Here is a 111804-nt window from a genome sequence, read left to right as displayed (position 1 = left end):
AGCTCGGTGGTCTCGTGAAAATCGATCGAGCCGCCGTAGCGATAGACGATCTGGTCTTCGGCCCATTCGATCGCAGTGTCGAGCAGATAGAAATCGCGCACGTTCTTCAGCTCAGCGGTCCATTCGCGTAACGTATTCCATTCCTTGGAGGCGCGCCGGACGCCCGACAAGACCACCGTGACATTCAGCGCGGCCAATTCCTCGAACGCTTCGGCCACAAGTCGTGCGCCGGCCCGCGTAGTCGAGGTCACGCGGTGGAGATCGAAGATCACGAATTGCAGCCGCGGTCGTCCCGCGAGCCGGCGCGAGACGTAATCCACCGCCGACAGCGACAGCGTGCCGACCAGTTCGATGATGCGCACCTCCTGCTCGTGGGCCGCCAGGATCTCGCGCTCCTGCGGGCGGCGCACGCGGCGCGACGGGCTCTTGCCGATGTCGTAGTCGGCGATGACGGCGTTGCGTGCGTCGTCGCTGCGGTTGAGCATGTGCAGGTCGTAATGCGAGGACAGCGCCTCGCAGACCTTGATGCCGCGCACGCTGTTGCCGTGCTTGTCGAGCTTTGGCGAATAGCTGCCGAGGCCGAGGCGGGCAGGGAGCGCGGCCAGGATGCCGCCGCCGACGCCGCTCTTGGCGGGGATGCCGATGCGGTAGATCCACTCGCCGGCATAGTCGTACATGCCCGACGACGTCATCACCGAAAGTGTGCGCGAGATCGCGTAGGCGCTCAGCACCTGCTCGCCGGTGACCGGATTGATGCCGCGATTGGCGAGCGTTGCCGCCATCACCGCGATATCGCGCGCGGTCACCAGCACGGCGCATTGCCGGAAATAGACGTCGAGCACGCCGGCGACGTTGTCCGAGATCACCGCGTTGGTCTTGAGCAGATAGCCGATGGCGCGGTTGCGGTCGCCGGTCTGGCTCTCGGAAGAATAGACGGCGTCGTCGACGGAAAGGTCGCGGCCTGCAAAACGGCTGAGCGCAAGGCGGATCTGCTCGAAAGCCTCCGCGCCCTTGCTGTCGTAGATCAACCCGGTGCAGGCGATCGCGCCGGCATTGACCATCGGGTTGAACGGATGGTTCTCGGAATTGAGCCGGATCGAGTTGAAGGGATCGCCGGAGGGTTCGACGCCGATCGCGCCTTCGACCTTGCCGGCGCCGAGCAGGTCCAGCGCCAGCGCGAACACGAAGGGTTTCGACATCGACTGGATGGTGAAGGGCACCCTGGAGTCGCCGACTTCATAGACATGGCCGTCAAGCGTCGCCAGGCTGATGCCGAAATAGGCAGGGTCCGCCTTGCCGAGCTCGGGAATGTAATCGGCGACATGGCCCGACGTTTCGGCGGAGAATTCGCTGAGGCAATTGTCCAGAAACCGCAGCAAGGGCGGCTTAGAGCGAGTCCAGGCGGTGGCGAGAGGCGAGAGCGGTTTCATCGCCTCCCTTGTGCAACGCAATCAGAGCACGCGCAACCCGTCCGGCATCACAGGCGGGCGCCGGACCAGGAGAAGCGCGATCAGGATCGTCGGCAGCAGGATGCCAAGGCCGAGCAGCGTCACTTGCATCTGCGACAGCGGCATGATGCCGCCGCCAGGGGTCGCCACCACGAAGCCGCCGATCACCAGCAGCACACGGATGGGCCATTCCAGGCTGCCTGTGCCGCGCAAGTCCCCGACGAAAGGCTGGTAGCCCTGGATGCCGCCGCAGATGAACAGCGTACCGAAGGCGGCGAGGCCCATCAGGCCGAGCCCGGCGAGGTATGGGCTCGAACCCTGCAGCACCAGCGCCGGATTGAGCACGAAGAAGAACGGCAGGAAATAGATGATGCTGCCGACCCACATCGATTCCCAGCCGGTCTTCATGGCCGGCGATCCGGCGATGCCGGCAGCTGCGAAGGAAGCGATCGCGACCGGCGGGGTGATCGACGACAGCATGCCCCAATAGAAGATGAACATGTGCACCGCCATGCGGTTGAGCCCGAGCTTCTCCAGCGCAGGCGCGACCAGGATGGCGAGGAAGATGTAGCAGGCCGTCGTCGTCAGCCCAAGGCCGAGAATGAGGCTGGTGAGGGCGCACATGCCGAGCAGCAGGAAGGCATTGTCGCCGGCGATGTGCAGGAGGTCGTTGGCAAGGCTCGACACCACGCCCGTCATCGAGAACGCGCCGATCAGCAGGCCGCAGCCGGCGAGGATGCCGACCAGCTCGACGAAGGTGCGGCCGTTGACCTCCAGGAACTTGCCGATCGTCGCAAATGTCCAGCGCGTGTCCTTCGAGAAGAACTGGTTGAGCACGAGAAGCAGCGCGGTGGCGTAGAACGGCGCGTGGCTCTCGCGCTTGAAGTAGAGCAGCATCACGATCAGAAGCGCGATGACGAAGACGTAGTACCAGCCGTCCTTGATCGTATCCATGATCCGCGGCAGCTCGGCGCGGGGAATACCTTTCAGCTTGTGGCGCGCCGCGTAAGCGTCGACCTGCATGAAGAGGCCGACGTAGTAGAGCACGGCCGGAATGATTGCGGCGAGGGCGACATCGGCGTAGCTGACGTTGAGGAACTGGGCGATCACGAAAGCGGTCGCACCCATTACTGGCGGCGCCAGCACGGCGCCGGTCGAGGCGCAGGCCTCGATCGCGGCGGCATAGGAGGCGCGAAAGCCGCTCTTCTTCATCACCGGGATGGTCATGGTGCCGGCGGTGAGCACGTTAGAGATGATCGAACCCGACATCATGCCGAGCAGGCCGCTGGCAAAGATACAGACCTTTGCCGCGCCGCCGCGAAAGGTGCCGCACAGCGCGAAGGCCAGGTTGATGAAGAACTTTCCGGCGCCCGTCATCATCAGCGCGGTGCCGAACACCAAAAAGCCGATCACGGTGTCGGCGAAGGCCTGGATGGGGATGCCCAGCAGGCTCTCGCCCGAGAGCACGTGATAGGCGGTCGCCTGCTCGAGCGTCGATTGCGTGCCACGGAACGGTCCGAGCCAGCGGGCTTCGGCGAACAGGGGATAGACAGTGAAGGGCAGAACGCTGAGGAGCAGGCTCCAGCCGCCGGTGCGGCGCAACGCTTCCATCAGCATCACCCACATCACGAGGCCTGCGGCGATCACCGTGTTGGGCGCGCCGCCGAATTCCCAGCCGGCCTCCGCCGCCTTGCGCACGTTAACCATCAGTATGATCGCCGCCGCGAAGGTCACGACGAACAGGACGAGGTCATACCAGGGCATGCGGTCGAGCGGCGCGCGTTCGGTGCCCGGAAAGATCAGGAAGGTGAACGGCAGCATCAACGCGATCAGGAGATAGAAATATTCCGTGTTGAGCTGGGTGTATCCGACGAAGAAGCGCAGCGAGAATTGCTGGTTGATGCAGAGCAGGATCGTCGCCGCGGTCGCAACGATCAGCGTCCAGCGCCACGCGCCGCGCAACGTGCGAACGCGCGTGACTTCCGCTTCCTGCATGTTGCCGGCGGCGCCATGGGGATCATCGAACACGACGCGCTTGGGCTCGTCTTGCGGGACGGTGGAAGTGGAAGAGGACATCATCGATCCCGCGCGTGGGCTGGTGAACGCAATCAGGCAAACGGCAGTTGTTTGAACCGCTCTGGCCGCGCGCTCAACCTCTCCCGCGTGCGGGAGAGGTCGGCGCGAAGCGCCGGGTGAGGGCTTTCTCCTCTGGGGGAATCCCACCGCGGAGGCACCCTCTCCCCAACCCTCTCCCGCAAGCGGGAGAGGGGGCGCACTTCTCGCGAGGCAACGATCACGCCTAACAACATCTCACTCTATTCCTCGAACCCGTTCGGCATGCCCGCTTTTGCTAGCGCGGCGGCACGCGCCTTCGTCCAGCCGTCGAGGAACGCCTTGTCGTCCGACGGCGGATTGGACTTGCCGTAATCGGCCCAGGCGGCCGCCAGCACCTCCTGCCGCTTGATCAGCTGGTTGTTGTGTGCCTCCTGAGCGTCGCTCCATTGGCCGGCCTCTTTCAACGCCTTCACCGCGCCGGGATGCACCGGCACCACCCAGTTCTTGGTCTGGCGGTTGGCCGCGAGTCCGCCGGCGCCGGGCGCGGAGTCCTTATAAGCGTCGTAGTTGACGATCATCGCCTTGGTGATCGCATAGACCTGGTCGGCCGGTTGCGAGGCGTAGGCGACGAAGATCGGGTAGGGATAATTGCCGAGCTCGATCGGCTTCTCCGGCGAGATGCCGGCACCGCAAGTCGCAAGCTGCGGGAAGAAGAACGAGCCGACCTTCTGCATCCGCGCCCAACCTTCCTTGTCCTTGGCGGGCAGCGGCGGCCAGATCAACCCGCGCGGCGAAGCCTCGGCCTCCTTGGCGGGACCGGTGATGGTGGTGCCGAAGGCGGCATCGACGTCGTTGTTGATCAGCCCTTTCCACATCGCGCCGTAGCTGGCGAATTCGACAGCCTTGACGTCCTTCTGCGTCAGCCCGGCGAAGGCGAGCACCGCGAGCGAGTTCTGGTTCAGCGCGGGTGAGCCGACCACGAAGCCGACGCGCTTGCCCTTGAGGTCCTTCAGCTCCTTCACGCCGGTGTCGGCGGCCACCGCAAGCGAGGCGCAATTGCAGTCGACGGTCGAGAGCAGGGTCTGCAGCGGCTGCGGACCCCATTCCTTCGAGCCGAACTCGAACACGCCTTCCTGCGCGAAGTAGGTGCCCGACCCCATCGCCGCGGAAACCGCGCGCTTGGCGCGCAGAGGCGCGAGGCGCGCGACGTCGTTGCCTGCGGGGAGCACGCGCACGTCGGTGCCGTACTTGTCCTTCATCATCTTGCCGACGCCGACCGCGATGTTGAATCCGGCGGTGCCGGTGTCATAGGCGGTGAAGGTCAATGTCGCCGGCAGCTTGATGTCTTCGGCGAACGAATAGCGTGTAGACGCAAAAGAAATGCCCGCCACCAGAGCAGGCGCGAGCACGAGCAGCCCACGAAGCATGTTTCCCTCCAATGATCTTCGCTTTGCCGCGAAGATTTTCATTCTTTGTTTGAAACAACGTTTTGTTTGAAACCGATCATGTCACCGCGATCAAGCGATGGCAACGCCATACAGCGCGCGTGGGAATGCGACTGACACATTGTCGCGGAAAAGACCGGATAAGACGCTCAGCTCGCGACGATCGCTATCGCCTGTCCCTCCGCAACGAAGTCATCGACCTTTACCAGAAGCGATGTGATGGTGCCGTTTGCGGGCGAGGGCACTGGGATCTCCATCTTCATCGCTTCGACCACCACAACGTCATCGCCATCCGCGACGGTTCCTCCAACTTGCACGGGAGTTGCGCAGATGCGTCCCGCGACCTCCGTGACGATCTTAATTTCTGGCATGCCATCGCCTTTTTGTTGTCGTCGCAAAATGCCTGAGGTAGCGTCGTCTGCAAGTGGAATTTAATTCCGCACAGCGGAACACAACGGTAGGGATCATGGGACGACGTTCGGAGCGGTTGAGCAGGCAAGGTGCGCTCGCTGGCGAAGCCGGTGAGGGTGATGTGATCCAGGTGGTGTCGCGCGCGTTCGACGTATTGCGATGCTTCGAGGGCCACGAGGCGCGACTCGGCAATCTCGAGATTTCAAATCGCTGCGGTCTGCCGCGCTCGACGGTATCGCGGCTCACGCATACGCTGACCCGCATGGGCCAGCTCGTGTATCTCCCGCGCGACCAGAAGTATCGCATCGGCCCCAGCGCGGTGGCGATGAGTGCTTCGATGATGAAGGGCGCGCAGCTGCGCAGCATGATTCGCCAGCGGCTGCAGGAAGTCGCCGAGCAGCTGCCGGGCACGGTCGGGTTCGTCGTCCCCGACCGCTTCCATCTCGTCTATCTCCAGTTCGCGCGTTCGGCGACGGCGCTCGGCTTGCACGAGGGCACCGGCAGCCGCATCTCGATGGCCTCGACCGCCGCGGGCGCGGCCTACACCGCGGCGCTCGCGCCGGAAGTCGGTGATGCCTTCGTCGCGGACATGGAGCGGGAAGCCCCCGAAGCTGCGAAGATTCTCAAGCCCCGCATCGAGGCCAACCGGCAGATGTTGCGCGAGCGCGGCTATGTCGTCGCCTGCGGCCTCTGGAGCCCGCACATCAACGGTCTCGCGGTGCCGATCTGGTCGCCGCAGTACCAGACCTTCGTGGTCATCACGATCGGTCTTCTGTCGGCGATGTATGACGAGCAGCGTCTGCACGACGAAGTCGCACCGCTGATGCTCCAGCTTGGCCGCTCGCTCGGCAGCCTGATGGAAGGCGCGGAAGGCGACGCCTTCAACAACCGTATCTCGCGTAAGCCGGTCGCCATGGCCGTGCACAACAATAACAAGCCGATCCATTCGGAGGGAGTGAATGAACTGGAAGCCGGAACTCGACGAGCTCGCCCGGCGCGAAGCCTTCGCGCGGGAGATGGGCGGCGTTGACAAGGTCAAGCGACAGCATGACCAGGGCCGGCTGACTGTTCGGGAGCGTATCGACAAGCTGATCGACAAAGGCAGCTTTCACGAGATCGGTGCCGTCTCCGGCATCGGCGAGTACGATTCCAGCGGCGATCTGAAGAAGCTCACGCCGGCCAATTGCGTGTTCGGCCGCGCGCGCGTCGACGGCCGCACATTGGTCGTGGTCGGCGACGATTTCACCGTGCGCGGCGGTTCGGCGGATGCGTCGATCTCGGCCAAGCCGCTGATGGCGGAGGAGATGGCGCACGATTTCCGGCTGCCCATCGTCCGCATCATCGAAGGCTCCGGCGGCGGCGGCTCGGTCAAGACCATCGAGACCAAGGGCGCGGCCAATCTGCCCGGCGGCATCGGCGGCACGCGCTGGTATCGCTTCACGACGGAGAATCTGTCGCGCGTGCCGGTGGTCGCGCTCGGCCTCGGCTCGGTGGCGGGCCTGGGCGCCGCGCGTCTTGCCGCCAGCCACTATTCCATCATGACGCGGAAGTCCGCGATGTTCGTCGCGGGTCCGCCGGTGGTGAAGGCGCTGGGGCGGGACCTTACCAAGGAGGAGCTCGGCGGCGCCGACATCCAGACCCGCGCCGGCGCGGTGGATCATGCGGTCGACACCGAGGAGGAGGCGTTCGCCTGCGCGCGGCGCTTCCTCTCCTACCTGCCGTCATCGGTCTACGAGCTGCCGCCGACCTTGCCCTGCACGGACAGTCCTGAACGCAGCGACGAAGCGCTGATGAACGCGGTGCCGCGCAACCGCAAGCAGGTCTACAAGATGCGGCCCATCATCGAGTCCGTCGTCGACAAGGGCTCGTTCTTCGAGGTCGCAAAAAACTTCGGCAAGCCGATCATCGTCGGCCTCGCGCGGCTCGAGGGCAGGGCGGTTCTGCTGCTCGCCAGCGATAGCTTCCACTATGGCGGATCCTGGACCGCGGATGCCTGCCAGAAAGTGGTGCGCTGGGTCGACTTCGCCGAGACCTTCCACCTGCCGGTCGTCTATCTCATGGATTGCCCCGGCTTCATGATCGGCCTCGATGCGGAGAAGGCGGCCACCATTCGCCACGGCGTGCGTGCCATGGCGGCGGTGAACCAGACTACCGTGCCCTGGTGCACCGTGATCCTGCGCAACGCGTTCGGCGTCGCCGGTGTCGTGCACCAGCCGGCCGACCGCTTCTCGATCCGCTATGCCTGGCCCTCGGCCTATTGGGGCTCGCTGCCGCTCGAAGGCGGCATCGAAGCCGCCTACCGCGCCGACATCGACGCGGCGGAAGACAAGGCGGCGAAGCTGAAGGAGATCGAGGAGCGGCTCAACAAGCTCCGCTCGCCGTTCCGCTCGGCCGAAAAATTCTGGGTCGAGGAGATCATCGATCCCAGGAAGACGCGATCGCTCCTGTGCGAGTTTGCCCGGCTCGCGGAGCCGCTGCGAAAGCCGGGGCCGCCGGAGAATATGACGATCAGGCCGTAGCATCCTTGTGCCAAGTCATGACGCTCGTGCCCCGACGCAGCGCGCCGCTGCCCTGGCGATGCGAAGCATCGTCCAGTTCAGCGGTGCGCTGCAGAGCCGGGGCCCATGCCACAGCGAATCTGGAGCTTCCTGGGTCCCGGCTCAGCGCCGCAACGCTTGAAGCGTTGCAGTGCGTCCGGGACACGAGGTGCGGCATCGACACAATCCAAGACACTTCCACGGCAAAACAATAACGCGCTAAGCTCCGCCAACAAGAACAAGAGGAAGCGCCAATCGTGTACGACTTCATCATCGTGGGCGGCGGCTCGGCGGGGTCCGTGCTGGCCCACCGGCTCTCCGCCAGGAGCGCCAACAAGGTCCTGCTCTGCGAAGCCGGTCAGGACACGCCACCCGGCAACGAGCCAGCCGAAATCAGGGACAGCTATCCCGGCACCGCCTATTTCGATCCGCGCTTTCACTGGACCGAGCTCAAGGTGACGACCCAGGTCGTCAGCCACAACAATCCCGAGGAGTCGCGGCCTCCTTTGCGCAAATACGAGCAGGCGCGCGTGCTGGGCGGGGGCTCGTCGATCAACGGGCAGATGGCCAACCGCGGCGCGCCGACCGACTACGATGAATGGGAGGCGCGCGGCGCCGAGGGGTGGTCGTGGGCTGACGTGCTGCCGTTCTTCAAGAAGGTGGAGCGCGACCTCGATTTCGACGGACCGTATCACGGCACGGACGGAAGGATCCCTGTCCGCCGCATCCCGCGCGAGCACTGGACGCGGCATTCGGAGGCGTTCGCGCAGGCCTTCCAGCAGGCCGGCCATCAATTCGTGGCCGACCAGAACGGCGAATTCGTCGACGGCTTTTTCCCGGTGACGCATTCCAATCAGGCCGAGCAGCGCGTCTCGGCCGCGATGGGGTATCTCGATCGCGACACCCGCGCGCGTGCGAACCTTGCGATTTCGACCAACACGCAGGTGCGAGAGCTGCTGTTCGAAGGCACGCGCTGCGTCGGCGTGAAGGCGATGGTCGACGGACGCGAGCAGGAATTCCGCGGGCGCGAGATCATCCTCTCCAGCGGCGCCATCCATTCGCCGGCGCATCTGCTCCGCGCCGGCATCGGTCCCGTCGGTCACCTCAAGGATCTGGGCATTCCCGTGCTGGCGGCCTTGCCGGGCGTCGGCCAGCGCCTGATGGACCATCCCTCGATCTCGCTGTCGTCGTTTGTTCGCCGCGGCGCGCGCATGAACGAGCACACCAGGCGTCACATGCAGCTCGGCCTGCGGTACTCCTCCGGGCTGCCTGATGTGCCCAAGGGCGACATGTTCGTCGTCGTCATCAGCAAATCGGCCTGGCACGCCGTCGGCGCGCAGATCGGGTCGCTCCTGACCTTCGTCAACAAGACCTATTCCGAGACCGGACAGGTCAGGCTCGCCTCGCGCGATCCCTCGGCAGAGCCGATCGTCGAGTTCAACCTGCTGTCCGACCGCCGCGATCTCGATCGCCTGATGAGCGGTTTCCGCAAGATGGCGGCGATCCAGATGAGCGAGGTGGTCAGGAAGGTGACGGACAAGCCGTTTCCGGCCGCCTATACCGATCGCGTCCGCAAGATCGGCGTGGTCAACACCAGGAACAAGATTCTCACCACGATCGCCGCGACCCTGATGGACGGGCCGGCGGCGCTGCGTCACTACATGATCGACAATTTCGTCGTCGAAGGCTTCACCTTCGATCAGGTGATGAACGACGACGAGGCGCTGGAAGCCTTCGTGCGCAAGGCGACGATCGGCGTCTGGCACGCCTCGTGCTCGTGCCGCATGGGCCGCACTGAGGATCCGATGGCGGTGGTCGACAATCAGGGCCGCGTCAAGGGCGTGCAGGGGCTGCGCGTCGTCGATGCCTCGATCTTCCCGGTGGTGCCATGCGCCAACACCAACTTTCCGGTGTTGATGTCGGCGGAGAAGATCGCGGCCGCAATGATGCAATGAGCGGCAGCGAGTTTTGGCGATCCGGGCAGTGCGGTGAGGAGGAGCGCTGATGGATACTTGCCTCGCGCGGTCCGACTTGGTTGCATGCCGCCAGCTTGACGCGCTGATCGAGCATTCGAGCGCTGCGAGTTAATCATCTCAGGCGCTACGTGTAGGCTATGAGATCTTGCAGTCGTGGCGCACGATCGCAGCCCGTTTCAGCCGCGCTTTAGGCCCATTTCAGCCAAACTGTTATTGGTCTCTTTGCCCGGGGCAGGGTCTCTCATTTGGAGTCCTGCAATGTTCAAGCGAGTATTTTCTGCGTGCGTCCTCGTTATCCTGGGTTCTGTCGCTTCGGAAGCGCGCCCTTATCGCATTCATCAAGCTCCTGAATGCAACGTCACCATGCCCTGCGACTTCTCCTACTCGCAGGCGCGACGCGAGCGGGCTGCCAGGCCCTCACTGGCTTCCAGATCTTCGCTGATTTCCAGGTCCACACTGCAAGCGTACCGCTCGACACAACTGACGGTGACTGATGCTGGGAGCACGACCACGCCGGCGGCCGTCTCCGGTGCCCACGGTACTCGCATTGTCGGTGGCCGTCCGGCCGGTTGCCCTTCGTCGTTCTGCGGCTGCGGCGCGGCTCTGCGCGTGTTCGGCCGTATCGTGCCGGAATTAAATCTTGCGTCCAATTGGCTCCGCTTTCCGCGGACATCACCCGCGCCGGGAATGGTTGCTGCGCGACGAGGACACGTTTTCGTCCTTGAGCAGCACCTCGGAGGCGACGTCTGGATGGCCTATGACGCCAACTCGGGTGGGCGCGCGACGCGAATCCACGCGCGTTCGCTGCGAGGGTATACGATTGTCAACCCGCGCGGCGGCTCGGTGGCTTGAGGCCAGCGGATAGCACTCCAAAAAGGCGGACGGGTCGCAACATCTTTGCGACCCGCCAACGCCGAACGCCGAGCCGATCACAGCCGGAGCACCTTGCCGGGATTCATGATGTTGTGCGGATCTAGCGCGCGTTTGATGGTGCGCATGATGTCGAGCTCGGTCTTCGAGCGGTAGTGGCTGAGCTCGTCGAGCTTGTCGATGCCGATGCCGTGCTCCGCCGAGATCGAGCCGCCCATGGAGGTGACGAGATCGTTCACGGCGCGCGTGATGGCGGCCGCGTATTGGTTCAGCGTCTGCTGGTCCATGCCCTTCGGCCCCATGAACGAAAAGTGCAGATTGCCGTCGCCGATATGGCCGAGCGGATAGGGCCGAATGGTCGGGAGAATGTCGAGCACGGCCTTGAGGCCCTTGTCGATGAACTCCGGGATCCCTGAGATCGCCACCGACACGTCGAAACTGATCCCCGGTCCCTCGGCGCGGGAGGCCTCCGCCATGGCTTCGCGGATGCGCCACATGTTGCGCGATTGACCGAATGTGTGCGCGATCGTCGCATCCAGCACGCGGCCGGCTTCGAGCTGATCGGCGAGAAACTGCTCCATCTTGCCGGACATGCCCTCGGTTCCGTCCTGCCGCGGGCGCGCCGACGACCATTCCAGCAGCAGGTACCAGGGCGTATCCGCCTTCAGCGGATCCTGCGTCCCGGGAATGTGGCGCAGGGAAAGGTCGATGGCCGCCCGGCTGAGCAGCTCGCAGGAGCCGACATTGTCCTCGGACGCCGCGTGCGCCTCCGACAGGATTTCCAGCGCCGCGCGGGGATCGCGGATCGCCAGCCACGCCGTGCAGACGTCCTTCGGTGCCGGCCACAGCTTGAGCACGGCCTTGGTGATGATGCCCAGCGTCCCCTCGGCGCCCATGAACAAATGCTTGAGGTCGTAGCCGGTATTGTCCTTCTTCAGCGCGCGCAATCCGTCCCAGACCTCGCCGCTCGGCAAGACGACCTCGAGCCCCAGCACGAGATTGCGGGCATTGCCGTAGCGCAGCACCTGCACGCCGCCGGCGTTGGTGGAGAGATTGCCGCCGATCATGCAGGAGCCCTGGGCACCGAGGCTCAGCGGCAGGAAGCGGTCGTGCTCGCTTGCGGTCTCCTGAAGCGTCTGTAACACGCAGCCGGCCTCGACCGTCATCGAATAGCCGACGGGATCGACATCCAGCACGCGGTTCATCCGGCCGAGCGACAGCACGATGCCGGTGTGCGCAGGCCAGGGCGTCGCCCCGCCCATCAGGCCGGTGTTGCCGCCCTGCGGCACGATCGCGACGCCGTGCTCGTGGCAGAGCCGGACCACTTTCGAGACCTCCTCGGTGCTGCCAGGGCGAACGACGGCGCCGGCGTTGCCGACCAGCAATCCCCGCCAATCCGTCACAAACGGCTGCTTGCCATGCTCGTCCTCGATCAGGCCTTTGTCGCCGACGATCGCGCGCAACGCATCGCGCAATGGTTCGGTCACGGGAGCGGTCGGGATGGTGGGCAGGGACGTCGGGAGCGGCATTTGTTTCCTCTGGCACATCTTTGTGTGTACTGAGCGCGCGAAGCGCCGCAGCCATTGTCCACGTTTAGGCTGCCGAGTCTAACGGCAATGCGCCACGCGTGTGGGGAGTTTGGGTCGGCCTGACCGCTTGGAACGGTCCGCAGCAGCACGACGTTTGCTTCTCGGCACAACAGGAGAGCCGCATGGCGAAGGTTGACGAGGAGCTCATCCGGGTGAGAGCCCACCAGCTTTGGGAACTCGCAGGCAAGCCGGAGGGCCGCCAGGACGAGTTCTGGCGAGAAGCCGAGCGCGAATTATCAAACGACGCCGGCGCAAATGCCGAAGAATCCTCAAAGACTTTCACGGAGTAATCCGCGAGCGAACGGTCTGGCGCTATCGGGCTTCAACCAGTTGGCGGGCATTGGCCATGGCTGCGCCCGAAGCGGTGTTGTCGAAAATGCACCAGACCGAGGCCGCCGCGCATCCGGCCAGCCGCACCTTGAGCGCCGCCAAGGCAGCCGCGTCATAGCTGGAATAATAGACCCTCGGTGAACCGTGAAGCCGAAAATAGGCCAGCCCGGTCCAGCCGCCGGGCGCAGCGCCATTGGCGGCACGCGGTGGATCCGCGGCCACCCGCGCGACGCCTCGTTGCGCCAGCCAGTCGTCGGCCGGCCTGGTGAACCAGCTCGCGTGCCGTGGCTCGCAAACCACCGGCACCTGCCCCCCTTTCTGCAGCGCTATTACGAGCTTCCCGGCGCCGCGCCTTGCGAAGATTGTCGACGAAGGCAATTGCAGCAGCAGCACGCCGAGCTTTTGCCCAAGGCCGGAAATCTCCTCGCAGAACCGATCGACGTCCGCGCGATCGAACCTCAGCTCCGGCGCATGGCTGATCGATTGCGGGACCTTGACCGCAAAACGGAAGCCGGCCGGCACCGCAGCGCTCCATCGCTCATATGTCGTGCGCCGATGCGGACGATAGAACGACGTGTTGATCTCGGTGCAGTTCAGCACTGAGGCGTAGCGCTCAAGGTGGGAGCCCTCGGCCTTGAACGCATCCGCATGCTGGGACGGCACGTTCCATCCCGCCGTGCCAATCCGAAGGGCATGCTTGCGCGTCCGTCCAGGCCTGTCTGTCATCGCCACAGCATAGGAGGCATCTTTGCGGCGTGGTCATGTCGGAACGATTTGGCCCGCCTTCACGACACTGCGGGGCTCTGTTTCTTCTGTCAAACCGGAAGGCAGAAGACGTGGCTCCTTCTCACGCCATCGCCACTTGCGGCTTCGGCTGCCGCGACAGCGCCAGCACGATCAGGGCCGCGAACACGCAGAGCGCGCCGGCGATGAAGAAGGCGGGCAGGTAGCTCTGGTAGACTGTGCGCGAGAACCCCGCGCCGAACGCCGCGGCGCCGGCGCCGAGCTGATGGCCGGCGAATATCCAGCCGAACACCAGATTGGCGCGCTCGGGCCCGAACTTTTGCGCGGTGAGCCGCACCGTCGGCGGCACCGTCGCGATCCAGTCGAGACCATAGAACATCGCGAAGACCGAGAGGCCGTAGAAGGAGAAATCGCTGAACGGCAGGAAGATCAGCGAGAGCCCGCGCAGGCCGTAGTACCAGAACAGGAGCCAGCGATTGTCGTAGCGGTCGGACAGCCAGCCCGACATGATCGTGCCGAAGAAGTCGAAGATGCCCATCGCCGCCAGCAGGCTCGCCGCCTGCACCTGCGGGATGCCGAAATCGAGGCACATCGGGATCAGGTGCACCTGCACCAACCCGTTGGTGGAGGCGCCGCAGATGAAGAAGGTCGCGAACAGGATCCAGAACGTCATCGACGTCGAGGCGTCGCGCAGCGTGCCGAGTGCAACGCCCGTGATCGAGCCGTGGCTGACGGGCGGCGCGGGCAAGGGTGCGGTGCCTTCGTCGCCGAACGGCCGCAGGCCGACGTCGCTGGGGCGGTCACGCATCGCGAGCAGCACGGCCAGCGCGGAAACACCGAGCATGATGCAGACGAGGCCGAGCGCGAGGCGCCAGCCATAGCGCTCGGTGAGGCTTGCCAGCAGCGGCAGGAACACGAGCTGGCCGGTGGCAACGCTCGCCGTCATGATGCCGATGACGAGGCCGCGTCGTGCCGCGAACCAGCGCGTGGCGATGGTCGCGCCGAGCACCAAGGCCGTCATGCCGGTCCCGATCCCGATCACCACGCCCCAGAGGGCAATGAGCTGCCAGACCTCCGTCATGCCGAGCGAGAGCACGAGCGCCGAGACCACGATCAGCTGGGCGGCCAGCGTGACGTTGCGCAGGCCATAGCGGTTGAGCAGGGCGGCCGCGAACGGCGCCATCAGTCCGAACAGGATGAAGCGGATCGACAGCGCGGACGAGATCTCCGCCGTGCTCCAGCCGAACTCCTTCTGCAGGGGAACGATGAACACGCCGGGCGCGCCGACCGTGCCGGCGCTGATCAGCGCGGTGAGGAAAGTCACGCCGACCATCACCCAACCGTAATGAATGTTACGGCGGGACAGTGCTGCCGCGAGCCAGTTCGAGATCATTGGGCCTCAACATTGATGGGCAGGCCGAGACAGACCTGCGTCAGTCTAGAGAATGACACGGGATGTATCTGTCGCAAATGACAGAGTTCCCTCGTTTCCGGACGTCCGCGTCAGCGGCGTTCCACCGCGATGGCCGTGGCTTCACCGCCGCCGATGCAGAGTGCGGCGATGCCGCGCTTGAGGTTGTTGGCCTCCAGCGCATGCAGCAGCGTCACGATCAGCCGCGCGCCGGTGGCGCCGATCGGGTGGCCCAGCGCGCAGGCGCCGCCATTGACGTTCAGCTTGTCGCGGGGAATGCCGAGGTCGCGCTGCGCCGCCATCGCCACCACGGCAAAGGCCTCGTTGATCTCGAACAGGTCGACGTCGCCCGCGCTCCAGCCGACCTTGTCCAGCAGCTTGCGGATCGCCGGGATCGGCGCCGTGGTGAACCATTGCGGCTCCTGGCTATGGGTGGCGTGGCCCTTGATCTCGGCGAGAACAGGCAGGCCGCCCCGGTCGGCAAGCGCGCGCTTCGTCAGCACCAGCGCGGCGGCGCCGTCGGCATTGGCGGAGGAGGCGGCCGGCGTGATGGTGCCGTTGGCGCGGAACGCCGGCTTCAATCCGGGGATCTTGGCGGGGTCGACCTTGAGCGGATGCTCGTCATTGGCGATCACGCGCGGTCCGGCCTTTTCGGTCAGCGTGATCGGCGCAATCTCGGCCTTGAACGCGCCGCCCTCGACGGCCTTGCGGGCGCGGCTCAGCGTCTCCATCGCATAGGCGTCCTGATCCTTGCGGGTGAATTGATAGGCTTCCGCCGTGGCTTCGCCGAAATCGCCCATGGAACGGCCGGTCTCGTAGGCGTCCTCCAGGCCGTCCATTATCATGTGGTCGATGATGCGGTCATGACCGACGCGATAGCCGCCGCGCGCCTTGGCGAGCAGGTAGGGCGCGTTGCTCATGCTCTCCATGCCGCCGGAGACGACGATGTCGGCCGAGCCGGCGCGGATGATGTCGTGCGCCAGCATGGTCGCCTTCATGCCGGAACCGCAGACCTTGTTGACGGTGGTGGCACCGGTCGCATCAGGCAGACCGGCGCTGCGTGCGGCCTGGCGCGCCGGCGCCTGGCCTTGGCCTGCCGGCAGCACGCAGCCCATGAAGACCTCGTCGACCTTCTCCGGAGCGAGCTCGGCGCGTTCGAGCACCGCACCGATTACGTGTGAGCCGAGCTTGTGGGCCGGGAGCGGCGACAACTCGCCCATGAAGCGGCCGAGCGGGGTGCGTGCGGCGGAGACGATGACGACGGGATCGGCGGCTTCGGCCATGACGAGAACTCCCTGGCGATGACGTGTAAGATGATGAACATCATATGATGCGGCGCAAAAAATGCAACCGCGGTTGGGATGAGAAAATGTCGTGGGTCGGATGAGATTTGGTCACTCCCTCGTCCGTGTCCCGGACGCGGCGCGACGTGCAACGTTGCGACGCAGAGCCGGGACCCAGATCGCGCCGACCTCATCGGTGCATGGGCCCCGGCTCAGCAGCGCACCGCCAAGCGGGCGCTGCGCTGCGTCCGGGGCACGGCAACCTGCATCCTACCGCTTCCGGTTCACAAACGCGCCCATCAGCCGCGTCGGCTCGTCCGTCAGGAATGACTCGCCGAACACTTTCACGCTCAAATTCACCGACTCGGTCAGCGGCAGTTCCTCCCATTGCCGCAGCAGCGCCTTTTGCGAGCGCAGCGCCTCGGGGCCGCATTCGAGCAAGGCCTTCACTAGATGCTCGACCTCGGCATCGAGCTCGCCGGGCGCAGCGACCTTGTCGACCAGGCCCCATGCCAGCGCCGTGGCTGCATCGATGTTCTCCGCCGTCATCACCAGCCAGCGCGCGCGGGCCCAACCGATCAGGCGCGGCAACAGCGCGGCATGGATCACCGAGGGGATGCCGACACGCACCTCGGGCATGCCGAAATGGGCATCATGCGCGGCGACGCGGAAGTCGCAGGCCGCCGCCACTTCGAGCCCGCCGCCGAGGCACCAGCCCGGCATGCGTGCGATGATCGGGGCAGGGAAGGCGCGCACCGCCTCGCAGAGATCGCGCAGGCGGCTGATGAAGGCCTCGGCGGATGTCTGGTCGAGCCCGGCCATCTCCTTGATGTCGGCTCCGCCGATCAGGCTCTTCTCGCTCTGTCCGCGCAGCACCACGACGCGGATGCTGCGGTCGGATGCGAGCTGCTGCAGGCCTTCGCGCACGGCGTCGGTCACGGGCGAGCCGAGGATGTTGAGCGGGCCGGCGTTGCAGATCGCGACATGAACGACGCCGCGCGCATCGCGCGTCACGCCGCAATGATTGTTGAGCATTTCCATCGTGGGATCTCGAAAGGTTTCGTGGACATGCGCGGGGCGCGCCGGTCGGGATCACTTCCGGGCCGAAACGTACGTCTTGTCAAGCGGCGGGCAGGGCGGGTTGCCAGCGTGAAGTCCGTGGCATAGTATGACGAATATCATCTAAAGAGGCTGCCATGACCGGTGACGATCAACCCGACCTGTTTTCGCCCGCGCAGAGGCGGGAACGCGTAGTGGACTGGCAGGTGCCTGCGCCGGTGGCGCGGGCGGCGATGGGCCTGTCGGGCATGGATGCCATGCTGGGCATCCGTGACGGCCGCCTGCCGCCGCCGCCCTTCGCCAAGCTGATAGGTTTCACCATGGCAGTGGTCGAGCCGGGCCGTATCGTCATGGAACTGCAGCCGCGCGAGGATCTCGAAAACACCATCGGTCTTCTCCACGGCGCGACCGCCGCGGCGCTGCTCGATACCGCGATGGGATGTGCCATCTCGACCCGGCTCGAGGCCGGACAAAGCTCGGTGACCCTCGATCTGAAGCTGACGTTTCTCCGCCCCCTGTCGGTTCGCTCGGGGCTGATCTCGGCCGAGGGCAAGATCATCAAGCTGGGGCGGCAGACCAGCTATACCGAGGGTTTCGTTCGCGACGGGAAGGGGGCCCTCGCGGTGCACGCAACTGCAACGTTCTCCATGATCGGAAGCAACTTGACATGAATTAATGCACCCATCGCGGCATTTGCGTGTTATGAGATGATCTCCGACATTCAATGAGATCCGCATGCGCTATTCCCGGGAACACAAGCAGGAAACCCACGATCGCATCGTGAAGAAGGCCTCGGTGCGGCTGCGGGAGAAGGGCGCCCACGGTATCGGCGTCGCCGACCTCATGAAGGAGGCGGGCCTGACCCACGGCGGCTTTTACGCGCATTTCGATTCCCGCGAGGCGCTGGTGATCGAGGCTTTTGCCTACGCGATGGACCGTTCGATGGAACACTGGCGCAAGCTCACCGGCGAGGTCGCTCCGGAAAAGCGGCTGGCGCTGATCGCGGAAAGCTATTTGTCCACGCTGCATCGCGACAATCCCGGTCACGGCTGCTCGATTCCCGCGCTGGGAGCCGAGATCGCCCGCGAGAGTCCGAAGACACGCAAGGCCTTTGCCGGCAAGCTGGATGAGATGATCGAGGCCCTGACCGACACCATCCCGAACATGCCCCGCAAGGCGGCACGCAAGCAGGCGATCGCGACGCTCGCGACGATGGCCGGAACCATGCTGCTGGCGCGCATCGCCGGCTCGAGCGAATTGTCCGACGAGATGCTGAAGGCCGGCCGGGACCACGCGCTCGAGGGAGCGAAGCGTGAGTCGAAGGTGGCGGCCGCGAAGAAGGCGAAACAGAACTAGGCGAAATGCCGTGTAGGGTGGGTTAGCCATGCGATTGCGCGAAGCGCATTCGCTTGGCGTAACCCACCACTGTGTTCGTCCGCGGAGACGGAAGAGGTGGGTTACGCCTTCGGCTAACCCACCCTACGAGACCGCCGTTCACCGCCCAGCAAACAACGCCCGCTCGCGCTCGACAATCTCCGAGATGTAATCCGCCACGGCCCTGATCCGCGCTAGGTCCTTACTGTCGGCGTGCATCAGCATCCAGACCGTCCGCGTGATCGAGATCTCTTCGGGCAGCACGGCGACAAGCTGCGGATAGTCGCTCGCCATGAAATGCGGCAGCACCGCGATGCCGAAGCCGGAGAGGGTGGCGTTGAGCTGCGCGATCAGATTGGCGCTGCGGAAGCGCGCCGAGATCCGCGGCGACACCTGCGGCAGATAGTCGAGCTCAGGCGTGAACAAGAGTTCCTCGATGTAGCCGACGAAGCGGTGCTGCGTCAGATCCTGCCGCGAGGCGATTTTCGGGAAGCGGTCGAGATAGGCGGGGGCTGCGTAGAGCCCGAGGCGGTAGTCGAGCAGCTTGCGCCCGACGATGCGACCTTCCTTCGGCATGGTCAGGCTGATGGCGATGTCGGCCTCGCGCTTGGAGAGGCTGAACAGCCGCGCGGTTGCTACAAGTTGCAAGTCGAGATCGGGATAGCGGTCCGCGAACGGCGTCAGCCGCGGCGCCAGGAAGGCGGTGCCGAACCCATCAGGCGCGCCGATCCGCACCGTCCCGGTCAGCCGCGCCACGGAGCCGCCGACCTGCTCCTGATTGGCAACAATGGTCGATTCCATGGCTTCGGCGCTGTCGGCGACGCGCTGGCCGGCCTCGGTGAGGAGGTAGCCGGTCTTGCGCCGGTCGAACAGCTTGGCCGAGAGGTGCTTCTCCAGCCGGTCGACGCGGCGGATCACGGTGGCATGGTCGACCCCCAGCTGTTTTGCCGCAGCCGACACCGAGCCGCCCCGCACGATGGCCAGCACGAAGCGAAAGTCGTCCCAATCGATAGTGCCTTGATCCAGCATTTTCGCACATCTATGGTGCATTATCTCAGACTTGAATCCTATAAAATGCAGGTCAATAGGATTTGTCAAAGCGACCACGCTCGCCTGAAGGAGACCATTCCATGCGTTCAATCGGACATTTCATCGGTGGCAAGGAGGTCAAGGGCACCTCGGGCCGCACTGCCGACGTCTTCGAGCCGATGACCGGTGACGTCCAGGCCAAGGTGGCGCTGGCGTCCAAGGCCGAAGTCCGCGCCGCTGTCGAGAACGCGCGCGCGGCACAGCCCGAATGGGCCGCGACGAATCCGCAGCGCCGCGCCCGCGTCATGATGAAATTTGTGGAGCTGGTCCAGCGCGATTACGACAAGCTCGCCGAGCTGCTCGCGCGCGAGCACGGCAAGACCGTCCCCGACGCCAAGGGCGACATCCAGCGCGGCCTAGAAGTCGCGGAATTCGCTTGCGGCATTCCGCATCTGATGAAGGGCGAATACACCGAAGGCGCTGGCCCCGGCATCGACATCTATTCAATGCGCCAACCGCTCGGCGTCGTCGCAGGCATCACGCCGTTCAATTTCCCGGCGATGATCCCGATGTGGAAGTTTGCGCCGGCGATCGCCTGCGGCAACGCCTTCATCCTCAAGCCGTCGGAGCGCGACCCCGGCGTGCCGATGCTGCTCGCCGAACTCATGATGGAAGCGGGCCTGCCGGCCGGCATCCTCAACGTCGTCAACGGCGACAAGGAGGCGGTCGACGCCATCCTCGACGATCCCGACATCAAGGCCATCGGCTTCGTCGGCTCGACGCCGATCGCGCAGTACATCTACGAGCGCGCCGCGCAGACCGGCAAGCGCTGCCAGTGCTTCGGCGGCGCCAAGAACCACGCCATCGTCATGCCCGACGCCGACATGGACCAGGCCGTCGACGCGCTGATCGGCGCCGGCTACGGCTCGGCCGGCGAGCGCTGCATGGCCGTTTCCGTCGCGGTCCCCGTCGGCAAGTCCACCGCCGACCGCCTGATGGAAAAGCTGATCCCGCGCGTCGAGTCGCTCAAGATCGGCACCTCGATCGATCCGTCGGCCGACTACGGTCCGCTCGTGACCCGCGAGGCGGTCGAGAAGGTCAAGAGCTACATCGACATCGGCGTCAAGGAAGGCGCGACGCTCGCCGTCGACGGCCGCGGCTTCAAGATGCAGGGCTACGAGAACGGCTTCTATCTCGGCGGCTCGCTGTTCGACAACGTCACCAAGGACATGCGGATCTACAAGGAAGAGATCTTTGGCCCGGTGCTCTCGGTGGTGCGCGCGCACGACTACAAGGAGGCGCTGGCGCTGCCGTCCGACCACGATTACGGCAACGGCGTTGCCATCTTCACCCGCGACGGCGATGCCGCGCGCGACTTCGCGGCCAGAGTCAACGTCGGCATGGTCGGCATCAACGTGCCGATCCCGGTGCCGATCGCTTATTACACCTTCGGCGGCTGGAAGAAGTCGGGCTTCGGCGATCTCAACCAGCACGGCCCGGACTCGATCCGCTTCTACACCAAGACCAAGACGGTGACCTCGCGCTGGCCGTCGGGCGTCAAGGAAGGTGCGGAGTTCTCGATTCCGCTGATGAAGTAAGGCTGTAGCCCAGCCTGTCATTGCGAGCGCAGCGAAGCAATCCAGACTGTCACTGCGGAACTACTCTGGATTGCTTCGTCGCTTCGCTCCTCGCAATGACGAGAATAGTGAGCAGCCCAGCATGCAGTTCGCTCTGAACGAGGATCAGGTCGTCCTTTGCGACATGGCGCTGGCGTTTGCGGCGGAAAGGATCGCGCCGCACGCGCTGCGTTGGGACGAGGAGAAGTATTTTCCAGTCGAGGTGATGCGCGAAGCCGCCAAGCTCGGCATGGGCGGCATCTATATCCGCGACGATGTTGGCGGCTCCGCCATGACGCGGTTCGACGCAGCGCTGATCTTCGAGGCGCTGGCGACGGGCTGCCCGACCACCTCGGCCTTCATCTCCATCCACAACATGGCGAGCTGGATGATCGATGCCTTCGGCAGCGACACCCAGCGCCACCAATGGCTGCCGAAGCTCTGCACCATGGAGCTGATCGCAAGCTACTGCCTGACCGAGCCGGGTGCCGGCTCGGACGCCGCGGCGCTGCGCACGCGCGCCGTGCGCGACGGCGACCACTACGTCCTAAACGGCCAGAAGCAATTCATCTCCGGCGCTGGCGGAACGGATATTCTGGTCGCGATGGTACGTACCGGTGGCGACGGTCCCGGCGGCATCTCGACGCTCGTGATCGACGGCAAGGCGCCGGGTGTCTCCTTCGGCGCCAATGAACGCAAGATGGGCTGGAACGCGCAGCCGACCCGCGCGGTGATATTCGAGAACGCCCGCGTGCCTGTGGCCAATCGCCTGAGCGAGGAGGGCACAGGCTTCAAGATCGCGATGGCCGGCCTCGACGGCGGCCGTCTCAACATTACGGCGTGCTCGCTCGGCGGCGCGCAAGCAGCACTCGACAAGGCGCGCGCCTACATGAAGGAGCGCAAGGCGTTCGGGAAGCGGCTCGACGAATTCCAGGCGCTGCAATTCCGTCTCGCCGACATGGCCATCGAGCTGGAGGCTGCGCGCACTTTCCTGTGGCGCGCCGCCGCGGCGCTCGATCGCAAAGACCCCGACGCCACCATGCTCTGCGCCATGGCTAAACGCTTCGGCACCGATGTCGGGTTCGAGGTTGCCAACCATGCGTTGCAGCTTCACGGCGGCTACGGCTACCTCAGTGAATACGGCATTGAGAAGATCGTGCGCGACTTACGCGTGCACCAGATACTCGAAGGCACCAATGAAATCATGCGGCTCATCGTGGCGCGCAAACTGATCGAGGGCGCGCGATGAGTGGAGTGGAAGAGGGCGATCTGGTCGCGCGCGTCGAAGGCGCGGCCGGCATCATCAGGCTCAATCGTCCCAAGGCGATCAACGCCGTGACGCTTGAGATGTTTCGCGACATCGACAAGGCGCTCGATCGCTTCGAGGCTGATCCTGCCGTTGCCGTGATCCTGCTGGAAGGCGCCGGCGAGCGCGGCCTCTGCGCCGGTGGCGACATCCGCACGCTCTGGGAAAGTTCCAAGGTCAATGGCGACCTCGGCAAGATCCTGTGGCGCGAGGAGTACATCCTCAATGCCCGGATCAAGAAATTTCCAAAACCCTATGTCGCCTTCATGGACGGCATCGTGATGGGCGGCGGTGTCGGTCTGTCCGCCCATGCCAGCCACCGTATCGTCACCGATCGGACCAAGCTCGCGATGCCCGAAGTCGGCCTCGGCTTCTTCCCCGATGTCGGCGGCACCTATCTGCTGTCGCATTCGCCGGGCGAGATCGGCACCTATTTCGGGCTGACCGGCCAGACCATGAACGGGCCGGACGCGATCCACGCGAAGTTTGCCGATTGGGTGGTGCCGGCCGTGAGATTGCCGGAGCTGCGCGAGGCGCTGACCAAGCTGCGGTCCGGTGCGACCGCAGCCGATGTCAGCAAGCTCATCGACGGCTTCGCCTCCGGCGAGACTGCGGGGCCGGTCGCCGCCAGGGAGCCGGTCATCGATGCGTTGTTCGGCTTCGACCGCATGGAGGACATTGTCGCTGCGTTGAAGCGCGACGGTTCCGAGTTCGCGTTGGCGACGCTGAAGACGCTGAACGAAAAATCGCCGCGCGGCATGGTGGTGACGCTCAAGCTGCTGCGGCTTGCGCGCGGATCGAGCCTGGAAGAGTGCCTGGTGCGCGAATACCGCGCCGCGCTGGAAGTGTTTCGGAGCGATGATTTCCGCGAGGGCGTGCGCGCCGCCGTGATCGACAAGGACCGCAACCCGACCTGGTCGCCGCCGCGGATCGAGGACGTGACGCCGGAGATGCTTGCGCCCTATCTCGCCGAGATCGGCGCGGACGAGCTGAAGTTCAATTAACAACGCTGTAGCGGAGGAAACGACAATGGCCACGATCGCATTCATCGGTCTCGGCAACATGGGCGGCCCGATGGCGGCCAACCTCGTCAAGGCCGGTCACAAGGTGGTGGCGTTCGATCTCGTCGAAGCCTCGCGCAATCAGGCCAAGGCCGATGGCGCCGCCATCGCCGACAGCGCGCCCGCCGCGGTGAAGGGCGCCGACGTCGTGGTCACCATGCTGCCCGCGGGCAAGCACGTGCTCGGCGTCTGGAACGAGGTCGTGCCTGTCATGACCAAGGGTGCGCTGATCATCGACAGCTCCACCATCGACGTCGAAAGCGCGCGGGCCGCGCATGCGCTCGCCGCCAAGCACGGCGTGCTCTCGGTCGATGCGCCGGTCTCCGGCGGCACGGGCGGTGCCAAGGGCGCAACGCTCACCTTCATGTGCGGCGGCGAGGAGAAGGCATTTGCTGCGGCCAAGCCCGTGCTCGAGAGCATGGGCAAGAAGATCGTGCATTGCGGCGGCGCCGGTGCCGGCCAGGCCGCAAAAATCTGCAACAACATGATCCTCGGCATTTCCATGATCGCGGTCAGCGAGGCCTTTGCGCTCGGTGAGAAGCTCGGGCTCTCGCATCAGGCGCTGTTCGATGTCGCCTCGACCTCGTCCGGCCAGTGCTGGTCGCTGACGACCTATTGCCCGGTGCCGGGCCCGGTGCCGACCTCGCCGGCCAACAACGATTACAAGCCGGGCTTTGCCTCGGCGCTGATGGTGAAGGACCTCACCCTGGCGCAGGAGGCGGCCAAGGCCGCGGGCGCGGCCACGCCGCTCGGCAAGCATGCGCAGGAGATCTATCAGTCTTTCGACGCAGCCGGCCAGGGCGGGGTGGATTTTTCCGGAATTATCAAGCACGTTAGGAGTTTAGCCGGGAAAGCTTGATGACCACATTCCAGGAAGCACGCGCGTTCCTTCTGCAACACCGTACGGATTACGAGGCAGCGGTCAAAGGCTTCCGCTGGCCTGATCCGGTTCCTTTCAACTGGGCGCTCGACTGGTTCGACGCCGAGCTCGCGACCAATGCGGACAGCAAGGATCGGCCCGCGCTCTGGATCGTCGATGCCGCCCAGGACAAGCAGACGAAGCTCTCCTTCGCGGCGCTGTCGCGCCGCTCGAACCAGGTCGCGAACTTCCTCCGCGCGCAGGGTCTGAAGCGCGGCGACCCTCTCCTGCTGCTGCTCGGCAATGTGGTTCCGCTGTGGGAGACGATGCTTGCGGCGATGAAGCTCGGCGTGGTCGTCATTCCCGCCACGACGCTGCTGACTGCCGATGAATTGCGCGACCGGCTCGATCGCGGCAAGGCGAGGGCGGTGATCGCGGCGCAAGACCAGGTTGCGAAATTCGCGAGCTTGGGTGCGGAGAACGTCGTCCGCATCGTCGTCGGCCCTGCATCCGACGGCTGGCTCGCCTATGACGAGGCGGCAAAGGCCTCCGAAAGTTTTGCGCCCGACGGTCCGACCAATGCCGACGACCCGATGCTGCTGTATTTCACCTCGGGCACGACAGCAAAACCAAAGCTCGTCCGGCACAGCCAGCGCAGCTATCCTGTCGGCCATCTCTCGACGATGTACTGGATCGGCCTCAAGCCCGGCGACGTCCATCTCAACATCTCATCGCCCGGCTGGGCCAAGCACGCCTGGAGCTGCTTCTTCGCGCCCTGGAATGCAGGCGCGACCGTGTTCGTGGTGAACCAGCCGCGCTTCGATGCCAAGGCGCTGCTTGCCACCATCGGCCGCTGCGGCGTCACCACGCTGTGCGCTCCGCCGACGGTGTGGCGGCTGTTCATCCAGGAGAACCTCGCCTCGTTCAAGGTCGCGCTGCGCGAGGTCTGCGGCGCCGGCGAGCCGCTCAATCCTGAAGTGATCGATCAGGTGCAGGCCGCCTGGGGCCTCACCATTCGCGACGGCTACGGCCAGACCGAGACCACGGCGCTCGCCGGCAACTCGCCGGGCCAGCCCATCAAGATCGGCTCGATGGGCCGTCCGCTGCCAGGCTATCGCGTGCAGATCAGCGATGCCGACGGCCATCCCGCAAAGGAGGGCGAGGTGACGCTGGTGCTCGGCGCCGACCGCCCCGCCGGCCTGATGCAGGGCTATCAGGGCGACGACGGCAAATTGTCCGGCGCCGCAGGCGCGCTCTATCGCAGCGGCGACGTCGTTTTCGCGGATGAGGATGGCTACTTGACCTTCGTCGGCCGCTCTGACGACGTCTTCAAATCCTCCGATTATCGCATCAGCCCGTTCGAACTGGAGAGCGTCCTGCTCGAGCACGAGCTGGTCGCGGAAGCTGCGGTGGTGCCGAGCCCGGATCCAATCCGGCTCGCGATCCCCAAGGCGTTCGTGCTGCTGACCGCGGGTGCAGAACGCTCGCCGGAAACCGCGCTATCGATCTTCAAGCACCTGCACGCGCGCCTGGCCCCGTTCAAGCGCATCCGCCGCCTCGAAATCGTCACCGAGCTGCCGAAGACCATCTCTGGAAAGATCCGCCGCGTCCAGCTACGACGGCTCGAACGCGACGACGATCGCAGCGATCCCTTGCGCGGCCGGGAATTCCGTGAGGAGGATTTTCCGGAGCTGGCGAAGACACGGAGTGAGACCTAAGTGAACGAAGTCTGGAAGAAGCCGCCTGTTACGCTCGAGGCCTATCAGGCCATGATCGGCAAGGAGATCGGCGTATCGTCGTGGCACCTGATCGATCAGCCCCGCATCGACAGCTATGCCGACGTGATCAAAGATCACCAGTTCATCCACGTCGATCCGGAACGCGCGAAGAAGGAAACCGCGTTCGGCACTACCATTGCGCATGGTTTTCTCACGATGTCGCTGCTGTCGATCATGTCCTACGAGGTGATGCCCGTGATTGCGGGCACCACGATGGGCGTGAATTACGGCTTCGACAGGCTGCGCTTCATCTCGCCGGTGCGCTCAGGCAAGCGCGTGCGTGGCCGTTTCGTGCTGGCGGAAGCCAAGCTCCGCAAGCCAGGCGAGCTCCAGTCCCGCACCAACGTCACGGTCGAGATCGAGGGCGAGGATAAACCGGCGCTCGTTGCCGACTGGCTCGGCCTGATCTATTTCGAGTAGGCCCGTGCCGTCCTTGCCGGGCTTGACCCGGCAACCCATCGCTGCTCAAAAGCCTGTCGATTTTGATGGATGGCCGGGTCAAACCCGGCCATGACGGCTAACATCTGGGAAACCCACTATGCCAATCAGGTTCGACGGACGCGTCGCCATCGTCACCGGCGCGGGCAATGGTCTCGGACGCGCGCATGCGCTGGGGCTGGCGAGCCGCGGCGCGAAGGTCGTGGTCAACGATTTCGGCGGCGCGCGTGACGGCACCGGCGGCTCGCTGTCGCCGGCCGAAGCGGTGGTCGAGGAGATCCGCAAGGCCGGCGGCACCGCGATGGCCGACGGCGCCGACGTCTCCAATTTCGAGCAGGTCACCGCCATGGTCGAGCGCGCCACCAAAGAGTGGGGCAGCGTCGACCTCTTGTGCGCCAATGCCGGCATCCTGCGCGACAAGTCGTTCGGCAAGATGGAGGTGGCCGATTTCCAGAAGGTGCTCGACGTGCATCTCGTCGGCACCTTCTATTGCTGCAAGGCCGCCTGGGCCGGCATGCGTGACCGCAATTACGGCCGCATCGTGCTGACGACGTCGTCCTCGGGCCTCTACGGCAATTTCGGCCAGGCCAATTACGGTGCGGCGAAATCCGGCATGGTCGGTATGATGAACGTGCTCGCCGAGGAGGGCCGCAAGAACGACATCCGCGTCAACATCATCTCGCCGACGGCGGCGACGCGCATGACCGAGGAGCTGCTGCCGCCGCAGGCGCTGCAGCTGATGAAGGCGAACGCGATCACCCCCGCGGTCGAGTACATGCTGAGCGAGGATGCACCGACCCGCACCATCATGGGCGCGGGCGCCGGCTCGTTTGCGGTGATCAAGATTTTGGAGAGCGAAGGCATCAACCTGCCGGAGAGCGAGTGGACGCCGGATGCGATCGCCGCGCATTTCGCCGAAATCAGTGACATGTCGAAGGCCAGGGCCCTGCAGGGCGCGTTCGAGCAGACGCAGAAATACGTCGCGCAAGCCGCCGCGCGGGCGGGGATCAAGCTCTGACCGACGTCGTTGTCATCGGCGCCGGTCCCGCCGGGCTGATGGCGGCGGAGGTGCTGGCGTCGGGCGGCGCCCGCGTCACCGTCTACGACGCGATGCCGTCAGCGGGGCGCAAACTCCTGATGGCCGGCCGCGGCGGACTCAACCTCACTCACAGCGAACCGCTGCCGCAGTTCATGACGCGCTATCGCGAGGCGGCACCGAAGCTGCAGGCGGCGGTCGAGGCATTTTCGCCCGATGCGCTGCGTGCCTGGAGCGAGGCGCTGGGCGAGCCGACCTTCGTCGGCAGCAGCGGACGCGTGTTTCCGAGGGCGTTCAAGGCCTCGCCCTTGCTGCGCGCCTGGCTGCGGCGGCTCGATGCTGGCGGTGTCCGCTTCGCCTTTCGCCATCGCTGGGTCGGCTGGGACGGCGAGGGTCGGTTGATCTTTCAGACGCCGAAAGGCGTCTCCGCCATCGAAGCGAACGCCACGCTGCTCGCGCTCGGCGGCGCAAGCTGGCCGCGGCTCGGCTCGGACGCCGGCTGGGTCGACATCCTCGCTGCAAAGGGCATTGCCGTCTCGAAGCTGCGGCCGGCCAATTCCGGCTTCACGGTCGCATGGTCCAAAGTGTTCCGTGACCGTTTCGAAGGCCAGCCGCTCAAGGGCGTGGCGCTGACGCTTCGTGCGCACACGGTGCGCGGAGAGGCGATGATCACCCGCAGCGGCATCGAAGGCGGCGCGATCTACGCGTTGTCGGCGGAACTGCGCGAGGCTGTGCTGAATCTCGGACAGGCGACGCTGATGATCGGGTTGCGGCCCGATCTCGAGGCCGCTGCGCTGACCACGCGGCTGTCAGGCGTGCGTGGCAAGCAATCGCTGGCGAACTTTTTGCGCAAGGCCGCGCAGCTGTCGCCGGTCGGCATCGGCCTCATGCAGGAGGCCGCCATCGCCTCCGGCCGGCCGCTGGCCGCGTTCTCGCCGGCGGAGCTCGCAGATCTGGTCAATGCTGTTCCGGTTCAGCTTACCGGAGTAGCGGCGATCGACCGCGCGATCTCGACGGCAGGCGGAATTCTGTTCGACGAGCTCGACGAGCACTTTATGCTGCGCAAGGTGCCGGGCACGTTCGCCGCCGGCGAAATGCTGGATTGGGAGGCGCCGACCGGCGGGTACTTGTTGCAGGCGTCGTTCGCGACCGGGGCTGCGGCGGGCAGGGGCGTGCTGGGCTGGCTGAAACGCTAACCCCCGTCATTGCGAGCGCAGCGAAGCAATCCAGAATCCCTCCGCAGAGGCAGTCTGGATTGCTTCGTCGCAAGGGCTCCTCGAAATGACGGCCGTGGCAACGGCGCGCGTACACCTACCGCAGCTTCCCACGCGCGGCCACCGGCAGCGTGCCGATGATCTCCTCGCCGCGCACCATCACCACCTCGTCCATCATGTTGACGACGACGCAGACGTGGTTCGGCACGATGCGGACGACGTCGCCGACATTGGGCCGCGTGTTGCTGCGGGACAGATCGAGAAAACCGTGCTCCTCGGCGAACTTCGCGATCTTGGCTTCGGGATGTTCCAGGATCAGGCCGTGGCCGTCGAGCCCGCCGGTATCCGTCGTCAGCGTCTTCGAGCCGGCATCGAGAATGCCGCGCTCGGGCGCGGCGCGGCTGACCACCGTCGAATAGATGTGCAGCGCGCAATCGTCCCAGGTCGCCGAGCCCGCGGCGACCTGCATGCGATCGTTGTAGATATAGGTGCCGAAGCGGTGCTCGGTGCCGCCCTTGAGCTTGCCGATATTGACGAGGTTCGGCGTGCCGCCGGTCGAGACGATCTTGGCGTCGAGCCCGTACGCGCGCACGCCAGCCAGCGCCTCGTCGTAGAACTTTTGGGCCTCAGCCCAGCCGGTCTCGGTCGGATACAGCATGAAGCCGGCGAACGCGAGTCCCTCAGACGCCGCGATCTCGCGCGCCAGCGCAATCGCCTCCGCCGGGGTTTCGACGCCTGCGCGCTTGCGCCCGGTATCGCATTCGACCACGACCGAGAGCGGGCGGCCTGACGCCGCAGCCGCCTTAGGCAGGCCGGCGACGACGGTCGAATTGTCGGCCGCCACCGTCATGTTGGCCTTCGCCTGCAGCGCGCCGAGCCGCGCCATCTTCTCATCGCCCAGCAGATTGTAGCTGATCAGGATGTCGTCGATGCCGGCATTGGCCATGATCTCGGCTTCGCCCAGTTTCTGGCAGGTGATGCCCTTGGCGCCGGCCGCGACCTGCATCTTGGCAATGGTCGGGTTCTTGTGCGTCTTGATGTGGGGGCGATTGGCGATTCCGGCGTCGTCGCAGGCCTTCTGGATCCGCGCGATGTTGCGCTCGACCCTGTCCATGTCGATGACGGCACAGGGTGTGCCGTATTCGCGGGCGATCTTGGCTGCAAGAGTTGTTGTCATGAGTTATGCCTGTTCAATCTCTTCGCGGAGCATTTCGAGTTCGAGCCAACGCTCTTCGGCGGCGGACAGTTCTTCGTGCGCCTTGGCGATGGCAGCCGAGGTGTCGTCGAATTTTTTGCGATCTTTCGCATAGAGACCGGGGTCGTCGAGCACACGCTGCAATTTTGCAATATCGGCGTGCAGCGTTTCCATCTTCTTCGGCAGCGTTTCCAGCGCGTGCTTCTCGTTGAAGCTGAGCTTGCGCTTGGGCGCGGACGAGGGGACCGCTGCGCGCTCGTCCTTCTTCTCCGCCAGCGGTGGCGCTTTCGGCGCCTCGCGCTTCAAATCGGCGCCACGTTGGCTCAGCATGTCGCTGTAGCCACCGGCATATTCGGTCCACTTGCCGTTACCCTCCGGCGCAATCACCGAGGTGACGACGCGGTCGAGGAAGTCGCGGTCGTGACTAATCAGGATGACGGTGCCTTCGTAGTCGCCAAGCATCTCCTCGAGCACGTCGAGCGTTTCGAGGTCGAGATCGTTGGTCGGCTCGTCCAGCACCAGGAGGTTCGACGGCTTTGCCAGCGCTCGCGCCAGCATCAGCCGGCCGCGCTCGCCGCCCGAGAGCACCTCCAGCGGTGTGCCGCGTTGCTCCTGCGCGAACAGGAAGTCCTTCATGTAGCCGACGACGTGCTTCGGCTTGCCGCCGACCATGATTTGATCGCCGCGGCCGCCTGTGAGCGCTTCCGCCAGTGTCGATTTCGGATCGAGGCTTTCGCGATGCTGGTCGAGCGTCGCCATCTCCAGATTGGCCCCGAGACGTATCGTCCCGGAATCCGGCTGCATGCCGCCGGTGAGCAGGTTGACCAGCGTGGTCTTGCCGGCGCCGTTCGGCCCGATGATGCCGAGCCGGTCGCCGCGCTGGATGCGGGTGGAGAAATTCTCGACGATCTTGCGCTCGCCGTAGGATTTCGTGATGCCCTTGGCCTCGATCACCAGCTTGCCGGACTGCTCGGCTTCGCTGGCTGCGAGGTTGGCGCTGCCGGCGGTGCCGCGATAGTTGCGGCGCTGGGCGCGCAGCGCATGCAGATTGGCGAGCCGCTTGACGTTGCGCTTGCGGCGGCCGGAGACGCCGTGGCGCAGCCAGTGCTCCTCGTCGACGATCTTGCGGTCGAGCTTGTGCTGGTCGCGCTCCTCGTCGGCCAGCACCTCGTCGCGCCAGCTCTCGAACGAGGCAAAGCCGCGGTCGATCTGCTTGATCCTGCCGCGGTCGAGCCAGGCGGTTGAGCGCGAGAGGTTGGTGAGGAAGCGGCGGTCGTGGCTGATGATGACGAGCGCGCTGCGCCTGGAGTCGAGCTCCTGCTCCAGCCATTCGATGGTGGCGAGATCGAGATGGTTGGTCGGCTCGTCCAGCAGCAGGATGTCGGGCGAGGGCGCCAGCACGAAGGCCAGCGCCGCGCGGCGCGCCTCGCCACCGGAGAGGTTGTGCGGGTTCTCCTCGCCGGTGAGGCCGAGCTGCTCCAGGAGATAGCGCGCCTGGTGCTGGTCGTCCCCCGGCGCGAGCCCGGACTCGACATAGGCGAGCGTGCTCTTGTGCGCGCCGAAATCCGGCTCCTGCGGCAGGTAGCGCACCGTTGCGCCGGGCTGCACGAAGCGTGTGCCGGCGTCAGGCTCGACCAGGCCGGCCGCGATCTTCAGCAGGGTCGATTTGCCGGAGCCGTTGCGGCCGATCAGGCAGACCCGTTCGGATGGCGCGACGTTGAGCTCGACGCCCGACAGCAGCGGCGTGCCGCCGAAGGTCAGCCTGATGTCTTTGAGTTGGATCAGCGGCGGGGCCATGGCTAACTTTGGCTCGTTGCGGCCTGATCTGCGCGGCGGCGCTGGATCCGGCGCAGTGTCTGGTCGAGCGCCGAGAGGAAGCTGGAGCGGTCTCGCGGCGAGAACGAGCGCGGGCCGCCGGTGACTTCGCCGGCCGATCGCAGGTCCGTCATCAGATTGCGCACCGCCAGCGTCATCCCGATCGATTCTTCGGTGAACGGCTTGCCGTTCGGCGCGATCACGTCGGCGCCCGCCTTCACACAGCGGCTCGCCAGCGGAATGTCCGAGGTCACAACCACGTCGCCGGGCCTGGCGCGCTCGGCGATCCAGTCGTCCGCGGCGTCCATGCCGCTGCCCGCGGCGATGCGCTCGATCAGAGGGTCCTGCGGCACGCGGATGAAATTGCCGGCGACCACGCTCACGGGCACGCCGTGCCGGATCGCGACGCGATAGATTTCGTCCTTCACCGGACAGGCGTCGGCGTCGACAAAGATGCGGGTCGGGGTCTCGGTCATTCCGCCGCGTGGTACCGCATTCGGGCCGCAAAGGCGAGGGGATTGACCCCAGTTCCTCAGGCCCTACGATCGCTCCTGAAACAACAAGAACAGGGAAAGGCCAGTCATGCCGAACCGGCTCGAAACCTATCGCGTCACGGCCTACAACACCGCCAAACAATCCGAAAACAAGATGCACGACGACAATGTGGCCCGCCGCTTCGGCTTTTCCGGCGGGCTGGTCCCCGGCGTCGACGTCTTCGCCTACATGATGCACGTGCCGATCGCGCGCTGGGGGCGGGACTTCCTGTCGCGCGGGCTGGTCGAGGCCCGCTTCATCAAGCCGGTCTATGACGGCGAGACCGCCGATGTCGATGCCACCGAGCACAACGGCCTGCTGACCATCGAGGTGTTCAGTCGCACCGAGCTGTGTGCCACGGGAACGGCGTCGCTACCGGCGGCGGTGCCGGCATTGTCGTTGAGCGACTATGTCGAAGTCCCCGCCGCCGCCGAGCGCAAGCCTGTCAGTCCTGCGACATTCGAGCTGGGCAAATGGCTGGGCACGACGCCGCGCCGGTGGGCCGGGCAGGATGCGGCCGACTATCTCACTGACGTCAGGGAGGCCGATCCGATTTTTGCCCGCGAGGGGCTCGGCCATCCCGGCCTGATTCAGCGCGTCATGAACCGCGTGCTGGTGGACAACACCATTCTAGGCCCATGGATCCACGTCGGCAGCCGCATGCAGCTGCTGTCAGCCGCGCGCGCCGGCGACGAGATCACGGCGCGGGCCAAGGTCACTGCGAATTACGAGAAGAAGGGCCACCGCTTCGTCGAGTTCGACGCGCTGGTCGTCGCCAACGGCACGACGCCGCTCGCGCATTGCCAGCACACCGCGATCTACCAGCCGCGCGAGCAGGCGGCGGCGTAGCGGACAGTTGGGAAAGCCCACGCCCGTCAATCAAGGACGTCGTCATTCCCCGCGAAGGCGGGGAATCCAGTACGCCGCAGCTTCTCGGTCAATCGCTGCCGTCTCGGAGTACTGGATCGCCCAGTCAAGCCGGGCGATGACAGTAGAGTTTGTGGCGACGACAGTGCCCCTTACGCCGCCTTGGCCTTCGCCTCCTGGATCGCGCGCCACACCCGCTCGGGGGTCAGCGGCATGTCGATGTGCTTGATGCCGTACTCCGACAGCGCGTCGAGCACCGCGTTCACCACCGTCGACAGGCTGCCGGCGCAGCCGGCTTCGCCGCAGCCCTTGCTGCCGAGCGGATTGGTGGTGGCGGGCACCGGGTGGTCGCCGACCGTCATGTTGGGGACGTCCTCCGCGCGGGGCAGCGCGTAGTCCATCAGCGAACCCGTGATCGGCTGGCCGCTCTCGTCGTAGCGGATGTGCTCCATCAGCGCCTGGCCGATGCCCTGGACCACGCCGCCATGGAGCTGGCCCGCGACCAGCATCGGGTTGATCACCGTGCCGAAATCGTTGACCGCGCTGTAGCGCACGATCTGCACTACGCCGGTGTCCGGGTCGATCTCGACCTCGGCGACGTGGCAGCCGTTCGGGAACGCCGAGGCGACCGGTTCGCTGGTATGGTCGACATCGAGGCTATCAGGCACGCCCTCCGGCACCTTGCCGTCATGCAGACGCTTGGCGAGCTCCATGATGTCGATGCTGCGATCGGTGCCGGCGATCGTAAAGCTGCCGTCGGCAAACTCGATGTCGGCTTCGGATGCTTCCAGCATGTGCGCGGCGGCGCGCTTGCCTTTCTCGATGACGAGTTTTGCGGCCCCCACGATGGCCTGGCCGGTCGCAGTGATCGAGCGTGAGCCGCCGGTGCCGTTGCCGGTGTGGACGATATCGCTGTCACCCTGCACGAGCTTGACGCTCTCGAAGGGGACGCCGAGCTGCTCGCACAGCACCTGCGCGAACGGCGTGGCATGGCCCTGGCCGTAATCGAGCGTGCCGGTGATGAGCTGCACGGTGCCGTCACGATCGAACACGATCTTGCCGAGCTCGGGGCTCGGCGGCGCGGTGACTTCGAGATAGGAGCCGACCGCGATGCCGCGCAGCTTGCCGGCCTTCTTGCTCTCCTTCTTGCGCTTGGCGAAGTTCTCGTGGTCGGAGATTTCGAGCGCCTTGTTGAACACGGCCTGGAAGTCGCCGCTGTCATATGTGACGCCGGACGACGCCGCGAACGGGATCTGGTTCGGCTTGATGAAGTTGCGCTTGCGCAAGGTCAGCCGGTTGATGCCCATCTCGTCGGCGGCGCGGTCGATCAGCCGCTCCATGTAATAGTTCGCCTCGGGCCGGCCGGCGCCGCGATAGGCCCCCATCAGCGTGGTGTTGGTGAGCACCACCTTGATGTCGACCGCCATCAGCGGCGTGCGATAGACGCTGGAGAAGTTCTTGCCGGTATTGAGCGAAAGCGGCCCCGGCGCGACGCCGGTGATGTAGGCGCCGAGATTGCCGTAGCCGGACAGCTTTGCCGCGAGGAACTGCCCCTCGGCATCGAGCGCGAGCTCGGCGTGGATCTTCTGGGCGCGGCCGTGGCTGTCGGAGAGGAAGCTGGTGGAGCGCTCGTCCAGCCACTTCACCGGGCGTCCCAGTGCCTTCGCCGCATACAGAATGCACATGTACTCGGGATAGTTGATGTTCTTCATGCCGAAGGAGCCGCCGACATTGGCGGTGAGAATGCGCACCTTCTCGTTCGGCACCTTCAGGTTCTTGGCGAGGTTGGCGCGGTTGCCGGCAACGCCCTGCGTCGGCACCTGAAGCGTGTAGCGCTCGGTCTTCTTGTCGTAGGAGGCAAGCCCCACGCGCGGCTCCATCGAGACCACGGCAACGCGGGTGTTCTCGATGTCGAGCTTGGTCACATGAGCGGCGCTGGCGAAGGCGGCGTTCACCTTGTCCATGTCGCCATAGTGGTAGTCGAGCGCGACGTTACCAGGAATGTGGTCATAGAGCTGCGGCGCGCCGGGCTTGGCGGCTTGCTCCGGGTCCGTCACCGCCGGCAGCGGCTCGATGTCGAGCTCGACCGCCTCGGCCGCGTCGCGCGCCTGAGCCAGCGTCTCGGCCACCACGAAGGCGACGGGATCGCCGACGAAGCGGACCTTGTCGGTCGCCAGGGGCTGGCGGTTGGTCTGGAGCAGGGGCGAGCCGTCGCGGCTCTTCAGCGGCAGGCCGCAGGTGAAGGGGCCATAGCCGGCGGCATCAAGATCCTTCCCGGACCACGCCCCCAGCACGCCCGGCATGGCCTTGGCGGCATCGAGGCCGATGCTGCGGATGATGCCATGGGCATGGGTCGAGCGGACGACTACGGCATGGGCCTGGTTCGGCAGGTTGAAATCGTCGGTGTAGCGGCCCTTGCCGCGCACCAGCGTGTCATCCTCCTTGCGGCGGACCGGTTGCCCGACGCCATACTTTTGCAGTGCAATAGCGTTCTCGAGCGTCGACGATTTGGTGTGTTCTTGCATGGGAATTGACCTGAAAAGCCGGCATTTGCGCATTTTCGCGGCAGCGGAGCACCGGACTCCCTCAAATAACCCACCACCCCCGTTCACGACAACGCACGATTGGACATGGTCCCATGTGATGCGTTGTTGCGCAGGCCTGCCGCGCTGCTAATGTTTCAGGCGAATAATCAATTCCAGACCGGCCCGACCGGCCGCGGAAAGACAGTTTGTATGAATGACCACACGCGGCTCCGCGACGGCCATGCGCCGCATAGCGAGCTGGAGGGGTCGATGGCGGCGGTGGCATTGGCCACCAATCCGGCCGTCGGCGCGCAGGCGCCGGGAACCGGCGTCTATGCGGCGCTGGACCTCGGCACCAACAATTGCAGGCTGCTGATCGCCTGTCCGACTCAGGACGGCTTTCGTGTGGTCGATTCCTTCTCGCGCATCATCCGGCTCGGGGAGGGCGTCTCGGCGACGGGGTGCATTAGCGACGCCGCGATCGAGCGCGCCATCGCCGCGCTCAGCATCTGCCGCGACAAGATCAATCTGCGGAAGGCGCGTCGGCTGCGGCTGATCGCGACCGAAGCCTGCCGCGCGGCTTCGAACGCGGAAGGTTTCCGCAGCCGCGTTGCGGCCGAGACCGGCATCGAGCTCGAGGTGATCGACCGCGAGACCGAGGCCGCGCTCGCCGTGCTGGGTTGCTCGCCGCTGGTCGACCCCAGGGGGCGGGGCGCGATCCTGTTCGACATCGGCGGCGGCTCCACCGAGCTGGTGCGGATCGAGCGCGACGCCACCAATCCGGAGCCGCGCATAAAAGCCTGGATGTCGATTCCCTATGGTGTGGTCACGCTCGCTGAGCAGTTCGGCGGACGCGACGTCACGCCAGAGATCTATGCCGCCATGGAGCAGGAGGTCGCAAGCCACGTCGCGCCATTCGCCGAGGAGCACGGCCGCGATCTCGCCGACATGCACCTGCTCGGCACGTCGGGCACGGTGACGACGCTGGCCGGCATCCATCTCAACCTCGCGCGCTATGACCGCCGCCGCATCGACAGCATCTGGATGAACGATGCCGACATCACCGCGACCATCAACAAGCTGCTCGGCATGAGCTACGAGGAGCGTGCCGCCAACAGCTGCATCAGCGTCGAGCGCGCCGATCTCGTCCTGGCGGGCTGCGCCATCCTCGACGCTATCCGCCGCGCCTTTCCGCTGCCGCGCCTGCGCGTCGCCGACCGCGGCTTGCGCGAGGGCATGCTGGTCGAGATGATGCGCGAGGACGGTGCGCTCAGGAGCTGGTGAGTATGGCCAAGGACACCACCGGCCGCTTGCACGTTCAGGTCAAGACCGGCGGCAAGCGCAAATTGTCGTCGAAGCTGTGGCTGGAGCGGCAGCTCAACGATCCCTACGTCGCCAAAGCCAAGGCGGCGGGCTATCGCTCCCGCGCCGCGTTCAAGCTGCTGGAGATCGACGACAAGTTCCGGCTTCTGAAGCCTGGCATGGCCGTGGTCGATCTCGGCGCGGCGCCCGGCGGCTGGAGCCAGATTGCCGCCAAGCGCGTCGGATCATTGGAAGGCAAGGGCAAGGTCGTCGCGATCGATCTGTTGGAGATGCCGGAGATTCCCGGGGTCGATTTCGCGCAGCTCGACTTCATGGACAACGACGCGCCCGAGAAGCTCACCGCGATGCTGGGCGGCAAGGCCGACGTCGTGATGTCCGACATGGCCGCCAACACCACCGGCCACCGCAAGACCGACCAGCTCCGCATCGTCGGCCTGGTCGAGACGGCGGCGGCCTTTGCCTGCGACGTGCTCAAACCCGGCGGCACGTTCCTGGCGAAAACGTTCCAGAGCGGCGCCGATGCCGAGCTGCTCGCCCAGCTCAAGCGCGACTTTGCAACGGTGCGTCACGTCAAGCCGGCGGCGAGCCGGCAGGATTCGTCCGAACGCTATGTGCTGGCGACGGGATTTCGAGGCGGCGGAGCGGCGTAGCTACGTACTCCGTCATTGCGAGGAGCTCTTGCGACGAAGCAATCCAGAGTGCTTCTGCGGAGAGATTCTGGATTGCTTCGCTTCGCTCGCAATGACGGGAGGAGACTACCCCAGCCGCTGATCCCGCACGTCCTGCGTATCCTCGGACGCCGCCTTGACCGCGGCCTTCTCCGCACCCTTGCCGGCGCCCTTGCGGCTCGCGATCTCCACCGCCTTGCGTCCAGAAATCTCGTGGCCGGCGTCCGCGGGCATCTGCCAGAAGAACCAGCTCGAGGCCGCCGAGGTCAGCGCGACTACGACGAAGGCGGGCGCGAACACCGTGGCGTTGAGCTCGCTGACATGGCTGAACCACATCGTGGTCTCGACACAGGCCGCGCCGACGGCGACGCCGGCCGAGATCGCGAGCTGCTGGTTGACGCTGACGAGGGTGGTGGCGCGGCTCATCTGCGCGGTCTCGACGTCGGCATAGGCGACCGTGTTGATCGCAGTGAACTGCAGCGAGCGGAAGAAGCCGCCGACCACCAGGATCACCATGATGATGAGCAGCGGCGTCGTCACCGTGAACAGCGCACAGACGCCGAGAAAGAACGCGCTGACGATCGCGTTCACCGTCATCAAATTGCGGAAGCCGAAGGTGCGGATGATGCGCGCCGCCAGCGTCTTCATGCCCATCGCCCCGAGCGAGGAGGCAAAGGTGACGAGGCCGGAATGGAACGGCGACAGGCCGAAGCCGATCTGCATCAGGAGCGGCAGCAGGAACGGCAGCGCGCCGATGCCGAGCCGGAACAGGAAGCCGCCGAACACGGCTGCGCGCAGCGTCGGCAGCTTCAGGAGCGAGAAGTCCAGCACCGGCGATCTGGTCCGCCGCGCGTGGATGACGTAGAGCGTCATCGAGATCGCTCCGCCCACGACCAGCGCGGCCACCGTGCTCCATGGCAGCAGGTTGAGCCCGGCAACGGAAAGGCCGAAGGCGATGCCTGCGAGCCCCAGCCCAGAGAGCACCATGCCGTAGAGATCGAATGGCTCGCGTTCCTCGCTCTTGATCGGGTCGATGTACTTCAGCGCCATGAAGATCCCGAGCAGCCCGATCGGGATGTTGATCAGGAAGATCCAGTGCCAGGACGCATAGGTCGTGATGAAGCCGCCGAGCGGCGGGCCGATCACGGGACCGATCAGGGCAGGGACCGTCACCCAAGCCATGGCGTTGACCAGCGCGCTCTTATCGACCGAACGCAGCAGCACGAGGCGCCCGACCGGCGTCATCATGGCGCCGCCCATGCCTTGCAGGATGCGCGCGAACACGAAGTCGGTGACCGAGGTCGAGAGCGCGCAGCCGACCGAGCCGACCATGAACACGCCGACGGCGATCGCGAACACCATCCGCGCGCCAAACCGGTCGGCGGTCCAGCCGCTCGCCGGAATGAACACCGCGAGCGACAGCAGATAGGAGGTGATCGCGAGCTTCAGCGTCAGCGGGCTGGTGCCGATGTCGGCTGCGATCGCCGGCAGCGAGGTGGCGATCACGGTCGAATCCATGTTCTCCATGAACAGAGCGGTGGCCACGATCAGCGGAATGACGCGTTGCTTGTCGACCATGAGGGTAATGAAATCGGAAGGAGGGGTGGAGCTGCGGCTTATCACCGCCGTCCGCCGCCGACCATTGCGGATCCACGCATGGCACCTAAATCCCGCGTAACAACGGTGTGACCCACAGCCTCCGTCATGCCGGGGCGTCGCTTCTCGCTCCGCCGTCATTCCGGGGCGCGCCCCTTGGCGCGAGCCCGGAATCTATTGGGCCGCAGCGTTGCCGCCAGATGGATTACGGGTTCGCGACTTCGTCGCGCCCCGGAATGACGGCGGAGGGGACGGCGCACCGAGCCCAACCCCGCTGAATCGGCCAAAAAACCCCTGTGCATGGCTGGCCAGCGGCCCGAATTGCTTTGATTCGTCACGCGGCCGTGCTATCGACCCGCGTCAACCCCACCGATGGGCTCCGATTCTCAAGGCGTTGCCGCAAGGGACGCCGAGGGCGGCGCTCATCCATTAGCATTTGCGGCAGGGCCGCAGGAAGGAGTTGGCAGATGGCCACGGTGCAACTTCAGGGCATCCGCGAAGCCTTTACGTTCGACGACGTGCTGTTGAAGCCTGGCCTGTCCGACGTCATGCCGGGCGAGGTCGACATTCGCTCCCGCGTCACCCGCGCCATCCCGCTCAACATCCCGATCATGGCCTCGGCCATGGACACCGTCACCGAGGCCCGCATGGCGATCGCCATGGCGCAGGCCGGCGGCCTCGGCGTCATCCACCGCAACTTCGATCCCGAAGGGCAGGCCGCCCAGGTGCGGCAGGTCAAGCGCTACGAGTCCGGCATGGTGGTGAACCCGCTCACCATCAGCCCCGACGCCACGCTCGACGACGCGCTCAAGCTGATGAGCGATCACGGCATCTCCGGCATTCCCGTCGTCACCGGCGCCGGCAAGAACACGCCCGGCAAGCTGGTCGGCATCCTCACCAACCGCGACGTGCGCTTTGCCACCGACCGCCGGCAAAAAGTCTCCGAGCTGATGACCCGTGAAGGGCTCGTCACGGTCCGTGAGAATGTCAACCAAGATGAGGCGCGGCGGATGCTGCACCAGCACCGCATCGAGAAGCTGCTGGTGGTCGACGATCAATATCGCTGCGTCGGGCTCATCACCGTGAAGGACATGGAGAAGGCGGTTGCTCATCCGCTCGCCTGCAAGGACGGGCAGGGGCGTCTTCGCGTCGCTGCCGCCACCACGGTCGGCGATACCGGATTCGAGCGCACCGAGCGGCTGATCGATGCCGGCGTCGACCTTGTCGTCGTCGACACCGCGCACGGCCATTCCCGTCACGTGCTGCAGGCGGTGAACCGCATCAAGCGCCTGTCCAATTCGGTGCAGGTCGTCGCCGGCAACGTTGCCACCACGGAAGGCGCGCAGGCGCTGATCGATGCGGGCGCGGATTGCATCAAGGTCGGCATCGGCCCGGGCTCGATCTGCACCACGCGCATCGTCGCCGGCGTCGGCGTGCCCCAGCTCACCGCGATCATGGATGCGGTCGAAGCGGCGAAGAAGGCCGACATCCCCGTCATCGCCGACGGTGGCATCAAATATTCCGGCGACCTTGCGAAAGCGCTCGCGGCCGGCGCCGACATTGCCATGGTCGGCTCGCTGCTCGCCGGCACCGACGAGACGCCCGGCGAAGTGTTTTTGTGGCAGGGCCGTTCCTACAAGGCCTATCGCGGCATGGGCTCGGTCGGCGCGATGGCGCGGGGATCTGCCGACCGCTACTTCCAGCAGGACATCAAGGACACGCTCAAGCTCGTGCCCGAGGGCATCGAGGGGCAGGTGCCCTACAAGGGCCCGGTCGGCAACGTCATGCACCAGCTCGCCGGCGGCTTGCGCGCCGCGATGGGCTATGTCGGCGCACGCGACATGAAGGAGCTGCACGACAAGGCCCAGTTCGTCCGCATCACCGGTGCGGGCTTGCGCGAAAGCCACGTCCACGACGTCACCATCACGCGCGAGAGCCCGAATTATCCGGGCGGGGGTTAGGCGCTTCGGTCGCGCGCGCGTTTTGCGCGCGATAAGATACTGCCGTGCTTGGTTCGCACCGGAGCGGCCCGCGACCGGATTTCGGATAAGCTCGTCGTCGCTGTCGCTCAGGTAAGGTTGAGATGCAATCCTACTCGGCGAATGGCGCTGCATCCACCAGATCAACCACCGAAGGCGCGCTGTATCCTTCGACAAAGCGTTCGCCGAAATCCCGGATGAAATTGTCGTAGCTTGTTTCCGGCCTGGTGCTTGCAATATGGCAGAAGCAGCGGCGGAATTGCCGCTTGATCTGCATTCGCGGGAATTCGGCGACGATCCGCGACACTTCGGCGGCGGGGATGATGTCGTATTGCAGCCCGATGACGTCGAAGCAGATGCCGGCCGTGGCGAGTGCAACCTCGCTCTCTTTGTAGAGAGCGATCGACGGGGTCGAGTTCAGCGCGACGCTGTCCCAGATCAGCTGGGCGCGGCGCCGGTCGAAGCCGCGCTCGGCGGCAAAGTGCCGCGCCAGGTCCGCGCCTTCGACCTCGAAGCGGCGAGGTCCGGCGAAGCTTTCATTCAGCGTGATGTCGTGCAGCAGGGTGCCGACCGCGAGCACCTCCTCATCGTGCACCACGTTCTGCAATTGTCCGAGCCTTGCCGCGAACAGCCACGAGCGGACGACGTGGTTGAACAGATACGGGGCGCAGTGCTGCCGCGCATGTTCGATTGCGGCATCGACTATGGGAGTGTCGGGAACGACGACGCCCGCGAGGGTGCGGTGGGCAGGTTTGTCCATGCTGCTGTCTTTCTCGTTGAGATCTGCAATTCAGGTGAACGAGATCGCTAGCTCCGGATGAATTTCAGCAGCTCGGCGTTGATCTGATCCTGATGGGTGGCCGTCAGGCCGTGCGGGGCCCCCGGGTAGTAGACGTCCTTGGCGCCCTTGATCAGCTTCGCCGATTTGCGCGCGGAGTCCTTGACCGGCACGATCTGGTCGTCCTCGCCGTGCAGGACCAGGGTCGGCACGTCGAACTTCTTCAGGTCCTCGGTGAAATCAGTTTCCGAGAAAGCTTTGACGCTCTCATAGGCATTCTTGGCGCCTGCCTGCATGCTCCACAGCCAGAACTGGTCGAGCGTGCCCTGCGAGACTTTTGCACCCGGCCGGTTTGCGCCGTAGAAGGCAATCGCCAGATCCTTGTAGTATTGCGACCGGTCGCCGGCGACGCCTGCACGAATGGCATCGAACACCTCGACCGGAAGTCCCTCCGGGTTGGCTTCGGTCTTCAGCATGATCGGCGGCACCGCCGCGATCAGCACCGCCTTGGCGACGCGACCGGTACCATGGCGGCCGATATAGCGCGCGACCTCGCCACCGCCGGTGGAATGGCCGATCAGCGTGGCGTCCCGTAAATCAAGCGCTTCGATCACCGCGGCGAGATCGTCGGCATAGCCGTTCATGTCGTTGTGCTCCGAGGCCTGGCTGGAGCGACCATGACCGCGCCGGTCGTGCGCGACGACGCGAAAGCCGTGCTGGGCAAGGAACAGCATCTGGCCGTCCCAGGCGTCTGCATTCAGCGGCCAGCCGTGCGAGAAGGTCACGACGGGGCCTTGGCCCCAGTCCTTGTAATAGATCTCGGTGCCGTCCTTGGTGGTGATCGTGCTCATCGTTTTGCGTCCTTTGGGGTGAGGAGAGGGTTGTGGAGCCAGTCGGCGAGCCGGGTCCGCCCGAGCTGTGGCTCGTCGCCCGGCGTCAGCGACTGATCGTTCAGGGGCAGGCCGAAATAGTCCGCCCGGATATCGGGGATCACTCGGCGTGTGTCGCCCCTGGCGGCCAGAACCTGCTGTGCAAACTCATCGAGGCCACGCCTTTCGGGACCAGCGATCTCGATTATGCGGTTGCGAGGCGGACCAAGCGCCAATTCGGTCAGTGTGGCCGCGACGTCGTCGGCAGCGACGGGCTGGAGATGCGCAGGCGACAGCCGGATCACGTCGCCCTCGGCGCCGCCTGCGATGATCGCGTCGATGAATTCGAAGAACTGGGTCGCGCGCAGGATGGTGTATGGAAGGCTTGATGCTTGGATGAGCTCCTCTTGCACAAGCTTTGCGCGAAAATAGCCGCTCGTCTCCAGTCGGTCGGTACCCACCACCGACAGCGCGAGATGATGCTTCACCTCGGCGGCGGTTTCGGCCGCCAGCAGGTTGCGGCCCGAGGTCCGGAAAAAATCCATCGCGGTCTTGTCGTCGAAGGCGGGCGAATTCGAGACGTCGATTACGACTTGTGCACCGTCGACTGCTTCGGCGAGGCCCTCGCGGGTCAATGTGTTGACGCCGGAGGAGGGCGAGGCCGCGACCACCTGGTGGCCTTTGGCCTGAAGCCTGCGCACCACATTGCTTCCGATCAGGCCGCTGCCGCCGATCACCACGATCTTCATTGTGCCCTCGCGTCTCGTTCGCTCCAGATGCGGCAGGATGCGCCGGAATCCGGCCCAAGACCTTGGTATGGACGTGCAGCGCCCTTGGTTTTCGCTTGAAATCTACTTGGAGTTTCGTCCAAACAGGGCGCAGCAGCCTCGGCTGGGGTGCGCCGAGAGCGGGATGCCGCTCGGGTTTCAATCAGGGTCTTTGTGGTGCGGTTCACCTTCGAAGCCTATGTCCTCGATGAGGACCGGCGGGAGTTGCGGCGGGACTCCGAGGCGGTCAGCCTCACGCCGCAGGCTTTCGATCTGCTGCTGTATCTGGTGCGCAACCGCGGCCACGTCGTCAGCAAGAATGATCTGTTCGACACGGTCTGGGGCGGGCGGATCGTCTCGGAATCGACGCTGGCCAGCCACATCAACGCTGTGCGCAGGGCGCTGGAAGACAGTGGAGAGGGACAGCGGCTGATTCGAACCGTTCCGCGCAAGGGGTTCCGCTTCGTCGGCGAGGTGCACGTAGCGGCCGATCAGCGCATCGCGATCGTGCCGTCGGCGGAGAAGCCGGTTGCCGCGCTCGACCTGCCCGACCGGCCCTCGATCGCAGTGCTGCCGTTTCTGAACCTGAGCGGGGACCCCGCTCAGGACTACTTCGCCGACGGCGTCGTCGAAGACATCATCTTCGGTCTGTCGCGAATCCGCTGGCTGTTCGTGATCGCCCGCAATTCCAGCTTCACCTACAAGGGCCGCGCGGTCGATGTGAAGCAAATTGGCCGCGAACTGGGCGTGCGCTACGTCCTGGAAGGCAGCGTGCGCCGCTCCGCTGGCCGCGTGCGCATCACCGGACAATTGATCGACGCCTCTACCGGCGCTCATCTGTGGGCTGAGCGGTTCGAGAGCGCGATGGACGACATCTTCGAACTGCAGGACCAGATCACCGCCAGCGTCGTCGGCGCGATTGCGCCGCAGCTCGAACTCGCCGAAATCGAACGCGCCAAGCGCAAACCGACCGAAAGCCTCGATGCCTACGACTATTATCTCCGCGGGCTGGCGCAATTCCACACCGCGACCCGCGACGGAATCGATGCGGCGTTGCCACTGTTCTACGGGGCGATCGATCGCGATCCGGACTTTGCTGCGGCTTATGGCATGGCGGCGTGGTGCTTTTACTGGCGCAAGATGAATCGCTGGCTCGCAGACCGCGCCGCCGATGGCGCCGAGGCGGCGCGGTTGTGCCAGCGCGCGGTGACGCTGAACAAGAACGACGCAGTTGCATTGTGCCGTGGCGGCCACACATGGCCCCATTTCGGCGGCGATCTGGACACCTGCGTCGCCCATGTAGACCGCGCGCTGGTGCTCAATCCGAATTCGTCGACGATCTGGTATCTCGGCGGGTATCAACGAATCTCGATGGGCGAACACGACAGCGCGATCGACTATTTCAGTCGCGCCATGCGGCTCAGCCCGCTCGACCCCGAGATATTTCAGATGCAGACCGGGATCGCGATGGGACATCTGTATTGCCGCCGCTTCGACGACGCGGTGGCGTCACTGCAGCGGGCATCGCGGCAGATGCCGAACGTCCTGCGGGTGGCCGCCTTCATGGCGGCGAGCCACGCGCTAGCCGGGCGGATGGACGAAGCCCGTGAAGCGATGGCCCACGTCCGCAGGCTGGATCCGACTTTACGGGTCAGCGTTTTGGAGGATTGGCTGCTCGTCCGCCGCCCGCAGGATTTCGCGCTCGCCTCGGAGGGCATGCGGATGGCCGGGCTACCCGAATGAAGGACGCTGTCTCGGCACAAAATGCTGGAAACGGCGACAACGGATCTGAACAGGCTTGATCGGCGATAGGCCTTGAATCGACGCTGACGCGCCCTCGGCTCCGAGGGGCCAACCGCTCACCGCTTTTGTGTTGACGCGCCTCGCTGCCTCCGCTTCCGTCCGTATCGAAAGACAAAAGGAGGAAGCCATGGCCCAAGCCAAACGCATCGTTCTCGCCGCGCGTCCCGTCGGCGAACCCAAGCCGTCTGATTTTCGCCTGGAGGAATTCGCCGTTCCGACGCCAGGGCAGGGCGAAGTCCTGCTGCGCACGATCTGGCTGTCGCTCGATCCCTATATGCGCGGGCGCATGAGCGAAGGGCCGTCCTACGCAGCTCCGGTGCCGGTCGGCGGCGTGATGGAAGGCGAGGCGGTCAGCGAGGTCGCGGCCTCCAACAATCCCGATTTCGCGGTCGGTGACATCGTGCGCATCCGCTCGGGCTGGCAGACTCATGCGATCTCGAACGGCAAGGGCCTGATTAAGGTGGACCCCAAGCTCGGGCCGATCTCGACCTCGATCGGCGTGCTCGGCATGCCCGGCATGACCGCCTATACCGGCCTGCTCGACATCGGCAAGCCGCAACCGGGCGAGACTGTCGTCGTTGCCGGTGCGTCCGGCGCCGTCGGTTCGGCGGTGGGGCAGATCGCGAAGATCAAGGGCGCACGCGCGGTCGGCATCGCCGGCGGCAAGGACAAGTGCGACTACGTCGTGAAGGAGCTCGGTTTCGATGCCTGCATCGATCACCGCGATCCCGATCTCGCCGCCAAGCTGAAGGAAGCCTGCCCAAAGGGCATCGACGTCTATTTCGAGAATGTCGGCGGTGCGGTGTTCGAGGCGGTGTTCCCGCTGCTCAACCCGTTTGCGCGCGTGCCGGTGTGCGGCCTGATCGCCCATTACAACGACACCGAGGCCAAGCCGCCGAAATGGGCCGCCAGCCTGATGCGCGCCACGCTGACCAAGCGGCTGACCTTCCGTGGCTTCATCGTCTCCGACTTCGCCGCCCGCCACGGCGACTTCCTGCGCGACATGTCGGGCTGGGTTCGCGTCGGCAAGGTCAAGTACAAGGAGTTCGTCACCGAGGGCCTGGAAAGCGCCCCCGGCGCCTTCATAGGCCTGCTGAAGGGGGCCAATTTCGGCAAGCAGCTGGTCCGGGTCGGGCCGGACAAGGCCTAGGCATGATCCGGAAAAATGTGAAGCGGTTTTCCGGAAAGATCATGCCAAAACAACAACCTAAAGCGCGAGCGCATTCATCGCGCTTTAGGCGACAGGGACTGGGCCTTACGTGGCCCCGCGGGCACACGCCGCGTGGGGATAGTTAAGAAAGAGTCACCAAATGGTCACACCTGCCCGCAAAAGCCGCGGGTGTGACCGCCTGTTCATTGACGGCCGGACGAAGGCATTGAATCATCGCGCATATTTTAGGTGCTGCGATGTTAGAGATTGGTATTTTCTGCGTCATCCTCCTAGCCGTCGGCTATTGGGCGACCATGTTCATCATGGGCCGTCGCGACGACGTCATCCATGGCAAGTTCGTTCACGCCGAGGACGAGGGCGAATTCGCCCCGGCCGCAATGCCTGCGCCTCCGCCATTCCCGAAGCGTCCCGTGAAAGCTGCGCAGCGCCCCGCTGCTCAGCCAGCCGGCACCGAGGCCAAGCCGGTGAACAGCGCTGCGCTGCAATCGCTGCTCGCGGCCATCCAGCAGGATCTTAAAAGCGTGGCTTGAGTCTTTCGCGAGGCCGCAACACAGCATGATTCGGAAAAGTGGGTGGCGGTTTTCCGAAAAGTCATGCTCAAACAGTAACCCAAAGCGCGATGACGATTCATCTTAATCGCATCGCGCTTTAGGCGGCGTGCCGCATGCGTTCGATACTCTGAGTAATATGGTTTCCTGCATCGTCAGCGACCTTCAAAGACATGTCCGCCATCCGGCGGCTGGTATCGAGGGCGCTTCTGATCGAATCGCGCATCAGATCGGTCTGCACAGCCGCCAAATCCTGCGGAGTTCGGCAGCGCCAGAGTTCATTCATACGGTCCCATGGTCCTCTCGATCTGCTGTCGAACGAAATCGAAGTACTCGCGTGAGACGCCGTTCATTCCTTTGACGACCGCGGTTGTAGAGTACATGATTGCTTCAGCGTTGCGGACCGATCGTTCTGTTGCCTGCTCCGTTTCATTGCCCGTCACACCGAACGTGCGACCAAGCTGATCAGCAGACCGGCCCAACATCACAGTGGCCATGTCGACGCCGAAGCGCCAACTGTTTTGCAACATCTCGGCATTCTGTTGCAGCAGGTGACTGCTGGCTTGGGCCACCTCCTCGCTGGCCTCAGCGGTAGCTAAGCCGATCCGTCTGGTTTGCTCAGCGGTCCTTTCGGCGGCGCGGCGCATTGTGTCCTCAGGGCTTTGCGTAGACTTTTCCTCCTGGCGTGGATTAGCCATCTGTTGCTCCTTGGTTATTGTTGGTGACGTCGGATCCTCTCCGTCACAGGTGCGATCCTTAGCGGCCAACGTGGGCATTTCTCGACCGTTCCGGGGCACGTGATTTTTAATCAATCCTCCGCGATCGCGCGCAGGAACGAGCGCCTCAACTTCCAATTACTCCATGGATTGGTTCACTTGCTTGGCACCGCGGGTCTCATGTTCATACCCTCGATCATCAAGGGTCAGTAAGTAATGACCACCGCTGAAACCGTGTTGCTCATCGCTGCCTTGTTATTGGCGCTTCTCGTCGTCGGTAACATCGGCTTCTCCAAACTGGCCGAGTGGAGGAATCCACCAATCGGCAAGTTCCTCGAATGCGACGGCGTAGTGCTCCACTATGTCGATCGAGGGGATCCGGCCGCTCCTTGCGTCGTGCTGCTCCATGGCAACGGATCCATGATCCAGGACTTCACGATCAGCGGTCTGGTCGATCTTCTTGCCCGCACCAATCGCGTGGTGTGCTTCGATCGCCCAGGCTTTGGCTATAGTCAGCGGCCGCGGCTCCGAATATGGACCGCGGCAGCTCAAGCCGCTCTGTTGGCGAAGGCACTCAATCAACTTGGAATCCGCAATCCGGTTGTGCTCGGCCATTCTTGGGGCGCCTTGGTCGCTATCGCTCTCGCCGTGCGAAAGGATTATCCGACCCAGGGTCTTGTGCTTGCGTCAGGGTACTATTTCCCGACCGGCCGATTGGACGTGTGGCTGATGTCAGGTCCAGCCATACCGGTCCTGGGCGACCTGGTCAGTTACACTGTCGCGCCGATCGTTTCGTGGGCCGTCCTGCCAGGAGCTCTTCGCAAGATCTTTGCGCCCCGTTCTGTCCCGCAGACGTTCAGGAATGAATTTCCAGCGTCTTTGGTGCTCAGACCCACACAGTTGAGGGCGGCTGCGGAGGAAAGTGCACTCCTCATTCCAACTGCAACACAATTCCAAGCTTATTATCCAGCCATCGGCGAGCGAGTGCAGATATTCCACGGAACAGAGGACCAAGTGATCGAATTCAGACAAGCGCAGGATTTACATCAAGCACTGCCTCGGTCCGATCTTCACCTTGTTCCAAATGCCGGGCATATGGTCACGTACGCAGACCCCGCCGCCATCGTGGAGGTCGTCAACTCAATGACGAACTCCTGAGATCGGCAGCGACGGCCGTCACTGGGCCTTGCCGCGTGCAGGCGCAGCAATCGGCCGCAATTCCATTCTTGATATGCCTGCTGCGACGTTCACACCTGTCTGCGCCTGGACGGACACCGGCTGCAAGGCAATCGTACGATCCGAGCCGCCCACCAGGAGGTTGGCACCAACTCCGGCGCCGACAGTGCCGCCGGCGGTCGCGCCCGCATAAGTTCCGGCCAAGGCTGCCCGGCGAACTGTCGTTGGCGCAAACACGGTCCAAACGAGCTGACCGCCGGACGTGGCTCCTATGTCCAGACCAAGCGTGCTGACGGTGCCTTCGTAAGCCTCGCGCGCCCTGCCTCGTGCCGATGCATAGATGCAGCTCAGCTGCCGTTGTCCCGCAACAATCATGCCGACTCCGGGCGATATGTTGCACGTGAGTGTGCCGGCTCTCGAGCGCCCAGCCTCCTGCGCCGTTGCCGGAACCATCGTGAGGACGAGTGCCAAGGCCGCGCAAGCCGTGGCCAAATTGGTCAGCCTCGCTTCATTCAGCGTTGTCCTGGTCATGGGGCCTCCATCGACGTAGTCTGATCGTCCTTCAATGCGCGCGGAGCCAGCGATGTTCCTGTTGGTCGCAAGCCGAAGCTCCAGAACCACGAGACAGGCCTCGCTTACGGGGTCGGGATGTGGAGCACGCGTGTCCGGCTCTGCGCTAGGTGTTGAGTGACAGGCGGACATCAAGCGCGCCTACTGCACGCAGCCGATTTTATCAGTGCCCGTCGCCCATCTGGATGAGCAGCTCCTCGATATCGACATCGACCTGGCCGGCCGCCCTGATGTGGCGGACCTCGAGACTGTCGGGCTGGAAGCGGTATTCGACCAGGCCGACTTCCTTGATCGCGATCCGGTCCTGGCGCTGATCGTTGATGACGAAGCCCGCTGACGGCGCCCAGACGTGGCGGGTGTGGCGGAAGGTGAAGTCGCGGCGCTGGTGCACGTGGCCGCTGGCGATGAGACGCAGGTCGACCTTGCCGAACATCTCGATCAGCCGCGCCCGCGCCGGCTGCGGCACGTAGCGGATCGACGTCTCCGGCGTCTCGGGATCGTCGGGCAGGTTGAGAAACAGCGGCTTGTGCAGGAACAGCGCGACCGGCCTGCCGTTCACGCGCGAGATTTCCTGAGACAGCCAGTCGAACTGCTCGGCCTCGAAGGCGAGCCCTGAGTTCATCACCAGCGAATTGAGGCCGATGAAGCGCCAGCCCGCGGCGTCAAACGCCCAATGATCTTCGCCGATGATGTCGCAGAACTGCCGGCGGTGGGTCTCGCTGACCGGCGGCTTCGGCGCCGGCCCGATCGCGGTCGGATTGTCCCCGATATCGTGATTACCGGGGAGATAGCGGCAGGTGACCGGCAGGGCGTCGTGCAGGCCTTTCGCGAATTCAAGGTCGTCGCGGCTGGTCGGCCCGTCGAATGAGACGTCGCCGGTGTTGACGACGAGATCGGGTCTGCCGGCGCCGATGTGCTCGCTGATGCGATGGAAGTTGGCGATCAGGCCGGGAAAGCGCCGGCCGAGATGGGTGTCGGAAATCTGCGTGAGACGAAATTCGGGCATGCGATCATCCTACCCGTCGCCGCGCGTCGGAACGATGACGGGCCGGGCATGGATCGCAACGAACAAAGTTTAAAGCACGCGATAGCGGATGCTGTAGCCGTCCTGCGGGGCGACGGCAGCGGCGAGCGGGGAAGCGATGCGGTCGGCGAGGTGCCAGGGGCCGAACTGGCCGGAGCGATGCGGCTCGGCCGGCAGGCGGAGGCGGAACTCGAAGACGCCCTTGCCTGAGAGGTTCACGACCAGAACGCGATCGGCCGTGCGGTGGTTGAGCACCACTGCGCCGCGCAGCACGGCCCGGCCGTCCGAGAGGTCGCGCACGCCGTCCACCAGCGCCAATGTCTGGTTGCGGTCGGTGTGCAGCTCGATCTGGCTGTCGCCCACCGCCGCCAGCATCTCCCGGGGCATGCGGATCTCGAACTCGACGGCGGGCTTGGAGGGGTTGAGACCGAGATAGGCGAGCGCCGCGTGACGCATGTCGTAGGCGGCAAAGGCGAACAGCGCGAGCGCGGCCAAGGTCGCCAGGCCATGCCTGATGACGTCGCGCCAGGTCCTGTAACTCAGGCGGAAGTAGACCGTCATGGCCAGCGCGACCGCGAGCGCTGCCGCGATCCCCGACAGTGCCGACATCAGGAGGCCGAGCTGGCCCGCGGCGGCTTCGCTGAACAAGCTGGACAAGGAATTCATGGCTGGCTCGCCTCGGGGCCCAAGGGGCCGAAATCGCTTCAACAATCTGGGGTTGGTCGGGGAAGCGGGAATGCCGGTTCAAGTCGTTCATTGTCAGCGCCAAAAGTCGCGGCTAATGACGTCGGCGGCATTTCGCCTCCCGGGAAAGTTCCGATGTCCGTTCAAATGGTCCTGCTGCCGGTCTTCGTGCAGGTCGCTCTCACCTTCGCGCTGCTGATCGGCATGGTCCTGGCGCGCCGCAAGACCTTGGTCTCCGGCGAGACCAAGATCCGTGACATTGCGCTCGGCGAGCCGAACTGGCCGAAGGGCGCCACACAAATCGCCAATTGCTACCGCAACCAGTTCGAGCTGCCGGTGCTGTTCTATGTCCTGATTGCGCTGGCATTGCCCTTGCGCCGCGCCGATCTCTTCATCGTGCTGATGTCCTGGGTGTTCGTGGTGACGCGCTTTGCCCATGCCGGCGTGTTCGTTTCCTCCAACGATCTCGGCCGCCGCTCCACGGTCTGGCTCGCCGGCGTGCTGGTGCTGCTCGCGATGTGGATTTACTTCGCGCTGAAGCTTTTGCTGCTGATCTAGGCGCTGCGCACCACTTGAAAGAACGCGAATGACCCCTGCTGCCCGGCTGTCCGCAGCCATCGAACTGATCGACACCATCGAGAGGGACCGCGTGCCCGCGGCGAAGGCGCTGAAGGAGTGGGGCACCGCGCACCGCTTCGCCGGTTCCGGCGACCGCGCGGCCATCGCCGGCCTCGTCTGGGATGTGCTGCGCCGCTACGCCTCGAGCGCCTGGCTGATGGATTCCGATACCGCGCGGGCCCGGCTGATCGGCATGCTCCGCCTCGAGCGCAACATGGACACGGCGACTATGGGCGCCTTGTTCGACGGCAGCCGCTTTGCGCCGGCGCCGCTGACCGAGGCCGAGCAGGCGGCGCTCGCCTCGCGCTCCCTCCAGGACGCACCTGCCGCCGTCGCCGGCGACTACCCGGAATGGCTCGACCCGCACCTTGCAAAAGTGTTCGGCGAGGATCGCGCCGCGGAGGCGGCCGCGATGGCGAGCCGGGCGCCGCTGGACCTGCGCGTCAACACGCTAAAATCCAACCGCGACAAGGTGCTGAAGGGGCTTTCTCATCTTCATGCAAAACCGACGCCCTGGTCCGCAACCGGCCTGCGCATCGAGCTTTCGGCCGATGCGCGCAACCCCGGCATCCAGGCGGAGGAGGATTTCATCAAGGGCGCGATTGAAGTGCAGGATGAGGGATCGCAGCTTGCGGCCCAGTTTACAGCGGCAAAACCCGGCGAGCAGGTGATCGATCTCTGCGCCGGCGCCGGCGGCAAGACGCTGGCGCTGGCCGCCCTGATGCAGGGCAAGGGCCGGCTGATCGCGACCGACCGCGACAAGCGCCAGCTCGCGCCGATCCATGAGCGGCTGTCGCGCGCCGGCGTCCACAACGCCGAAATCCGCACGCCCAAGGGCGAGGCCGATTCGCTTGCCGACATCCGCAGCACCGCCGACCTCGTCGTGATCGACGCGCCCTGCACCGGAACCGGCACCTGGCGCCGCAACCCCGATGCCAAATGGCGGATGCGCCCCGGTGCGCTGGAGATACGCCTGCGTGACCAGGCCGAGGTGCTGGAGCGCGCGGTTCCGCTGGTCAAGCCGGGCGGCCGCATCGCCTACATCACCTGCTCGGTGCTGGCGGAGGAGAACGGCGAGCAGGTGAGGGCGTTCGTCGGCCGACATGGCGAGTTCTCGGTTGTCCCGCCCGAGCAGACCGCAAGCGTGCTCTGGGACAAGGCGGAAGCCTTTGGCGAGGCTGCGCTGCAGTCAGCCGAGGGCTGGCTGATGACGCCGCGCCGGATCGGGACGGATGGGTTTTTCGTGTCGGTGCTGAAAAAGACCGGCTGATCGACGTTGTCATTCCGGGGGCGCGCGTAGCGCGAGCCCGGAATCCATCGTGCGGCGGTCTCCGCGGGTCCATGGATTCCGGGTTCGCCCCTGCGGGCGCCCCGGAATGACATCAAAAACAAAAGCCCCGCAGACCGATCCCGGTCGCGGGGCTTTCGAGTTCCAACGTTCTGCCGGTACGTCCGCGGTCAGAACGGTGCGAGGGCGTTAGCCGACGCGGAGATTGTCAGCCGACGACTTGCCGCTGCGGCGGTCGGCGACGATGTCGAACGAGACCTTCTGACCCTCGTTGAGGGAGGAGAGGCCAGCGCGCTCGACGGCGCTGATGTGAACGAACACGTCCTTCTGGCCGTCATCCGGCTGGATGAAACCATAACCCTTTTGGGTGTTGAACCACTTCACGGTGCCCATAGCCATGGGAATTTCCTTGTTTAGTTAGAGAGGTACGCACGCAGACCGGTACGCAGCATTGCGCCCATAGTCCCTGATGAGTCGATGTTTGGAGAATTCATCTGAAGCGTGCGCGCCCGTCAGCAACGAAGCGAAGCGGCCCAGTCGTTCGGCCAAGTATCGATGATCACAATATAGCGAGAATTTGGGGCCACTTCAAGGCACCACCCGCGACCCGAAACGTCGCGCGACTTTGCTATTTTGCGGTGCAAATTAACCGTCGGCGCGCCTCAGTCGACGATGAAGAGCGTGGCGCCCGTCGTCGTCGAGGACCGGTGCGCGGCGTCGCCGAAGTCCGATACCTGGTAGCTCATTCCCGCCGTGAGCTTGAATTTGCGCCCGTCGCGCAGCTCGCTATCGAGCTCGCCCTTCAGCACGTAGAGCACGTGGCCGCGGTCGCACCAATGATCGGCGAGATAGCCCGGCGAGTACTCCACCATCCGCACGCGGAGTTCGCCGATGTTGAGCGTGCGCCATGTAGCCTCGCCGCTCTCGCCGGGATGCATGGTCGGCTCAACCTTGCTCCAGTCGGTGACGGTGAAGGGGGAGGTGGGGAGTTTCATGGGGGCGATCCTGTCTCGGAGCCGGCGCCGCTCTTGTTAGCGAACGCTGTTGCCTCCGTCATTGCGGGCGCGAGGCTTGATCGTTGCCCCGATGTGGCCGCTTTTTCTTGGAGCGCTCGTTACCGTTGCGACGACGTTTGCGTTGACGAACAAATTAGGTAAATATTACTTACCTAAGCGTCTCGTGTCCATGCCCAAAGAAGCATGTGGGCGCGCCACCGCCGCGGTTGCGGCCCGCGCGCCGCCAGCGTATTGGCTGGCCATGACAGCAGCACAGAACGACCGCTCCCCGTCGACGCCCTCGGTGGCCTCGGCGCACGACAAGATTCTCATCGTCGACTTCGGCAGCCAGGTGACGCAGCTGATCGCGCGTCGCGTGCGCGAGGACGGCGTCTATTGCGAGATCGTCCCGTTCAACAAGGCAGAAAGCGCCTTCGAGGAGATGAAGCCGAAAGCGGTGATCCTGTCCGGCGGCCCGGAATCGGTGCACGAGGCCGGCTCGCCCCGCGCCCCGCAACTCATCTTCGATTCCGGCGTGCCGGTGATGGGCATCTGCTACGGCCAGATGACCATGGCGGCCCAGTTAGGGGGCGAGGTCGAGGGCGGCCATCACCGCGAATTCGGCCGCGCCGATGTCGAGGTGAAGGCCGAGAGCCAGCTGTTCGCCGATGTCTGGTCGTCAGGCAGCAAGAACCAGGTCTGGATGAGCCATGGCGACCGCATCACCAGGATGCCGCCAGGCTTCTCCGTCGCCGGCACCTCGCCGAACGCGCCCTTCGCAATCATCCAGGATGAGAAACGCAAATATTACGGCCTGATGTTCCACCCCGAGGTGGTGCACACGCCCGACGGCGCCAAGCTCATCCGCAATTTCGTGCGCAAGATCGCCGGCCTCACCGGCGACTGGACCATGCGCGCCTTCCGCGAGGAGGAGATTGCAAAGATCCGCCAGCAGGTCGGCAAGGGCAGGGTGATCTGCGGCCTCTCCGGCGGCGTCGATTCGGCCGTTGCGGCCGTGCTGATCCACGAGGCTATTGGCGACCAGCTGACGTGTGTGTTCGTCGATCACGGCTTGATGCGCCTCAACGAGGCCGAGCAGGTCGTCGACCTCTTCCGCCACCATTACAACATCCCGCTCGTGCACGTGGACGCCTCCAAGCAATTCCTCGGCGAGCTGGAGGGCGTCACCGACCCCGAAGCCAAGCGCAAGACCATCGGCCGCCTCTTCATCGAGGTGTTCGAAGCTGAAGCCAAGAAGATCGGCGGTGCCGACTTCCTGGCGCAAGGCACGCTCTATCCTGATGTGATCGAGAGCGTCTCCTTCACCGGCGGACCTTCCGTCACGATCAAGTCGCACCACAATGTCGGCGGCCTTCCTGAGCGCATGAACATGAAGCTCGTCGAGCCCCTGCGCGAGCTGTTCAAGGACGAGGTGCGCAAGCTCGGCCGTGAGCTCGGCCTCCCCGAAATTTTCGTCGGCCGCCATCCGTTCCCGGGCCCGGGCCTTGCTATCCGCTGCCCCGGCGACATCACCAGGGCCAAGCTCGACATCCTGCGCAAAGCCGACGCCGTCTACATCGACCAGATCCGCAAGCACGGCCTCTACGACGAAATCTGGCAGGCGTTCGCTGTGCTGCTTCCCGTGAAGACCGTCGGCGTCATGGGCGACGGCCGCACTTACGATTACGTCGTTGGCCTGCGCGCCGTGACCTCGACCGACGGAATGACCGCGGACTTCTACCAGTTCGACATGAAGTTCTTAGGGGAGACCGCGACGCGGATCATCAACGAGGTGAAGGGCGTGAACCGCGTGGTGTATGATGTGACCAGCAAGCCGCCGGGGACGATCGAGTGGGAGTGATCTGGTTGGTTGGCACGGCCCGGAACCAGAAAGGTGAAACCCTGGAACGCCCGCAGAGATGCGGGCTTCTTCGTTTTCAAGCTGGTGCTTGCGAGCGCCGGCAAGACTCGCGTCGCTGGCACAGGGTCCATCTTTGCCAAGATCGATAGGTAGCGCACCGTCAGCTTGCGGCGGATCTGGCAACATTTTCTCGAAGTCGAAGGAGGAGTTGCGATGACCATCTCGACAAGCGAAGTGGAACAGTTCTTTGAACGATATGCCCAAGCCTTCAGAGATGGTTGGACGGTACTCTTGATGAGGAGTTTTTTCGTTCGCTTTTTTCCACCCAATATATCGCTGCAGGACCAAAGGGTGTCATGGCAGGGGACAACGATCACGCTTTTGTCGAGCGGATTTCAAAAGGATACGAGCGCTACCGTCAGATCGGAAACAAGGCGGTCACCGTCTCCGAGATCGAGATGCATTCGATCGATGAAACACATTGCCTTGTCCACGTGGGCTGGAGCAGCGAATTCGAGAAAGATGGCAGGCGTATCGACGTGCCTTTTACCAATGCCTATCTGCTTGAGCAGAATGATGGGCTGCTGAAGGTTTTCGGCTGGATTACGGGTGATGAAGTTCAACTGCTCAAGGACAATGGCCTCTTGTGAGGCTTGCCCAACGGCAGCGCGCCAGAACTTGCATTGATCAAATAAGCTCTGCGCCGGCTCTTCGAAGCCGGCAGAACGGCCTCTGCGCGTCGAACTCAACCGCAACTCGTCCGTTGCAGGCCGTGCGCGGGGTAGGACATTCCGGCATATTGAGATGGTAATGTGCCGAGGATAGCCTTCAAGGACAGTGCCCGCAGAATGCTTAAAAACCCTCGACATCGGATGTTCGAGGCAGTTGGAACAAGCGTAGGTTGAAAGCGTTAGCGGCGGGCCGCACTTGATGTCGGGGGCGGAGCTATGTCCGACTTATTACCCAGCGCGTTGGATCTCGCGCGCTTCCAGTTTGCCTTCACGGTGGTCTGGCACTTCCTGTTTCCGGCCTTCACGATCGGGCTGGCGAGCTATCTTGCGGTGCTCGAAGGGCTGTGGCTGTGGACGGGCCGGGGCGCCTATCTCGATACCTACCGCTATTGGCTTAAGATTTTCGCTGTCGCTTTCGCCATGGGCGTGGTGTCGGGCTTGGTCATGTCATATCAGTTCGGCACGAACTGGTCGGTGTTTGCCGACAAGACATCCCCGGTGCTCGGGCCGCTCCTCGGCTACGAGGTGCTGACGGCATTCTTTCTCGAGGCCGGCTTCCTTGGAGTCATGCTCTTCGGCCTGGGACGCGTTGGCCCGCGCCTGCATTTCGTCGCGACCTGTTTCGTCGCGGGCGGCACCTTGCTCTCGGCCTTCTGGATTCTAGCCGCAAATTCCTGGATGCAGACGCCGGCAGGACACGCGATGGGAGCGGACGGCCAATTCATCCCCGAGAGCTGGCTCGCGATCATCTTCAATCCGTCGTTCCCTTATCGCTTCGCCCACACGGTGACGGCGGCTTACCTGACGACCGCGATGATCGTGGGAGCCGTGGGCGCCTGGCACCTGCTGCGGAACAGGATGAACGAACGCGCTCGCATCATGTTCTCAATGGCGATGTGGATGGCCGCGATCGTGGCCCCGCTACAGCTTCTGATCGGCGATCTGCATGGGGTGAATTCGTATCACCACCAGCCCACCAAGGTCGCCGCCATGGAGGGTCACTTCGAGACCGAGCGCCGCGCGCCTTCCATCCTGTTCGGAATGCCGGACGCCGAAGCCGGGGTGACGCGCGGCCAAATTGCCATTCCTGGCTTTGCGAGCCTCTATCTCACGCATAGCCTTGATGGAGAGGTCAAGGGGCTCAAGGCTTTCCCGAAAGACACCTGGCCGACCAACATTCCGCTCGTCTTCTGGGCGTTCCGCATCATGGTCGGCTTGGGGATTCTGATGATCGTGCTCGGCATGGCCTCGCTCGTTCTGCGTTGGCGCGACGCCCTGTACGACACGCCATGGCTGCATCGCTTTGCCGTGGCCATGGGGCCGTCGGGGCTGATCGCTGTGACGGCTGGATGGACAGTGACGGAAGCGGGACGCCAGCCATTCACGGTTTATGGACTGCTGAGGACCGCCGATAGCGTGGCGCCGATCGCAGCGCCGGCGGTGGCCGCGTCTCTGGCGGCATTCGTTGTCGTGTACTTTGTCGTGTTCGGCGCGGGGATTGCTTATCTGTTTCACCTCTTCCGCCAGACCCCTGAAGCCGGCGAGCACGGACCGCCACAAGGCCAGCCGGTCCGCACGGCCGGCATCACGCCGGCGCCAGCCTTGATAGCAGGGTCAGACACGCACAGAGCAGAGCCGCGGCAAGCGGGGATCCGGCCATGAGCATCGACCTCACATTGATTTGGGCGCTGCTGATCGCCACGGCCGTGCTGCTCTACGTCGTGATGGACGGCTTCGACCTCGGCGTCGGCATCCTGTTTCCGGCCGAGGTGGCGAGGCCCGATCGCGATGTCATGGTCAACTCGGTGGCACCGGTCTGGGACGGCAACGAAACCTGGCTCGTCCTCGGTGGCGGCGGATTGTTCGCCGTGTTTCCACTGGCCTACGCGACGATTTTTCCTGCGCTGTACATGCCGCTCATTCTGATGCTGCTGGCGCTGGTGTTCCGCGGAGTAGCCTTCGAAATGCGGTTTCGAGCGCGGACGTCGGCTGGTGAAATATGGTGGGACCGCGCCTTCTCGTGGGGCAGCTTTGCGGCCGCATTGCTCCAGGGCGTTTGCCTTGGTGCCATCGTGCAGGGCATCCGCGTGGAGGGGCGTGCTTACGCCGGCGGGTGGTGGGACTGGCTGACACCTTTCTCGGTTTTGACCGGTATTGCTCTTGTCGTCGGCTACGGCCTGCTCGGCGCATGCTGGCTGATCTGGAAGACCGACGGCGCGCTTCAGGCACGCTGCCGCAACTACGCACGCGTTCTCGGATTTGCGACACTCGGCTTCATCGGCCTCATATCACTGATGATGGTCATCCAAAGCCCTGCGTTCCGGGAGCGATGGCTGACGCTGCCGAACATGCTTTACGCAGCGCCTGTGCCAGGTCTCTTGGCCCTGCTGGCATGGCGCTTTCACCGCGCGCTCGCAAAGGGCGAGGATGGGATGCCGTTCCTGTGCGCGCTGGGCTTTTTCCTGCTGTCCTATGCCGGGCTGGGCATTAGCATGTGGCCGATGATCGTGCCGCCCTCGATTACGATCTGGCAGGCAGCCACGCATCCCAGCAGCCAGTTGTTCCTGCTCGTCGGCGCGGCGGTGCTAGTACCGGTGATCCTTGTCTATATCGGCTACGTCTATTGGATCTTCCGCGGCAAGGTGCGGCACGGCGAGGGGTATCACTGATGCTGCGCGCATCGCGGACTTGGAGGCAGCTGCTATGGTTCGTGACGCTGTGGGCTGCAGGTGTCACCACGCTCTTCGTGGTCGCATTGCCGATCCGGTGGTTGCTCAAGGCGGGATGAGGAATCCGGAGCGGGCAGGATCGGCAGGCTGCCACTCCTCTTTCGGCATAGTGCGGCGCTGCGAGCCGTTCGCGTGCCATGCTTGGCCACGTCATCTCGACTGTGCGTAGCTCCCCGGCACAAACGTCGGATGCCCGACCTCTGCTCCCGTGATACGACATCCGCATCGTCTCCAAGGAGCCCGCTTAATGTCCGTCGCGACTGCCGCCAGCCAGCAGCCTGCTGCTGCTGAAACCGACCCCGAAACCCTCGGCTATATGCGCGGCTTCCCGCCATCCCCCGACCGCCTCATCACCTTCCAGGACGGCTCGTTCCGCAGCTTCCCCGAGCTACGCTGGGCCTGGAGCAACATCCGCCAGCTGGTGCCGACGGTGAATGTCTGGCGCGGGGCGGGGCCGGCATCGGTGTTGCCGCGGGCGGAGCAGGACATCGGCCGGGTTGCCTCGGTCACGATGGACGGCCGACCCATGACGTTCGAAAAGATGCTGGAGGAGACCTACACTGACGGCATCGCCGTGCTGCACCGAGGCAGGCTGATCTATGAGCGCTATTTCGGCGCGTTGAAGCCGCACAAGCCGCATATCGCGATGTCGGTGACGAAGTCGTTCACCGGCGTGCTCGCGGGGATTCTGGTCGCCGAGGGGAAGGTCGATCCGCAGGCGCCCGTCACGGACTATATGCCGGAGCTGAAGCCAAGCGCGTTCGGCGATGCGCGTGTGCACGAGGTCATGGATATGACCACGGGGCTGCTCTACACCGAGGTCTACACCGACAAGAACTCGGACGTGTGGGGCCTCAGGCGCGCCAACGGCATGGCGCCGATCCCTCCGGGCTATGACGGCCCCACCACCATCTTCGATTTCCTCATCGCGCAGAAGAAGCAAGGCGAGCACGGCAAGGCCTTTGCCTACAAGACCGTCAACACCGACGTGCTCGCGTGGATCATCAGGCGCGCCAGCGGCCTGACGCTGTCCGACCTCCTGTCCGAGCGGATCTGGCAGCCGATGGGCGCTGAGGAGGACGCGCATTATCACGTCGACCGCATAGGCACCGAGAGCGGCGGCGGCGGTCTCTCCACGACATTGCGCGATCTCGCTCGCTTTGGCGAGACCATGCGCAACCACGGCCGCTTCAACGGCCGCCAGATCGTGCCGTCGCAGGTGGTCGAGGACATCGCGCGCGGCGGCGATCCCGAAAAATTCAAGCCGGCCGGCTACACCACACTGCCGGGCGCCTCCTACCGCAATCAATGGTGGATCACGCACAATGAGCACGGCGCCTACATGGCGCGCGGCGTCTACGGCCAGGGCATCTACATCGATCCCAAGGCCGAAATGGTGATCGCACGCTACGCCTCGCATCCCATGGCAGGCAACGCCGCCAACGATCCCGTGACGCTGCCGGCCTACAGGGCGCTAGCCAAAGCGCTAGTGGTCGGTGCGTAGGGTGGATTGGCCTGCGGCTGCGCGAAGCGCAGTCCGCCGGCGTAATCCACCATCTCTCGCCGCGCCGTGTCGGCAATGGCGGATTACGCCTTCGGCTAATCCGCCCTACGAGCCGGCGAAGGCGCTGATGCCCGGCGGGTAGGGCGTCGCAACTCGTGCCTCACTCATGCGCCTCCTGCCAATGCGGATAGGTGACATAGGCGGTGACGGCGCCTTGCTCGTGCGAGCGGATCGTGACCGTCTCGCCCTTCGGCATATGGACGATCTCGCCGGGCCCCGCGGTCACGGTGCTGCCGTCGCTCGTGACCGACAGCTTCCCTTCGAGGACGATCATGACATCGTCGACCTTCATCGTCTCCTTGAGATTTTGGTTCGGCGCGTAGCGGCCGAAGCCGATCGTGATAGGTCCGCCGTGGCGCTGGTCGACCAAGTTGGCGACGAAGATATCGCCGTCCTGTCCCGGTGAGCGCTCAAGCGAGGCGTCGGCGATGGCGAATTTGCGAACTTTCATGAGGTCATTCCGTCTTGTGGGGCTGGGGGAGGGCACCGATAGACGCCGTGGCCGTTGTTTGGTTCCGCCTCGCGGGCGGTTTGACGCAGCGGAACGTCGCGCAATATAAGTATTGACTTATATTAGTCGCGATCGATATTTGTTCGGCGGATGAACCACAGGGAGAACCGAAAATGCAGATCGACGTCGCCAGGGTCTTGGGGCTTGTGACGCGCTCGGTGAGGAGCTTGGAGAGAGACGGCAAGCCGGCTAGCGCGGTGACGCTAACGCGGCTCTACGACACCAGCGTCGACGATCTCTGGGACGCCGTGACCAGCAGGGAGCGGATCCCGCGCTGGTTTGCGCCGGTCGAGGGCGACCTCCGGCTCGGCGGACGCTACCAGGTCAAGGGCAATGCCGGCGGCACCATCACGTCCTGCACGCCGCCCACCCATTTCGCCGCGACCTGGGAATTCGGCGGCGCCACGAGCTGGATCGACGTCAGCCTGAAAGCCGAGCGGAGCCAGGCGCGCCTGACGCTTGAGCACACCGCGATCATCGAGGATCATTGGAATCAGTTCGGTCCGGGTGCGGTCGGTATCGGTTGGGACCTCGCGCTTGCGGGACTTGAGCGATATCTTGCGACCGGGGCATCGGTCGATCATGAAACGGCGGAGGCGTGGATGGTCTCGCCCGAGGGCAAGGACTTCATGACGACGAGCGGCGAATATTGGCGTGCGGCGCATGTCGCAAGCGGGGTCGATCCTGACGAGGCGAAGCAGTGCTCGGACCGCACCATCGCATTCTATCGCGGCGAGATGCCGCCCGACATCGTTCATCCCGGCACCGGAAGCTGATGCACGCCTTCGAGGTTCTCGCCGATCCCGTGCGCCGCCGCATCCTCGAGCTGCTCGGCCTCAAGGAGATGGCGTCCGGCGAGGTCGTCGAAGTCATCGGGGCCGAGTTCGGCATCACCCAGGCGGCCGTCTCGCAGCACCTCAAGGTGCTGCGCGAGAGCGGCTTTGCGAGCGTCCGGGCGGAGGCGCAAAGGCGCCTCTATTCGGTCGACGCCGCCGGGCTGCAAGCGGTCGATGCCTGGGTTGGCCAGTTCAGGATTTTCTGGGAGCCGAAGCTGGACGCGCTCGCCACCGAGATCGCGCGCGGCAAGCGCGAGCGTCGCAAGGCGCCGATCATCAAGCGGACAGGGAAGAGGGCGTAATCGGGCTCCGTAGCCTGGATGGAGCGCAGCGTAATCCGGGGTGTCCCACACAGGCAGTAGCGTAGGGTGGATTAGCAGGCCGCCGCGAAGCGCAGCGGGCGGCGTAATCCACCATCTCTCTCATTTTGTCGTACTCAGGTGGATTACGCTGCGCTAATCCACCCTACGAATTCCGCGACATCTTCTCGAACTTCTTCACCAGCCGCTCCCGCTTCAGCCGCGACAGCCGCTGAATCCAGAACATGCCGTCGAGCTGGTCGATCTCGTGCTGATGGCAGACAGCTCGCAGGGCTTCGGACTCCTCGGTGTGCATGTTGCCGTCGAGATCCCGATAGCTGATCCGCACCCGCGCGTGTCGCTGCACCTCGTCGTTGATCCCCGGCATCGAGACGCTGCCTTCGCGGTGCATGATCATCTCCGGCGAGACCCATGTGATCTCCGGATTGACGTAGGTCTGCGGGCCGTCCTTCGCGTCGAGCTCCAGCACCACGACGCGCAAGGGCACGCCGATATGCGGCGCGGTGATGCCGATGCCGGGCGCGGCGCGCATTGTGTCGAGCAGATCCTGCGCGAGCTCGCGCAAGGAATCGTCGAACGCGGTGACGGGGCGGGCCGGCAGCGCAAGCCGGCGGTCGGGATAGCGCACGATCGGGCGGATGGTCATGCAGGGCTCCTACCACTCACTCACGGATCATTGAAGCATCCTCGCTTGACCGCCTACCTACTGGAAGGTAGCTAAGCGCATGAGCACCGCTTCCTCGACCGCCGACGACATTCTTGCCTGCGCCCGCACGCTGATCATCGCTGGCGGCTACAACGGCTTCAGTTACGCCGACATCGCCGATGTCGTTGGCATCCGCAAGCCGAGCATCCACCACCACTTTGCCAGCAAGGTCGATCTGGTCCGCACCCTGGTGTCGCGCTATCGCGAGGAGGCCCAGGCAGGGCTGTCGGCGCTCGAGCGCAATGTCGCCGACCCCGCCGAGCAGCTCAAAAGCTACATCGCCTATTGGGAGGCGTGCATCAAGGATGCGACGGCTCCCTTCTGCGTCTGCGCGCTCCTTGCCAGTGAGCTTCCGATTCTGCCCGAGGAAGTGGCGCTCGAAGTCCGCGCGCATTTCCGCTCCGTGTCGTCGTGGCTGGCTTCGGTGATGGAGCGCGGCAAGCGGCAAGGCCGGCTCCATCTCTCCGGCACCGCGCGGGCCGAGGCGGAGGGATTCATGGCAACCGTTCACGGCGCGATGCTGTCGGCGCGGGCCTATGGCGATCCAAAAATCTTCGGGACAATCACCCGGCCGCTGCTGGAGCGGCTTTCCACCAGGCACTGACGAGATCGGCACAGGCAGGGCAGGGCGGTGCTTCGGCGTCGTACGTAAACTACCAACTAGTAGGTAAGGAGCAGAAAATGAGAACCAGCGAGATGGCATTGGGCGCCGACCAGGCGGAATGGCTGAAACGGTACTACTTCATGCGTGCCGCGTTTTCCGTCGCTTGGGTCATTGCGGCCTTCGCGATCGCGCCGTCATCGGCAGTGATCGCAGCGACGTTGCTCGTTGCCTATCCGGCCTGGGACGCTGCCGCCAATTATCTCGACGCGCTCTGGAGCGGTGGCTTGAACCAGAACCGCACGCAGGGCCTGAACGTGCTGGTCAGCCTCGCCACCACCATTGCGGTCATCCTGGCCTTGCAGGTCAGCATGAACTGGGTGCTCGGAATCTTCGGAGCCTGGGCGATCCTGTCCGGACTGCTCCAGCTCGGCACGGCCGTGCGGCGCTGGAAGCGTCTCGGCGCGCAATGGGCCATGGTGCTCAGCGGTGGCCAGTCGGCCCTGGCGGGCGGCTTCTTCATCTTCCAGGCCGCGACGCCTGCGGTGCCGTCGATTGCGAATGTCGCGGGCTATGCCGCCGTCGGCGCGATCTACTTCCTGGTCTCGGCCGTCTGGCTCACGGTCGACGACTGGCGCCGTAGTGCGGCCCTGTGAGCCGCAATGTCACTTACGGATAGGGCTTGCCGTCCTTGTGCAGGAAGCGGCCGTCCGATGCCGGGCTCATCATGTCGATGTCGGAGCAGGTGATGAGGTCGGCTGGCGAGCGTGAGCCGATCTCGAGATAGACCGCCGTCACGCTCGACCTGTTGATCATGTGATGGCCGTTGCCGCTGGCCTTGGGGAAGGCGGCGCAATCGCCGGCGTGCAGCACGGTTTCGCCGCCATCCTCGATCAGCGTCACTTCGCCTTCGAGAATGTAGACGAACTCGTCCTCGTGCGAATGCCAGTGCCGCTGGCTCGACCAGGTGCCCGGCGGCAGGCGCATCAGGTTGACGCCGAAATCCGACAAGCCTCCGGCATCGCCGAGCCGCTTGCGAATGCGCTCGGCGCAAGGCGCATTGAAAGGCGCCGGATAGCCGGAGCCCTTGCGAGCCGGCACGGTGGCGACGTCGATCTTTGGCATGTGGGACTCCCTGCAATCCACCAACAGACCGGCGGCGCGAAGCATCATCACGATGAACATCGCGGACCAGATCAATATGTGTGGGATGCTGTCATTCTGCGGCTGTTTTGCCCGACGTGTCAAACCGATCTGTGATGATGTCGCGCGAGGACAGGGAGCCGCTGAGCTGTCGTTCCTGGTAGGTAAGTCATTGATCCCGCTAGCGCCGGCTACTGTGCATGGGGTTGTTTTGCGAGTTTTGCTGGCCGCTCACGAAAGCGTGCGGCAAAAATGACGTCGGCCTGTCGGCGGGCGCAGTTCCCATTCGTCTTTCACGCGAGACAGACCTGACGGGAGACTGAAATGACTTCGTCCAACTATCGCTGGGTGATCGTCGCCGCCGGCGGCGTGCTTGGCTGCGTCGCGATCGGCGGCATGTTTTCGCTGCCGGTGTTCCTGCAGCCGATCACCAAGGACACCGGCTGGTCGGTGACCGGCATCTCCAGCGCGATGACGATCGGCTTTCTGGCGATGGCCTTCACCAGCATGGCCTGGGGCACACTGTCCGACCGGTTCGGGCCGCTGCCGGTGGTGCTGACCGGATCGACCGTGCTGACGCTCAGCCTGTTCGCGGCGAGCCACGCCACCTCGCTTCTCGTGTTCCAGATCGTGTTCGGCCTCCTGGTCGGCGCGGCCTGCGCTGCGATCTTCGCGCCGATGATGGCGACCGTCACCGGCTGGTTCGACACCAATCGCGGCCTTGCGGTGTCGCTGGTCTCGGCCGGCATGGGCATGGCGCCGATGACGATGTCGCCGCTGGCGGCCTGGCTCGTCTCCGGCCACGACTGGCGCACTTCGATGCAGATCATCGCGCTCGTGGTTGGCGCCATCATGATCCCGGTCTCGTTCCTGGTGCGCCGTCCGCCGGCGCTCGCGCAAGGCCCAAGCGCGCCCGCCGGCGGAGCCGCCGGACAAAACGAGATGTCGATGGGCGAGGCGTTGCGCTCGCCGCAATTCCTGATCCTCCTCGCCACCAACTTCTTCTGCTGCGCGACGCATTCCGGCCCGATCATCCACACCGTCAGCTATGCCGTGAGTTGCGGCATCCCGCTGGTCGCAGCGGTGACGATCTACAGCATCGAGGGATTTGCCGGCCTCGGCGGGCGCATCGCCTTCGGCCTGATGGGCGACCGCTTCGGCGCCAAGCGCGTGCTGGTCTCGGGCCTGCTGCTGCAGGCCTTCGGCGCGCTCGCCTATGTCTTCGCGCAACAGCTGACGACGTTCTATGCGGTCGGCGCGATCTTCGGCTTCATCTATGCCGGCACTATGCCACTCTATGCCGTTCTGATCCGCGAGAACTTCCCGCTCAAGATGATGGGCACGGTGATCGGCGGCACGGCGATGGCAGGCAGCCTCGGCATGGCGACCGGCCCGCTCGCCGGCGGCCTGATCTACGATGCCTTCTCCAGCTATGCCTGGCTCTACATCGCCTCCTGGGCGATGGGCTTAGGGGCCTTCCTGATGGCGATGACGTTCCGCCCCTTCGCAAAGCCGCAAGGCGAGGTGGCGCCCGCGGCGGCGTGAATTCGAGATCGAGGCGTGGCGTCAGAGCTGCGCCTCGATCGCGGCCTTGTCGATCACCGACCAGACCTGCCGGATCTTGCCGTCGAGAAATTCGTAGAAGACGTTTTCGCAGAAGGACACGCGCCGCCCGTTGACCGCAAGACCGAGGAATGTCCCGACCGGTGTGCAGTCAAACTTCAATCGGGCGGCGATGCGGCGAGGATCGGAGATCAGCATCTCGATATGGAACTGCAGATCGGGGATCTCCCGAACATCCCGTTCCAGCATCGCGCGATAGCCCGCAAGCCCAAGGGGCCGCGCGTTGTGGGTGGCCTCCTCATGCACGAATTGTCCGAGTGCCGGCCAATCCCGCCGATTCAGGCAAGCGATGTAGGCGCGGTAGATGTCGGCGAGGTCGTCTCTCATCATTATCGAAGCTCCCACGGCCTCGACCAACGCGCGAGGACCGCGAACCGGTCCAGCGTCAGAGGCGCTTTTCGAAGAAGAGGTCCGGATAGGGATCGTCGTTGAACCGCGGGATCTCGCGCCAGCCCGTGCTGCGATAGAGCTGACCGGCTTCGGGCAGTGCGCTGTTGGTGTCGAGCCGCAGCAGCGCGATGCCGAGCTCGCGCGCGGCGCTCTCGGCCGCATCCATCAGGCGGCGGCCGAGCCGCAGCCCGCGCGCGGCGGGCGCGACCCACAGCCGCTTGATCTCGGCGTAGCCGTGATCGGTGCCCTTCAAGCCGACGCAGCCGATCGGCAGCGTGTCCGACATCGCAACGAGGAATGTGCCGCGCGGCCGGCGCATGTCCTTGGCGTCGGGGTCGCGTGACAGCGAGACCTCAAAGCCCTGGCTGAAGCGGCGGCCGAGCTCGGCATAGTACTCGCCGAGGCAGTAGCGCGCTTGCTCGCAGCGCGGATCCGTCTCCTCCAGCGCGACGCGCTCGCGCGTCAGCGCGGAGGCGATCAGGTCCATCGCCGCCAGCAACGCCTCGCGTTGCGAATGTTGCGCGAGGAGGCCTTCGGCCTGCGCGTTGGACAGCGCCTCGTAGGCTGCGAACTCGCGCCGGCCCGCCCGTGTGAGCGTTGCCATGCGCCGCCGCGCATCGTCCTCGCGTGCGGCGGTCTCGATCAGCCCCTCGTCCTCGAGGCTGCGGAGCAGCCGGCTCATCAGCCCGGAATCGAGACCGAGATAGTCGCGGATCTCCGCCACGTCCGATCGCCCGTGCCCGATCGCATTGAGCACGCGCGCCGCCCCGAGCGGCCGGCCGCGCCCGAGAAACGACGTATCGAGCGCTCCGACCGCAGAGGTGACGGCGCGGTTGAAGCGGCGAACGCGGGAGACGGGATCGAGCATGATATCTGACTTTAGTCAGATATCGCGGCTTGTCAATCGAGCGAGAGCTGATCGAGTTGCAGTTGCGCGCCTCTTTGTGAGTTGTTCCCGTGTCGCGAGCCGTTACCATGCGGCCGCTCGGGGAGTCTGAATTCACAACGAGCGGAGGCGGCATTGGGCGGGATGGAACGCAAAGCGAAGGGATCGGACCTGTTTGTCGCGGCGTTGGAGAATGAGGGTGTTGACCGCATCTTCGGCATCCCCGGCGAAGAGAATCTCGATCTGGTCGAATCGCTGCGTGCTTCGAGGATCGAGCTGATCCTGACCCGCCACGAGCAGGCCGCGGCCTTCATGGCCGCCACCCACGGGCGGCTGACCGGCAAGCCCGGCGTTTGTCTGTCGACGCTCGGCCCGGGTGCTCTCAACCTGTCGACGGGCGCCGCCTATGCGCATCTCGGTGCCATGCCGATGATCCTGATCACCGGTCAAAAGCCGATCATGAGCAGCCGGCAGGCCCGCTTTCAGATCGTGGACGTGGTGGCGACCATGAAGCCGCTCACGAAACTGTCGCGGCAGATCGTCAGCGCCTCCAGCATCCCGACCGTGGTGCGCGACGCCTTTCGCGTCGCGATGGAGGAGCGGCCCGGGCCGGTGCATCTCGAACTGCCCGAGGACGTTGCCGGGGACGAGGTGCCTGCGGTCCCCGTGATCCCGGTCCATCCGATCGAAATCCCGGTCGCCCATCGCGCCGCGCTCGACCGCGCCGCCGAGATGATCATGGCCGCCAAGCGCCCGCTGGTGATGATGGGCGCTGCGACCAGCCGGCCGCGGTCGACACACGGCATCGCAAGCTTCGTGCGGCGGACCGGCATTCCGTTCTTCACGACGCAGATGGGCAAGGGCACCGTGCCCGGCGGCACCAATCTCTACATGGGCACTGCCGCCTTATCCGAGCGCGACTATGTGCATGATGCCATTGACGCTGCCGACCTGATCGTTGCGATCGGTCACGACCCGATCGAGAAACCGCCCTTCATCATGGGGCCCTCGGGCCCGAAGGTCATTCACGTCAGCTACACGCCGGCGAGCGTCGAGCAGGTCTATTTCCCCGATGCCGAGGTCGTAGGGGACGTCGGCCCGAGCCTGGAGCTGCTGGCGGATCGCCTCGAAGGCAAGCTGCCGCAGGCCGGGGCGCTGCTGCCGCTGCGCGAAGAGATACTGAAGCACATCGCCGACCGCGCCACCGAAGCGCGCTGGCCGCCCACGCCGCAGCGCATCGTGCACGACATCCGCCAGGTGATTCCGGAGAACGGCATCGTCGCCCTCGACAACGGCATGTACAAGATCTGGTTTGCGCGCAACTACCGCACCCGCGTCGCCAACACGCTGCTGCTCGACAATGCGCTGGCGACCATGGGCGCCGGCCTGCCGTCGGCGATGATGGCCGCGATGCTCTATCCCGACCGCCGCGTGCTTGCGGTTGCCGGCGACGGCGGCTTCATGATGAACAGCCAGGAGATAGAGACGGCGGTCCGCCTCAAGCTCAACCTGGTCGTGCTGGTGCTGGAGGACAAGGCCTACGGCATGATCCGCTGGAAGCAGGCCGTCGACCGCTTTGCCGATTACGGCATGACGTTTGGCAATCCGGATTTTGCACTATACGCCAAGGCTTATGGCGCCAAGGGTTATCGCATCGAAAGCATCGACAGCTTCGGCACGACGCTCGATGCCGCCTTCAGGGAAGGCGGCGTGCATCTGGTCGTGGTCCCGATCGATTATTCGGAGAACGTGCGGGTGCTGGTCGACGAGTTGCGGGCGCACGAGAAGGCGAAGGCGTGAATTTTGTGCGACGCTCTCACCGTTCGTCATTGCGAGGAGCCCTTGCGACGAAGCAATCCAGACTGTCACCGCGGAAAGATTCTGGATTGCTTCGCTGCGCTCGCAATGACGGAGCCTGTGGCGCACGTCTCGGTTCAACATGACAACCACACTTGTGTTGGGCGTGCCGATCGTCGAAACTCTCCACTACCCAACCAGCCACAGGAATAAAGCATGCCTCGCGTTCGTTGTGTCACCGAGATGGGCATGGGCGTCGACGTCCACGGCAGGGACGCTACCAAGGCGGCCAAGCGCGCCGTCTCCGATGCCATCAGGCATTCCAGCCTCGGCTTCTTCCGGATGATCGGCAAGACCGCGAACGACATGTTCGTGGACGTCACGATCGGCGTGCCGAATCCAGAAGCCGTCGACAAGGAAGCCGTCGCCAAGGAGCTGCCTTACGGCACCGTGACCGTCACCGCGGTCAAGGGCGGGCTGGAGATCCCCTCGGCCACGGAAGTGGCCAACGATCCCATCCTGATCGCCAATGCCGCCGTCATCGTCAGCTTCGACAAGGATTAGGCCGATGTCCGCGAGCGATGAGGCGCTGCTGGATCGCCCGATCTGGAGCGCGTTGACGACGAGCCAGAAGCATCTAGCCGAGGGCGGCCCGCGGGCTCTGCGCTATCCCGTGGACATGACGCCGTTTGCCGATATGGCGGACATGTCCGCGGCAAGTTTTGCGGCGCTCGGCGATCTCATGTCGGGCTCGCAAGTCGCGGTGCTGTTCACGCCCGAGTCCGTCGAAATTCCCGCCGGCTTCAAGGTGCTGCTCGCGGAGCCCGGCGAGCAGTTGATCGGCTCGCCCGCCGACACTTCGCTGCGCGATGCCGAGATCGTCCGCCTCGGCGCGACTGACGTTTCCGCCATGATGGCGCTGACCGAGCTGACCAAGCCCGGGCCGTTCGCGGCGCGGACGCATGAGCTCGGCACCTTTCTCGGCATCCGCGCTCGCGGCGAGCTGGTCGCCATGGCCGGCGAGCGGATGAAGCCCGGCAATTTCACTGAGATGACGGCGGTCTGCGTGCATCCCGATCATCGCGGTCGCGGCTACGCACAGGCGTTGCTCGCCGCCATCGCGCGCCAGATCGAGGCGCGCGGCGAAATTCCGTTCCTGCACGTGTTCGCGAGCAATACGTCTGCCATCGCGCTGTACCAGCGGCAGGGCATGCGGATTCGGCGCCGGCTGCAGGTCACCGTGCTGATGAAGCAGGGATGAGCTGCACCGTGGGCTTCATATCCTGAGAAATCGCGCTATATCGATTCCAACCACAAATCGGGGGGGAGCACATGGACGCCAGAACGACTGATTTTTCCGCCGTACGGACGGCGATGCAGCGCTACGTCGATCAGGAGATCATTCCTGGCGTATCCTGGGCCGTGCTGCGCGGCCGCGAGGTGGTCGATCAGCAATGCGTGGGCTTTGCCGACCGAGCGGCCAACACTGCGCTGCGGCCCGATCATATCTTCCGGGCGTTCTCCAACACCAAGATCTTCGTCACCTGCGCGATCATGCTGCTGGTCGAGCAAGGCCGCATCGGGCTCGATGACGCAGTCGAAAAATTCCTGCCGCAGCTCGGCAATCGCAAGGTGCTGAAGCAGGGCGCTTCGAGCCTTGCCGATGTCGAGCCGGCGAAGAGTCCGATCACGATCCGCCAGCTCCTGACCCACACCTCCGGTCTCAGCTACGGTATCTTCGATCCCGGCACGGTGCTGTTCAAGGCTTACAACGAGGCGCGCGTGCTCAATCCGCTAACGCCGCTCAGCGACATGATCGACAGGCTCGCCGACCTGCCGCTGTCCTATCACCCTGGCACGGCCTGGGAATATTCCGTGGCGACCGACGTGCTCGGCCGTGTGGTCGAGGTCGTCTCGGGCCAGCCGCTCGACGCCTTCCTGAAGGCGCGCATCTTCGATTCCCTCGGCATGACCGACACCGGCTTTTATGTCCCCGAGACACAGCAGGGCAGGCTGGTCGCGCTCTACAACGGCGCCGACGTGCTCGACCCCATGAAGCCCGGCCTCACGCGGGCCGACCATCTGCCTTACCCGCAAGCCTATCGGCGGCCGCTGCCGCGGCTCTCGGGCGGCGGCGGTCTGGTCTCGACCTTGCCAGACATGCTCGCGCTGGTGTGTGCGCTGCTGCCCGGGTCCGATGCGTTGCTGAAGCCGGAAACGCTGCGGCAGATGATGACGAACCAGCTGCCCGCAGGCCAGACCATCCGCTTTGCCAATCTCGGCTCGATTCCCGGCAAGGGCTTTGGCCTCGGCGGCGCCGTCACCTTCGCGCCGACACCGTTCGATCCGCCGAACTCGACCGGTGAATTCCAATGGGGCGGCCTGGCCGGGACCCATTGGTGGATCTGTCCGGAAGCCAATACGGCGGGCGTGCTGATGGCCCAGCGCTATATGGGCTTCTGGAATCCGTTCTTCTTCGAGTTCAAGCGCCTGGCCTATCAGGCGGTCGGAGCCTGATCGCAAAAAAATCTTCCGTCAGCGCGAATCCTTCTTGGCCGTCGCGTCCTCTTGTTGGTCGAGGCAATCGGTCTCGGCCCATATCGGAGGATGTGATGGGATTCTATAGGAAGAACATCGGCGGACTGCATCAGGTGGTGCGGGTCGTCCTGGGGATTGCGGTGGCGGCTGCGGCGTTCGTTTATCTTGCCGGCGCGACAGCATGGCTGGTCGCGCTCGGTGGCGCCGGCTTCGCGCTGACCGGTCTCGTCGGTTATTGTCCGATGTGCGCGATAGCGGGCATCGGCAAGGGAGGGGTGTCGTGAGCGCGGCGGCGATCTCGCCAAACCTGTTCGAGGCCGCGCGGCTCGGCGATGCCGAGGCGATTGCGCGTCTGCTCGAGACGACGCAGCCGGACATCCGTCGCTATGCGCGGGCGACCTGCCGCAGCTCGGCGGACGCCGAGGATGCGACGCAGGAGGCGCTGTGGATCCTGTTCCGCCACGTCGGCACGATCCGTTCGCTGCTGGCGTTGTCGGCCTGGCTGTTCAGCGTGGTCCGGCGCGAATGCCTGCGGCTCGCGCGCCGGGCCGGCGTTGTGCCGGCGGTCGATGGCGCCGAGGCGGGGGCCGCACTGCTGTTGCGCCCTGAGGCCGATCTGCGGCTCGACGTCGCCGCGGCGTTCGAGGCGCTGCCGCCGCACTATCGCGATGTCGCGCTGATGCGCGACGTCAAGGAGATGACGATCGAAGAGATTGCCGCCGCGCTCGGCGCGAGCAGGCAGACCGTGAAGGCGCGGCTGCATCGCGCCCGCGCGTTAATGCGCGAATATCTGACGAGATGAGAGGCGACCGGATTCAAAGAAAGAAAATGGAGTGACGTGGGCGGGAGACGTCGCCTCCCGCCCACGGCTTCGCTTTAGTCCTTCCACGGATCGAACTCGCCTTCGCCGGCCATGGCGACGGCGAACGGCCGTAGCGTGTGCAGCACGCGCACGGTGCCGGCGTGCTGGGCCAGCACGTCCGGCAGGCGGCGATAGGCCATCGGGCTCTCGTCGAGGTCGGCACCGATCAAGGTGACGCCGCGCTCGTTCAGCCAACGGTCCATCTCCTCGCGCGAGAAGCGCCGCTTCGCCTCACGTCGTCCGAACAGGCGGCCGGCGCCGTGCACGGTCGAGTAGAGCGAGGCCTTGGCTTCCGGGCTGTCGACGCCTTCGAGGATGACGGCGTCGTCGCCCATCGAGCCGCCGACGAACCCCTTCTGGCCGGGAAACGCCGGCGTCGCGCCCTTGCGCACCACCCACAAATCCTTGCCGTCGTGGGTCTCACGCCAGGCATAGTTGTGGTGGTTGTGCACGCTCTCGGTGACGCTGCCGCCGATGATCTGGCGGACGCGCTCGACGACCCACTCGCGGCCTGCATAGGCATAGCGCCCGGCGAGCTGCATCGCCGCGATGTAGCGGCGGCCGAGCTCGCTGTCCTCGTCGACTACGGCGGGCGGGACGTTCATGCCGTCCTTGCCGCCGGCGGCCTTGAGGTAGCGCGTCGCGGAGGTATGCCCGAGGCCGCGGCTTCCGAAGTGGACGCCGATCCAGACGAAGCCTTCCTCGTCGCGCATGAGGTCAACATAGTGGTTGCCCGATCCGACCGTGCCGAGCTGCTTCACGGCCTTCTGACGGTAGTCCTCCATGTCGCTTTCGCGCCAGGCCTCGCCGTCGTCGAACAGGTCGTGCTCGGCCCGTTCCGCGTTGGCACGGCCGACGCCGAACGAGATCACCTTGGCGACGTCGCGGATGATCGTGGGAGCGATCCCCGCGATGTCGTCGAAGCGCGTGTCGAGCCGAGCCGCCATGTTGCCGCAGCCAATGTCGAAGCCGACGCCGGAGATGCTGATCTGCTTCTCATAGGCGATCACCCCGCCGACCGGCTGCGCATAGCCCAGATGGCCGTCGGCGCAGATCACGCCGGAGACGACATTGCCGATGGCCATGCAATTGCGCATCTGCGCGATCGTCGCCTCCTCATGCGGGCCGAACACCTTCAGCGGCGCATTCTGGAAACGGGCGTCCTGCGTCCGGAACGCGGCAATCGAGCTCGCGGTCGCATTGGCCTCGCGGGCAAGATGCTCCTTGCGCGCGGCGTCCTTGTACAGGCACCAGGCCGGCTGGCCGCGTCCTTCGCCGACGCGCGAGTCGGGATCGACACCGGCGGCGAGGCAGAGCTCGCGGGCGCGTTCCATGTAGGGATCGGGTCGTCGCATGGTCGTAGATCCTTGTCATTCCGCGCGCACCATAACGGGACGGGCGGATCATTTCAGAGATTTCGCTGGCCCCGGGCGCATCTCGCGTCCGGGGCCATTGTCGTTGCGCATCAGTTCAACGCCGTCTCCGACGCCGCGATCCACGCGACCACGGCTTCGGAGAAGCCGTTGACGCGGGTCCAGGCGCCGTGACCGACACCGTGCTGATACGAGGCCACGTTGACCATGGTGCCGCGCGCCTTGGGCTCGGGCACCTGGTCGTGACTCTGCTCGTCGGTGAAGACGATGAGGCGATCGCCCTTGCGGTCGATCTCCGTCACCGCCTTGCCGAGATAGGTTCCGCCATGCGGCTGCGAGTTGATGATCGCATCCCGCAGCGCGAAACCGCGGCGGGGAGGGACCTTCACGACCTCGTTGGAGAAGGTGAAGATCTCGACCTCGTCGCAGATCTCGCGGGCGAGAATGGCAAGGCCACACGCCGCCTCCGCGCGCGTCATTTCCGACTGCGCGGAGAGCGTTGCGAACATCGAGCCGGACACGTCGATCAGGAGCCGGGTGCGGCCCGGAAGCCGCACATGGTCCTTGATCGACTTGAGCATCGCAGCCTCGAGCTCGGGCTCGAAGTCCGGCGCATAGCGCGCCGCCGTGATGAAGCGATAGGGCAGGATACGATCCGTCCGCATCGCCTCGATCGCGCCTGCGATGCTCTCGCGCGGGACCTGCGCGTTCTGCATCAGGCGCAGATTGCGCAGTAGCGCCAGGCCGCCGAGCTTTCGCTCGGCGATCAGCCGCTCGAAGGTCTCGCGCTTGTTCTTGCCGGCCGAGAGCGAAACCTCCCAGGTGTCGGGGGAGGCGAGCTCGCCATCGACGAGCTGCTTCCACACCTTCGCCTGATCGGCGTCTTTCGGCTTGGCGTGCACCAGGAACAGAACGTCCCTGATCCGCACCGCGCCGTCGCGGTCCCACTTGGCGAGCTGATAGGCGTCGAACTTGGTCAGCGCGCGGGCAAGACCCTTCTTCACCTGTGCCGAGACCGGCTGGCGCTTGCGCTGCTGCATCGGCCCCAGCGCATCCGCCCAGTAGATCGCGAGCAGCTCCGTCATCTCGTCGGGACGCTGGATCACCTGGGCGAGCGTGTCGGCAACGAGGGTGCGGTGCCTCTCGTTCCGCGCCATCTCGCGGATGACGAGGAGCGGTGCGTGCCGCAGCTTCATCACCTCGCGCGCCTCGATCGCAAGCTGCGCAACGCGCTCCGGCGCGACCTTGGGTACGAGGGCCTTGATGCGGTCGGCGATCGCAACGCCGTCCTCGTAGAACTGGTCCTCCCACAGGAGGCAGTTCATCAGCGCGCGCTTCAGCTCCATCTCGGGCGTGAAGCGAATTGCGCGTGCGCCCTCCCGCGTGAAGGCGCGAACGATCTTGTTGAGCCTGACCATGATGGCCTCCTCTTGGGTTGATGGGGATGGAAACGGTGCCGGGGAACAGGCGAGGCTGTACTGCCCTTGCGGGCAAGTCACATGCTCTACCGCTGAGCTACGGACTTTCGTCCGGAAGGAGTCGAACCTTCGACATTGCGATCCGAAGTAACAGCGCTCCTCACCACCGGCGGTGGCTAGGGGACACGATCCGGGAACGGGCGATTGCTGTACCCGACGAGCCGAAGCTCGCCGGAAAGCGCTCTATCCTCTGAGCTACCGGTGCATGGGACACCGGGCGGGATTCGAACCCGCGACCTCTCGCGTTGCAGGCGAAGTAACAGAAATCTTCACCACGGATCGTGATGGGGTTGGCGGGGAACGATCGATGCTGTTGCTGCCCTTGCGGGCGATCCGCCTTTCGGCGCGCAGGGTTCGAACCTGCTCGGCGCTTTCCCGCCTTTACCACGAAGTAACAGACATCTTCACCACCGCCAGGCCAGTGCTTTCGCATCGGCCATTGATGGGTACGCTGGGGAACGGGCGATATCGGCTTTCAGTGACAACAACACAGTCTCTGTCCCGAACGGACAGATCCTGCGCCGGGCCGCGTGCAAGCCTTTTCCGAGGCCGCATCCCGGTGCGTGTGTCAAAGGCGGGAGGCATACCCGCTGTGCCGTGTGGAGAAGTATCCGACATCTTCACCACCAGCGTCGGTTGAGCCGCGATCCCTCACGGCAAACCGAGTTACAAAAATTCGATCGCGGCGCTGTCGACGCGCCGCACATTGCGAACCCACTGGGTTCGCTCTGCCATCGGTGTCCGGCTCATCGCCTCGTTCCCTCCGGCAGGCCCCGCGCACTTGGGCACGCGCCTCTCCAGCGCGAGCCCCGAGATCCGGGTCTCTCGTTCCGGCCATTGCCGGGATGTTCGGTGGGGCCGCGCGGCGGGCAACAAAAAACCCTCCGGAGCGGCAGGCTCGGGAGGGTCCGTGAGAAGCGGACTGTCGATCTTGCGGTCAGGCAAGATCGCTCCCATGAGTCGGGCATGCGCAATCGAACAGCTTTGGGCTATTCGGTATGCGGACAGTTCTTTCGTAGCGGTACGACATCGCTCGGTTCATGGTGTCTGTCGCAAACGGAAGTGCTTGCGAGGGCGCGGGACATACGCCCGCAACTTGCGGATGTCAAGCGAGACGCGCGCGGAAACTGAAATTGACGGACGCATGACTTGCAAAAACTATCTGGGGCTCGACGGATTTCGCTTCGGCTGGGTCGCAGCGTGGATCGACGAGCGCGGCGATCAAGGCTTCGATTATTCGCCAAGCCTGATGCGTCTGCTCGCAATCCCGCACGCTCGCGCGATGATCGACATGCCGATCGGACTGAACGCGAGCGGCTACCGCGCCTGCGATTTGCGCGCACGCGAACTGATCGGCCCAGCCGTGTTTCTCGGCGCGCGCCGCGACCTCTGGGCGTTCCACGACATGGCGGCGGCCAATCGCCATTACTGGAAGCACGAAGGCGAGGGCAGGGGCGTGTCGGCGCAGCTCTGGAATATCAGGGACAAGATGAGGGAGGTCGACGAGGCCATGACGCCGGCGCGGCAGGCGACGATCGGCGAAGCGCATCCGGAATTGATCTTCTGGAATCTGGCAGGACGCGTGCGGCTCGAACCGAAGACCTCGCCGCGGGGCCGCGAGCAGCGTATCGCGCTTTTGAGGGGCCGCGGCTTCACTGAGGTCAAGAGATGGCTCACGCTTCGCCACGGCACCGGGATCGGTCGCGACGATCTCATCGACGCCTGTGCCTGCGCTGTCGCAGCGCGCGACAGCACGCAATCCGTTGGTGACGGCAGGATCGATCCGCGCGGACTACGGATGGAGATCAACTTCTGAAGGCGATCAGCCCTGCCGCTCGCCTTTACCTTCCAGCCGGCAGCGACTATTGCGGCTTGGAGTCGAGCGGACGTCTTCGTCGTCCAGTCTTGTTGCTCTCGCTTCGTACTCCTCGGCCATCGCCCGCAACCGCTGCGCCGCTTTGCTGTGCGTGAGATCGTTCGCGACGCGGCGACAGCGTTCGGCGTGGTCGAGCAGGGCGCGTTTCTCGATGTTCATTAAGCGACAACGCGCGAGGGGGCCATTGGTCCCTTTGAGAGCCGCCGGAACAGAGCGATGCCGTCGCAGCGAGATCGGGAAAAAATAGCAATATTTTGTCGTCGCCTGGAACGTGGCGCCTGAGCCGACGTTCTACGCCAGAGGCTGTCGAGGGATATACAATACAATGTACGACGTGTGCCAATTGGCGACCGCGATGCTCGCGGTTGCCTTTACGGCCCTGCTGCTGATCACGGGTCAACGGTTCATCGAGTCTCGGCTGCAGTATGAAGCAATGCCCCCGTTCGTGGCGATGGCGACACTGCCGCCCTAGCACAGCCGGAAGTGACTTGCGCGGTGCGGTACCTTGCCTAGATTGAGCACGCCTCAGTCCATGCACCCAGAGTCCCGATGTCCGATATGTCCTCCATTCCTGTCCCCAACTGGGACCGTCTGTCAGTCTTTCCGATCACCAGGCGCTGGCCACCCAAGCATCCGGAATTACTTCAGCTCTATTCGCTGCCGACGCCGAACGGCGTCAAGGTTTCGATCATGCTGGAGGAGATCGAGCTTCCTTACGAAGCGCATCTGGTCGACTTCGGCAAGGACAACCAGAAGACGCCCGAATTCCTCTCGCTCAATCCCAACGGTAAGATTCCGGCGATCCTCGATCCCAACGGTCCCCGCGACAGGAAACCATTGGCGCTGTTCGAGTCCGGGGCGATCCTGCAATATCTCGCGGAGAAGACCGGCAAGCTGCTGCCGCAGGATGCCGCGCGGCGTTATCAGACGCTGCAGTGGCTGCACTTCCAGATGGGCAGCGTCGGGCCGATGTTCGGTCAGGTCGGCTTCTTCCACAAATTCGCCGGCAAGGATTACGAGGACAAGCGGCCTCGTGACCGCTACGTCGCCGAAGCCAAGCGCCTGCTCGGCGTGATGGATACGCATCTGGCCGGCCGGCAATGGTTCATGGATGACGACTACACCATTGCCGACATCTCCATGCTCGGCTGGGTGCGCAATCTCATCGGCTTTTATGGCGCCGGCGATCTCGTCGAATTCGCCCAGTTCAAGGCGGTCGGCGCCTGGCTCGAACGCGGCCTCGCGCGTCCCGCGGTGCAGCGCGGATTGAACATTCCGGCAAGGCCCTGACAAGGCCCTGAGGCTAGAACAGCCGTCCGCCGTTCGGCACCGGCTTGCTCGGCTGCACCAGCACCACCTTGCCGTCGGCATCGGGGAAGCCGAGCGTCAGCACCTCGGAGACGACCGGGCCGATCTGGCGCGGCGGAAAATTGACGACGGCCGCGACCTGTTGGCCCACGAGGGTTTCGAGCGGGTGGTTTTCGGTGATCTGGGCCGAGCTCTTGCGCACGCCGATGGCGGGGCCGAAATCGATCCACAGCCGCCAGGCCGGCTTGCGCGCTTCCGGAAACGGTTTGGCGTCGACGATGGTGCCGACACGGACGTCGACCGCGAGGAATGTGTCGAAGTCGATGGTCGGTGCGGCCGCCGCTGCGGGATCGTGGGTGACGTGCATGGGATGTCCGTTCGGTGGGGTGACGCGTCTCGCGACATTGTCGCGCGACGCGGAGTTTCGTACAACGCCACGCACATCACCGCTACGCCATGCGCGAGGACCGTCTTGCCCACCATCATCTACGGCATCAAGAACTGCGACACCATGAAGAAGGCCCGCGCCTGGCTCGATGGCCATGGCGTGGCTTACGCGTTTCACGACTACAAGGCGGCGGGTGTCGAGAAGGATAGGCTGAAGCAGTGGAGCGACAAGGTCGGTTGGGAGACCCTGCTCAATCGCGCCGGGACGACCTTCAAGAAGCTGCCCGACTCCGACAAGGAAGGCCTCACCGAGAAGAAGGCGCTGGCCTTGATGCTAGCGCAACCATCGATGATCAAGCGGCCGGTGCTCGAAATCGGCGGCAAGCTGTTGGTCGGCTTCAAGCCGGATATCTATGCCAAGGAGGTCGGCGGCAAGGCGCGCTGACGGCTAGTTCAGCTCAATGATCTCGTTGGAGATGGCGCGGCCCGGCTGGTCCGAGAACTCGACCGGATCGGCGGGTGCGATGCGGCCGGGGGCGCGATGAAACAGCTCGCGATCGATCACGGCCCGCAGCTTCGGGCGCGGCAGCGCGTCATTTCCGCGCATCAGATTCTTGATCTCGAAGCCGCCGTCCTCGCAGAAGGTCTTTACTGACGCGATGACGTAGCTGACCCTGCCGTCGGTCAGGAACGGCAGCAGCAGCCGCTCATACGCGACGATTCGGCCATAGGCGTCGTCGACGTCGGCAACGCTGTAGATCGGAAGGCCGCGCGCGACGCATTCATGATAGATCGGCATCACGTATGGTGCGAGCCGCGGCCCGACGTAATCATCGAGCGAAACGCCCTTGCCGGTATGCCCATAGGCGCGCGAGATGCGCGTGCCTTCGCTCTGGATGACCAGACGCGGCGTCGGCGTCGAAAGCTCCACCGTATAATAGATGAGATCCGACAGCTCCTCCTCGAGCCGCGCGGGCTGATACTCCCAGATCGCGGGAGCGATCTGCTGGCGCGCATAAAGTCGCAGCCACGTGTTGAGGAGATCACGCTGGCGGATCGACTTGACGACGGAGGGAGCGGCGCTTGCAAAATCCAAGACAATATTCTCCGCGCGTGAAAACCCTGGGATGATCGGGCTTGCGGGAAAATTTTCGATGAAGGCTGGCGCGGGAGACGAAAGACCGTTAACGACGGCTTGATGGCCGGTGCCTTGCGAACCGGAAAGGCCGGGCAGGCACGACATCGACCTCTGCGACTAAGGGAGCATTTGTACCCCGGCCGGAGGCCTGACCTGCTCAGCTTTCCGCCTTGCCTAACCCCCGTCACCTCCGGCATATTCCGCGCCCGGAGGCGGCGCCCCGGTGGGCTGCAAGTCCTCCGGACAGCCGAAGCAACAAGGACAGCCACGCGCCGCGCGCGGGCAGGGGGAAAACTGTTTGGCCGATGAGTTCATTCTCGAAACGGAAGGCTTGACCAAGGAGTTCGCGGGCTTCTTCGCCGTCCGCGACGTTGCGCTCAAGGTTCGCCGTGGGAGCATTCATGCGTTGATCGGCCCGAACGGGGCCGGCAAGACGACCTGCTTCAATCTTCTGACCAAGTTCCTCAAGCCGTCGGCCGGGAAAATCCTGTACAAAGGGCAGGACATCACCGCGATGGCGCCGGCGGATGTGGCCCGCATGGGGCTGGTCCGTTCGTTCCAGATTTCGGCGGTGTTTCCCCATCTCACCGCGCTCGAGAACGTCCGTGTCGCGCTGCAGCGCCAGCATGGCTCTTCGTTCGATTTCTGGCGCTCCAAGTCGGTGCTCAACCGCTTCAACGACCGCGCGCGCGAGCTGTTGAACGATGTCGGCCTCAACGAGTTTGCCAACACGCCGGCGGTCGAGATGCCCTATGGGCGCAAGCGTGCACTTGAGATTGCGACCACGCTGGCGCTCGACCCGGAGATGATGCTGCTCGACGAGCCGATGGCCGGCATGGGCCACGAGGACATCGACAAGATCGCGGCGCTGATCAAGCGCATCTCCGCGAAATACACCATCCTGATGGTCGAGCATAACTTAAGCGTCGTGGCCAACCTCTCCGATATCATCACCGTGCTGACGCGCGGGCAGGTGCTCGCGCAAGGCCACTACTCCGAGCTCACCAAGGACGAGCGCGTCAAGGAAGCTTACCTGGGAGCCGGTCATGCCTGATACAGCGATCGCCGAGGCTCCGGCCAGGGCTGCGACTGGCGGGAACATCTTGCAAGTCCGCAACTTGGAAGCCTGGTACGGCGAGTCTCACATCCTGCACGGGATCAACTTCGACGTGAACGCGGGCGAGGTCGTCACCCTGCTCGGGCGCAACGGCGCCGGCAAGACGACGACGCTGAAGTCGATCATGGGCATCATCGGCAAGCGCACCGGCTCGGTGAAGTTCAACAACCAGGAGATCATCCGCGCGACCTCCGACAAGATCGCGCGCATGGGCGTCGCCTTCTGTCCGGAAGAGCGGGGCATATTCTCCAGCCTCGACGTCCGCGAGAATTTGATGCTGCCGCCGGTTGTCCGCGAAGGCGGTTTGCCGCTCGACCAGATCTTCGAGCTGTTCCCGAACCTGAAGGAGCGGCTGAACAGCCAGGGCACCAAGCTGTCGGGCGGCGAGCAGCAGATGCTGGCGATCGCGCGCATCCTACGCACCGGCGCGAGCTTTCTGATGCTGGACGAGCCGACCGAGGGTCTTGCACCCGTCATCATCCAGCAGATCGGCCATACCATTGCGCGGCTCAAGAAGGAGGGCTTCACGATCCTCCTGGTCGAGCAGAACTTCCGCTTCGCTTCCACCGTCGCCGACCGCTATTACGTAGTCGAGCACGGCAAGATCATTGACGGGTTTTCCAATTCGGAGCTTGCCGCCAACATGGACAAGCTCCACACCTATCTCGGTGTGTAGCCGAGCAGGCCGGACGATCGAGAGTAACTATCAAAGGAATATTGGGAGGTCGGATTATGAAGCACAGCATTTCGGCAATGTTGCTCGGGACGGCCCTGGCGCTCGGCGCGGCAGGCGGCGCGGTCGCGCAGGACAAGAACATCAAAATCGGCGTGCTGACCGACAATTCAGGACTTTATGCCGATCTCGGTGGCGCCGGCTCGACCGTCGCCGCACAGATGGCGATCGAGGATTCCGGGCTCGCTGCTAAGGGCTGGAAGCTCGACCTGATCTCCGCCGACCATCAGAACAAGCCCGACATCGGCTCCACGATTGCTCGGCAATGGATCGACGTCGAGAAGGTCGACATCTTCATGGATGTCCTGAACTCCGGCGTTGCGCTGGCGGTGAACAATATCGTCAAAGAGAAGAATTCCATCCTGATCAACACAGGTGCGGCGACGTCGGATCTCACCAACGCGCAATGCTCGCCGAATACGGTCCACTGGGTCTATGATACCTATATGCTGGCCAACAGTACCGGGCAGGCGCTGGTGAAGGCGGGCGGCGACACCTGGTATTTTCTCACCGCGGACTACGCGTTTGGCCATGCCCTCGAGCGCGACACCGCCGCGGTGGTGGTGAAGTCGGGCGGCAAGGTGATCGGCAACGTCAAGCATCCCCTGAATACCGCTGACTTCTCGTCCTTCCTGCTTCAGGCGCAGGCCTCCAAAGCCAAGATCATCGGCATGGCGAATGCCGGCGGCGACACCACCAACACCATCAAGCAGGCGTCCGAGTTCGGCATCGTCTCGGGCGGCCAGAAGCTTGCGGGTCTGCTGCTCTTCATCACCGACGTGCACTCGCTCGGTCTGAAGGTGGCGCAGGGCTTGAACTTCACCGAGACCTTCTATTGGGACATGAACGACGGCACGCGCGCCTTCTCCAAACGCTTCTCCGAGCGGATGAAGAACAAGGCGATGCCCTCGATGGTGCAGGCCGGCGTCTATTCGGGCCTGCTGCACTACTTCAAGGCGCTGGAGGCGATGGGCGGCAATCCGCATGATGGGGCCAAGGTGGTCGCCAAGATGAAGGAGATGCCGACCGACGATGCGTTGTTCGGCAAGGGAACGATCCGTGCGGACGGTCGCAAGCTGCATCCGGCCTATCTGTTCGAGGTCAAGAAGCCCGAGGAATCCAAGGGGCCCTGGGACTATTACAAGCTGATCGGCACGACGGCCGCGGATCAGGCGTTCCGGCCACTGTCCGAGAGCGTCTGTCCGCTCGTGAAGAAGTAAGTGTGACGATGCGAGCCGGCGCAACGGCGCCGGCTTGCTTTTGGGGAACGACGAGAAGGGACCGGGTGCGGGATCGATGCAGGCTCTTTACGCTCAGCTACTGGTGGGACTGATCAACGGCTCGTTCTACGCGCTGCTCAGTCTCGGGCTTGCCGTCATCTTCGGCATGCTCAACATCATCAATTTCGCCCATGGCGCGCTCTACATGATGGGCGCCTTCGTCGCCTATTTCCTGTTGAACCTCGGCGGCATCAACTATTGGTGGGCGCTGCTGCTGGCGCCGATCATCGTCGGCATCTTCGGCATGATCCTGGAACGGACCATGCTGCAATGGCTGACCGGGCTCGATCATCTCTACGGCCTGCTCCTGACCTTCGGCATCGCGCTGATCGTGCAGGGCGTGTTCCAGAACTATTTCGGCTCCTCGGGCCTGCCTTACGCCATTCCCGACCAGCTCAGGGGCGGCATGAATCTCGGCTTCATGTTCCTGCCGATCTACCGCGGCTGGGTCGTCGTGTTCTCACTGGCGGTGTGCCTTGCGACCTGGTTCCTGATCGAGAAGACGCAGCTCGGCGCCTACCTGCGCGCCGCGACCGAAAATCCGACCTTGGTGCGTGCCTTCGGCATCAACGTGCCGCGCATGATCACGCTCACTTACGGTCTCGGCGTCGGCCTTGCCGCGCTCGCCGGCGTGCTCTCGGCGCCGATCAACCAGGTGCGGCCGCTGATGGGTGCCGACCTCATCATCGTCGTGTTCGCGGTGGTGGTGATCGGCGGCATGGGCTCGATCATGGGCTCCATCATCACCGGCTTTGCGCTCGGCGTGATCGAGGGCCTGACCAAGTATTTCTACCCCGAGGCCTCCAACACCGTCGTGTTCGTGCTGATGGTGCTGGTGCTGCTGGTGAAGCCGACGGGATTGACGGGAAGGGCGGCCTGAGATGACAACCCTGACGGACGACACGCTTCCTGTGACCCCGCGCGCAATGCGCGACGAGATGATTGTATTCGCATTGATGGCGCTGCTGCTCGCAGCGGTGCCGTTCACGGGCGTCTATCCGTTCTTCGTGATGCAGGCGCTATGCTTTGCGCTGCTCGCCTGCGCCTTCAATCTGCTGGTCGGCTATGGCGGCTTGCTGTCGTTCGGCCACGCGATGTTTCTGGGCACGGCCGGCTATTGCAGCGCGCATGCGCTGAAGGTCTGGGCGCTGCCGCCCGAGCTCGGCATTCTCGTCGGCGTCGCCGCGGCGTTCGTGCTCTCGATCGTCACCGGCTACATCTCGATCCGACGCCAGGGCATCTATTTCTCGATGATCACGCTGGCGCTGTCGCAGCTCCTGTACTTCATCTATCTCCAGGCCCCGTTCACCCATGGTGAGGACGGCATCCAGGGCATCCCGCAGGGACGCATGTTCGGCGTGCTCGATCTGTCCAAGCCGACGGTGCTGTACTATGTCGTGCTGGTCGGCTTCCTCGCCGGCTTCCTCCTGATCTTCCGCATCATCAACTCGCCGTTCGGCGAGGTGCTGAAGTCGATCCGCGAGAACGAGCAGCGCGCGATCTCGCTCGGCTACCGCACCGACCAATACAAGTTCCTGGCCTTCGTGCTGTCGGGGACGCTCGCCGGCCTTGCCGGTGCGCTGAAGGTGTTCGTGGCGCAAAACGCCTCGCTGACCGACGTGCACTGGACGATGTCGGGCGAGGTCGTGCTGATGACGCTGGTCGGCGGGCTCGGCACCGTTTTCGGTCCCGTGGTCGGCGCCTTCGTGATCATCGCCATGCAGCAATATCTGGCCGGCTTCGGCCAGTGGGTGACGGTGATCCAGGGCGCGATCTTCGTGGTCTGCGTGCTCACCTTCCGCCGCGGCGTCGTCGGCGAAATCGCGCATTACTTCCGGCGATCGCTCTAAGTAACTGGTATTGCATCAGTTTCATTGATGCATGAAAGCGGTGGATGATCCGGCTCCGCGGGCGTGAGGCGACACGCGCGCGGATCGAAAATGGTCTATGACAGTTTTGTGACAGCCCTTGCGGGCCTGACCATTTTCCAACCGGTAGTTTGTCCCCATGATGCGATGGTTTCGTGCGTTCCTGCCCAGGGAAGAGCGGTTCTTCGACCTGTTCGACCGCCATGCCCAGACCGTGATCCAGGGCGCGGTCGCGCTCCAGGGCATGCTCAACGGGGGCGAGGAGACGCCGGTCTATTGCCAGCGCGTCAACCAGTTCGAGAACGACGCCGACAATATCACCCGCGAGGTGCTGACGGCGGTGCGCCGCACCTTCATCACCCCGTTCGACCGCGGCGACATCAAGAACCTGATCACGTCGCTGGACGATGCCATCGACCAGATGCAGCAGACGGCCAAGGCCGTGATGCTGTTCGAGGTGCGCAGCTTCGAGCCGCCGATGCGCGAGATCGGCGGACTCTTGATCGAATGCGCCAATCTGGTCGGCCGTGCGCTGCCGCTGATGCAGGAGATCGGCAAGAACGTCGCCATGCTGACCGCGATCACCGAGGAGCTCGGCAAGCTTGAGGGCCGTGTCGACGATCTCCACGACATCGGCCTGAAGGAGCTGTTCCTCAAGCATCGCGACGGCAATGCGATGGATTTCATCGTCGGGGTCGAGATCTACGACCATCTCGAGAAGGTGGCCGACCGTTTCGATGACGTTGCGAACGAAATCAACAGCATCGTCATTGAGCAAGTTTAGAGCATGATCCGGAAAAGTGTGCAGCGGTTTTCCTTCGCGACGAACGCGGAACGCGTTTGCGCGGAGATCATGCGCAAAGCGTAGGGGCCTCGCCGTGGATGCTGCGTTGGCTTTTCCCGTCCTGGTCGGCTTGATCGCCGTCGCTCTGCTGTTCGACTTCCTGAACGGCCTGCACGACGCCGCCAATTCGATCGCGACCATCGTCTCGACCCGAGTGCTGCGGCCGCAATTCGCGGTGTTTTGGGCCGCGTTCTTCAATTTCATCGCGTTCCTGGTGTTCGGGCTGCACGTCGCCCAGACCATCGGCACCGGCATCATCGATCCCGCGGTCGTCGACGCCCAGGTGATCTTCGCAGCCCTCGTCGGCGCCATCGTCTGGAACCTCGTGACCTGGGCGCTCGGCATTCCATCGTCGTCGTCGCACGCGCTGATCGGCGGGCTCGTCGGCGGCGGCTTGGCCAAGGCCGGTATTTCGGCCGCGGTGTGGAGCGGCCTGTCCAAGACCGTGCTGGCGATCGTGCTGTCGCCGCTGGTTGGCTTCCTGCTCGCAATGGCGCTGGTTGCGATCGTGTCCTGGGCCTCGGTGCGCTCGACGCCGTTCGCGGTCGACCGCGCCTTCCGCATCCTGCAATTCGTCTCCGCTTCGCTCTATTCGCTCGGCCATGGCGGCAACGACGCGCAGAAGACCATGGGCATCATCGCGGTGTTGCTCTATTCGCAGGGCCATCTCGGCAGCGAGTTCTCGGTGCCGTTCTGGGTGGTGCTGTCGTGCCAGGCGGCGATGGCGCTGGGCACGCTGATGGGCGGCTGGCGCATCGTTCGCACCATGGGCCTGCGCATCACGAAATTGACCCCGATGCAGGGCTTTTGCGCCGAGACCGGGGGCGCGGTGACCCTGTTCATGGCGACCTATCTCGGGGTTCCCGTCTCGACCACCCACACCATCACCGGCGCCATCGTCGGCGTCGGCGCCGCCCGCCGCGTCTCGGCCGTGCGTTGGAACGTCGCAAGCTCCATCGTCTATGCCTGGGTGATCACGATCCCGGCCTCAGGCATCGTGGCCGCGCTGACCTGGTGGGTGGTCCAGCTCGTCAAGTGACGAGCTTCAGTCCGATGATGCCGGCGACGATCAGGCCGATGCTGGCGAGGCGGAAGGCCGTCGCCGGCTCGCCGAACAGAACCATGCCGAGCGTCGCGGTGCCGACCGCGCCGATGCCGGTCCAGACCGCATAGGCGGTTCCGACGGGCAGGGATTTGAGCGCAAATCCGAGCAGGATGACGCTGCCGGCCATGGCCGCGAGCGTGACCGCGGACGGGACAAGCTTGCTAAAGCCCTCGGTGTATTTCAGGCCGATGGCCCAGGTGATCTCGAGGAGACCGGCGACGAACAGGATGCTCCAGGCCATGACGACCCTCCATTCAAGGCAGGGTCGTCCCCGCGGCTGGTGTGCTGATGGGCAGGGAGGTCGTCCTCCCAAAAGGGGGATATGGGGCTGGCCGGACACCTTCGCAATCACCAAATGAGGCTTGATCAGGCCCGTTTTCCCTGCCACACGCTCCCGCCATGTCCGACATCGCCGCCACCACAGCCGAATCGCCGGCCCGTTCCCCGCTTGCCGCCGAGGTGGCGAGGCGGCGGACCTTTGCGATCATCTCCCATCCCGACGCCGGCAAGACCACGCTGACCGAAAAGCTGCTGCTGTTCGGCGGCGCCATCAACCTCGCCGGCCAGGTCAAGGCCAAGGGCGAGCGGCGCAACACGCGATCCGACTGGATGAAGATCGAGCGCGAACGCGGCATCTCGGTGGTGACCTCGGTGATGACCTTCGAGTTCGAGGGCCTCGTCTTCAACCTGCTGGACACGCCGGGCCACGAGGACTTTTCGGAAGATACCTATCGCACGCTGACGGCGGTCGATTCCGCCGTGATGGTGATCGACGCGGCCAAGGGTATCGAGGCGCGCACCCGAAAGCTGTTCGAGGTGTGCCGTCTGCGCGACATCCCGATCATCACCTTCATCAACAAGATGGACCGCGAGAGTCGCGACGTGTTCGAGCTGCTCGACGAGATCGAGAAGACGCTGGCGCTCGACACCACGCCGATGACCTGGCCGGTCGGCCGCGGCCGCGACTTCCTCGGCACCTATGACGTCGTCAATGGCGGCGTGCGCCTGCTCGAAGGCGGCGGCGCCAAGACCGGCGCGGCGCTCGAGATCGAGATCGAAGAGCTCGCCAAGCTCAACGCCAATCTCGACGTCTCCGCCGTGAAGGACGAGCTCGAGCTCGTCACCGAGGCGTCGAAGCCGTTCGAGCTGGACGCGTTCCGCGAGGGACATCTGACGCCGGTCTATTTCGGCAGCGCGCTGCGTAATTTCGGCGTCGGAGACCTCCTGGAGGGCCTCGGCAAGTTTGCGCCCGAGCCGCGCGCGCAGGACAGCGACCAGCGCAAGGTCGAGGCCACCGATCCCAGGATGAGCGCCTTCGTGTTCAAGATCCAGGCCAACATGGATCCCAACCACCGCGACCGCATCGCGTTTGCGCGCCTGTGCTCGGGCAAGCTCAGCCGCGGCATGAAGGCCAAGCTCGTGCGCACCGGCAAGAGCATGCCGCTGTCGAGCCCGCAATTCTTCTTCGCGCAGGACCGCTCGGTCGCGGACGAAGCCTTCGCCGGCGACGTCGTCGGCATTCCCAACCACGGCACGCTGCGCATCGGCGATACGCTGACCGAGGGCGAGGATTTCAACTTCGTCGGCGTGCCGAGCTTTGCGCCGGAAATCGTCCGCCGTGTCCGTCTCACCGACGCGATGAAGGCGAAGAAGCTGAAGGAAGCGCTGCAGCAGATGTCGGAAGAGGGCGTGGTGCAGGTGTTCCGACCCCGCGACGGCGCCCCGGCGCTGGTCGGCGTGGTCGGCGCGCTGCAGCTCGACGTGCTCAAGGCCCGGCTCGAGGCGGAATATTCGCTGCCGGTCGAATTCGAGGTCAGCGAGTTCCAGCTGGCGCGCTGGGTCTCCTCGGAGGACCGCAAGAAGCTCGACAGCTTCATCGCCGCCAACAATTCGAGCATCGCCGACGATGTCGATGGCGATCCCGTCTATCTCGCCCGGAACGAGTTCTACCTCGGCTACACCCGGGAGCGCGCCGAGGGCATCGAGTTCAGCAACGTCAAGGATGTCAAGAAGAAGGGGTAATGTTTCCCAGACCTTTTCCGTGAAGCAGGACAGCGAGGTCGACGGTCATGAGGCGGCGCGAATTCATCATGCTCGTTGCAGGCGCGGCGGCCTATCCGCTGAGCACATCCGCGCAGGGGAATGTGCGGCGGATCGGTGTGTTGGCGGGAGGCAGGTCGAGCGATCCGGAGAGCCAGGCCGGCTACCAGAAACTGAGACAGCGTCTGGGTGAACTCGGTTGGGAACAGGAGCGCAACATCCATATCGAGTATCGCTGGTGGGCCGGCGATCCGAATGTTGCCGATGCCCAGGCGGCGGAGCTCGTGAAGTGGGGGCCGGATGTGCTTCTGGCAATCGGCACTCCCTCTGTGGAAGCCCTGAGGCGACGTGCGCCGACCTTGCCGATCATCTTCACGGTCGTTGCCGATCCCGTGGGTGCCGGTTTCGTTCAAAGTCTGGGCAAGCCGGGCGGAAATATCACGGGCTTCACGACCTTCGAGCCTGAAATGGCGGGCAAGTGGCTGCAATTGCTCAAGCAGGCGGCACCCGCGATACGGAGGGTTGCCGCAATCTTCAATCCGCGAACGGCGCCCATGATCTTGATGCCGTCTGTGCAGGCGGCCATTCCGGCAGTCCAGCTCCAGCTCGTTCCGGCGCCGGCGCACAACGCCGCCGAGCTCGAACAGGCGATCTCCCGCTTTGCAGAGCAGCCAGACGGCGGGCTGCTGATCTTTCCCGACGCATTTCCACTCGTTCATCGGCAATTGATTCTGAACTTGGCGGCCGCGCATCGTCTGCCGGCGATGTATCCGTTCCCGTCCTTCGTCACGGACGGCGGGCTGATGTCTTACGGAGTCTCGATTACGCAGCTCATCGGTCGCTCGGCGGATTATGTCGACCGCGTCTTGAGAGGAACCCGTCCCGCAGACCTGCCAGTCCAGCAACCGAATGAATTCCAGTTCCTGCTCAATCTCAAGACAGCCAATGCGTTGGGGCTGAATTTACCGCCCACGCTGGTGGCGCAAGCGGATCAGATTGTCGAGTGAAGCGAACCATCGCGGCCAGCCTTGAAGCTTTCATAGCCGTCGCCACCTGTTGCAAATGCCATTGCGGTCCCGGTACATGTGGCGCTGCATTCTTGTTCTTGCCTTGCTGGCAATGACCTCGATCGCCGCCGACGCGCAGCGACGCCAGATCAATCCGATTCCGTTCGCGCACGAGCCTTGCAGCGTGCTCGACGGCGAGCCCTGCACGCCATCCTATTGCAGCCCGCTCGAGCCCGGCCCCTGTATTCCCGAGATCGACTACCCTTACGGCCAGAACCTCCAGCTCACGATCGAGAGCGTGCCTGCCGAGGCCGACCGCGCCAAATACCGGAAGCCCGATCACGATCTCGACACGATCGGCGACCTCTTCGCCGCGCTGCGCAGCTGCTGGTCGCCGCCATCGGACCATGCGCGCGCAGGCATGCAGATGTCGGTGCGCTTCAGCTTCAACAAGACCGGCGGCCTGATCGGCCCGCCGCGCCTCACATACGCGACTGCGGGCGTGCCGGCGGACACCCGGACGACCTATCTGAACGCCATCAATGCATCGTTGAAGGCCTGTCTGCCGCTGAAATTGACCAGCGGGCTCGGCGGGGCGTTGGCCGGGCGGCCCATCGCGATCCGTTATGTCGACAATCGGGAGCTCGGCAAATAGCGCGCGAGTTGCGAGCATCGGCCGATCGATGATACCTCAGTGGCGGGGGCTGCTTTGCGGGGAGGATGTCGTGGGTCTGCTGGTCATGATCCTGGGGCTGGTGCTGTTTTTTGCATCCCATATTTTCACAACCAGACGGAAGGCCCGCGCGCAGGCGATCGCGAGGCTGGGCGAGGGGACCTACAAGCTCCTCTATTCGGCGGTCTCACTCGCGGGGCTGGCGCTGATCATCTGGGGCTATGCCCACTACCGCAGCTCCGGCTGGATCGACGTCTGGTATCCGCCGAAGGCGATGAAGCACATCGCGTTGGCCTTGATGCTGCCTGCAGTCATCCTCGTGGTGGCGTCCTACATGCGTGGCCGCATCTATGCGACGTTGAAGCATCCGATGCTGGCCGGCATCAAGCTGTGGGCGGCGGCGCATCTGCTCGCCAATGGCGATCTCGGCTCCATCGTCCTGTTCGGCTCGTTCCTCGCCTGGGCGGTCTATGACCGCATCTCGCTCAAAGCTCGCACCGACGCCGGCGCCCCGCCGATTCCGGTCGGCGGCCCCACCAACGATCTGATCGCGGTCGCGGTAGGCGTGGTCGCCTATCTGGCCCTGGCCTTCGCCTTCCATCCGGTGGTGATCGGTGTGCCCGTGATCGGGGTCTAGCCGATCGGCGCAAGACGGGGCTCGCCTGACCGTGCGGGGAAGATAACGAGAGCAACAAGCCGAGGGCATCCCAATGGACTGGTCGCAATTTCAGATCCCGCCGATGCGGCGCGAGGCGCGCTTTGGCGATCGGGTGATGCCGGCATTTTGCGATCGGCCATCGAGCCTCTGGGCGATGATCGCGGAGGCGCGCGGCCGCAATGCCGATGGCGAAGCGTTGATCTGCGGCAATGTCCGCCTGAGCTGGCGGCAAGCAATGGAGCAGGCCGCGCGGATCGCCGCCGGATTTCGCAAGCTAGGATTGCAGCGCGGCGATCGCCTCGCCATCCTGCTCGGCAACCGCATCGAATTTCCGCTGCTGCTGTTTGCCGCCGCGCATGAAGGGCTGGTGACCGTGCTGCTCAGCACGCGCCAGCAGAAGCCGGAGATCGCTTATGTGCTCGCCGATTGCGGCGCGAAGATCCTGATCCACGAGGCCTCGCTCGCCGAGCGACTGCCCGACGCAAAGGACGTGCCCGATGTGATCCATCGCATTGCCATCGATGACGATGCCGCGCGGTCGAGCTTCTCTTCGCTCGCCGAAAACGCTCCGGCATCGGCACCGATCGAGGTGAGCGAAGAGGACACCGCGATGATCCTCTACACCTCCGGCACCACGGGCAAGCCGAAGGGCGCGATGCTGGCCCATTGCAACATCGTCCATTCCTCCATGGTGTTCGTGTCCTGCCTGCAATTGACGGAGGTCGATCGCTCGATCGCAGCTGTGCCGCTCGGCCATGTCACCGGCGTCGTCGCCAACATTACGACGATGATCCGCTGCGGCGGGACGCTGATCATCATGCCCGAGTTCAAGGCCGCCGATTACCTCAAGCTCGCCGCGCGCGAGCGCGTCACCTACACGGTGATGGTGCCGGCGATGTACAATCTCTGCCTGCTCCAGCCCGATTTCGACGGCTATGATCTGTCGAGCTGGCGGATCGGCGGCTTCGGCGGCGCGCCGATGCCGGTCGCCACCATCGAGAAGCTCAAGGCGAAGATTCCCGGCCTGAAGCTGATGAACTGCTACGGCGCGACCGAGACGACCTCGCCCTCGACCATCATGCCGGGCGAGCTGACCGAGCGCCACATCGACAGCGTCGGTCTGCCGTGTCCCGGCGCGCGCATCGCTGTGATGGGCCCGGACGGGCGCGAGCTGCCTCCCGGCGAGATCGGCGAGCTCTGGATCCAGAGCGCCTCCGTCATCAGGGGCTACTGGAATAACCCGAAGGCCACCGTCGAAAGCTTCACGGGCGGATTCTGGCATTCAGGTGATCTCGGCTCGGTCGATGCGGAAGGCTTCGTTCGCGTGTTCGACCGGCAGAAGGACATGATCAATCGCGGCGGCCTGAAGATCTATTCGGCCGAGGTCGAATCCGTGTTGGCCGGCCATCCCGCCGTGGTCGAGAGCGCGATCATTGCCAGGCCTTGCCCGGTGCTGGGCGAGCGCGTCCACGCCGTGGTGGTGACGCGACAGCCGGTGACCGATACGGACCTGCGCGCCTGGTGCGCCGAGCGCCTGTCCGACTACAAGGTTCCCGAAACCATGGCGATCACGACAGACCCCCTGCCGCGCAACGCCAACGGCAAGGTGCTGAAGCGACAGCTGCGGGAGCTGCTGGGAGCTTGAGCCGGGCAGGGGCATCCGGGATGTCCCGGGTGGTTAACGCCTTGATCGGGCTCGCTTTGCCTTGCCACCGCCATATCGTTAGGCTACCTCGCCGCCACACGGGGACGGGATTCCTGACGCGAACGCTTTGGCGCGCGCACCCGGACGGGCATGGGATTGGCATAAGTGTCTGAATTATTTGACGAAGTCAACGAGGAAGTACGTCGCGAACAGTTCAAGAAGCTGTGGGACAAGTATTCGATCTACTTCATCGCGCTGATGGTGCTGATCGTCGCCGGCGCCGGTGGCTGGCAGGGTTATAGGTACCTGGAGGCCCAGAAGGCCGCCGCGGCCGGTGCCGCTTTCGAGAAGGCCGCCGAGCTGTCCGAGCAGGGCAAGCACGAGGACGCCGAGAAGGCCTTCACCGAGCTCGCCGCCAAGGCGCCGTCCGGCTATCGCACCCTGGCGCGGCTGCGTGCTGCGGCCGAGGCCGCGAGCCGCGATCCCAAGGCGGCCGCGAAGATGTATGACGACATCGCCGCCGACCGCAGCATTGGCGGCGAGTGGCAGGATCTGGCCAAGATCCGCGCCGCGGGGCTCCTGCTCGACAGCGCCGGCTATGCCGACATCCAGCAGCGGCTGGAAGCTTCCGCCGCGCCGAAATCGACCTTCCGCCACACCGCCCGCGAGATGCTGGCGCTGTCGGCCTGGCGTAACAACGACATGACTGCAGCCCGCAAATGGCTCGAGGCGATTGACGGAGACGGCGAAACGCCGCCCGGCCTGCGCTCTCGCGCCGAGGCGCTCCAGGCTTTGTTGCCACCCGTCGCCAAAAGCTGACGACGGTTCTCTGACGTAACGAGACACCAAGATGCGCCGCACGCCACGCTTGATCGCAGCCGCCGTCCTGATCGCCTTCACCGGCGCCCTGGGCGGCTGCTCCAGCTTCGATCCGAGCGATCTGCTCGACTTCCTCGACACCAAGAAGAAGCTGCCGGGCGACCGCAAGCCGGTCTTCCCCGAGGGGGTGCCGGGGCTCGAGCAGGGCGTGCCGAGGGATCTCTACAAAGGCGCACAGCAGCAGCCCGACCCGAACGCACCTGCCGTCGCGGCCCTGCCTGCGGAGCCGGCCAAGCCGGCAAAGGGGGCCAAGGCAAAGAATACCAAGCAGTCCGCTGCGCCGGCCGAAGCACCCGTCGGCGAGGTCGACGGCGAGGCCCAGCCGGAGGCAGCACCAGCGACGTCCGCTCCGCCGCCCAAGCACAAGATCGTCCGCAGGCGCACCACCGCGCCGCCGCCGGATCAGCCGGCCCAGCAGGCGCAGCCGACCCAGCAGGCGCAGCCGACCAAGGCCCCGCAGCAGCAATCGCAGAGCGCCTTCCCGGCACCGCTGCCGAGCGGCAGCTTCTCGCGCTAGAGCATGATCCGGACCCGGAGGGCCGCGCTAGCGCAAAGTGTGAAGCGGTTTTCCGAAAAGATCATGCTCAAACAATATTCCCCGTTGCATTGACAGGCGCAGCCCCGGCAGCGCACGAATGACCGATGTCCTTCACGATCGCCATCATCGGCCGGCCCAATGTCGGCAAGTCGACGCTGTTCAACCGCCTGGTTGGGCAGAAGCTCGCGCTGGTCGATGACCTGCCGGGCGTCACCCGCGACCGCCGCGAAGGCGAGGCCAGGCTCGGTGATCTCCGCTTCACCATCATCGATACCGCCGGCCTCGACGAGGGCGCCAAGGGCTCGCTGACCGCGCGCATGCAGGAGCAGACCGAGACCGCGATCGCGCAGGCCGACGCGCTGTTCTTCGTGATCGATGCCCGCATCGGCCTGACGCCGACCGATCGCGCCTTCGCCGATTTCGCCCGCAAGGCCGACAAGCCGGTGCTGCTCATCGCCAACAAGAGCGAGGGCAAGCACGGCGATGCCGGCGCGATGGAAGCGTTCGCGCTCGGCCTCGGCGATCCCATCCAGATCTCGGCCGAGCACGGCGAGGGCATGGGCGAGCTCTACGATGCGCTCGCGAAGCTAATGCCCGAACCCGTCGAGGAAGATGACGATGAGGACGACGCGCCGATCTCGGAGGAAGAGGCCGCGACGCGCCCGATCCGGGTCGCGATCGTCGGCCGGCCCAATGCCGGCAAGTCGACGCTGATCAACCATCTGCTCGGCGAGGAGCGCCTGCTGACGAGCCCCGAGGCCGGCACCACGCGCGATTCCATCGCGGTCGAGATCAACTGGAAGGGCCGCGATTTCCGCGTCTTCGACACCGCGGGCCTGCGCCGGCGCTCGCGTATCGAGGAGAAGCTGGAAAAGCTGTCGGTTGCGGATGCACTGCGCGCGGTGCGCTTTGCCGAGGTCGTCGTGCTGATGATGGATTCGCAGAACCGCTTCGAGGAGCAGGACCTGCGCATCGCCGACCTGATCGAGCGCGAGGGACGGGCGGTCGTGCTCGCCGTCAACAAATGGGATCTGATGGAGACCAAGGGCGGCGGCGCGATCTCCGGCCTGCGCCGCGATGCCGATCATTGGCTGCCGCAGCTCAAGGGCGTGCCCATCGTCGCCGTCTCGGGCTTGATGGGCGAGGGCATCGATCGCCTGATGCAGGCGATCCAGGACGCCTATGCGATCTGGAACAGGCGCGTGCCGACCTCGGCGCTCAATCGCTGGTTCGAGCAGGCGATCCAGGCCAACCCGCCGCCGGCGGTCTCCGGCCGCAGGCTGAAGCTGAACTACATCACGCAGACCAAGGCCCGGCCGCCGAGCTTCGTGTTGTTCTGCTCGCGTGCCGACGCCGTGCCGCAATCCTACTTGCGCTATCTCACCAATTCCATGCGCGAGACCTTCGAGCTGCCGGGCACGCCGGTGCGCATCACGCTGCGCGAGAAGGCCAATCCCTTCGCGCACAAGCGCAAGCGGGCATCGTGAGCGACGGTGCCGGCGAGGCGGTGGTGCAGGACGCAGCGCCGGCCCCGCGCGGCGCGGTCGCCTTCATCTTCGTCACCATCCTGCTCGACATGGTCGCGCTCGGCGTGATCATGCCGGTCCTGCCGAAGCTGATCGAAAGCTTCGTCGACGACGACACCGCACATGCCGCGCGCATTTTCGGCCTGTTCGGCACCGCCTGGGCCTTGATGCAGTTCGTGTTCTCGCCGGTGCTTGGTGCGCTGTCCGATCGTTTCGGACGCCGGCCGGTGGTGCTGCTGTCGAATTTCGGGCTCGCAGCCGACTACGTCTTGATGGCGCTGGCGCCGTCGCTTGCGTGGCTGTTCATCGGCCGCGTGATCTCCGGCATCACCTCGGCGAGCATCTCGACCGCCTTCGCCTATATCGCCGACATCACGCCGCCGGAACGGCGTGCGGCGGTCTTCGGCCGGATCGGTGCGGCCTTCGGCGCCGGCTTCATCTTGGGGCCAGCGCTCGGCGGCCTGCTCGGCGATATCGATCCGCGCCTGCCGTTCTGGGCCGCGGCGGCCCTGAGCTTCGCCAACGCGCTCTATGGCCTGTTCGTGCTGCCGGAGTCGCTTGCGCCCGACAAGCGCGCGCCGCTGCGCTGGCGCAGCGCCAGTCCGCTCGGGGCGCTGCATCTGCTGCGCTCCGACGCGCTGCTTGCCGCGTTGTCGATCGTCAACTTCATCGCGCAGGTCGCCCATGTCGTGCTGCCCTCGACCTTCGTGCTCTACGCGACCTATCGCTACGGCTGGGATGCCAAGACGGTGGGCTTGACGCTCGCCATGGTCGGCATCTGCGCCATGGTGGTGCAGGGCTTTGCGATCGGCCCCATCGTGCATGCGCTCGGCGAGCGCAACGCGCTCCTGCTCGGCCTCTGCTGCGGCGCGATCGGATTCGTGGTCCTCGGCGCTGCGCCGACCGGACCGCTATCCTGGCTCGGGATTCCCATTCTGGCGCTGTGGGGCATCTCCGGTGCCGCCTCGCAAGCGCTGATGACGCGGCTCGTCGCGCCGGATCAGCAGGGCCAGCTGCAGGGCGCAACCGCGAGCGTGCAGAGCGTGTCGCAGCTCGTCGGCCCGTTCCTGTTCACGCTGACATTTTCCTATTTCATCGGCGCCAGCGCGCCGCTGCATCTGCCCGGCGCCCCGTTCCTGCTCGCCGCGGTGCTGATGGTGGTGTGCGTGGCGATCGCGGTGCGGTCGCTGGGTGCGACCAGGACAGTCTCGTAGGGTGGGTTAGCCTCGCGGTTCGCGCGAAGCGCAAACCGTGAGGCGTAACCCACCTCTTTCATTTCCGCGGAGGCGGAAGAGGTGGGTTACGCCAGCGGACTGCGCTTTGCGCAGCCGCATGCTAACCCACCCTACGATCCTACTTCTTCACCAGCGGGCAGTCGCTGTCCTTGAGCGGCTTGGCCGCATCTTCCGGCGCGATGGTGGCGACCAGCTTGTAATAGTCCCACGGCCCCTTCGACTCCTCGGGCTTCTTCACCTCGAACAGATAGGCGGGGATGAGGCGGCGTCCGTCCTGGCGCAGCGGGCCCTTGCCGAACAGCGGATCGTCGGTCGGTAGCTCCTTCATCTTGGCGACGACCTTGGCGCCGTCACGCGGATTGCTGCCGAGCGCTTCCATCGCCTTCAGGTAATGCAGGATCTCGGCGTAGAGGCCCGCAACCGTCATCGAGGGCATCGAGCCCTTGGGCGAGACCTTCTGGAAACGCTTCGACCATTCGCGGGTCTGGTCGTTGAGGTCCCAGTAGAACGACTCGGTGAAGGTCAGGCCCTGCGCGGTCTTCAGGCCGAGCGAGTGCACGTCGTTGATGAACAGCAGCAGCGCGGCGAGCTTCTGGCCGCCCTGGACGATGCCGAACTCGGCGGCCTGCTTGATCGCGTTGGTGGTGTCGCCGCCCGCATTGGCAAGGCCGATGATCTTGGCCTTGGAGGACTGCGCTTGCAGCAGGAAGGAGGAGAAGTCGGCCGTGTTCAGCGGATGCTTGACGCCGCCGAGCACCTTGCCGCCGGTCGCCGTGACGACCGCGCCGGTATCACGCTCCAGCGCATGGCCGAAGGCATAATCCGCGGTGAGGAAGAACCAGCTGTCGCCGCCCGCCTTGGTCAGCGCCTTGCCGGTGCCGTTGGCGAGCATGTAGGTGTCGTAGGTGAAGGACACGGTGTTGGGCGTGCAGGCCTTGCCGGTGAGGTCGGCGGTGGCCGCACCCGAATTGAGCAGCACCGCATTCTTTTCCTTGACGAGGTTGCTCACCGCGAGCGCGACGCCGGAGCTCGGCGTGTCGGCGATGGCGTCGACCTTGTCGGCGTCGATCCATTGCCGGGCGATGTTGACGCCGATGTCGGGCTTGTTCTGGTGATCGCCGGAGAGCACCTCGATGGTCCAGCCCTTGGCCTTCAGGCCGGAATCCTCGACCGCCATCTTCACTGCCGCCACCGAGTTCGGGCCGCCGATGTCGGCATAGAGGCTCGACATGTCGTTGAGCACGCCGATCTTGATGGTCTTGTCTTGCGCGAAGGCGGATGTGGCAAAGCCGAAAGCGGCACAGGCCAGAAGAGCCGCGGCGCGGCGTGCGGGCATCGTCATAAAGGCTTCCTCCATTGTCAAATATGCGGACGGCTCTCTTCGGGAGCCTTATTCCAATTGACGCTCTACCGTGTCCCATGGCCGACGGCAATGCACCTAAAGCCGGATGACGCTGCGTCGTAGCGTCATCCATCGGTTAACTTTTGGGCAAAATGCGTTGAGACGCTATTTCAGCGCGTTCGATGTCGGCTTGAAATTCTAAATGTGCTTTCCGGTATCGAACTCGGCGGTACGGACATTACCGCCGGCATGACGTCCAAGGCGTCGGAGGGCAATCAGGCCGGCGCGCGGAAGCTCATCAGGGTGCGGGTCTTGTAATCGTAGAATTTGCCGGTCTCGGTCCAGTCGGGCGCGCACAGCGGCACGATGAATTCTGCGACCTGCTCGGGCGTGTCGAGCGTCGCCGGATCCTCGCCGGGCATCAGGGTGGCCCGCATGCGGGTGCGCACCGGGCCCGGATTGAACAGGTTGACGCGCAGCTTCGTGTTTGCGGTTTCCTGCGCCCAGGCACGTGCCAGCGTCTCCAGTGCGGCCTTGGAGGCCGCGTAGGGGCTGACGTAAGCGGTGGCCTTGTTGGCGGCACCCGAGGTGATGAACACGGCGCGGCCGGCATCGGACTGCTTCAGCAGCGGTTCCATGCAGCGGATCAGCTGGAAGTTCGCGGAGACGTTCACCGCCATCACGTCGTTGAAGGTCTTCAGCTCGATATGGCCGATCGGCGAGGAGGGGCCGAGCACGCCGGCATTGCCGACGAGGATGTCGAGCTTGCCGTAGCGCTCGTGCAGGCCGGCGCCGAGACGCGCGATGCCGTCGGAATCGGTGAGGTTGAGCGGCACCAGGGTGGCGCTGCCGCCGTCTTTGCGGATCTCGTCGTCGAGCTCTTCCAGCCCTCCTTGCGTGCGTGCGGTGGCCACAATATGCGCGCCGGCTTTCGCCAGTGCGATTGCCGTGGCGAAACCGATGCCGCGCGAGGCGCCGGTGACGAGAGCGATACGGTTGGCGAGAGGTTTGGTCATCGTCGAATACTTCCGTCATGCCCGGGCTCGTCCCGGGCATCCACGTTCTTTGCGGCGGGTATTACAGACGAAGATGGCCGGGACAAGCCCGGCCATGACGAAAAGAAGTCTCCGATGAGCCCCCGGGGACGATCCTTGGTCAGCTCGCCTCGGCCAGCAGCGACAATTGCCGCGGCTGCGGCTCGGTCTGGGTCTGGTCGGTGAGGTGGGTCGGATAGACGCCGGTGAAGCAGTGATCGGCAAACTTCGGATTGGCGGGGTCGCGGCCTGGCTCGCCCATGGCGCGGTACATGCCGTCGATCGACAGGAAGGCGAGCGAGTCGGCGCCGATGAGCTCGCGCATCTCCTCCAGCGAATGCGTCGCCGCCAGCAGGCCGCCGCGGTCGGGCAGGTCGATGCCGTAATAATCGGGATAGAGGATCGGGGGCGAAGCGAGGCGGAAGTGCACTTCCTTGGCACCGGCATCGCGCATCATGCGCACGATCTTCTTGGAGGTGGTGCCGCGCACCAGCGAGTCGTCGATCAGGATGATGCGCTTGCCTTCGATCGCGGCGCGGTTGGCCGAATGCTTCATGCGCACGCCGGATTCGCGGATCGCCTGCGTCGGCTGGATGAAGGTGCGGCCGACATAATGGTTACGGATGATGCCGAGTTCGAACGGCACGCCGGAATACTGGCTGTAGCCGACCGCGGCCGGCACGCCGGAATCCGGCACCGGCACCACGACGTCGACCGGAACGTGGCTCTCGCGCGCGAGCTGCGCGCCGAAATTCTTGCGCACCTCGTAGACCGAGCGGCCGTGCACGATGGAATCCGGCCGCGAGAAGTAGATGTATTCGAAGATGCAGGGGCGCGGCGCCATCGGCGGGAACGGCTTGTGGATGTCCTGGCCGTTCTCGTCGAACACGATGACTTCGCCGGGCTCGATGTCGCGCACGAAGCGGGCGCCGATGATGTCGAGCGCACAGGTCTCGGAAGTCAGGATCGGGCAGCCGTCGAGCTCGCCGAGCACCAGCGGGCGGATGCCGCGCGGATCGCGGGCGCCGACCAGCTTCTTGTTGGTCAGCGAGACCAGCGCATAGGCGCCCTCGATCTCGCGCAGCGCGTCGATGTAGCGCTCGATGAAGCGGACGCGCTTGGAGCGCGCCACCAGGTGCAGGATCACCTCGGTGTCGGAGGTCGATTGCATCATCGCGCCGTTCTTGACGAGCTCGCGGCGCAACGTCAGGCCGTTGGAGAGGTTGCCGTTGTGAGCGACCGCGAGACCGCCGGCATTGAGCTCGGCGAACAGCGGCTGCACGTTGCGCAGGATGGTCGCGCCGGTCGTGGCGTAGCGGACATGGCCGACCGCGACATTGCCGGGCAGGCGGTCGATCACCTCGCGGCGGGAGAAGGTGTCGCCGACGAGGCCGAGGCGGCGTTCGGAGTGGAAGCGGCTGCCGTCGTAGGAGACGATGCCGGCGGCCTCCTGGCCGCGGTGCTGGAGCGCGTGAAGGCCGAGCGCGGTGATGGCGGCCGCATCAGGGTGGCCGTAGATGCCGAAGACGCCGCATTCCTCGCGCAGCGTATCGCCTTCCAGATCGTCCTGAAGCTCAAGCGCCGCCGGGCCTGGACCGGCGTTTGGATCGAGATCAAGCAGGGCGTCCTGGTCAGGGTGTCGCATCTCGTTCTCGCCTCTCTTTTGGGGCCCTATCAACGCGCCGCAGGTTTCTCGATCAGCTTTTTCATGCCGTCACGAGCCGACTTACTGTACCCGTCGCCACTGCCCGAAGGCTGCTGCTCGGATTCAGCTTGATCATCATCTGGTTTGTTTTTCTTGAATCTCTTCAAGATGGTGTTCTCGGGGTCGTCAGGCAAGAGGGCCATCAGCCAATCCCCGGTTCCCTGCAGCACCACGCGGGACTTGGCCCCGCTGACCCAGTCGGGGCGCTGCTTGTCCGGCACCAGCCAGGTGAAAAACAGGAACGCGACCACGACGATCAAAAGCCCGCGAGCCAGCCCAAACAGGAAGCCGAGGGTCCGATCCAGCGCGCCGATCCGCGAATCCAGGATCATGTCGGAGATCCGGACCGTGATGACGGAGACCACGACCAGGGTGCCGATGAACACGCCGGCCACCACGACGACGCTCGCGACCGTGTCGTTGTTGAAATAGGTCTTGGCGGTCGGCAGCAGCTTCGAGAACGAATACAGCGTCACGATCGCCGCGGCACCCCAGGCCGCGATCGACAGGATTTCGCGCATGAAGCCGCGAACCATCGCGAGCAGGCCCGAGATCAGCATCACACCGAGCAGGATCAGGTCGAGGATGGTTACTGGCATCGGCTGGTCTGGTCCGCTCGTACTTCAAAGGTGCTCTAGCGAATCGGTGCTTGGCCGCTGCCCTAAAAGAAGGGCAGACGGCGTTCCCGGCAAGGCCGCAACCACGCAATCCCATGCTGCTTTTGTGACGGCTGTATAGCGGCGGAGGCCTCCGGCGTCACCTCCACCTAACCCTCTCCGCGGCGGAATCTGGCCGGTGTGGCATTTTTCTCTGGCTGTGCACCGGATTCGCCCCGGCGGGAGCCCCGCGCTGCGATCTCGGCCACCAATGTCGTCAGGCTGTTCACCGCGTTCAGGGACAGTCCGGCATCGCCGCCCGCATCGCCCCGTGCCGATTCGGGCAGCACGGCGCGCTGGAAGCCGAGCTTTGCCGCTTCCTTGAGCCGGGCCGGGGTCTGCGCCACCGGGCGCACCACGCCCGACAGCGAGATTTCGCCGAAATAGACGGCATCGGTGGGTAACTGCGCATTAACCAGCGACGACACCAGGGCCGCGGCGGCGGCGAGGTCGGCCGCGGGCTCGTGGATGCGAAGGCCGCCGGCAACGTTCAGATAGACGTCGTGGCCGGACAGCTTGACCCCGCAATGGGCCTCCAGCACCGCCAGCACCATTGAGAGCCGGCTCGGATCCCAGCCGACCACGGCCCGGCGCGGGGTGCCGAGCGAGGTCGGGGCCACCAGTGCCTGCAATTCGACCAGCACGGGCCTCGTGCCCTCGATGCCGGCAAAGACCGCGGTGCCGGGCGTGCCGAGGTCGCGCTCGGACAGGAACAGCTCGGAGGGGTTGGTGACCTCGCGCAGGCCGAGGCCCGTCATCTCGAACACGCCGATCTCGTCGGTCGGTCCGAAGCGGTTCTTCACCGCGCGCAGGATGCGGAATTGCTGTGAGCCTTCGCCCTCGAACGACATCACCGCATCGACCATATGCTCGACCACGCGGGGGCCGGCGATCTGGCCGTCCTTGGTGACGTGGCCGACCAGGATGATGGCGGCCCCGGTCTTTTTGGCGAAGCGGATCAGCGCCTGCGCCGAGGCGCGCACCTGCGTCACCGTGCCAGGCGCCGATTCCACCGTGTCGGTCCACATGGTCTGGATCGAGTCGATCACGATCAGCCGGGGCACCGCGCCCTCCGACAGCGTCGAGACGATGTCCTCGACCGAGGTTTCGGCCGCGAGCTGCACCGGCGCGTCCGACAGCCCGAGCCGCTCGGCGCGCAGGCGCACCTGGGCGACCGCCTCTTCGCCGGAGATGTAGACGACGCGGTGGCCGGCGCGCGCGAGCAGGCTGGTCGCCTGCGTCAGCAGCGTCGACTTGCCGATTCCGGGATCGCCGCCGACCAGCAGCACCGAGCCGCGCACGAAGCCGCCGCCGGTGACGCGGTCGAGTTCGGTCATCCCCGAGGACAGGCGCGGCGCATCCGGGCTCTTGCCGGCGAGACTCTCCAGCGCGAAGGTCCTTCCTTTGCGCTTGGAGCGGATCGACACCGGCACGCTGCCGCTGGTGTCTTCTTCCGCCAGCGTATTCCACTCGCCGCAGGACTCGCACTTGCCCTGCCAGCGGTTATAGGCCGCGCCGCAGTTCTGGCAGACGAAGGACAGTGTGGATTTGGCCATGGGGAGCGCGAGTCGCGGGTTTCAGATGTGCTGATAGCACGGATTGGCAGGCCGATCGCCGGCGCTTCGAATATCTCAATTCGGCACGGGAGATATACCTTTCGTTAGCCCTGCGCCGCTGTGCCCGGTGCGATTTTGCCAATTCTTAGCGGACGTGGGTCCAATCTCGGAACCAATGGGGGCGGCGAAATTGACGAGATTCCTGCGAATATTGCTCGCGGCGGGCATGGCCTGCGGCGTCTTCGGGTCCGTTGGCGGTAGCATCGCGAAGCCCCTCAACATCGTCTTCGTCAATCCCGGCAAGTCCGGCGAGGTTTATTGGGACATGGTCGCGCAGACCATGCAGGCCGCCGGCCGCAAGCTCAATGCCCATGTCGAGGTGCTGACCAGCGAGCGGAACCACCGCACCATGCAGGAGCTCGGCTTCGGCGTGGTGGCCCGTCCCGACAAGCCCGACTTCCTCATCCTGTCGAATGAGGAATCTGCCGCCGTTCCCATCCTCGAGGCGGCCGAAGCCGCGGGCGTCAAGACGCTGCTGCTTTCGAACACGCTGATCGGCGAGGACGCGGTGCGCCTTGGACCGCCGAGGCAAAAGCTCAAGACCTGGCTCGGCGACATCACGACCGATCTTCAGACCGCGGGCGCGCGGATGGCCAATGCGCTGATCACGGCGGCGCGCGCCGAGAAATGGCAGAGCGCGGACGGCAAGATCCACATTCTCGGCATCGGTGGCGACGAGACCACGCCTGCCTCAATCGCCCGCAACGCCGGCCTCACGCTCGCGGTGGATGCTGCGTCCGACGTCGTGGTGGACCGCATGCTGTTCGCCAACTGGACGAAGTCCGAGGCCGAGCGGGTCACGGCAAATTACCTGAGCTGGGCCGCGCGCAAGCAGATCCGGCCCGCCGGGATCTGGGCCGGAAACGATCCGATGGCGCTCGGCGCGCTGCGCGCGGCGATCGCCGCCGGCCTCGTGCCCGGCGAGAACATCCAGGTGGTCGGCCTCAACTGGTCGGAGGATGCGCTGCGCGAGATCAAGGCGGGCCGCATGCTCCTGACCGATGGCGGGCATTTCCTGCTCGGCGGCTGGTCCGTCATTCTCCTGCGCGATTATGCCGATGGCTGCGATTTTGCAGCCGTCTCGCCCCGCGTCGAGGTCAAGACGTCGGCGATCACGCGCGACAATCTCGCTTCGGTCGGCGACCTCATCAAGACCCGTGCGTTCGACCGGATCGACTTCGCGCGGTTCCGGGCGAGGGCCGGGCGCTGCGGTCAATATGACTTTTCCCTCGATGCGCTCATCTCGTCGCTGCCGGTCGCCGAAGGCGTTGCCGACTGATGCGCAAGGATGAGGCGATGACCGAGCCGGATCGCAACGAGCAGGCAGCGCCGCCGCGCTTGCGCTCGGTCGTCCACGCGATGATCTGGGCCACCGTGCCCGTTCTGCTGCTGGTGCAATTGCTCGCCTCCGCCGGCGTCGAGGCATCGAGCTTCTGGTCGCAGCTCAGGCAACTCGACGCCCGCATGGCCCGCGTCGCCGAGAGCCGGGCCGAGCTGATCGCCGAGCCGCTCTGGAAGATGCGCTACGACCAGGTCACGGGCGTGCTCAACGAGATCATGCACGACGAGACCATTGCGGCGGCGGCCGTCTATGACGATACCGGCGCTGCGATCGCCCGCGTGGTCGCACGCCCCCAAGGCCAGTCGGTCGCCGAAGTCTCGCACCCGATCCACTACAGCAACGGCAATATGGCCGTTCAGGCCGGCCGCATCGCCATCGCCTATTCGCGTGCGACGCTGTACGCGGATGCGGGCAGCCGCCTGCTGCTGCTGCTCGTCGTCGGGCTCCTCGCAACGTTCGCGACCCTGATCGCCATGCGGATTTCCGCCAACATCTTCATCGGCCGGCCGCTCGCGGCCATGATGTCGGCGATCCAGCGCAGCAAGCAGGATGGCCGGGCCTATCCGGCCGACGTCACCTCCTCGAACGAATTCGGCCAGCTCGCGCGCGCTTTCAACGCCATGCAGCACACGACGTCGGGCGCGCTGGACCGGCTCGGGCACATGGCGACGCACGATCCGCTCACCGGGCTGCCGAACCGGCGCTCCCTGACCGAGCGCCTCGCCGTGACGAGCCAGAATGGAGGCGCGCCGGATACGCTGGTCGCGTTCTGCTTCATCGATCTCGACGACTTCAAGGGCATCAACGACACCTTCGGTCACGAGGCCGGCGATGCGTTCCTGGTCCAGATTTCGCAGCGCCTTCGTCGCGCGGTCGAAGCCGAGGATTGGGTCGCCCGGCTCGGCGGCGACGAGTTCGTCGTCATTCGCCCCGAGGTGAGCGACGAGCAGGCCGCGCACGCATTCGCTCAACGCGTGCTCGATGCCATTTCCGAGCCGATCCGCCTCCATGACAAGCAGGTGGTGCCGCGCGCCAGCATCGGCCTTGCCGTGCGCCACGCCGACGATCCGGAACTGTCGCATCTGCCGACGCTCGCCGACATCGCGCTCTATCACGCCAAGAGCAAGGCGCCCGGCACGGTCGCCGTGCTGGACGAAGCGCTTCAGCGCGACTATCGCCGCCGCAGGGATCTCGAGCTCGCAATTCCCACCGGCTTCGCCGAGGGCCAATTCGAGGTCTGGTACCAGAGCCAGGTCGATCTCGATAGCCATGAGGTCGTCGGTCTGGAAGCGCTGATCCGCTGGCGCCATCCCGAGCACGGCGTGATCGGCCCCGGCGAATTCCTGCCGCTGATCGAGCGCAGCGGGAACAATGCGCGGCTGACCCGCTACGTGCTGACCGATGCCTGCCGGGCCTTGCAGCAATTGGCCGCTGCGGGCAGGCCGCAGCTGCGGATCGCGATCAATCTGCCGCCGTCCGAGCTTGCCGACCACTCGCTCGCCGCCGAGCTGCGCGCGACCTGTGCGCGCTTCGGTGTCGCGGCATCGATGCTCGAGCTCGAGATCACGGAAGGGTCGCTGATCAACAACATCGCCAGCGCCTCCGAAACGCTGCATCGCCTGCGGCGCCTGGGAGCCACGATCGCGCTCGACGATTTCGGCACGGGCTACTCTTCGCTCGCCCATCTGCGCCGGTTTCCGCTCGACAAGGTGAAGATCGACAAGGCGTTCATCAGCGAGATCCCCGACAGCGCCGAGGACAAGGCCATTGTCGGCGTCATCGCCTCGCTCGCCGCCACGCTGGGACTGACATTGGTCGCCGAAGGCATCGAGCGCGCCGAGCAGGCGGAGGCCATGCGCGAGATCGGAGTGCGGCTCGGGCAGGGGTTCCTCTATCAGCGGCCGCAGCCACTCGAGGCCGTGCTGCAATGGCTCGACGGGCAGCCGGCCGTGGCGAGCCGCGTCGTCTCTGACGGCCCATCGATCACCCCCGAATTCGCTGTCTGAGTAGCGGCTGGGTCACGGCTGCGTTGCGGTCCAGAGCATCGAGAGCCCCGCCACGATCATGATCGCGTCCATCAGCAGGCGGAAGGTTTCCGGCCTCAGATGCAGCACGAAGCGCTTGGCGATGAAGGCGCCCGACATCAGCGAGGCGCCCGCGATCAGTCCCTTGATGAAGACCTCCCCGGCGAGCGCGCCGAAACGCTCGAAGGTCACCGACTTCGCGAAATAGAGCCCGAGCGAGGAGGCCGCTTCGGTGGCGAGGAACGCGCCCTTGGACAGGCCATAGAACAAGAACAACGGCACGCTGAGCGGCCCGGTCGAGACCACGATGCCGGTGAGATAGCCGATCAGCGCGCCGCCGATGGCGAGATGCCAGAGATTGGCCTTGAGCTCGTGCCGCGCCAGAAAGTGCCGCACCGGCACCATCGCGATCAGGAAGAGGCCGATGGTGAGATCGACGGCATGCGAGGGCAGTGCCAGCAGCGTCCGCGCGCCGAGCGCCGCCGCCGGGATGCCTGTGACCGAATAGGCCGCGCAGGCCCGCCAATCGACCTCGCGCCACCAGGCCAGGATCCGCGAAAAATTCGCCATGACGGAGGCCACCGCCATGATCGGCACGGCCTCCTTCGGCCCATAGGCATAGACCAGCACCGGCATCAGCATGATCGACGAGCCGGTGCCGACGATGCCGGAGATGGTGCCGGCGACGAGGCCGACGGCGAGGACGAAGAGAAAGGCCAAAACAGCCTCCAGGAATCGGGAGAGTTTAGCCGCGGGCAGCGATGCGGGCGATCAGTCCTACGCGAGGGAGCCCATCGCGCTGCGCATGGGCATGCCGGTCTGGGCGCCGGCCTTGAGGCATTTCAAAGCCGCCGCTTCGCAACTCACTTCGAGCGCGCGTTGCAGCGACACGCCTTCGCTGATCATCGCCGCAAAGGCGCCGACGAAGGTGTCGCCGGCGCCGGTCGTGTCCACCGGCGTGATGCGCTGGGCGGGCGCCCGCAGGCGGGTGCCTTCCGCCGTCACGGCGAGCGCGCCTTGTGCGCCGGCGGTGACAATGCAGGTGAGGTTGCCGGACTTCGCGAGTCCGGCGCTTGCGGCTTCGTAGTCGGCGGACGCCAGGCCGATGGCGGTGGCGGCGTCGCGCGCCTCGTGCTCGTTGACGAGGAGATAGTCGGTGACGGCGAGAAGCTCCGTGACCATCTCACGCGTCATCTGCTCCGGAACGGGTGCAAGGTTCCAGATAACGGTGCCGGAGGCCGCGGCGGTTCTTCGGGCAGCTTCCAGCGCGTGCGCAAAGGGCACCTCCATCTGAAGCACTAGCACGGTGTCCAAATTGAACAGCTCGCTCGCAAGATCGCCGGCACGCGCCGTCATGTTGGCGCCGCTCGCCACCGTGATTGCGTTCTCGCCGGCCTGATCGACGGTGATGAAAGCGCAGCCGGTCGGCTCGTCGGCTCTGATGACGCGGTCGGCGTCGACGCCGTTGGCTCTGAGGTTCTCGATCGCGCTGTCGCCAAATCCGTCCCGGCCGACGCGGCCAGCCATGCTCACGCGTCCAGGCCCGGCGATCCGCGCGGCGGCAACGGCCTGATTGGCACCCTTGCCGCCGAAATGCGTCCGGTAGGACGGCGCCAGCACCGTTCGGCCGGGACCTGGAATCACCGGGACCTGCGCGACCAGATCGATGTTTAGCGATCCGAACACCAGGATCATGGCGGAGAGCCCTCAGCCTTCCTCGTCCATGACGCGCAGCTTCTCGACGCGGCGACGGAAATCCTCGTCGGTGGAGAATTCGGCGGACAGGTACGACGACACGAGATCGACAGCGAGCCAGGCGCCGACGATCTGCGCGCCGATGCACATGACGTTGACGTCGTCATGCTCGACGCTCTGATGCGCGGAGTGGACGTCGTGGCAGACCGCGGCGCGGATGCCCTTCATCTTGTTGGCGGCGATCGAGGCGCCAACGCCGGTGCCGCACACCATGATGCCGCGCGCGGCTTCGCCCGACGTCACCTTCGCCGCCACGGCGCGGGCGATGTCGGGGAAATCCACCGGCTTGTCGTCATAGGAGCCGACGTCGATGACGTCGTGGCCGAGCTTGCGGATGTGGTCGATGACGGTCTGTTTGAGCGGCCAGCCGGCGTGGTCGGATCCGATGACGAGACGCATTCTTTGTCCTTCTTGATCTTTGCATTGATCGTGACAGCCGCGCGCGGCTGTCACGATGTCTTTCCCCGTGGTTCAGCTGCGCATGTCCGCCGGCAGATCGACGCCGTGGAATTTCTTGTAGATGGCGTTGAGCTTGCCGTTCTTGACGTTGTCGGTGATCCAGGCGTTGAGCTTGTCCATCAGCGGCTGCTCACCCTTCTTCAGGCCGATCGCGAGGTCGAAGGTCGCCAGCGGAATCCGGGACTCGAACACGCGCGAGGGATTCTTCACGCCGATCTGGTTGATGATTGTCGCGGACGAGCCGACGCAGTCGACCTGGCCCGACACCGCCGCCGTCACCATGGTGGCATCGTCGTCATAGCGCGCGATCTTGAGGTCCTTGTCCTTCATGTTGGACAAGGTTGTGTCCTGCGTGGTGCCGCGCGAGACGCCGATCGACTTGTCCTTCAGGTCCGGCCAGTCCTTCACGGTCGACGATTTCAGGCAGCCGACGTCGGATTGCAGCGTCGCATAGCGCTTGGTGAAGTCGATCACCTTGGCACGCTCGGCCGTCACCGACAGGGTCGAGATGATGATGTCGGCCTTGCCGGTCAGGACGTTCGGGATGCGGGTCGCACCGGTGGTCTGGATGAATTCCAGCTCGAGGCCCCAATCCTTGGCGAGCATCTGCGCCACTTCGACATCGGAGCCCGTCGGCTTCATGGTGGAATCCATCATGCCCGAGGGCGGGATGGCGAGGTCGGTCGATATGCGGATCTTCTTCGCCTTCATGATGTCGTCGAGCAGATCGGCCGACGCGGGCGTTGCCGCCATCATGATGAGGCCGCACAACGCGGCGGCAGTCCCCAGCACCATTCTGTTGGTCATCCCTTGGTTCTCCTCTCCTGTTATGATTTTAGGTTCCCCGTCCCCACGAATTGCGTGAGTTCGGGCGTGGTCGGCGACGTCAGGATCGAGGCAGGTCCGGTCTCGTGGACCTTGCCTCGATGCATGAACACGATCCGGTCGGCGATGCCCTTGGCGAAGCCCATTTCGTGGGTAACCATCACCATGGTCATGCCGTCAGCCGCGAGCTGTTCGATCACCTTCAGCACTTCGCCGGTGAGTTCGGGATCGAGCGCGGAGGTGACCTCGTCGAACAGCATCACCTTCGGCTGCATGGCGAGCGAGCGGGCGATTGCGGCGCGCTGCTGCTGGCCGCCCGAGAGCTGCTCGGGATAGGCGTGCAGCTTTTCATCCAGCCCGACCTGCGCCAGAACTTTTCGTGCGAGATCCTTGGCCTGCGACGTCGCCATGCCCTTCACCGCGCAGGGCGCGAGCGTGATGTTCTGCTCGATGGTGAGGTGCGGAAACAGATTGTAGCTCTGGAACACGATGCCGACGTCCTGGCGTAGCGCACGCAAGTTCACGTCGGGACGGTCGACGCGATGCCCGCAGACCACGATCTGGCCGCCGTCGACCTTCTCGAAGCGGTCGATGCAGCGCAGCGCCGTGCTCTTGCCGGAGCCGGAGCGGCCGATCAGGGCGAGCACCTCGCCACGTGCAACGGCAAAGGAGACGCCGTCGAGCACGCGGAGCGCGCCAAAGCTCTTCTGCACGTTGTGGAGCGACACGATCGGTTCGGAGGAGGGGGCGTTTTGCTGCATGTCAGGCTGGCGCGAGGTTGGACCTGCCACGTCCCATCCGCCGTTCCAGCCTCTGGCTGAACAGCGACAGGGGATAGCACATGGCGAAGTAGGTGACGGCG

Annotated in this window: 109 protein-coding genes and 1 tRNA gene (2 of these 110 only partly in view); 62 read left to right on the top strand and 48 right to left on the bottom strand. The window is 64.9% G+C overall.

Annotation, left to right across the window (positions count from 1 at the left end):
- From glsA to I6F16_RS03270, 4 genes are all read right to left on the bottom strand, one after another.
- Positions 1-1430, bottom strand: the 5' portion of a protein-coding gene (glsA, locus tag I6F16_RS03285; protein ID WP_225112200.1) for a glutaminase A. Its footprint begins 418 nt before the window's first position; the window shows 1430 of its 1848 coding nt (coding positions 1-1430); it begins with the start codon at positions 1428-1430; its stop codon lies beyond the left edge, outside the window.
- Positions 1431-1451: 21 nt separating this feature from the next.
- Positions 1452-3527, bottom strand: coding sequence for a TRAP transporter permease (locus I6F16_RS03280; protein WP_225112201.1), 2076 nt, complete (start codon positions 3525-3527; stop codon positions 1452-1454).
- Positions 3528-3763: 236 nt separating this feature from the next.
- On the bottom strand, positions 3764-4930 hold the full coding sequence (locus I6F16_RS03275) for a TAXI family TRAP transporter solute-binding subunit (RefSeq protein ID WP_225112202.1): 1167 nt from the start codon (positions 4928-4930) through the stop codon (positions 3764-3766).
- 167 nt (positions 4931-5097) lie between these two features.
- Entirely contained in the window at positions 5098-5319 is a 222-nt protein-coding gene (locus I6F16_RS03270) for a biotin/lipoyl-containing protein (RefSeq protein ID WP_109144075.1), read from the bottom strand.
- Between the two features lie 95 nt (positions 5320-5414).
- Here I6F16_RS03270 and I6F16_RS03265 point away from each other — a divergent pair, with 95 nt between their 5' ends.
- The 3 genes from I6F16_RS03265 (at position 5415) to I6F16_RS03255 (ending at position 9851) form a co-directional block, all read left to right on the top strand.
- The gene (locus I6F16_RS03265; RefSeq protein WP_036034277.1) at positions 5415-6389 is read left to right on the top strand and encodes a helix-turn-helix domain-containing protein; all 975 of its coding nucleotides are present in this window, start codon (positions 5415-5417) and stop codon (positions 6387-6389) included.
- A complete protein-coding gene (locus I6F16_RS03260; protein ID WP_225112203.1) occupies positions 6319-7878 on the top strand; it encodes a carboxyl transferase domain-containing protein in 1560 nt (519 codons plus the stop codon). Before I6F16_RS03265 ends, I6F16_RS03260 begins: the two co-directional genes overlap by 71 nt.
- A 275-nt stretch (positions 7879-8153) precedes the next feature.
- Complete coding sequence (locus I6F16_RS03255; RefSeq protein WP_036022488.1) at positions 8154-9851, top strand: GMC oxidoreductase; 1698 nt, start codon at positions 8154-8156, stop codon at positions 9849-9851.
- A gap of 950 nt (positions 9852-10801) precedes the next feature.
- Here the strand turns inward: I6F16_RS03255 and I6F16_RS03250 are convergent.
- Positions 10802-12271, bottom strand: a complete 1470-nt coding sequence (locus I6F16_RS03250; RefSeq protein ID WP_225112204.1) for an FAD-binding oxidoreductase — start codon at positions 12269-12271, stop codon at positions 10802-10804.
- A gap of 182 nt (positions 12272-12453) precedes the next feature.
- Here I6F16_RS03250 and I6F16_RS03245 point away from each other — a divergent pair, with 182 nt between their 5' ends.
- Positions 12454-12621 (top strand): DUF2934 domain-containing protein, encoded by a 168-nt coding sequence (locus I6F16_RS03245; RefSeq protein WP_081494475.1) that lies wholly within the window; start codon positions 12454-12456, stop codon positions 12619-12621.
- 22 nt (positions 12622-12643) lie between these two features.
- On the opposite strand, the gene I6F16_RS03240 is transcribed toward I6F16_RS03245, so the two are convergent.
- From I6F16_RS03240 to I6F16_RS03225, 4 genes are all read right to left on the bottom strand, one after another.
- Positions 12644-13387, bottom strand: a complete 744-nt coding sequence (locus I6F16_RS03240; protein ID WP_051056846.1) for a DUF72 domain-containing protein — start codon at positions 13385-13387, stop codon at positions 12644-12646.
- Between the two features lie 121 nt (positions 13388-13508).
- The gene (locus I6F16_RS03235; RefSeq protein WP_109144071.1) at positions 13509-14798 is read right to left on the bottom strand and encodes an MFS transporter; all 1290 of its coding nucleotides are present in this window, start codon (positions 14796-14798) and stop codon (positions 13509-13511) included.
- A 110-nt stretch (positions 14799-14908) separates the two neighbouring features.
- Positions 14909-16099, bottom strand: coding sequence for an acetyl-CoA C-acyltransferase (locus I6F16_RS03230; RefSeq protein ID WP_225112205.1), 1191 nt, complete (start codon positions 16097-16099; stop codon positions 14909-14911).
- A 270-nt stretch (positions 16100-16369) separates the two neighbouring features.
- Complete coding sequence (locus I6F16_RS03225) at positions 16370-17140, bottom strand: enoyl-CoA hydratase (RefSeq protein ID WP_109144069.1); 771 nt, start codon at positions 17138-17140, stop codon at positions 16370-16372.
- 155 nt (positions 17141-17295) lie between these two features.
- Between I6F16_RS03225 and I6F16_RS03220 the strand changes: the two genes are divergently transcribed.
- Together I6F16_RS03220 and I6F16_RS03215 are read left to right on the top strand one after the other, a co-directional pair.
- Positions 17296-17829: a PaaI family thioesterase gene (locus I6F16_RS03220; RefSeq protein ID WP_192893237.1), complete on the top strand. Its 534-nt coding sequence runs from the start codon at positions 17296-17298 to the stop codon at positions 17827-17829.
- A 64-nt stretch (positions 17830-17893) separates the two neighbouring features.
- Positions 17894-18514, top strand: coding sequence for a TetR/AcrR family transcriptional regulator (locus I6F16_RS03215; RefSeq protein WP_036001077.1), 621 nt, complete (start codon positions 17894-17896; stop codon positions 18512-18514).
- 138 nt (positions 18515-18652) lie between these two features.
- Here the strand turns inward: I6F16_RS03215 and I6F16_RS03210 are convergent, their stop codons facing one another.
- Complete coding sequence (locus tag I6F16_RS03210) at positions 18653-19561, bottom strand: LysR family transcriptional regulator (protein ID WP_225173442.1); 909 nt, start codon at positions 19559-19561, stop codon at positions 18653-18655.
- A 101-nt stretch (positions 19562-19662) separates the two neighbouring features.
- Here I6F16_RS03210 and I6F16_RS03205 point away from each other — a divergent pair, with 101 nt between their 5' ends.
- From I6F16_RS03205 to I6F16_RS03170, 8 genes are all read left to right on the top strand, one after another.
- Complete coding sequence (locus I6F16_RS03205; protein ID WP_036001072.1) at positions 19663-21159, top strand: CoA-acylating methylmalonate-semialdehyde dehydrogenase; 1497 nt, start codon at positions 19663-19665, stop codon at positions 21157-21159.
- A 121-nt stretch (positions 21160-21280) separates the two neighbouring features.
- Entirely contained in the window at positions 21281-22426 is a 1146-nt protein-coding gene (locus I6F16_RS03200; RefSeq protein WP_225112207.1) for an isobutyryl-CoA dehydrogenase, read from the top strand.
- Positions 22423-23487 carry an enoyl-CoA hydratase/isomerase family protein gene (locus I6F16_RS03195; RefSeq protein ID WP_225112208.1) on the top strand — a complete coding sequence of 355 codons (1065 nt, stop codon included), beginning with the start codon at positions 22423-22425 and terminating at the stop codon, positions 23485-23487. The genes I6F16_RS03200 and I6F16_RS03195 overlap by 4 nt, the downstream gene beginning before the upstream one ends.
- Complete coding sequence (gene mmsB / locus I6F16_RS03190; RefSeq protein WP_345960833.1) at positions 23483-24403, top strand: 3-hydroxyisobutyrate dehydrogenase; 921 nt, start codon at positions 23483-23485, stop codon at positions 24401-24403. The genes I6F16_RS03195 and mmsB overlap by 5 nt, the downstream gene beginning before the upstream one ends.
- Entirely contained in the window at positions 24403-26121 is a 1719-nt protein-coding gene (locus I6F16_RS03185; RefSeq protein ID WP_225112210.1) for an AMP-binding protein, read from the top strand. The genes mmsB and I6F16_RS03185 overlap by 1 nt, the downstream gene beginning before the upstream one ends.
- Complete coding sequence (locus I6F16_RS03180) at positions 26122-26601, top strand: MaoC family dehydratase (RefSeq protein WP_225112211.1); 480 nt, start codon at positions 26122-26124, stop codon at positions 26599-26601. It abuts the gene before it with no gap.
- Between the two features lie 118 nt (positions 26602-26719).
- On the top strand, positions 26720-27637 hold the full coding sequence (locus I6F16_RS03175; RefSeq protein WP_225112212.1) for an SDR family NAD(P)-dependent oxidoreductase: 918 nt from the start codon (positions 26720-26722) through the stop codon (positions 27635-27637).
- Positions 27634-28851 carry a TIGR03862 family flavoprotein gene (locus tag I6F16_RS03170; RefSeq protein WP_225173514.1) on the top strand — a complete coding sequence of 406 codons (1218 nt, stop codon included), beginning with the start codon at positions 27634-27636 and terminating at the stop codon, positions 28849-28851. Before I6F16_RS03175 ends, I6F16_RS03170 begins: the two co-directional genes overlap by 4 nt.
- Positions 28852-28966: 115 nt before the next feature.
- Here I6F16_RS03170 and I6F16_RS03165 read toward each other — a convergent pair whose 3' ends face one another.
- From I6F16_RS03165 to I6F16_RS03155, 3 genes are read right to left on the bottom strand one after another with little or no spacing between them, the layout of a single operon-like run.
- Positions 28967-30046, bottom strand: a complete 1080-nt coding sequence (locus I6F16_RS03165) for a D-TA family PLP-dependent enzyme (RefSeq protein WP_225173441.1) — start codon at positions 30044-30046, stop codon at positions 28967-28969.
- Positions 30047-30049: 3 nt separating this feature from the next.
- The gene (locus I6F16_RS03160; protein WP_225173440.1) at positions 30050-31861 is read right to left on the bottom strand and encodes an ATP-binding cassette domain-containing protein; all 1812 of its coding nucleotides are present in this window, start codon (positions 31859-31861) and stop codon (positions 30050-30052) included.
- Positions 31862-31863: 2 nt separating this feature from the next.
- Positions 31864-32355, bottom strand: a complete 492-nt coding sequence (locus tag I6F16_RS03155) for a YaiI/YqxD family protein (protein ID WP_057028908.1) — start codon at positions 32353-32355, stop codon at positions 31864-31866.
- A 106-nt stretch (positions 32356-32461) separates the two neighbouring features.
- Here I6F16_RS03155 and I6F16_RS03150 point away from each other — a divergent pair, with 106 nt between their 5' ends.
- Positions 32462-33262 carry a hypothetical protein gene (locus I6F16_RS03150; protein ID WP_225173439.1) on the top strand — a complete coding sequence of 267 codons (801 nt, stop codon included), beginning with the start codon at positions 32462-32464 and terminating at the stop codon, positions 33260-33262.
- A 170-nt stretch (positions 33263-33432) separates the two neighbouring features.
- On the opposite strand, the gene I6F16_RS03145 is transcribed toward I6F16_RS03150, so the two are convergent.
- The gene (locus I6F16_RS03145) at positions 33433-35805 is read right to left on the bottom strand and encodes a xanthine dehydrogenase family protein molybdopterin-binding subunit (RefSeq protein WP_225173438.1); all 2373 of its coding nucleotides are present in this window, start codon (positions 35803-35805) and stop codon (positions 33433-33435) included.
- Between the two features lie 210 nt (positions 35806-36015).
- On the opposite strand from I6F16_RS03145, the gene I6F16_RS03140 reads away from it, so the two are divergent.
- A complete protein-coding gene (locus tag I6F16_RS03140) occupies positions 36016-37089 on the top strand; it encodes a Ppx/GppA phosphatase family protein (protein ID WP_036001035.1) in 1074 nt (357 codons plus the stop codon).
- Positions 37090-37091: 2 nt separating this feature from the next.
- Positions 37092-37778 carry an RlmE family RNA methyltransferase gene (locus tag I6F16_RS03135; RefSeq protein ID WP_036022539.1) on the top strand — a complete coding sequence of 229 codons (687 nt, stop codon included), beginning with the start codon at positions 37092-37094 and terminating at the stop codon, positions 37776-37778.
- A 105-nt stretch (positions 37779-37883) separates the two neighbouring features.
- Here the strand turns inward: I6F16_RS03135 and I6F16_RS03130 are convergent, their stop codons facing one another.
- Complete coding sequence (locus I6F16_RS03130) at positions 37884-39374, bottom strand: MDR family MFS transporter (protein ID WP_225140203.1); 1491 nt, start codon at positions 39372-39374, stop codon at positions 37884-37886.
- Positions 39375-39859: 485 nt separating this feature from the next.
- Between I6F16_RS03130 and guaB the strand changes: the two genes are divergently transcribed.
- The gene (gene guaB, locus I6F16_RS03125) at positions 39860-41353 is read left to right on the top strand and encodes an IMP dehydrogenase (RefSeq protein WP_036001027.1); all 1494 of its coding nucleotides are present in this window, start codon (positions 39860-39862) and stop codon (positions 41351-41353) included.
- 130 nt (positions 41354-41483) lie between these two features.
- Here the strand turns inward: guaB and I6F16_RS03120 are convergent, their stop codons facing one another.
- Genes I6F16_RS03120 through I6F16_RS03110 form a run of 3 tightly spaced genes read right to left on the bottom strand, consistent with a single transcriptional unit; the run spans position 41484 to position 43767 of the window.
- On the bottom strand, positions 41484-42131 hold the full coding sequence (locus tag I6F16_RS03120) for a hypothetical protein (protein WP_057028914.1): 648 nt from the start codon (positions 42129-42131) through the stop codon (positions 41484-41486).
- 47 nt (positions 42132-42178) lie between these two features.
- Entirely contained in the window at positions 42179-43000 is an 822-nt protein-coding gene (locus I6F16_RS03115) for an alpha/beta hydrolase (RefSeq protein WP_225112217.1), read from the bottom strand.
- Positions 42997-43767: an SDR family oxidoreductase gene (locus tag I6F16_RS03110; protein ID WP_225112218.1), complete on the bottom strand. Its 771-nt coding sequence runs from the start codon at positions 43765-43767 to the stop codon at positions 42997-42999. Before I6F16_RS03110 ends, I6F16_RS03115 begins: the two co-directional genes overlap by 4 nt.
- Positions 43768-43962: 195 nt before the next feature.
- On the opposite strand from I6F16_RS03110, the gene I6F16_RS03105 reads away from it, so the two are divergent.
- From I6F16_RS03105 to I6F16_RS03095, 3 genes are all read left to right on the top strand, one after another.
- Positions 43963-45528, top strand: a complete 1566-nt coding sequence (locus I6F16_RS03105) for a winged helix-turn-helix domain-containing tetratricopeptide repeat protein (protein WP_225112219.1) — start codon at positions 43963-43965, stop codon at positions 45526-45528.
- Between the two features lie 187 nt (positions 45529-45715).
- On the top strand, positions 45716-46738 hold the full coding sequence (locus tag I6F16_RS03100) for an NADP-dependent oxidoreductase (RefSeq protein ID WP_225112220.1): 1023 nt from the start codon (positions 45716-45718) through the stop codon (positions 46736-46738).
- A 257-nt stretch (positions 46739-46995) separates the two neighbouring features.
- On the top strand, positions 46996-47289 hold the full coding sequence (locus I6F16_RS03095) for a hypothetical protein (protein WP_057028917.1): 294 nt from the start codon (positions 46996-46998) through the stop codon (positions 47287-47289).
- Between the two features lie 118 nt (positions 47290-47407).
- Here the strand turns inward: I6F16_RS03095 and I6F16_RS03090 are convergent, their stop codons facing one another.
- Both I6F16_RS03090 and I6F16_RS03085 read right to left on the bottom strand, forming a co-directional pair.
- The gene (locus I6F16_RS03090) at positions 47408-47593 is read right to left on the bottom strand and encodes a phasin family protein (protein WP_225173437.1); all 186 of its coding nucleotides are present in this window, start codon (positions 47591-47593) and stop codon (positions 47408-47410) included.
- Positions 47586-48005: a hypothetical protein gene (locus I6F16_RS03085; RefSeq protein ID WP_225173436.1), complete on the bottom strand. Its 420-nt coding sequence runs from the start codon at positions 48003-48005 to the stop codon at positions 47586-47588. Before I6F16_RS03085 ends, I6F16_RS03090 begins: the two co-directional genes overlap by 8 nt.
- 234 nt (positions 48006-48239) lie before the next feature.
- On the opposite strand from I6F16_RS03085, the gene I6F16_RS03080 reads away from it, so the two are divergent.
- A complete protein-coding gene (locus I6F16_RS03080) occupies positions 48240-49181 on the top strand; it encodes an alpha/beta hydrolase (protein ID WP_036022562.1) in 942 nt (313 codons plus the stop codon).
- 18 nt (positions 49182-49199) lie between these two features.
- On the opposite strand, the gene I6F16_RS03075 is transcribed toward I6F16_RS03080, so the two are convergent.
- From I6F16_RS03075 to I6F16_RS03065, 3 genes are all read right to left on the bottom strand, one after another.
- Complete coding sequence (locus tag I6F16_RS03075) at positions 49200-49730, bottom strand: DUF992 domain-containing protein (protein WP_225112221.1); 531 nt, start codon at positions 49728-49730, stop codon at positions 49200-49202.
- 202 nt (positions 49731-49932) lie between these two features.
- Positions 49933-50775, bottom strand: coding sequence for a metallophosphoesterase (locus I6F16_RS03070; RefSeq protein ID WP_225112222.1), 843 nt, complete (start codon positions 50773-50775; stop codon positions 49933-49935).
- Positions 50776-50844: 69 nt separating this feature from the next.
- Positions 50845-51459, bottom strand: coding sequence for an acriflavin resistance protein (locus I6F16_RS03065; RefSeq protein ID WP_225112223.1), 615 nt, complete (start codon positions 51457-51459; stop codon positions 50845-50847).
- 153 nt (positions 51460-51612) lie between these two features.
- Here I6F16_RS03065 and I6F16_RS03060 point away from each other — a divergent pair, with 153 nt between their 5' ends.
- Both I6F16_RS03060 and I6F16_RS03055 read left to right on the top strand, forming a co-directional pair.
- Positions 51613-52035: an MAPEG family protein gene (locus I6F16_RS03060; RefSeq protein WP_036000992.1), complete on the top strand. Its 423-nt coding sequence runs from the start codon at positions 51613-51615 to the stop codon at positions 52033-52035.
- Between the two features lie 28 nt (positions 52036-52063).
- A complete protein-coding gene (locus I6F16_RS03055) occupies positions 52064-53365 on the top strand; it encodes an RsmB/NOP family class I SAM-dependent RNA methyltransferase (protein WP_225173435.1) in 1302 nt (433 codons plus the stop codon).
- A 207-nt stretch (positions 53366-53572) separates the two neighbouring features.
- On the opposite strand, the gene I6F16_RS03050 is transcribed toward I6F16_RS03055, so the two are convergent.
- Entirely contained in the window at positions 53573-53782 is a 210-nt protein-coding gene (locus I6F16_RS03050) for a cold-shock protein (protein ID WP_008141931.1), read from the bottom strand.
- Between the two features lie 263 nt (positions 53783-54045).
- Positions 54046-54378, bottom strand: a complete 333-nt coding sequence (locus tag I6F16_RS03045) for a DHCW motif cupin fold protein (RefSeq protein WP_225173434.1) — start codon at positions 54376-54378, stop codon at positions 54046-54048.
- Positions 54379-54640: 262 nt separating this feature from the next.
- On the opposite strand from I6F16_RS03045, the gene guaA reads away from it, so the two are divergent.
- The 5 genes from guaA (at position 54641) to I6F16_RS03020 (ending at position 61203) form a co-directional block, all read left to right on the top strand.
- The gene (gene guaA, locus I6F16_RS03040) at positions 54641-56239 is read left to right on the top strand and encodes a glutamine-hydrolyzing GMP synthase (RefSeq protein WP_225173433.1); all 1599 of its coding nucleotides are present in this window, start codon (positions 54641-54643) and stop codon (positions 56237-56239) included.
- Positions 56240-56517: 278 nt separating this feature from the next.
- Complete coding sequence (locus I6F16_RS03035; protein WP_225173432.1) at positions 56518-56889, top strand: nuclear transport factor 2 family protein; 372 nt, start codon at positions 56518-56520, stop codon at positions 56887-56889.
- A 297-nt stretch (positions 56890-57186) separates the two neighbouring features.
- Entirely contained in the window at positions 57187-58632 is a 1446-nt protein-coding gene (locus I6F16_RS03030; RefSeq protein ID WP_225112227.1) for a cytochrome ubiquinol oxidase subunit I, read from the top strand.
- Positions 58629-59639 (top strand): cytochrome d ubiquinol oxidase subunit II, encoded by a 1011-nt coding sequence (cydB, locus tag I6F16_RS03025; RefSeq protein ID WP_225173431.1) that lies wholly within the window; start codon positions 58629-58631, stop codon positions 59637-59639. Before I6F16_RS03030 ends, cydB begins: the two co-directional genes overlap by 4 nt.
- 307 nt (positions 59640-59946) lie before the next feature.
- Positions 59947-61203 carry a serine hydrolase gene (locus I6F16_RS03020; protein WP_225173430.1) on the top strand — a complete coding sequence of 419 codons (1257 nt, stop codon included), beginning with the start codon at positions 59947-59949 and terminating at the stop codon, positions 61201-61203.
- Positions 61204-61363: 160 nt separating this feature from the next.
- Here I6F16_RS03020 and I6F16_RS03015 read toward each other — a convergent pair whose 3' ends face one another.
- Positions 61364-61714 carry a cupin domain-containing protein gene (locus I6F16_RS03015; protein ID WP_036022587.1) on the bottom strand — a complete coding sequence of 117 codons (351 nt, stop codon included), beginning with the start codon at positions 61712-61714 and terminating at the stop codon, positions 61364-61366.
- A gap of 173 nt (positions 61715-61887) precedes the next feature.
- On the opposite strand from I6F16_RS03015, the gene I6F16_RS03010 reads away from it, so the two are divergent.
- Together I6F16_RS03010 and I6F16_RS03005 are read left to right on the top strand one after the other, a co-directional pair.
- Positions 61888-62550, top strand: a complete 663-nt coding sequence (locus I6F16_RS03010; RefSeq protein WP_225173429.1) for an SRPBCC family protein — start codon at positions 61888-61890, stop codon at positions 62548-62550.
- Positions 62550-62912 (top strand): metalloregulator ArsR/SmtB family transcription factor, encoded by a 363-nt coding sequence (locus tag I6F16_RS03005; RefSeq protein ID WP_057028929.1) that lies wholly within the window; start codon positions 62550-62552, stop codon positions 62910-62912. The genes I6F16_RS03010 and I6F16_RS03005 overlap by 1 nt, the downstream gene beginning before the upstream one ends.
- A 163-nt stretch (positions 62913-63075) precedes the next feature.
- On the opposite strand, the gene I6F16_RS03000 is transcribed toward I6F16_RS03005, so the two are convergent.
- Positions 63076-63576 (bottom strand): peptide deformylase, encoded by a 501-nt coding sequence (locus I6F16_RS03000; RefSeq protein WP_036034193.1) that lies wholly within the window; start codon positions 63574-63576, stop codon positions 63076-63078.
- 79 nt (positions 63577-63655) lie between these two features.
- Between I6F16_RS03000 and I6F16_RS02995 the strand changes: the two genes are divergently transcribed.
- Both I6F16_RS02995 and I6F16_RS02990 read left to right on the top strand, forming a co-directional pair.
- Positions 63656-64240 (top strand): TetR/AcrR family transcriptional regulator, encoded by a 585-nt coding sequence (locus I6F16_RS02995; RefSeq protein ID WP_225173428.1) that lies wholly within the window; start codon positions 63656-63658, stop codon positions 64238-64240.
- A gap of 77 nt (positions 64241-64317) precedes the next feature.
- Entirely contained in the window at positions 64318-64893 is a 576-nt protein-coding gene (locus tag I6F16_RS02990; protein WP_225173427.1) for a DUF308 domain-containing protein, read from the top strand.
- A 13-nt stretch (positions 64894-64906) separates the two neighbouring features.
- On the opposite strand, the gene I6F16_RS02985 is transcribed toward I6F16_RS02990, so the two are convergent.
- Entirely contained in the window at positions 64907-65362 is a 456-nt protein-coding gene (locus I6F16_RS02985) for a cupin domain-containing protein (protein ID WP_225173426.1), read from the bottom strand.
- Positions 65363-65704: 342 nt separating this feature from the next.
- Between I6F16_RS02985 and I6F16_RS02980 the strand changes: the two genes are divergently transcribed.
- Positions 65705-66925: an MFS transporter gene (locus I6F16_RS02980; protein WP_225173425.1), complete on the top strand. Its 1221-nt coding sequence runs from the start codon at positions 65705-65707 to the stop codon at positions 66923-66925.
- Positions 66926-66946: 21 nt separating this feature from the next.
- On the opposite strand, the gene I6F16_RS02975 is transcribed toward I6F16_RS02980, so the two are convergent.
- Both I6F16_RS02975 and I6F16_RS02970 read right to left on the bottom strand, forming a co-directional pair.
- Positions 66947-67333, bottom strand: coding sequence for an ester cyclase (locus I6F16_RS02975; RefSeq protein WP_225173424.1), 387 nt, complete (start codon positions 67331-67333; stop codon positions 66947-66949).
- A gap of 55 nt (positions 67334-67388) precedes the next feature.
- Positions 67389-68261: a bifunctional helix-turn-helix transcriptional regulator/GNAT family N-acetyltransferase gene (locus I6F16_RS02970; protein WP_225112235.1), complete on the bottom strand. Its 873-nt coding sequence runs from the start codon at positions 68259-68261 to the stop codon at positions 67389-67391.
- Between the two features lie 162 nt (positions 68262-68423).
- On the opposite strand from I6F16_RS02970, the gene I6F16_RS02965 reads away from it, so the two are divergent.
- The 6 genes from I6F16_RS02965 to I6F16_RS02940 all read left to right on the top strand — a co-directional run bounded on the left by I6F16_RS02965 (position 68424) and on the right by I6F16_RS02940 (position 73416).
- A complete protein-coding gene (locus I6F16_RS02965; protein WP_225112236.1) occupies positions 68424-70079 on the top strand; it encodes an acetolactate synthase large subunit in 1656 nt (551 codons plus the stop codon).
- A gap of 213 nt (positions 70080-70292) precedes the next feature.
- Positions 70293-70640, top strand: coding sequence for a Lin0512 family protein (locus I6F16_RS02960; protein ID WP_036000921.1), 348 nt, complete (start codon positions 70293-70295; stop codon positions 70638-70640).
- A 4-nt stretch (positions 70641-70644) separates the two neighbouring features.
- Complete coding sequence (locus I6F16_RS02955) at positions 70645-71337, top strand: GNAT family N-acetyltransferase (RefSeq protein ID WP_036022604.1); 693 nt, start codon at positions 70645-70647, stop codon at positions 71335-71337.
- Between the two features lie 71 nt (positions 71338-71408).
- Entirely contained in the window at positions 71409-72593 is a 1185-nt protein-coding gene (locus I6F16_RS02950; protein WP_225112237.1) for a serine hydrolase domain-containing protein, read from the top strand.
- 95 nt (positions 72594-72688) lie between these two features.
- Positions 72689-72898, top strand: a complete 210-nt coding sequence (locus I6F16_RS02945) for a DUF2892 domain-containing protein (RefSeq protein WP_036022623.1) — start codon at positions 72689-72691, stop codon at positions 72896-72898.
- Positions 72895-73416 (top strand): sigma-70 family RNA polymerase sigma factor, encoded by a 522-nt coding sequence (locus tag I6F16_RS02940; protein WP_036022625.1) that lies wholly within the window; start codon positions 72895-72897, stop codon positions 73414-73416. Before I6F16_RS02945 ends, I6F16_RS02940 begins: the two co-directional genes overlap by 4 nt.
- A 74-nt stretch (positions 73417-73490) precedes the next feature.
- Here I6F16_RS02940 and I6F16_RS02935 read toward each other — a convergent pair whose 3' ends face one another.
- The 3 genes from I6F16_RS02935 to I6F16_RS02925 form a co-directional block, all read right to left on the bottom strand.
- On the bottom strand, positions 73491-74831 hold the full coding sequence (locus I6F16_RS02935; protein WP_036022627.1) for an RtcB family protein: 1341 nt from the start codon (positions 74829-74831) through the stop codon (positions 73491-73493).
- 110 nt (positions 74832-74941) lie between these two features.
- A complete protein-coding gene (locus I6F16_RS02930; protein WP_036022630.1) occupies positions 74942-76267 on the bottom strand; it encodes a TROVE domain-containing protein in 1326 nt (441 codons plus the stop codon).
- 106 nt (positions 76268-76373) lie between these two features.
- Positions 76374-76529 (bottom strand) — tRNA-Arg (locus tag I6F16_RS02925).
- A 942-nt stretch (positions 76530-77471) separates the two neighbouring features.
- Between I6F16_RS02925 and I6F16_RS02920 the strand changes: the two genes are divergently transcribed.
- Positions 77472-78143, top strand: a complete 672-nt coding sequence (locus tag I6F16_RS02920; RefSeq protein ID WP_225112239.1) for a DUF429 domain-containing protein — start codon at positions 77472-77474, stop codon at positions 78141-78143.
- Positions 78144-78149: 6 nt separating this feature from the next.
- On the opposite strand, the gene I6F16_RS02915 is transcribed toward I6F16_RS02920, so the two are convergent.
- Positions 78150-78362 carry a hypothetical protein gene (locus tag I6F16_RS02915; protein ID WP_128262035.1) on the bottom strand — a complete coding sequence of 71 codons (213 nt, stop codon included), beginning with the start codon at positions 78360-78362 and terminating at the stop codon, positions 78150-78152.
- A gap of 166 nt (positions 78363-78528) precedes the next feature.
- On the opposite strand from I6F16_RS02915, the gene I6F16_RS02910 reads away from it, so the two are divergent.
- Together I6F16_RS02910 and I6F16_RS02905 are read left to right on the top strand one after the other, a co-directional pair.
- On the top strand, positions 78529-78675 hold the full coding sequence (locus tag I6F16_RS02910) for a hypothetical protein (protein WP_192893234.1): 147 nt from the start codon (positions 78529-78531) through the stop codon (positions 78673-78675).
- A gap of 86 nt (positions 78676-78761) precedes the next feature.
- Positions 78762-79493 (top strand): glutathione S-transferase N-terminal domain-containing protein, encoded by a 732-nt coding sequence (locus I6F16_RS02905; RefSeq protein ID WP_225112280.1) that lies wholly within the window; start codon positions 78762-78764, stop codon positions 79491-79493.
- A 13-nt stretch (positions 79494-79506) separates the two neighbouring features.
- Here the strand turns inward: I6F16_RS02905 and I6F16_RS02900 are convergent, their stop codons facing one another.
- A complete protein-coding gene (locus I6F16_RS02900) occupies positions 79507-79878 on the bottom strand; it encodes a tRNA-binding protein (RefSeq protein ID WP_157284543.1) in 372 nt (123 codons plus the stop codon).
- Between the two features lie 105 nt (positions 79879-79983).
- Here I6F16_RS02900 and I6F16_RS02895 point away from each other — a divergent pair, with 105 nt between their 5' ends.
- Positions 79984-80343 (top strand): ArsC family reductase, encoded by a 360-nt coding sequence (locus tag I6F16_RS02895; protein ID WP_036000881.1) that lies wholly within the window; start codon positions 79984-79986, stop codon positions 80341-80343.
- Between the two features lie 3 nt (positions 80344-80346).
- Here I6F16_RS02895 and I6F16_RS02890 read toward each other — a convergent pair whose 3' ends face one another.
- Positions 80347-80994 carry a hypothetical protein gene (locus I6F16_RS02890; RefSeq protein WP_225112240.1) on the bottom strand — a complete coding sequence of 216 codons (648 nt, stop codon included), beginning with the start codon at positions 80992-80994 and terminating at the stop codon, positions 80347-80349.
- 340 nt (positions 80995-81334) lie between these two features.
- Between I6F16_RS02890 and I6F16_RS02885 the strand changes: the two genes are divergently transcribed.
- The 7 genes from I6F16_RS02885 (at position 81335) to I6F16_RS02855 (ending at position 87917) form a co-directional block, all read left to right on the top strand.
- Positions 81335-82090, top strand: a complete 756-nt coding sequence (locus tag I6F16_RS02885) for an ABC transporter ATP-binding protein (RefSeq protein ID WP_018317619.1) — start codon at positions 81335-81337, stop codon at positions 82088-82090.
- Positions 82083-82829 (top strand): ABC transporter ATP-binding protein, encoded by a 747-nt coding sequence (locus I6F16_RS02880; RefSeq protein ID WP_036022650.1) that lies wholly within the window; start codon positions 82083-82085, stop codon positions 82827-82829. The genes I6F16_RS02885 and I6F16_RS02880 overlap by 8 nt, the downstream gene beginning before the upstream one ends.
- A 56-nt stretch (positions 82830-82885) precedes the next feature.
- Positions 82886-84106 (top strand): ABC transporter substrate-binding protein, encoded by a 1221-nt coding sequence (locus tag I6F16_RS02875; protein WP_225112241.1) that lies wholly within the window; start codon positions 82886-82888, stop codon positions 84104-84106.
- A 76-nt stretch (positions 84107-84182) separates the two neighbouring features.
- Complete coding sequence (locus I6F16_RS02870) at positions 84183-85046, top strand: branched-chain amino acid ABC transporter permease (RefSeq protein WP_036000843.1); 864 nt, start codon at positions 84183-84185, stop codon at positions 85044-85046.
- 1 nt (position 85047) lies between these two features.
- Positions 85048-86016, top strand: a complete 969-nt coding sequence (locus I6F16_RS02865; RefSeq protein WP_036000840.1) for a branched-chain amino acid ABC transporter permease — start codon at positions 85048-85050, stop codon at positions 86014-86016.
- 157 nt (positions 86017-86173) lie between these two features.
- A complete protein-coding gene (locus tag I6F16_RS02860; RefSeq protein ID WP_036000836.1) occupies positions 86174-86818 on the top strand; it encodes a DUF47 domain-containing protein in 645 nt (214 codons plus the stop codon).
- Between the two features lie 94 nt (positions 86819-86912).
- Complete coding sequence (locus tag I6F16_RS02855; RefSeq protein ID WP_036022657.1) at positions 86913-87917, top strand: inorganic phosphate transporter; 1005 nt, start codon at positions 86913-86915, stop codon at positions 87915-87917.
- Here the strand turns inward: I6F16_RS02855 and sugE are convergent.
- Entirely contained in the window at positions 87910-88224 is a 315-nt protein-coding gene (gene sugE / locus I6F16_RS02850; RefSeq protein ID WP_036022660.1) for a quaternary ammonium compound efflux SMR transporter SugE, read from the bottom strand. The two genes, I6F16_RS02855 and sugE, sit on opposite strands and share 8 nt — an antisense overlap.
- A 158-nt stretch (positions 88225-88382) precedes the next feature.
- On the opposite strand from sugE, the gene I6F16_RS02845 reads away from it, so the two are divergent.
- The 9 genes from I6F16_RS02845 to I6F16_RS02805 all read left to right on the top strand — a co-directional run bounded on the left by I6F16_RS02845 (position 88383) and on the right by I6F16_RS02805 (position 98163).
- Positions 88383-90005, top strand: coding sequence for a peptide chain release factor 3 (locus I6F16_RS02845; protein ID WP_036022662.1), 1623 nt, complete (start codon positions 88383-88385; stop codon positions 90003-90005).
- A gap of 47 nt (positions 90006-90052) precedes the next feature.
- Positions 90053-91030, top strand: a complete 978-nt coding sequence (locus tag I6F16_RS02840; RefSeq protein ID WP_225112242.1) for an ABC transporter substrate-binding protein — start codon at positions 90053-90055, stop codon at positions 91028-91030.
- Positions 91031-91106: 76 nt separating this feature from the next.
- The gene (locus tag I6F16_RS02835; protein WP_036022667.1) at positions 91107-91685 is read left to right on the top strand and encodes a hypothetical protein; all 579 of its coding nucleotides are present in this window, start codon (positions 91107-91109) and stop codon (positions 91683-91685) included.
- 70 nt (positions 91686-91755) lie between these two features.
- Positions 91756-92340 (top strand): NnrU family protein, encoded by a 585-nt coding sequence (locus I6F16_RS02830; protein WP_036022669.1) that lies wholly within the window; start codon positions 91756-91758, stop codon positions 92338-92340.
- A gap of 73 nt (positions 92341-92413) precedes the next feature.
- Positions 92414-94006 carry a class I adenylate-forming enzyme family protein gene (locus tag I6F16_RS02825; RefSeq protein WP_225112243.1) on the top strand — a complete coding sequence of 531 codons (1593 nt, stop codon included), beginning with the start codon at positions 92414-92416 and terminating at the stop codon, positions 94004-94006.
- 165 nt (positions 94007-94171) lie between these two features.
- Positions 94172-94825 (top strand): tetratricopeptide repeat protein, encoded by a 654-nt coding sequence (locus I6F16_RS02820; RefSeq protein ID WP_036022675.1) that lies wholly within the window; start codon positions 94172-94174, stop codon positions 94823-94825.
- 31 nt (positions 94826-94856) lie between these two features.
- Entirely contained in the window at positions 94857-95402 is a 546-nt protein-coding gene (locus I6F16_RS02815; RefSeq protein ID WP_225173423.1) for a hypothetical protein, read from the top strand.
- 125 nt (positions 95403-95527) lie between these two features.
- Positions 95528-96910: a ribosome biogenesis GTPase Der gene (gene der / locus I6F16_RS02810; protein ID WP_225112245.1), complete on the top strand. Its 1383-nt coding sequence runs from the start codon at positions 95528-95530 to the stop codon at positions 96908-96910.
- Positions 96907-98163, top strand: coding sequence for a TCR/Tet family MFS transporter (locus I6F16_RS02805; protein WP_225112246.1), 1257 nt, complete (start codon positions 96907-96909; stop codon positions 98161-98163). Before der ends, I6F16_RS02805 begins: the two co-directional genes overlap by 4 nt.
- Positions 98164-98302: 139 nt before the next feature.
- Here the strand turns inward: I6F16_RS02805 and I6F16_RS02800 are convergent, their stop codons facing one another.
- The 5 genes from I6F16_RS02800 to radA all read right to left on the bottom strand — a co-directional run bounded on the left by I6F16_RS02800 (position 98303) and on the right by radA (position 104477).
- Positions 98303-99520: an ABC transporter substrate-binding protein gene (locus tag I6F16_RS02800; RefSeq protein ID WP_050991666.1), complete on the bottom strand. Its 1218-nt coding sequence runs from the start codon at positions 99518-99520 to the stop codon at positions 98303-98305.
- Between the two features lie 281 nt (positions 99521-99801).
- A complete protein-coding gene (locus tag I6F16_RS02795) occupies positions 99802-100542 on the bottom strand; it encodes an SDR family NAD(P)-dependent oxidoreductase (protein WP_225173422.1) in 741 nt (246 codons plus the stop codon).
- A 139-nt stretch (positions 100543-100681) separates the two neighbouring features.
- Positions 100682-102205, bottom strand: a complete 1524-nt coding sequence (purF, locus tag I6F16_RS02790; protein ID WP_225112248.1) for an amidophosphoribosyltransferase — start codon at positions 102203-102205, stop codon at positions 100682-100684.
- A 29-nt stretch (positions 102206-102234) separates the two neighbouring features.
- Complete coding sequence (locus tag I6F16_RS02785) at positions 102235-102864, bottom strand: CvpA family protein (protein WP_036000794.1); 630 nt, start codon at positions 102862-102864, stop codon at positions 102235-102237.
- A 167-nt stretch (positions 102865-103031) separates the two neighbouring features.
- The gene (gene radA, locus I6F16_RS02780; RefSeq protein WP_036022683.1) at positions 103032-104477 is read right to left on the bottom strand and encodes a DNA repair protein RadA; all 1446 of its coding nucleotides are present in this window, start codon (positions 104475-104477) and stop codon (positions 103032-103034) included.
- Between the two features lie 226 nt (positions 104478-104703).
- On the opposite strand from radA, the gene I6F16_RS02775 reads away from it, so the two are divergent.
- Both I6F16_RS02775 and I6F16_RS02770 read left to right on the top strand, forming a co-directional pair.
- The gene (locus I6F16_RS02775; RefSeq protein ID WP_225112281.1) at positions 104704-105816 is read left to right on the top strand and encodes an ABC transporter substrate-binding protein; all 1113 of its coding nucleotides are present in this window, start codon (positions 104704-104706) and stop codon (positions 105814-105816) included.
- Positions 105816-107885 (top strand): EAL domain-containing protein, encoded by a 2070-nt coding sequence (locus tag I6F16_RS02770; protein WP_225112249.1) that lies wholly within the window; start codon positions 105816-105818, stop codon positions 107883-107885. Before I6F16_RS02775 ends, I6F16_RS02770 begins: the two co-directional genes overlap by 1 nt.
- Before the next feature lie 12 nt (positions 107886-107897).
- On the opposite strand, the gene I6F16_RS02765 is transcribed toward I6F16_RS02770, so the two are convergent.
- From I6F16_RS02765 to I6F16_RS02740, 6 genes are all read right to left on the bottom strand, one after another.
- Positions 107898-108623 (bottom strand): sulfite exporter TauE/SafE family protein, encoded by a 726-nt coding sequence (locus I6F16_RS02765; RefSeq protein WP_225112250.1) that lies wholly within the window; start codon positions 108621-108623, stop codon positions 107898-107900.
- A 57-nt stretch (positions 108624-108680) separates the two neighbouring features.
- A complete protein-coding gene (locus tag I6F16_RS02760; protein WP_225112251.1) occupies positions 108681-109598 on the bottom strand; it encodes a ribokinase in 918 nt (305 codons plus the stop codon).
- A gap of 12 nt (positions 109599-109610) precedes the next feature.
- Complete coding sequence (gene rpiB, locus I6F16_RS02755; RefSeq protein ID WP_157284566.1) at positions 109611-110057, bottom strand: ribose 5-phosphate isomerase B; 447 nt, start codon at positions 110055-110057, stop codon at positions 109611-109613.
- 72 nt (positions 110058-110129) lie between these two features.
- Positions 110130-110924, bottom strand: a complete 795-nt coding sequence (locus I6F16_RS02750) for a transporter substrate-binding domain-containing protein (protein WP_036000770.1) — start codon at positions 110922-110924, stop codon at positions 110130-110132.
- Between the two features lie 20 nt (positions 110925-110944).
- The gene (locus I6F16_RS02745) at positions 110945-111703 is read right to left on the bottom strand and encodes an amino acid ABC transporter ATP-binding protein (RefSeq protein WP_036000768.1); all 759 of its coding nucleotides are present in this window, start codon (positions 111701-111703) and stop codon (positions 110945-110947) included.
- Between the two features lies 1 nt (position 111704).
- Positions 111705-111804, bottom strand: the final stretch of a protein-coding gene (locus I6F16_RS02740) for an amino acid ABC transporter permease (protein WP_225112252.1). 569 nt of this gene lie beyond the right edge of the window; 100 of the gene's 669 nt are visible here — the last part of the coding sequence; the start codon falls outside the window, past its right edge; its stop codon occupies positions 111705-111707.

This window comes from Bradyrhizobium sp. IC4060 (assembly GCF_020193715.1).
Classification (GTDB): Bacteria; Pseudomonadota; Alphaproteobacteria; order Rhizobiales; family Xanthobacteraceae; genus Bradyrhizobium; species Bradyrhizobium yuanmingense.
The sequence above is the reverse complement of the archived record's forward strand: the minus strand, read 5'-3'. Positions and strand labels throughout refer to the sequence as shown.

Bases quoted from the DNA above. Each gene is read 5' to 3' on its own strand.
- I6F16_RS03280 (WP_225112201.1), bottom strand. From the start codon at position 3,527: ATGATGTCCTCTTCCACTTCCACCGTCCCGCAAGACGAGCCCAAGCGC.
- I6F16_RS03275 (WP_225112202.1), bottom strand. From the start codon at position 4,930: ATGCTTCGTGGGCTGCTCGTGCTCGCGCCTGCTCTGGTGGCGGGCATT.
- I6F16_RS03270 (WP_109144075.1), bottom strand. From the start codon at position 5,319: ATGCCAGAAATTAAGATCGTCACGGAGGTCGCGGGACGCATCTGCGCA.
- I6F16_RS03265 (WP_036034277.1), top strand. From the start codon at position 5,415: ATGGGACGACGTTCGGAGCGGTTGAGCAGGCAAGGTGCGCTCGCTGGC.
- I6F16_RS03260 (WP_225112203.1), top strand. From the start codon at position 6,319: ATGAACTGGAAGCCGGAACTCGACGAGCTCGCCCGGCGCGAAGCCTTC.
- I6F16_RS03250 (WP_225112204.1), bottom strand. From the start codon at position 12,271: ATGCCGCTCCCGACGTCCCTGCCCACCATCCCGACCGCTCCCGTGACC.
- I6F16_RS03245 (WP_081494475.1), top strand. From the start codon at position 12,454: ATGGCGAAGGTTGACGAGGAGCTCATCCGGGTGAGAGCCCACCAGCTT.
- I6F16_RS03240 (WP_051056846.1), bottom strand. From the start codon at position 13,387: ATGACAGACAGGCCTGGACGGACGCGCAAGCATGCCCTTCGGATTGGC.
- I6F16_RS03235 (WP_109144071.1), bottom strand. From the start codon at position 14,798: ATGATCTCGAACTGGCTCGCGGCAGCACTGTCCCGCCGTAACATTCAT.
- I6F16_RS03230 (WP_225112205.1), bottom strand. From the start codon at position 16,099: ATGGCCGAAGCCGCCGATCCCGTCGTCATCGTCTCCGCCGCACGCACC.
- I6F16_RS03225 (WP_109144069.1), bottom strand. From the start codon at position 17,140: ATGGAAATGCTCAACAATCATTGCGGCGTGACGCGCGATGCGCGCGGC.
- I6F16_RS03220 (WP_192893237.1), top strand. From the start codon at position 17,296: ATGACCGGTGACGATCAACCCGACCTGTTTTCGCCCGCGCAGAGGCGG.
- I6F16_RS03215 (WP_036001077.1), top strand. From the start codon at position 17,894: ATGCGCTATTCCCGGGAACACAAGCAGGAAACCCACGATCGCATCGTG.
- I6F16_RS03210 (WP_225173442.1), bottom strand. From the start codon at position 19,561: ATGCTGGATCAAGGCACTATCGATTGGGACGACTTTCGCTTCGTGCTG.
- I6F16_RS03205 (WP_036001072.1), top strand. From the start codon at position 19,663: ATGCGTTCAATCGGACATTTCATCGGTGGCAAGGAGGTCAAGGGCACC.
- I6F16_RS03200 (WP_225112207.1), top strand. From the start codon at position 21,281: ATGCAGTTCGCTCTGAACGAGGATCAGGTCGTCCTTTGCGACATGGCG.
- I6F16_RS03195 (WP_225112208.1), top strand. From the start codon at position 22,423: ATGAGTGGAGTGGAAGAGGGCGATCTGGTCGCGCGCGTCGAAGGCGCG.
- I6F16_RS03185 (WP_225112210.1), top strand. From the start codon at position 24,403: ATGACCACATTCCAGGAAGCACGCGCGTTCCTTCTGCAACACCGTACG.
- I6F16_RS03175 (WP_225112212.1), top strand. From the start codon at position 26,720: ATGCCAATCAGGTTCGACGGACGCGTCGCCATCGTCACCGGCGCGGGC.
- I6F16_RS03165 (WP_225173441.1), bottom strand. From the start codon at position 30,046: ATGACAACAACTCTTGCAGCCAAGATCGCCCGCGAATACGGCACACCC.
- I6F16_RS03160 (WP_225173440.1), bottom strand. From the start codon at position 31,861: ATGGCCCCGCCGCTGATCCAACTCAAAGACATCAGGCTGACCTTCGGC.
- I6F16_RS03155 (WP_057028908.1), bottom strand. From the start codon at position 32,355: ATGACCGAGACCCCGACCCGCATCTTTGTCGACGCCGACGCCTGTCCG.
- I6F16_RS03150 (WP_225173439.1), top strand. From the start codon at position 32,462: ATGCCGAACCGGCTCGAAACCTATCGCGTCACGGCCTACAACACCGCC.
- I6F16_RS03145 (WP_225173438.1), bottom strand. From the start codon at position 35,805: ATGCAAGAACACACCAAATCGTCGACGCTCGAGAACGCTATTGCACTG.
- I6F16_RS03140 (WP_036001035.1), top strand. From the start codon at position 36,016: ATGAATGACCACACGCGGCTCCGCGACGGCCATGCGCCGCATAGCGAG.
- I6F16_RS03135 (WP_036022539.1), top strand. From the start codon at position 37,092: ATGGCCAAGGACACCACCGGCCGCTTGCACGTTCAGGTCAAGACCGGC.
- I6F16_RS03130 (WP_225140203.1), bottom strand. From the start codon at position 39,374: ATGGTCGACAAGCAACGCGTCATTCCGCTGATCGTGGCCACCGCTCTG.
- guaB (WP_036001027.1), top strand. From the start codon at position 39,860: ATGGCCACGGTGCAACTTCAGGGCATCCGCGAAGCCTTTACGTTCGAC.
- I6F16_RS03120 (WP_057028914.1), bottom strand. From the start codon at position 42,131: ATGGACAAACCTGCCCACCGCACCCTCGCGGGCGTCGTCGTTCCCGAC.
- I6F16_RS03115 (WP_225112217.1), bottom strand. From the start codon at position 43,000: ATGAGCACGATCACCACCAAGGACGGCACCGAGATCTATTACAAGGAC.
- I6F16_RS03110 (WP_225112218.1), bottom strand. From the start codon at position 43,767: ATGAAGATCGTGGTGATCGGCGGCAGCGGCCTGATCGGAAGCAATGTG.
- I6F16_RS03100 (WP_225112220.1), top strand. From the start codon at position 45,716: ATGGCCCAAGCCAAACGCATCGTTCTCGCCGCGCGTCCCGTCGGCGAA.
- I6F16_RS03095 (WP_057028917.1), top strand. From the start codon at position 46,996: ATGTTAGAGATTGGTATTTTCTGCGTCATCCTCCTAGCCGTCGGCTAT.
- I6F16_RS03090 (WP_225173437.1), bottom strand. From the start codon at position 47,593: ATGAATGAACTCTGGCGCTGCCGAACTCCGCAGGATTTGGCGGCTGTG.
- I6F16_RS03085 (WP_225173436.1), bottom strand. From the start codon at position 48,005: ATGGCTAATCCACGCCAGGAGGAAAAGTCTACGCAAAGCCCTGAGGAC.
- I6F16_RS03080 (WP_036022562.1), top strand. From the start codon at position 48,240: ATGACCACCGCTGAAACCGTGTTGCTCATCGCTGCCTTGTTATTGGCG.
- I6F16_RS03075 (WP_225112221.1), bottom strand. From the start codon at position 49,730: ATGACCAGGACAACGCTGAATGAAGCGAGGCTGACCAATTTGGCCACG.
- I6F16_RS03070 (WP_225112222.1), bottom strand. From the start codon at position 50,775: ATGCCCGAATTTCGTCTCACGCAGATTTCCGACACCCATCTCGGCCGG.
- I6F16_RS03065 (WP_225112223.1), bottom strand. From the start codon at position 51,459: ATGAATTCCTTGTCCAGCTTGTTCAGCGAAGCCGCCGCGGGCCAGCTC.
- I6F16_RS03060 (WP_036000992.1), top strand. From the start codon at position 51,613: ATGTCCGTTCAAATGGTCCTGCTGCCGGTCTTCGTGCAGGTCGCTCTC.
- I6F16_RS03055 (WP_225173435.1), top strand. From the start codon at position 52,064: ATGACCCCTGCTGCCCGGCTGTCCGCAGCCATCGAACTGATCGACACC.
- I6F16_RS03050 (WP_008141931.1), bottom strand. From the start codon at position 53,782: ATGGCTATGGGCACCGTGAAGTGGTTCAACACCCAAAAGGGTTATGGT.
- I6F16_RS03045 (WP_225173434.1), bottom strand. From the start codon at position 54,378: ATGAAACTCCCCACCTCCCCCTTCACCGTCACCGACTGGAGCAAGGTT.
- guaA (WP_225173433.1), top strand. From the start codon at position 54,641: ATGACAGCAGCACAGAACGACCGCTCCCCGTCGACGCCCTCGGTGGCC.
- I6F16_RS03030 (WP_225112227.1), top strand. From the start codon at position 57,187: ATGTCCGACTTATTACCCAGCGCGTTGGATCTCGCGCGCTTCCAGTTT.
- cydB (WP_225173431.1), top strand. From the start codon at position 58,629: ATGAGCATCGACCTCACATTGATTTGGGCGCTGCTGATCGCCACGGCC.
- I6F16_RS03020 (WP_225173430.1), top strand. From the start codon at position 59,947: ATGTCCGTCGCGACTGCCGCCAGCCAGCAGCCTGCTGCTGCTGAAACC.
- I6F16_RS03015 (WP_036022587.1), bottom strand. From the start codon at position 61,714: ATGAAAGTTCGCAAATTCGCCATCGCCGACGCCTCGCTTGAGCGCTCA.
- I6F16_RS03010 (WP_225173429.1), top strand. From the start codon at position 61,888: ATGCAGATCGACGTCGCCAGGGTCTTGGGGCTTGTGACGCGCTCGGTG.
- I6F16_RS03005 (WP_057028929.1), top strand. From the start codon at position 62,550: ATGCACGCCTTCGAGGTTCTCGCCGATCCCGTGCGCCGCCGCATCCTC.
- I6F16_RS03000 (WP_036034193.1), bottom strand. From the start codon at position 63,576: ATGACCATCCGCCCGATCGTGCGCTATCCCGACCGCCGGCTTGCGCTG.
- I6F16_RS02995 (WP_225173428.1), top strand. From the start codon at position 63,656: ATGAGCACCGCTTCCTCGACCGCCGACGACATTCTTGCCTGCGCCCGC.
- I6F16_RS02990 (WP_225173427.1), top strand. From the start codon at position 64,318: ATGAGAACCAGCGAGATGGCATTGGGCGCCGACCAGGCGGAATGGCTG.
- I6F16_RS02985 (WP_225173426.1), bottom strand. From the start codon at position 65,362: ATGCCAAAGATCGACGTCGCCACCGTGCCGGCTCGCAAGGGCTCCGGC.
- I6F16_RS02980 (WP_225173425.1), top strand. From the start codon at position 65,705: ATGACTTCGTCCAACTATCGCTGGGTGATCGTCGCCGCCGGCGGCGTG.
- I6F16_RS02975 (WP_225173424.1), bottom strand. From the start codon at position 67,333: ATGATGAGAGACGACCTCGCCGACATCTACCGCGCCTACATCGCTTGC.
- I6F16_RS02970 (WP_225112235.1), bottom strand. From the start codon at position 68,261: ATGCTCGATCCCGTCTCCCGCGTTCGCCGCTTCAACCGCGCCGTCACC.
- I6F16_RS02965 (WP_225112236.1), top strand. From the start codon at position 68,424: ATGGAACGCAAAGCGAAGGGATCGGACCTGTTTGTCGCGGCGTTGGAG.
- I6F16_RS02960 (WP_036000921.1), top strand. From the start codon at position 70,293: ATGCCTCGCGTTCGTTGTGTCACCGAGATGGGCATGGGCGTCGACGTC.
- I6F16_RS02955 (WP_036022604.1), top strand. From the start codon at position 70,645: ATGTCCGCGAGCGATGAGGCGCTGCTGGATCGCCCGATCTGGAGCGCG.
- I6F16_RS02950 (WP_225112237.1), top strand. From the start codon at position 71,409: ATGGACGCCAGAACGACTGATTTTTCCGCCGTACGGACGGCGATGCAG.
- I6F16_RS02945 (WP_036022623.1), top strand. From the start codon at position 72,689: ATGGGATTCTATAGGAAGAACATCGGCGGACTGCATCAGGTGGTGCGG.
- I6F16_RS02935 (WP_036022627.1), bottom strand. From the start codon at position 74,831: ATGCGACGACCCGATCCCTACATGGAACGCGCCCGCGAGCTCTGCCTC.
- I6F16_RS02930 (WP_036022630.1), bottom strand. From the start codon at position 76,267: ATGGTCAGGCTCAACAAGATCGTTCGCGCCTTCACGCGGGAGGGCGCA.
- I6F16_RS02920 (WP_225112239.1), top strand. From the start codon at position 77,472: ATGACTTGCAAAAACTATCTGGGGCTCGACGGATTTCGCTTCGGCTGG.
- I6F16_RS02915 (WP_128262035.1), bottom strand. From the start codon at position 78,362: ATGAACATCGAGAAACGCGCCCTGCTCGACCACGCCGAACGCTGTCGC.
- I6F16_RS02910 (WP_192893234.1), top strand. From the start codon at position 78,529: ATGTACGACGTGTGCCAATTGGCGACCGCGATGCTCGCGGTTGCCTTT.
- I6F16_RS02905 (WP_225112280.1), top strand. From the start codon at position 78,762: ATGTCCTCCATTCCTGTCCCCAACTGGGACCGTCTGTCAGTCTTTCCG.
- I6F16_RS02900 (WP_157284543.1), bottom strand. From the start codon at position 79,878: ATGCACGTCACCCACGATCCCGCAGCGGCGGCCGCACCGACCATCGAC.
- I6F16_RS02880 (WP_036022650.1), top strand. From the start codon at position 82,083: ATGCCTGATACAGCGATCGCCGAGGCTCCGGCCAGGGCTGCGACTGGC.
- I6F16_RS02875 (WP_225112241.1), top strand. From the start codon at position 82,886: ATGAAGCACAGCATTTCGGCAATGTTGCTCGGGACGGCCCTGGCGCTC.
- I6F16_RS02870 (WP_036000843.1), top strand. From the start codon at position 84,183: ATGCAGGCTCTTTACGCTCAGCTACTGGTGGGACTGATCAACGGCTCG.
- I6F16_RS02865 (WP_036000840.1), top strand. From the start codon at position 85,048: ATGACAACCCTGACGGACGACACGCTTCCTGTGACCCCGCGCGCAATG.
- I6F16_RS02860 (WP_036000836.1), top strand. From the start codon at position 86,174: ATGATGCGATGGTTTCGTGCGTTCCTGCCCAGGGAAGAGCGGTTCTTC.
- sugE (WP_036022660.1), bottom strand. From the start codon at position 88,224: ATGGCCTGGAGCATCCTGTTCGTCGCCGGTCTCCTCGAGATCACCTGG.
- I6F16_RS02845 (WP_036022662.1), top strand. From the start codon at position 88,383: ATGTCCGACATCGCCGCCACCACAGCCGAATCGCCGGCCCGTTCCCCG.
- I6F16_RS02840 (WP_225112242.1), top strand. From the start codon at position 90,053: ATGAGGCGGCGCGAATTCATCATGCTCGTTGCAGGCGCGGCGGCCTAT.
- I6F16_RS02835 (WP_036022667.1), top strand. From the start codon at position 91,107: ATGTGGCGCTGCATTCTTGTTCTTGCCTTGCTGGCAATGACCTCGATC.
- I6F16_RS02825 (WP_225112243.1), top strand. From the start codon at position 92,414: ATGGACTGGTCGCAATTTCAGATCCCGCCGATGCGGCGCGAGGCGCGC.
- I6F16_RS02815 (WP_225173423.1), top strand. From the start codon at position 94,857: ATGCGCCGCACGCCACGCTTGATCGCAGCCGCCGTCCTGATCGCCTTC.
- der (WP_225112245.1), top strand. From the start codon at position 95,528: ATGTCCTTCACGATCGCCATCATCGGCCGGCCCAATGTCGGCAAGTCG.
- I6F16_RS02800 (WP_050991666.1), bottom strand. From the start codon at position 99,520: ATGCCCGCACGCCGCGCCGCGGCTCTTCTGGCCTGTGCCGCTTTCGGC.
- I6F16_RS02795 (WP_225173422.1), bottom strand. From the start codon at position 100,542: ATGACCAAACCTCTCGCCAACCGTATCGCTCTCGTCACCGGCGCCTCG.
- purF (WP_225112248.1), bottom strand. From the start codon at position 102,205: ATGCGACACCCTGACCAGGACGCCCTGCTTGATCTCGATCCAAACGCC.
- I6F16_RS02785 (WP_036000794.1), bottom strand. From the start codon at position 102,864: ATGCCAGTAACCATCCTCGACCTGATCCTGCTCGGTGTGATGCTGATC.
- radA (WP_036022683.1), bottom strand. From the start codon at position 104,477: ATGGCCAAATCCACACTGTCCTTCGTCTGCCAGAACTGCGGCGCGGCC.
- I6F16_RS02775 (WP_225112281.1), top strand. From the start codon at position 104,704: ATGGCCTGCGGCGTCTTCGGGTCCGTTGGCGGTAGCATCGCGAAGCCC.
- I6F16_RS02770 (WP_225112249.1), top strand. From the start codon at position 105,816: ATGCGCAAGGATGAGGCGATGACCGAGCCGGATCGCAACGAGCAGGCA.
- I6F16_RS02760 (WP_225112251.1), bottom strand. From the start codon at position 109,598: ATGATCCTGGTGTTCGGATCGCTAAACATCGATCTGGTCGCGCAGGTC.
- rpiB (WP_157284566.1), bottom strand. From the start codon at position 110,057: ATGCGTCTCGTCATCGGATCCGACCACGCCGGCTGGCCGCTCAAACAG.
- I6F16_RS02750 (WP_036000770.1), bottom strand. From the start codon at position 110,924: ATGACCAACAGAATGGTGCTGGGGACTGCCGCCGCGTTGTGCGGCCTC.
- I6F16_RS02745 (WP_036000768.1), bottom strand. From the start codon at position 111,703: ATGCAGCAAAACGCCCCCTCCTCCGAACCGATCGTGTCGCTCCACAAC.